The 115,343-nt window shown below is 40.0% G+C and carries 99 protein-coding genes, 3 tRNA genes, 1 rRNA gene and 1 riboswitch (1 of these 104 running past the window's edge); of the genes, 42 read left to right on the top strand and 61 right to left on the bottom strand.

The genetic code is table 11. From position 1 onward, the window contains the following. The 5 genes from NRL14_RS09230 to NRL14_RS09210 form a co-directional block, all read left to right on the top strand. Positions 1-59, top strand: the 3' end of a protein-coding gene (locus NRL14_RS09230) for a pseudouridine-5'-phosphate glycosidase (protein ID WP_007376272.1). 886 nt of this gene lie to the left of the window's left edge; the window shows 59 of its 945 coding nt (coding positions 887-945); its start codon lies off the left edge, out of view; it ends in the stop codon at positions 57-59. Between the two features lie 120 nt (positions 60-179). Continuing rightward, positions 180-1,295: an efflux RND transporter periplasmic adaptor subunit gene (locus NRL14_RS09225; protein ID WP_007376271.1), complete on the top strand. Its 1,116-nt coding sequence runs from the start codon at positions 180-182 to the stop codon at positions 1,293-1,295. Next, positions 1,292-4,384, top strand: coding sequence for an efflux RND transporter permease subunit (locus tag NRL14_RS09220; protein ID WP_306724503.1), 3,093 nt, complete (start codon positions 1,292-1,294; stop codon positions 4,382-4,384). Before NRL14_RS09225 ends, NRL14_RS09220 begins: the two co-directional genes overlap by 4 nt. 455 nt (positions 4,385-4,839) lie before the next feature. Then, positions 4,840-6,111 carry an aromatic amino acid transport family protein gene (locus tag NRL14_RS09215; protein ID WP_306724502.1) on the top strand — a complete coding sequence of 424 codons (1,272 nt, stop codon included), beginning with the start codon at positions 4,840-4,842 and terminating at the stop codon, positions 6,109-6,111. A 133-nt stretch (positions 6,112-6,244) separates the two neighbouring features. Then, on the top strand, positions 6,245-7,588 hold the full coding sequence (locus tag NRL14_RS09210) for a M24 family metallopeptidase (RefSeq protein ID WP_306724501.1): 1,344 nt from the start codon (positions 6,245-6,247) through the stop codon (positions 7,586-7,588). A 52-nt stretch (positions 7,589-7,640) separates the two neighbouring features. On the opposite strand, the gene speD is transcribed toward NRL14_RS09210, so the two are convergent. From speD to NRL14_RS09170, 8 genes are all read right to left on the bottom strand, one after another. Beyond that, positions 7,641-8,453, bottom strand: coding sequence for an adenosylmethionine decarboxylase (speD, locus tag NRL14_RS09205; RefSeq protein WP_007376266.1), 813 nt, complete (start codon positions 8,451-8,453; stop codon positions 7,641-7,643). A gap of 88 nt (positions 8,454-8,541) precedes the next feature. Beyond that, the gene (locus NRL14_RS09200) at positions 8,542-8,955 is read right to left on the bottom strand and encodes an OsmC family protein (RefSeq protein ID WP_306724500.1); all 414 of its coding nucleotides are present in this window, start codon (positions 8,953-8,955) and stop codon (positions 8,542-8,544) included. 91 nt (positions 8,956-9,046) lie between these two features. Then, positions 9,047-9,394 (bottom strand): DUF3802 family protein, encoded by a 348-nt coding sequence (locus tag NRL14_RS09195; RefSeq protein WP_007376264.1) that lies wholly within the window; start codon positions 9,392-9,394, stop codon positions 9,047-9,049. A 126-nt stretch (positions 9,395-9,520) separates the two neighbouring features. Continuing rightward, positions 9,521-10,990: a succinylglutamate-semialdehyde dehydrogenase gene (astD, locus tag NRL14_RS09190; RefSeq protein WP_306724499.1), complete on the bottom strand. Its 1,470-nt coding sequence runs from the start codon at positions 10,988-10,990 to the stop codon at positions 9,521-9,523. Between the two features lie 15 nt (positions 10,991-11,005). Further along, complete coding sequence (astA, locus tag NRL14_RS09185) at positions 11,006-12,022, bottom strand: arginine N-succinyltransferase (RefSeq protein ID WP_007376262.1); 1,017 nt, start codon at positions 12,020-12,022, stop codon at positions 11,006-11,008. Between the two features lie 85 nt (positions 12,023-12,107). After that, positions 12,108-13,313, bottom strand: a complete 1,206-nt coding sequence (locus NRL14_RS09180; RefSeq protein ID WP_306724498.1) for an aspartate aminotransferase family protein — start codon at positions 13,311-13,313, stop codon at positions 12,108-12,110. A gap of 379 nt (positions 13,314-13,692) precedes the next feature. Then, positions 13,693-14,853 (bottom strand): HDOD domain-containing protein, encoded by a 1,161-nt coding sequence (locus NRL14_RS09175; RefSeq protein WP_007376260.1) that lies wholly within the window; start codon positions 14,851-14,853, stop codon positions 13,693-13,695. A gap of 46 nt (positions 14,854-14,899) precedes the next feature. Further along, positions 14,900-15,481: an aminodeoxychorismate/anthranilate synthase component II gene (locus NRL14_RS09170; protein WP_149605728.1), complete on the bottom strand. Its 582-nt coding sequence runs from the start codon at positions 15,479-15,481 to the stop codon at positions 14,900-14,902. Between the two features lie 545 nt (positions 15,482-16,026). On the opposite strand from NRL14_RS09170, the gene NRL14_RS09165 reads away from it, so the two are divergent. Then, a complete protein-coding gene (locus NRL14_RS09165) occupies positions 16,027-16,275 on the top strand; it encodes a YdcH family protein (RefSeq protein ID WP_306724497.1) in 249 nt (82 codons plus the stop codon). Positions 16,276-16,437: 162 nt separating this feature from the next. On the opposite strand, the gene NRL14_RS09160 is transcribed toward NRL14_RS09165, so the two are convergent. Continuing rightward, a complete protein-coding gene (locus NRL14_RS09160) occupies positions 16,438-17,256 on the bottom strand; it encodes an SDR family NAD(P)-dependent oxidoreductase (protein WP_306724496.1) in 819 nt (272 codons plus the stop codon). A gap of 314 nt (positions 17,257-17,570) precedes the next feature. Between NRL14_RS09160 and galE the strand changes: the two genes are divergently transcribed. The 7 genes from galE to glpD all read left to right on the top strand — a co-directional run bounded on the left by galE (position 17,571) and on the right by glpD (position 26,678). Beyond that, on the top strand, positions 17,571-18,584 hold the full coding sequence (galE, locus tag NRL14_RS09155) for a UDP-glucose 4-epimerase GalE (RefSeq protein ID WP_306724495.1): 1,014 nt from the start codon (positions 17,571-17,573) through the stop codon (positions 18,582-18,584). Position 18,585: 1 nt separating this feature from the next. After that, a complete protein-coding gene (locus NRL14_RS09150; protein ID WP_306724493.1) occupies positions 18,586-19,650 on the top strand; it encodes a UDP-glucose--hexose-1-phosphate uridylyltransferase in 1,065 nt (354 codons plus the stop codon). Further along, positions 19,640-20,788: a galactokinase gene (gene galK, locus NRL14_RS09145; RefSeq protein WP_306724492.1), complete on the top strand. Its 1,149-nt coding sequence runs from the start codon at positions 19,640-19,642 to the stop codon at positions 20,786-20,788. The genes NRL14_RS09150 and galK overlap by 11 nt, the downstream gene beginning before the upstream one ends. A 19-nt stretch (positions 20,789-20,807) precedes the next feature. Beyond that, positions 20,808-21,812 carry a Gfo/Idh/MocA family protein gene (locus NRL14_RS09140; RefSeq protein WP_306724491.1) on the top strand — a complete coding sequence of 335 codons (1,005 nt, stop codon included), beginning with the start codon at positions 20,808-20,810 and terminating at the stop codon, positions 21,810-21,812. Positions 21,813-21,841: 29 nt separating this feature from the next. Next, positions 21,842-23,164, top strand: a complete 1,323-nt coding sequence (locus NRL14_RS09135; protein ID WP_306724490.1) for a dienelactone hydrolase family protein — start codon at positions 21,842-21,844, stop codon at positions 23,162-23,164. 297 nt (positions 23,165-23,461) lie between these two features. Next, positions 23,462-24,958, top strand: a complete 1,497-nt coding sequence (glpK, locus tag NRL14_RS09130) for a glycerol kinase GlpK (protein WP_306724489.1) — start codon at positions 23,462-23,464, stop codon at positions 24,956-24,958. A gap of 214 nt (positions 24,959-25,172) precedes the next feature. Further along, a complete protein-coding gene (gene glpD / locus NRL14_RS09125) occupies positions 25,173-26,678 on the top strand; it encodes a glycerol-3-phosphate dehydrogenase (protein WP_306724488.1) in 1,506 nt (501 codons plus the stop codon). 246 nt (positions 26,679-26,924) lie between these two features. Here the strand turns inward: glpD and NRL14_RS09120 are convergent, their stop codons facing one another. Both NRL14_RS09120 and NRL14_RS09115 read right to left on the bottom strand, forming a co-directional pair. Further along, positions 26,925-27,866 (bottom strand): 2-dehydro-3-deoxygalactonokinase, encoded by a 942-nt coding sequence (locus tag NRL14_RS09120; protein ID WP_033029198.1) that lies wholly within the window; start codon positions 27,864-27,866, stop codon positions 26,925-26,927. Between the two features lie 3 nt (positions 27,867-27,869). Next, positions 27,870-28,628, bottom strand: coding sequence for an SDR family NAD(P)-dependent oxidoreductase (locus NRL14_RS09115; RefSeq protein WP_007376247.1), 759 nt, complete (start codon positions 28,626-28,628; stop codon positions 27,870-27,872). A 197-nt stretch (positions 28,629-28,825) separates the two neighbouring features. On the opposite strand from NRL14_RS09115, the gene NRL14_RS09110 reads away from it, so the two are divergent. After that, on the top strand, positions 28,826-29,527 hold the full coding sequence (locus NRL14_RS09110; RefSeq protein ID WP_007376246.1) for a FadR/GntR family transcriptional regulator: 702 nt from the start codon (positions 28,826-28,828) through the stop codon (positions 29,525-29,527). A gap of 69 nt (positions 29,528-29,596) precedes the next feature. Here NRL14_RS09110 and NRL14_RS09105 read toward each other — a convergent pair whose 3' ends face one another. From NRL14_RS09105 to NRL14_RS09075, 7 genes are all read right to left on the bottom strand, one after another. Next, the gene (locus NRL14_RS09105) at positions 29,597-31,729 is read right to left on the bottom strand and encodes an alpha-galactosidase (RefSeq protein ID WP_306724487.1); all 2,133 of its coding nucleotides are present in this window, start codon (positions 31,727-31,729) and stop codon (positions 29,597-29,599) included. 322 nt (positions 31,730-32,051) lie between these two features. After that, the gene (locus NRL14_RS09100; protein ID WP_007376244.1) at positions 32,052-33,530 is read right to left on the bottom strand and encodes an SLC5 family protein; all 1,479 of its coding nucleotides are present in this window, start codon (positions 33,528-33,530) and stop codon (positions 32,052-32,054) included. A 36-nt stretch (positions 33,531-33,566) separates the two neighbouring features. Beyond that, positions 33,567-34,328 (bottom strand): SapC family protein, encoded by a 762-nt coding sequence (locus tag NRL14_RS09095; protein ID WP_007376243.1) that lies wholly within the window; start codon positions 34,326-34,328, stop codon positions 33,567-33,569. 12 nt (positions 34,329-34,340) lie between these two features. Continuing rightward, the gene (locus tag NRL14_RS09090; protein ID WP_306724486.1) at positions 34,341-35,867 is read right to left on the bottom strand and encodes a tryptophan halogenase family protein; all 1,527 of its coding nucleotides are present in this window, start codon (positions 35,865-35,867) and stop codon (positions 34,341-34,343) included. A 173-nt stretch (positions 35,868-36,040) separates the two neighbouring features. Further along, the gene (locus NRL14_RS09085; protein WP_033039443.1) at positions 36,041-38,788 is read right to left on the bottom strand and encodes a TonB-dependent receptor; all 2,748 of its coding nucleotides are present in this window, start codon (positions 38,786-38,788) and stop codon (positions 36,041-36,043) included. A 186-nt stretch (positions 38,789-38,974) separates the two neighbouring features. Then, positions 38,975-39,949 (bottom strand): aldose epimerase family protein, encoded by a 975-nt coding sequence (locus NRL14_RS09080; protein WP_033039446.1) that lies wholly within the window; start codon positions 39,947-39,949, stop codon positions 38,975-38,977. Positions 39,950-40,149: 200 nt separating this feature from the next. After that, positions 40,150-40,548, bottom strand: coding sequence for a thioesterase family protein (locus NRL14_RS09075; RefSeq protein ID WP_033029213.1), 399 nt, complete (start codon positions 40,546-40,548; stop codon positions 40,150-40,152). 33 nt (positions 40,549-40,581) lie between these two features. Between NRL14_RS09075 and NRL14_RS09070 the strand changes: the two genes are divergently transcribed. Continuing rightward, positions 40,582-41,286 carry a 2OG-Fe(II) oxygenase gene (locus NRL14_RS09070; RefSeq protein WP_033029215.1) on the top strand — a complete coding sequence of 235 codons (705 nt, stop codon included), beginning with the start codon at positions 40,582-40,584 and terminating at the stop codon, positions 41,284-41,286. A 20-nt stretch (positions 41,287-41,306) separates the two neighbouring features. Here NRL14_RS09070 and NRL14_RS09065 read toward each other — a convergent pair whose 3' ends face one another. The 6 genes from NRL14_RS09065 to NRL14_RS09040 form a co-directional block, all read right to left on the bottom strand. Beyond that, entirely contained in the window at positions 41,307-42,542 is a 1,236-nt protein-coding gene (locus NRL14_RS09065) for a cysteine desulfurase-like protein (RefSeq protein WP_306724485.1), read from the bottom strand. Positions 42,543-42,551: 9 nt separating this feature from the next. Beyond that, entirely contained in the window at positions 42,552-43,184 is a 633-nt protein-coding gene (locus tag NRL14_RS09060) for a 2OG-Fe dioxygenase family protein (protein WP_306724484.1), read from the bottom strand. Positions 43,185-43,384: 200 nt separating this feature from the next. Then, on the bottom strand, positions 43,385-45,982 hold the full coding sequence (acnB, locus tag NRL14_RS09055; protein ID WP_306724483.1) for a bifunctional aconitate hydratase 2/2-methylisocitrate dehydratase: 2,598 nt from the start codon (positions 45,980-45,982) through the stop codon (positions 43,385-43,387). Positions 45,983-46,274: 292 nt separating this feature from the next. Further along, positions 46,275-47,330, bottom strand: coding sequence for an OmpA family protein (locus NRL14_RS09050; protein ID WP_007376227.1), 1,056 nt, complete (start codon positions 47,328-47,330; stop codon positions 46,275-46,277). A 399-nt stretch (positions 47,331-47,729) separates the two neighbouring features. Beyond that, on the bottom strand, positions 47,730-49,139 hold the full coding sequence (locus tag NRL14_RS09045) for a YdiU family protein (RefSeq protein WP_306724482.1): 1,410 nt from the start codon (positions 49,137-49,139) through the stop codon (positions 47,730-47,732). 8 nt (positions 49,140-49,147) lie between these two features. After that, positions 49,148-49,846: a DNA-3-methyladenine glycosylase I gene (locus tag NRL14_RS09040; RefSeq protein WP_007376225.1), complete on the bottom strand. Its 699-nt coding sequence runs from the start codon at positions 49,844-49,846 to the stop codon at positions 49,148-49,150. Between the two features lie 192 nt (positions 49,847-50,038). Next, positions 50,039-50,239: riboswitch (Lysine riboswitch) on the top strand. Between the two features lie 190 nt (positions 50,240-50,429). Here NRL14_RS09040 and dapA point away from each other — a divergent pair. From dapA to NRL14_RS09015, 5 genes are all read left to right on the top strand, one after another. Beyond that, positions 50,430-51,314 carry a 4-hydroxy-tetrahydrodipicolinate synthase gene (gene dapA / locus NRL14_RS09035; protein ID WP_306724481.1) on the top strand — a complete coding sequence of 295 codons (885 nt, stop codon included), beginning with the start codon at positions 50,430-50,432 and terminating at the stop codon, positions 51,312-51,314. 15 nt (positions 51,315-51,329) lie between these two features. Continuing rightward, positions 51,330-52,070: a 2,3,4,5-tetrahydropyridine-2,6-dicarboxylate N-succinyltransferase gene (locus NRL14_RS09030; RefSeq protein ID WP_007376223.1), complete on the top strand. Its 741-nt coding sequence runs from the start codon at positions 51,330-51,332 to the stop codon at positions 52,068-52,070. Beyond that, the gene (locus tag NRL14_RS09025) at positions 52,070-53,275 is read left to right on the top strand and encodes a PLP-dependent decarboxylase (protein WP_306724480.1); all 1,206 of its coding nucleotides are present in this window, start codon (positions 52,070-52,072) and stop codon (positions 53,273-53,275) included. The genes NRL14_RS09030 and NRL14_RS09025 overlap by 1 nt, the downstream gene beginning before the upstream one ends. Before the next feature lie 5 nt (positions 53,276-53,280). Then, positions 53,281-54,402: a succinylglutamate desuccinylase/aspartoacylase family protein gene (locus NRL14_RS09020; protein WP_149605712.1), complete on the top strand. Its 1,122-nt coding sequence runs from the start codon at positions 53,281-53,283 to the stop codon at positions 54,400-54,402. A 378-nt stretch (positions 54,403-54,780) separates the two neighbouring features. Further along, the gene (locus NRL14_RS09015; RefSeq protein ID WP_008133355.1) at positions 54,781-55,815 is read left to right on the top strand and encodes a phospholipase A; all 1,035 of its coding nucleotides are present in this window, start codon (positions 54,781-54,783) and stop codon (positions 55,813-55,815) included. Positions 55,816-55,887: 72 nt separating this feature from the next. On the opposite strand, the gene NRL14_RS09010 is transcribed toward NRL14_RS09015, so the two are convergent. Continuing rightward, entirely contained in the window at positions 55,888-56,781 is an 894-nt protein-coding gene (locus NRL14_RS09010) for a bifunctional GNAT family N-acetyltransferase/hotdog fold thioesterase (RefSeq protein ID WP_008133354.1), read from the bottom strand. Positions 56,782-57,033: 252 nt separating this feature from the next. On the opposite strand from NRL14_RS09010, the gene NRL14_RS09005 reads away from it, so the two are divergent. Next, a complete protein-coding gene (locus NRL14_RS09005; RefSeq protein WP_306724479.1) occupies positions 57,034-57,753 on the top strand; it encodes a spermidine synthase in 720 nt (239 codons plus the stop codon). Here the strand turns inward: NRL14_RS09005 and dtd are convergent. Both dtd and NRL14_RS08995 read right to left on the bottom strand, forming a co-directional pair. Beyond that, a complete protein-coding gene (dtd, locus tag NRL14_RS09000; RefSeq protein WP_149613657.1) occupies positions 57,737-58,174 on the bottom strand; it encodes a D-aminoacyl-tRNA deacylase in 438 nt (145 codons plus the stop codon). The genes NRL14_RS09005 and dtd overlap by 17 nt on opposite strands. Further along, positions 58,175-59,080, bottom strand: a complete 906-nt coding sequence (locus NRL14_RS08995; RefSeq protein ID WP_008133351.1) for a virulence factor BrkB family protein — start codon at positions 59,078-59,080, stop codon at positions 58,175-58,177. 87 nt (positions 59,081-59,167) lie between these two features. Here NRL14_RS08995 and NRL14_RS08990 point away from each other — a divergent pair, with 87 nt between their 5' ends. The 3 genes from NRL14_RS08990 (at position 59,168) to NRL14_RS08980 (ending at position 61,852) form a co-directional block, all read left to right on the top strand. Beyond that, positions 59,168-59,824 (top strand): DUF2959 domain-containing protein, encoded by a 657-nt coding sequence (locus NRL14_RS08990; protein ID WP_149605710.1) that lies wholly within the window; start codon positions 59,168-59,170, stop codon positions 59,822-59,824. 141 nt (positions 59,825-59,965) lie between these two features. Beyond that, positions 59,966-61,057 carry an MBL fold metallo-hydrolase gene (locus NRL14_RS08985; RefSeq protein ID WP_306724478.1) on the top strand — a complete coding sequence of 364 codons (1,092 nt, stop codon included), beginning with the start codon at positions 59,966-59,968 and terminating at the stop codon, positions 61,055-61,057. Between the two features lie 66 nt (positions 61,058-61,123). Then, positions 61,124-61,852 carry a CBM9 family sugar-binding protein gene (locus tag NRL14_RS08980; RefSeq protein ID WP_306724477.1) on the top strand — a complete coding sequence of 243 codons (729 nt, stop codon included), beginning with the start codon at positions 61,124-61,126 and terminating at the stop codon, positions 61,850-61,852. A 92-nt stretch (positions 61,853-61,944) separates the two neighbouring features. Here the strand turns inward: NRL14_RS08980 and NRL14_RS08975 are convergent, their stop codons facing one another. Then, entirely contained in the window at positions 61,945-62,610 is a 666-nt protein-coding gene (locus tag NRL14_RS08975; protein WP_306724476.1) for a hypothetical protein, read from the bottom strand. A gap of 181 nt (positions 62,611-62,791) precedes the next feature. Next, a complete protein-coding gene (gene typA / locus NRL14_RS08970) occupies positions 62,792-64,615 on the bottom strand; it encodes a translational GTPase TypA (RefSeq protein WP_096793932.1) in 1,824 nt (607 codons plus the stop codon). Positions 64,616-65,122: 507 nt separating this feature from the next. Between typA and glnA the strand changes: the two genes are divergently transcribed. The 5 genes from glnA to NRL14_RS08945 all read left to right on the top strand — a co-directional run bounded on the left by glnA (position 65,123) and on the right by NRL14_RS08945 (position 70,371). Beyond that, positions 65,123-66,529 (top strand): glutamate--ammonia ligase, encoded by a 1,407-nt coding sequence (gene glnA, locus NRL14_RS08965; protein WP_007376208.1) that lies wholly within the window; start codon positions 65,123-65,125, stop codon positions 66,527-66,529. 114 nt (positions 66,530-66,643) lie between these two features. After that, entirely contained in the window at positions 66,644-67,174 is a 531-nt protein-coding gene (locus NRL14_RS08960) for a DUF4124 domain-containing protein (protein ID WP_306724475.1), read from the top strand. Between the two features lie 238 nt (positions 67,175-67,412). Continuing rightward, positions 67,413-68,483: a nitrogen regulation protein NR(II) gene (gene glnL, locus NRL14_RS08955; RefSeq protein WP_008133339.1), complete on the top strand. Its 1,071-nt coding sequence runs from the start codon at positions 67,413-67,415 to the stop codon at positions 68,481-68,483. A gap of 14 nt (positions 68,484-68,497) precedes the next feature. Continuing rightward, complete coding sequence (glnG, locus tag NRL14_RS08950) at positions 68,498-69,883, top strand: nitrogen regulation protein NR(I) (RefSeq protein WP_306724474.1); 1,386 nt, start codon at positions 68,498-68,500, stop codon at positions 69,881-69,883. A gap of 29 nt (positions 69,884-69,912) precedes the next feature. Next, positions 69,913-70,371, top strand: coding sequence for a Crp/Fnr family transcriptional regulator (locus NRL14_RS08945; RefSeq protein WP_008133336.1), 459 nt, complete (start codon positions 69,913-69,915; stop codon positions 70,369-70,371). A gap of 9 nt (positions 70,372-70,380) precedes the next feature. On the opposite strand, the gene NRL14_RS08940 is transcribed toward NRL14_RS08945, so the two are convergent. Together NRL14_RS08940 and NRL14_RS08935 are read right to left on the bottom strand one after the other, a co-directional pair. Then, entirely contained in the window at positions 70,381-71,046 is a 666-nt protein-coding gene (locus NRL14_RS08940; protein WP_306724473.1) for a hypothetical protein, read from the bottom strand. Between the two features lie 56 nt (positions 71,047-71,102). Further along, positions 71,103-71,390 (bottom strand): hypothetical protein, encoded by a 288-nt coding sequence (locus NRL14_RS08935; RefSeq protein ID WP_007582180.1) that lies wholly within the window; start codon positions 71,388-71,390, stop codon positions 71,103-71,105. Between the two features lie 245 nt (positions 71,391-71,635). Here NRL14_RS08935 and NRL14_RS08930 point away from each other — a divergent pair, with 245 nt between their 5' ends. Together NRL14_RS08930 and acnA are read left to right on the top strand one after the other, a co-directional pair. Next, positions 71,636-72,019, top strand: coding sequence for an RNA-binding S4 domain-containing protein (locus NRL14_RS08930; RefSeq protein WP_008133330.1), 384 nt, complete (start codon positions 71,636-71,638; stop codon positions 72,017-72,019). A gap of 737 nt (positions 72,020-72,756) precedes the next feature. After that, the gene (acnA, locus tag NRL14_RS08925; RefSeq protein WP_033039491.1) at positions 72,757-75,501 is read left to right on the top strand and encodes an aconitate hydratase AcnA; all 2,745 of its coding nucleotides are present in this window, start codon (positions 72,757-72,759) and stop codon (positions 75,499-75,501) included. Positions 75,502-75,746: 245 nt separating this feature from the next. On the opposite strand, the gene NRL14_RS08920 is transcribed toward acnA, so the two are convergent. The 4 genes from NRL14_RS08920 to NRL14_RS08905 form a co-directional block, all read right to left on the bottom strand. After that, complete coding sequence (locus NRL14_RS08920) at positions 75,747-76,268, bottom strand: DUF4124 domain-containing protein (protein ID WP_306724472.1); 522 nt, start codon at positions 76,266-76,268, stop codon at positions 75,747-75,749. 131 nt (positions 76,269-76,399) lie between these two features. Continuing rightward, positions 76,400-77,140 carry a phosphoadenylyl-sulfate reductase gene (locus NRL14_RS08915; protein ID WP_306724471.1) on the bottom strand — a complete coding sequence of 247 codons (741 nt, stop codon included), beginning with the start codon at positions 77,138-77,140 and terminating at the stop codon, positions 76,400-76,402. A 42-nt stretch (positions 77,141-77,182) separates the two neighbouring features. Continuing rightward, entirely contained in the window at positions 77,183-78,880 is a 1,698-nt protein-coding gene (cysI, locus tag NRL14_RS08910) for an assimilatory sulfite reductase (NADPH) hemoprotein subunit (protein ID WP_007376197.1), read from the bottom strand. Between the two features lie 61 nt (positions 78,881-78,941). Beyond that, complete coding sequence (locus NRL14_RS08905) at positions 78,942-80,756, bottom strand: assimilatory sulfite reductase (NADPH) flavoprotein subunit (protein ID WP_306724470.1); 1,815 nt, start codon at positions 80,754-80,756, stop codon at positions 78,942-78,944. 305 nt (positions 80,757-81,061) lie between these two features. Between NRL14_RS08905 and NRL14_RS08900 the strand changes: the two genes are divergently transcribed. Continuing rightward, entirely contained in the window at positions 81,062-82,699 is a 1,638-nt protein-coding gene (locus tag NRL14_RS08900; RefSeq protein WP_306724469.1) for an endonuclease, read from the top strand. Between the two features lie 959 nt (positions 82,700-83,658). Here the strand turns inward: NRL14_RS08900 and rpsQ are convergent. Genes rpsQ through rpsJ form a run of 11 tightly spaced genes read right to left on the bottom strand, consistent with a single transcriptional unit; the run spans position 83,659 to position 88,622 of the window. After that, positions 83,659-83,916, bottom strand: coding sequence for a 30S ribosomal protein S17 (gene rpsQ, locus NRL14_RS08895; RefSeq protein WP_007376193.1), 258 nt, complete (start codon positions 83,914-83,916; stop codon positions 83,659-83,661). Next, the gene (gene rpmC / locus NRL14_RS08890) at positions 83,916-84,107 is read right to left on the bottom strand and encodes a 50S ribosomal protein L29 (RefSeq protein WP_002957889.1); all 192 of its coding nucleotides are present in this window, start codon (positions 84,105-84,107) and stop codon (positions 83,916-83,918) included. The genes rpsQ and rpmC overlap by 1 nt, the downstream gene beginning before the upstream one ends. Continuing rightward, entirely contained in the window at positions 84,107-84,520 is a 414-nt protein-coding gene (rplP, locus tag NRL14_RS08885; protein ID WP_002957890.1) for a 50S ribosomal protein L16, read from the bottom strand. The genes rpmC and rplP overlap by 1 nt, the downstream gene beginning before the upstream one ends. A gap of 12 nt (positions 84,521-84,532) precedes the next feature. Beyond that, on the bottom strand, positions 84,533-85,234 hold the full coding sequence (rpsC, locus tag NRL14_RS08880) for a 30S ribosomal protein S3 (protein ID WP_002957891.1): 702 nt from the start codon (positions 85,232-85,234) through the stop codon (positions 84,533-84,535). Between the two features lie 11 nt (positions 85,235-85,245). Next, positions 85,246-85,578, bottom strand: coding sequence for a 50S ribosomal protein L22 (gene rplV, locus NRL14_RS08875; RefSeq protein ID WP_002957892.1), 333 nt, complete (start codon positions 85,576-85,578; stop codon positions 85,246-85,248). Positions 85,579-85,591: 13 nt separating this feature from the next. Continuing rightward, positions 85,592-85,870, bottom strand: coding sequence for a 30S ribosomal protein S19 (gene rpsS / locus NRL14_RS08870; protein ID WP_004588689.1), 279 nt, complete (start codon positions 85,868-85,870; stop codon positions 85,592-85,594). A gap of 15 nt (positions 85,871-85,885) precedes the next feature. Continuing rightward, positions 85,886-86,710, bottom strand: coding sequence for a 50S ribosomal protein L2 (gene rplB / locus NRL14_RS08865; protein ID WP_007376192.1), 825 nt, complete (start codon positions 86,708-86,710; stop codon positions 85,886-85,888). Between the two features lie 15 nt (positions 86,711-86,725). After that, the gene (gene rplW / locus NRL14_RS08860; protein ID WP_002957896.1) at positions 86,726-87,028 is read right to left on the bottom strand and encodes a 50S ribosomal protein L23; all 303 of its coding nucleotides are present in this window, start codon (positions 87,026-87,028) and stop codon (positions 86,726-86,728) included. Continuing rightward, entirely contained in the window at positions 87,025-87,630 is a 606-nt protein-coding gene (gene rplD, locus NRL14_RS08855; RefSeq protein WP_002957897.1) for a 50S ribosomal protein L4, read from the bottom strand. The genes rplW and rplD overlap by 4 nt, the downstream gene beginning before the upstream one ends. Positions 87,631-87,647: 17 nt before the next feature. Further along, entirely contained in the window at positions 87,648-88,283 is a 636-nt protein-coding gene (gene rplC, locus NRL14_RS08850) for a 50S ribosomal protein L3 (RefSeq protein ID WP_002957898.1), read from the bottom strand. A gap of 27 nt (positions 88,284-88,310) precedes the next feature. After that, on the bottom strand, positions 88,311-88,622 hold the full coding sequence (gene rpsJ / locus NRL14_RS08845; RefSeq protein ID WP_002957900.1) for a 30S ribosomal protein S10: 312 nt from the start codon (positions 88,620-88,622) through the stop codon (positions 88,311-88,313). Between the two features lie 417 nt (positions 88,623-89,039). Here rpsJ and plsB point away from each other — a divergent pair, with 417 nt between their 5' ends. After that, the gene (plsB, locus tag NRL14_RS08840; protein ID WP_033029271.1) at positions 89,040-91,478 is read left to right on the top strand and encodes a glycerol-3-phosphate 1-O-acyltransferase PlsB; all 2,439 of its coding nucleotides are present in this window, start codon (positions 89,040-89,042) and stop codon (positions 91,476-91,478) included. Positions 91,479-91,498: 20 nt separating this feature from the next. On the opposite strand, the gene tesB is transcribed toward plsB, so the two are convergent. Next, positions 91,499-92,356, bottom strand: coding sequence for an acyl-CoA thioesterase II (tesB, locus tag NRL14_RS08835; RefSeq protein ID WP_306724514.1), 858 nt, complete (start codon positions 92,354-92,356; stop codon positions 91,499-91,501). Positions 92,357-92,433: 77 nt separating this feature from the next. Between tesB and NRL14_RS08830 the strand changes: the two genes are divergently transcribed. Next, the gene (locus NRL14_RS08830) at positions 92,434-92,895 is read left to right on the top strand and encodes an EVE domain-containing protein (protein WP_007376189.1); all 462 of its coding nucleotides are present in this window, start codon (positions 92,434-92,436) and stop codon (positions 92,893-92,895) included. A gap of 108 nt (positions 92,896-93,003) precedes the next feature. On the opposite strand, the gene NRL14_RS08825 is transcribed toward NRL14_RS08830, so the two are convergent. Beyond that, positions 93,004-94,071 (bottom strand): potassium channel family protein, encoded by a 1,068-nt coding sequence (locus NRL14_RS08825; protein ID WP_033029275.1) that lies wholly within the window; start codon positions 94,069-94,071, stop codon positions 93,004-93,006. A gap of 159 nt (positions 94,072-94,230) precedes the next feature. Here NRL14_RS08825 and NRL14_RS08820 point away from each other — a divergent pair, with 159 nt between their 5' ends. Next, positions 94,231-95,178, top strand: a complete 948-nt coding sequence (locus NRL14_RS08820; RefSeq protein ID WP_096793940.1) for a chemotaxis protein CheV — start codon at positions 94,231-94,233, stop codon at positions 95,176-95,178. 67 nt (positions 95,179-95,245) lie between these two features. Here the strand turns inward: NRL14_RS08820 and NRL14_RS08815 are convergent, their stop codons facing one another. Continuing rightward, entirely contained in the window at positions 95,246-96,262 is a 1,017-nt protein-coding gene (locus tag NRL14_RS08815; protein WP_007376186.1) for a metalloprotease, read from the bottom strand. A gap of 163 nt (positions 96,263-96,425) precedes the next feature. On the opposite strand from NRL14_RS08815, the gene NRL14_RS08810 reads away from it, so the two are divergent. Further along, positions 96,426-97,637 (top strand): EAL domain-containing protein, encoded by a 1,212-nt coding sequence (locus NRL14_RS08810; RefSeq protein WP_096793942.1) that lies wholly within the window; start codon positions 96,426-96,428, stop codon positions 97,635-97,637. Positions 97,638-97,669: 32 nt separating this feature from the next. Here the strand turns inward: NRL14_RS08810 and NRL14_RS08805 are convergent, their stop codons facing one another. After that, positions 97,670-98,746: a hemolysin family protein gene (locus NRL14_RS08805; RefSeq protein ID WP_033029281.1), complete on the bottom strand. Its 1,077-nt coding sequence runs from the start codon at positions 98,744-98,746 to the stop codon at positions 97,670-97,672. An 84-nt stretch (positions 98,747-98,830) separates the two neighbouring features. On the opposite strand from NRL14_RS08805, the gene NRL14_RS08800 reads away from it, so the two are divergent. Both NRL14_RS08800 and NRL14_RS08795 read left to right on the top strand, forming a co-directional pair. Then, positions 98,831-101,326 carry a S9 family peptidase gene (locus NRL14_RS08800; protein ID WP_306724468.1) on the top strand — a complete coding sequence of 832 codons (2,496 nt, stop codon included), beginning with the start codon at positions 98,831-98,833 and terminating at the stop codon, positions 101,324-101,326. 216 nt (positions 101,327-101,542) lie between these two features. After that, the gene (locus NRL14_RS08795) at positions 101,543-102,247 is read left to right on the top strand and encodes a response regulator transcription factor (protein WP_096793944.1); all 705 of its coding nucleotides are present in this window, start codon (positions 101,543-101,545) and stop codon (positions 102,245-102,247) included. On the opposite strand, the gene NRL14_RS08790 is transcribed toward NRL14_RS08795, so the two are convergent. From NRL14_RS08790 to nudE, 7 genes are all read right to left on the bottom strand, one after another. Then, entirely contained in the window at positions 102,244-103,755 is a 1,512-nt protein-coding gene (locus NRL14_RS08790; protein WP_306724467.1) for a YifB family Mg chelatase-like AAA ATPase, read from the bottom strand. The two genes, NRL14_RS08795 and NRL14_RS08790, sit on opposite strands and share 4 nt — an antisense overlap. Positions 103,756-103,789: 34 nt before the next feature. Beyond that, on the bottom strand, positions 103,790-104,404 hold the full coding sequence (locus NRL14_RS08785) for a trimeric intracellular cation channel family protein (protein WP_007376180.1): 615 nt from the start codon (positions 104,402-104,404) through the stop codon (positions 103,790-103,792). Between the two features lie 374 nt (positions 104,405-104,778). Then, a tRNA-Met gene (locus NRL14_RS08780) sits at positions 104,779-104,855 on the bottom strand. A 141-nt stretch (positions 104,856-104,996) separates the two neighbouring features. Further along, a tRNA-Met gene (locus NRL14_RS08775) sits at positions 104,997-105,073 on the bottom strand. A 161-nt stretch (positions 105,074-105,234) separates the two neighbouring features. Then, a tRNA-Met gene (locus NRL14_RS08770) sits at positions 105,235-105,311 on the bottom strand. Positions 105,312-105,447: 136 nt separating this feature from the next. After that, positions 105,448-106,251, bottom strand: coding sequence for a 3'(2'),5'-bisphosphate nucleotidase CysQ (cysQ, locus tag NRL14_RS08765; RefSeq protein WP_007378906.1), 804 nt, complete (start codon positions 106,249-106,251; stop codon positions 105,448-105,450). Further along, positions 106,244-106,816, bottom strand: coding sequence for an ADP compounds hydrolase NudE (nudE, locus tag NRL14_RS08760; RefSeq protein WP_007378907.1), 573 nt, complete (start codon positions 106,814-106,816; stop codon positions 106,244-106,246). Before nudE ends, cysQ begins: the two co-directional genes overlap by 8 nt. Before the next feature lie 61 nt (positions 106,817-106,877). Between nudE and yrfG the strand changes: the two genes are divergently transcribed. Then, complete coding sequence (yrfG, locus tag NRL14_RS08755) at positions 106,878-107,525, top strand: GMP/IMP nucleotidase (protein ID WP_007378908.1); 648 nt, start codon at positions 106,878-106,880, stop codon at positions 107,523-107,525. Between the two features lie 15 nt (positions 107,526-107,540). On the opposite strand, the gene NRL14_RS08750 is transcribed toward yrfG, so the two are convergent. The 3 genes from NRL14_RS08750 to NRL14_RS08740 form a co-directional block, all read right to left on the bottom strand. Beyond that, positions 107,541-108,164: a dUTP diphosphatase gene (locus NRL14_RS08750; RefSeq protein WP_007586550.1), complete on the bottom strand. Its 624-nt coding sequence runs from the start codon at positions 108,162-108,164 to the stop codon at positions 107,541-107,543. Between the two features lie 105 nt (positions 108,165-108,269). Further along, the gene (locus NRL14_RS08745; RefSeq protein ID WP_024592461.1) at positions 108,270-108,638 is read right to left on the bottom strand and encodes a YacL family protein; all 369 of its coding nucleotides are present in this window, start codon (positions 108,636-108,638) and stop codon (positions 108,270-108,272) included. Positions 108,639-108,754: 116 nt separating this feature from the next. Further along, positions 108,755-108,979: a hypothetical protein gene (locus tag NRL14_RS08740; RefSeq protein WP_002963009.1), complete on the bottom strand. Its 225-nt coding sequence runs from the start codon at positions 108,977-108,979 to the stop codon at positions 108,755-108,757. A 303-nt stretch (positions 108,980-109,282) separates the two neighbouring features. Between NRL14_RS08740 and uvrD the strand changes: the two genes are divergently transcribed. The 3 genes from uvrD (at position 109,283) to NRL14_RS08725 (ending at position 114,447) form a co-directional block, all read left to right on the top strand. Beyond that, entirely contained in the window at positions 109,283-111,448 is a 2,166-nt protein-coding gene (uvrD, locus tag NRL14_RS08735; protein WP_306724466.1) for a DNA helicase II, read from the top strand. Further along, positions 111,426-113,495, top strand: a complete 2,070-nt coding sequence (locus NRL14_RS08730) for a GNAT family N-acetyltransferase (protein WP_306724465.1) — start codon at positions 111,426-111,428, stop codon at positions 113,493-113,495. The genes uvrD and NRL14_RS08730 overlap by 23 nt, the downstream gene beginning before the upstream one ends. Positions 113,496-113,598: 103 nt before the next feature. After that, positions 113,599-114,447 (top strand): chemotaxis protein, encoded by an 849-nt coding sequence (locus NRL14_RS08725; protein ID WP_306724464.1) that lies wholly within the window; start codon positions 113,599-113,601, stop codon positions 114,445-114,447. Between the two features lie 586 nt (positions 114,448-115,033). Here NRL14_RS08725 and rrf read toward each other — a convergent pair. Beyond that, positions 115,034-115,148: ribosomal RNA gene (gene rrf / locus NRL14_RS08720) — 5S ribosomal RNA — on the bottom strand. Between the last annotated feature and the right edge of the window lie 195 nt (positions 115,149-115,343).

Raw genomic sequence — 115,343 nt, 5'->3', positions numbered from 1 at the left:
CAGGGCATTTAGCTGTTGCCCATGCAAAGCAATCTAGTAATAAAAGAGAAGTAGCGTAAAAATAATGGGTGAAGTTTATTGACAAATTTTTTTAATTATATATCTTTATATAAAGATACTTTACATAAACAAACTTCACCCAAGCATATTACCTACTAGATGCACACAAGGAGCTAATTATGAATTTCATTCCATGGATTACAACGACAGGCATACTAGCAATTTTAATAGCGGGCAGCTTTGCAGTTAAAAGTAACATCATTGATGCGCGCAGCAATATAGGCAATGAACAATCGGCTAATGTCGAAGCTATGTATGTAGAAAAAGTTGCTCATCAGTCACATATAGATATTAGCGGTATCGTAAAAGCCCCTAAAACATTATCGTTAATTAATGAATCAGCAGGTAAAGTTACAAAACTCTATTTGCAATCTGGCGGTATTACTTATGCAGGTGATACGTTACTCGAAATAGAACACGAGGAGGAAAAAGCACAACTGCAAATAGCTAAATCACGCTTTGAACTACAAAACACCACCGTAAAGAGATATAAAAGCCTTTATAATTCAAATAAATTGAGCGCTCAGCAATTAGATGAATCAACGGCTTTACTTGCTCAATACCAAGCAGAAATAAACCTACTCTCAGCTAAAATTGCTAAAAAAGTGATTACAGCACCATTTACAGCCCGCGTTGGTATACATGACTTGCAAGTCGGTCAGTTTTTACCTGCTAATACAAATCTAACTCAGCTCATTGGTATTGAAAAATATATGTGGGTCGATTTTTCTCTCCCGCAAACCTATACAGAGCTAGCAATTAATACGCCGGTAGTATTAACGCTACTTGATGACACACAGACAGAAATAATTGCACAAGTAGCTTCTGTTGCACCAGAAATGTCAAAACACTCAAGACAGCTGAAATACCGTGCAAAAATTACATTAGGAAATACTAAACTAAATTCAAATCAACTCGTTAAAATTAAGGTACCTATTGGCAACAAAAAAGAGGTTGTTGCGATCCCATATTTAGCAGTTATTAAAGGCAAATTAGGGAACTATGTATATTTATTAAATAAAGACGAGGAAGGAAAAACATACGCTAAGCGTACACAAGTTGAATTAGGCGAACGTATTGGGGATCTCGTTATGATCACCAATGGCTTAACCTCAGGCGCATTAATCGCAAGTCATGGAGCATTTAAATTGCGTGACGGTTTAAGAGCATACTTGCTTAATTCAGAGCGTACTGTAGCTATGGAAGATACGTTATCTCCTAAGGTATCATTATGAAAAACAATCATTTTATGGATCGATTCATAACACAACCAACACTTGCAATCGTTTTATCCGCCATTATTTGTATTGCTGGGATTTGGTCAGTGCTTAAGGTGACTGTGCTACAGTTTCCAAAAATTGAAAGTTCATCTTTAGTTATTTCAACTAACTACGTAGGCGCATCAGCTGAAACAGTTAAAGGTTTTATTACAGAACCAATTGAACGTATTTCTGCTACGGTTCCAGGTGTTGATTATGTTGAATCAGTCACAATTGCAGGGAATAGCACTGTAACAGCTTACTTAAATTTAAACGAAGATAGTACTCGGGCTTTATCACAGCTTACTGCTCGTCTTAGCCAAGTTAAATATATGCTCCCGAATGATACTGAGGATCCCATTGTTAGCGTTAAGCGCACCGATCGACCTCATGCGCTATTTTATTTAAATATAGAGCATCAAGGCGAATCACTTACACAACTAACCGACTTTTTATCAAGGCAAGTGACTCCTATAATTACAGATATTGAGGGTGTTCAAAGAGTCGCAATTGAAGGCAGTAGAACGCCTGCGATGCGCGTGCATTTAAATTCTGCAAAGTTAGAAGCATTTGATCTTAGCGCTGACGATATTTACTCCGCGTTGGCTGCAAATAATACAATAGCTACGCTAGGTTATATAGAAACTAATAAACAAAAAATTGATCTGGTCGCTAATACACAATTGAAAAGTATCGATGAATTTAAGCAGTTAATTGTAAAACGTATAGATAATGATGTTATATATCTGAGAGATGTAGCCCATATTGAACTTGGCTCTGAGCAGCCAACGGTAAGTGCTCGCTTAAATCAGCATGATACTGTTTATATTTCAGTTTGGCCGCAGCCAGGTGCAAATGAAATTGAAGTTGGTGACGCACTTTACGCATTAACCGATAAAACTAATAAGACTTTACCGGATGGTATCAGCATTGGTTATGCCTATGATGGTACTTTATATATGCGCGATGCATTAAATGAGATTTTTAAAACACTTATTGAGACGGTTATTCTAGTAGGCGTTGTTGTTCTTTTTATGATGGGATCATTTAGAAGCTCAGCGGTACCTTTAGTGACTATTCCTATTTCAATATTAGGTGCTATTGCCGCAATGTATGTCGTCGGTTTTTCGTTAAACTTACTAACCGTGCTTGCTATTGTTCTCTCTGTTGGCTTGGTCGTTGATGATGCGATTGTTGTTGTAGAAAATGTTTCACGTCATATTCGTGCAGGAAAATCTAAAATTGACGCTGCGCTCACAAGCTCCAAAGAGCTGTTTGTACCAATTGTATCAATGACTCTCACACTAACAATGGTGTATTTACCGATTGGCTTTCTGTCTGGACTTACCGGCGTATTATTTAAAGAATTTGCTTTTACCCTAGCAATATCAGTGCTTATATCAGGCATTGTTGCCCTCACACTTTCACCAATAATGAGCGCGTATGTTATCCCTGCTGAAGGGCAAGAAACTAAATTAACAAAAAAAGTAAACTGGGTATTTGATCAGCTAAGAAATAAATATGCATTGTTACTTACTCTTTTATTGTCGTGGCGAAATCAAGTGATTGTCGCTGCAATTGCGTTAAGCCTTATGATAATACCATTTTACCAAGGTGCACAAAAAGAGCTTGCGCCAGTTGAGGATCAAAGCAGCATATTTGTACTTGTACAATCCCCCCCTGAGTCATCGTTAACTTATAATGAAGATAACATTCGTGGCATGGTTGATAGCTTATTAGAAATACCCGGCACAACTCAAATGTGGCAGAACATTTTTACCAATAGTGCTTTTGGCGGTATTGAATTTATAAGTGCTAGCGAACGAGATTACACAACTAAATCAATTCTTCCTGAGGTTTATGGACGCTTGGCTAAAACCCCTGGAGTCAACCCGTTGCCCATTCTTCCAGCGCCACTTCCTACTGCGGGCCAATTCGATGTAGAAATGGTCGTTAAGTCCAGTGATAGTTTTGAAATAATGCAAAGCTATGCGGGGCAACTTATAGGTAAAGCATTTGCTAGTGGGCACTTTTTATACGCAGATACTGATTTAAAAATCGATTTACCCCAAATACAATTACAATTAAAGCGCGATAAAATTGCCGATTTAGGAATGGATCTCGCTTATGTCAATCAGCAACTGAGTGTTCTTTTATCAAATAACTACGTTAATCGATTTGATGCGCAAGGAAAAGCTTATCAGGTAATCCCTGTTATTGACCGAAATGTAAAGTCAGATCCTGGAAAACTACTAAGCTTAAACATTAAATCAATTAATGGAACCAGCGTGCCATTATCTGCAATAGCTGAAGTTAAATGGGCAACAGTTCCTAGACAATTAAATAGCTTTGGACAGCAAAATGCCTTTCGTATATTTGGAGCCGTATTACCTAACTCCACAAAAGAAGAGGCACTTTCAGCATTAGAAAATGCCGCAAAAGAATTACTCCCCTCTTCATACACTGTTGATTATGCCGGAGAGTCTAGACAAATAAGACAACAAGGTAATAGTTTATTAGGCGTTATGCTCATTTCACTGGTCATTGTTTACTTACTGCTTAGTATCCAATTTAATAGCTTTCGAGACCCTCTAGTTGTGTTAATTGGGAGTGTACCTTTGGCAATGGCTGGCGCGTTGATGCTATCGTATTTTGAATTAACGACTATCAATATTTATTCTCAAATCGGTTTAATCACACTCATTGGTCTGATTGCAAAAAACGGTATCTTAATTGTCGAATTTGCAAATCACCTACAAGAGCAAGGTAAAAGCCGCATAGAAGCCGTCATTGAATCTGCATCAACCAGATTAAGGCCTATTTTAATGACCACTGCTGCCACTGTTCTTGGGCACTTCCCATTATTAATGGTATCTGGAGCAGGGGCTGAAGCCCGAAATAGTATTGGCATTATATTAGTAGCAGGAATGCTTATAGGAACCCTTTTTACTCTTTTTGTATTGCCTGCTTTTTACGTAAAACTGGCTTCAAAACGAGTACCTAAAGAAGTAAATAAAAGTAACCTTTGCAGTTCAAATGAAAAATCATCTTTTGCTATTAGTTGAGGTTTGTTGATCTCTCAGGATTAAAGTTTGTTCTATCTAGGGGAAATTTAATCCCGGCGCGAGATTTATAACATAGCCAGCTCGGTAACAGCTCCTGCGTTACCTTGTTGGCTTACATGCAAACATGCTGTTGAAAATTCAACGACCAAAGATCAACACGCTCTAATAAGCTAAAGCTCTTATCGCGATAAATTATGTAATATCTGCAGCGTATAAAAAACTTTGTTTCATACAAAAAAACCTGACAGCAGTTACTTCGTTCAAATAAACAACACATTGTATAATTATTACTTTATACATTGCTCACTTTTAAATCGCTGTTTCATATTCATGACAGTTAGTCACTAAACCACTACAACTAATTCATTCTAAAACCAGCTCAAAACATGAAAAATTTAGTCAAAAACTATATTCTTCGGCGCAATTATTATTACAAATAATGGATGAGCACACACATGACAACACCTCAAGGTGCAACGCTTTCAAATGCACCAATAAATAACACACACTCTTCTACCTCAAAATGGAACCAACACGATACACAATGGACGCTAAGTCTATTTGGCACGGCCGTTGGTGCGGGTATTTTATTTTTACCTATTAATATTGGTATTGGTGGTTTTTGGCCGTTAATTATTATGGCGTGTTTAGCATTCCCAATGACCTTTTGTGCCCACCGAGGCTTAGCACGCTTTGTACTTTCGTCGAAAAATAAAGATGCCGACTTTACCGATGTAGTTGAAGAGCACTTTGGTGTGACTGCAGGTCGGTTAATTTCTTTGTTGTACTTTTTATCTATATTCCCAATTTTGCTTATTTACGGTGTGGGCTTAACCAATACTGTGGATAGCTTTATGGTTAATCAAATGGGGTTAGAGTCGCCATCTCGCGTATTACTTTCGGGTGTATTAGTTGCAGGTATGATTAGCTTAATGATGGGCGGCGAGCGCTTAATGCTACGTGCCTTTGCTATCTTAGTTTATCCGCTTGTGGGTATATTATTGTTTTTATCACTTTATTTAATCCCAAGCTGGCAAGTGCCCGATATGAGCATGCCTGAAATGGGCAGCTTTGGTAAAACGTTGTGGTTATCGATTCCTATTATTGTATTTTCGTTTAGCCACGCAGCGGCTATCTCAAGCTTTGTAAACGTGCAACGCGGCCATTACGGTAACCAAGCAACAAGCAAGGCAGAGGCGATTTTAAAGCGCACTAGCTTACTACTTATTACCTTTGTACTGTTATTTGTGTTCTCTTGCGTGCTGTCGCTTACAGGCGAGCAAATGGCCGCTGCTAAAGCGGCTAACGTATCGGTTCTGTCCTATCTTGCTAACATTACTGATAACTCGTTTATTGCCACACTTGGGCCGCTTGTTGCCTTTATTGCTATTACATCGTCGTTTTTGGGTCATTTTTTAGGTGCACGCGAAAGCTTTACAGGTTTAGTAACTAAACAAACAAGCTTAAGCGCTGGCGTTACCGATAAAATTGGTGTGTTAATTATGTTTTTAGCTATTTGGTTTTGCGCTGTTAAAAACCCAAGTATTTTAGATATGATGGATCAGTTATCGGGCCCTATCATCGCAATGATTTTATTCATCATGCCAATGATTGCAGTTTATAAAGTGCCTGCACTTCATAAATACCGTAACCGTTTAAGCACGCTATTTATATTAGCGGTTGGCTCACTTGCTGTATTTGCACTTATTTACAGCATGATTAATTAATACGCTATATACAAAAAAGCCCAGCTAAGTTAATTAGCTGGGCTTTTTTGTTTGTACGGTTTGTCTCAAATTATTTTTTTATAGTGTGGGTTCTGGCATGTTAAGTATAAATTAGCCTAAAAATAGCCCAACTATGCAATACAATAAATTATTACTAATAAGCGCATGTTTGCTCGCAACACTATTTGTAAGCCCTTTAGTTCAAGCTTCAGAACCCCCAACAATTTTATCAATGAAAGAGCGCGCTGCGTTTATTAATAAAATAACTGAGCTTAGGGTTAACACCTTAATGCCCTCGTTAATGAAGCAGCACAACACTGATATGTGGCTTCTTATAAGCCGCGAATACAATGAAGATCCAATATTAAAAACAATGCTGCCTGCAACATGGTTCTCAGCCAGACGCACTACTATTTTGCTATTTGCGCTTAATAAACAAGGTGGGGTTGATGCTTACGCTATTGCACCTTATAAAATAGGTAATGTATTTAAAAAAGGTTGGGATAAGCAAACACAACCTAGCCAGTGGCAGGCACTCAATACGCTTATTGAGCAATACAAACCTCGCAACATTGCGCTCAATACTTCTACCGACTGGGCACATGCCGATGGCCTTGTGCTAGGCGATTACAAAACCTTAATGGCTAACTTGCCCGCCACTTATCACAATAAAATAATTTCTGCAGAGCCGCTTGCTGTCGCGTGGTTAGAGCAACGCATTCCTGAAGAAGTTGAAATGTATAAACATATTGTGGCTATTGCCCATCATATTATTGCAGAGGGGTTTTCGGGTAAAACAATTACGGTGGGTAAAACAACTAGCGATGACTTGGTATGGTGGTTTAGAGAGCGCGTAAAAGAGCTAAAACTACAAACATGGTTTCACCCAAGCGTTGCTATTCAGCGCGCCGATGCGAAGTCGTTTAATCATGAAGAAAGCTTTACCAATGGCTACGATGATAACGTTATACAAGCCGGCGATTTACTTCATGTCGATTTTGGTATTACTTATTTACGCTTAAATACCGACACGCAGCAGCATGCGTATGTGCTCAAAGAAAACGAAACGAGTGCGCCTAATTACTTAGTTGAAGCACTAAAAAGCGGTAATAAACTACAAGATATATTTACCAATCAATTTGCGGTAGGAAAAACAGGTAATGAAGTGTTAGCTGCAGCACGAAAAGCCGCTATTGCTCAGGGATTAAAGCCCACTATTTATACTCATCCTCTTGGCTATCATGGTCACGCTGCTGGTACTACATTAGGTATGTGGGATTCTCAGCAAGGTGTACCGGGAGATGGTGACTATCCGCTGCATTTAAATACGGCTTACTCTATTGAGCTCAACAATGCGGTGTTTATAAAACAGTGGAACAAAGAAATAAGAATAATGCTAGAAGAGGACGCTATTTTTGATAAAAGCGGTGTCTGGTATTTAAATGGCCGACAAACACAATTATTGCTTGTAAAATAAAGCAAAAAAAATGGCGCTCACTGAGCGCCATTTTTAATTTAATTCGTTGCTATTATTCTGTATCTGGCAGGTTACGGCCATAGAATATTTCTTGCATTTCACGGGTCAGTTTTGAGCGAATTTCGTCTTCTTCGCCCTCTGATAAATCTGCCGTAGAAAGGCCGAATAAATAGGTATTTAAGTCGGTTTCTTTTAACATCATTTTGGTATGGAACAGGTTTTCTTGATACACGTTCACGTCCATCATTTGGTACGCTTCTTTAGTATCTTCTGTCATGAAGTTTTGAATCGAGCTAATAGCATGATCAATGTAGTGCTTAACGCCATTTATGTCGCGGGTAAAACCACGAACGCGGTAGTCAATTGTTACCACGTCTGACTCAAGGCTATGAATTAAGAAGTTTAACGCTTTAAGTGGTGAAATAATGCCACAAGTAGACACTTCAATATCAGCACGGAATGTACAAATACCATCATCAGGGTGAGCTTCTGGGTATGTGTGTACACAAATATGGCTTTTATCTAGGTGCGCAACAACTGAATCAGGTAATGGACCTGGCGCTTCGTCAGCATCGTAATTTTGCTGCTCTTCTACTGGTTCTTCTGAAACCAAAATAGTTACACTAGCGCCTTGTGGTTCATAGTCTTGGCGCGCTACATTTAAAATGTTAGCGCCAATTATATCAACAACTTCACCTAAAATGTCGGTTAGTCTATCTGCACTATACTGCTCATCGATATATTCAATATATTCTTTACGTTGTTGCTCGGTCTTTGCGTAGCAAATATCGTAAATACTAAAGCTTAAACTTTTGGTTAAATTGTTAAAGCCATGAAGTTTAAGTTTATCGAAGGGTTTGTTCATAATAAACCAACCTATAAATTAGTGAACTCTGCACCTGCAGAATGAAAAGTTCGCGGATTTTATACGAATTTTCCTTATGGAAAAAGCGTTATTTTGCTTGATCTTGCACAACTTCGTGGCTATGCGTAATTTCTACTGTTTTATCAAGCATTAATGCAACCGAACAATACTTTTCAGCAGAGAGGGAAACGGCGCGTGCAAGGTGTTTTTCAGAAACATTATTACCTTTAACAACAAAGTGTAAGTTGATTTTAGTAAATACGCGTGGGGCTGTTTCGGCACGCTCTGAAGTAAGTTGAACCTGCACGTCTGAAAAATCTTGTTTGGCTTTCTTTAAAATACTGACAACATCGACTGATGAACAACAGCCAACCGACATTAAAACCATTTCCATAGGGCTTGGCGCGGCACTATCGCTACCAGCGTCAAAAACAATATTATGATTAGAATTAGAACGACCGATAAACGTATCGCCCTCAACCCATTTTACATTTGCTTGCATGTGCTTATCTCAAAAAAATATTTTCTTGATTGTAAGCAACTTAGCCGCAGTTGCAAATGAAAATGTACTAGGCGGCTATATAAGCAATTGATTAATACTGTTGCGAGACTGCATTATCGAATAAGTTTTTAACTAAACCAGCAAATTCATCTATAAATGCATGCTGCTCAACCGTGACAGGCTGTGTGGTGATACTACTGAGGACTTCTTCTAAATCGTAAACTATGCCGTCAACTTCGCGTACAATTAAGCTACGCTGCTCTGTATTAAGCTCTGTGTGCTGCTCACAAATAAGCATAACATTTTGCGCAATGACGTCTTCAATTAATTCCATTACTGTTGGGGCACCTGGTTTTATCTCGCCTGGCTTCTCAAACAATGCTAAATTTTGAGTTAGATACATGATCAAATCATCGTACCCTTGCCTATCTAAAACCATTTTTTATACCACCTTAAAATAATTAATTGCCATGATTTAATCAGAAAGCGACGCGAATTACTAGCTTTGCACGATAGCAATACAAAAAAAGCAGCCGAAGCTGCTTTTATAGTTATTAAGTAGTACTTAATCTATTTTTAAACCTGGACTTAGCGTTGCTGGCATCGCTACTTTTTCAAGCTCAACTGAAGCAACTGGGTATGCACAGTAATCAGCAGCGTAATACGCGCTTGCTCTGTGATTGCCCGACGCACCAATACCACCAAACGGTGCTGCACTTGATGCGCCAGTAATTGGGCGGTTCCAGTTAACAATGCCGGCACGAATACGACGTAAAAAGTGGTCATAATCTGCTGCACTATCACTTAATAAACCAGCCGATAAACCAAAGGTTGTATCGTTTGCTTTATCAATTGCTTGGTCAAAGTCGTCAAAGCGGAATACTTTTAAAAGTGGTCCAAAATGCTCTTCATCTGGGAAGTCACTAATGTTTGTACACTCAATAATACCTGGTGTTACAAAGCCTGTATTGGCTGTGTGCTCAAGTTCTACTAATACTTGAGCGCCAAGTTCAACAAGCTCGTTTTGCGCTTTAACCATGCCTGCTGCTGCCGCTGATGAGATCATAGAGCCCATAAATGGCTGGTCTGCATCATCGTAGTTGCCTACTTTAATCGCTTTAGTTGCAGTGATAAGGCGCTCTAAAATTGCATCGCCTTTGCTACCTTTAGGTAAAAACAATTTACGTGCACATGTACAACGCTGGCCGCTTGAGATAAACGCTGATTGAATAATATCGTGAACAACCGCTTTAGTGTCTTCAACGTCAGTAATAATAAGTGGGTTATTACCACCCATTTCTAGCGCTAAAATTTTACCCGGTTGACCCGCAAACTGTTCATGTAAAATATGACCAGTACGCGAAGAACCCGTAAAGAACAAGCCATCAATCCCTTTGTGAGCAGCAAGGGCTTTACCCGTTTCTACTTCACCTTGAACTAAGTTAATTACACCGGCTGGTAAGCCTGCTTTTTCCCACAGTTTAAGCGTAAGCTCAGCAACTTTAGGAGTCAGTTCAGACGGTTTAAATACAACCGTGTTACCTGCTAAAAGTGCTGGCACAATGTGGCCATTAGGTAAGTGACCCGGAAAGTTATACGGACCAAATACGGCTACAACCCCATGTGGCTTATGACGAATCATCGCACGGCCAAGTGGCATTGCGTTTTCTACGTCGCCAGTGCGCTCTAAAAATGCTTTTTCAGAAATGGTAATTTTACCAACCATAGCACCCGCTTCTGTGCGCGTTTCCCACAGTGGTTTACCAGTTTCTTGTGCAATAGTAATAGCGAGCTCTTCGCTGTTTTCTTTTAATTGCGCTGCAAATGCTTTAATTATTTCTAAACGCTCAGTAAAGCTTTTATCAGCCCATGCGTAAAACGCTTCGCGCGCTGCATTTACTGCGGTGTCTACTTGCGCCGCAGTTGCTGATGATGCCTGCCAAATAACGTCGTTATTTGCAGGATTTACTGAATTAAATTCTGTGCCTTGGCCTTGTGACCATTGACCATTAATAAATTGTGCAGGATGAGTCATATACTTTCTCCTAAATTAAATCGTGGTTGCACTAACAATATCGCCAGCTTGCAAATGCAATGCATCTGCTATTTCTTGCGATAAAATAAGGCTTTTTGCGCGCTCGTCAAATATCATTGGCGCAACAGTTGCTCTAAAATCTTCAAGCTTTTCGTTCGCTAGTAACACCATGGTGTCGCCAGTCATTTCACCAATTTCAACGTTAAAGTGATTTGCATTACGAATCGTCGCAATGTTATCTACTTTTGCTTCAACCGTTGGGCCGCCGTCAAAAATATCTACGTAGCCATTAAACGTAAAGCCTTCGCTTTTTAATAACTCGATTGCTGGGCGAGTGTTGTCGTGTACTTTACCTATTACGGCTTGCGCATCTTTACTTAGCAAGTTTACGTAAATTGGGTATTTAGGCATTAATTCAGCAATGAAAACCTTTTGGCCAATACCTGTTAAGTAATCGGCTGTAGGAAAGTCCATTGAGAAAAAGTGCTCTTCAAGCCACTGCCAAAAAGGGCTACTGCCGTTTTCGTCAGACACACCGCGCATTTCTGCGATCACTGTTTGTGCAAAACGCTCTTGATGCTGTTTTATAAACATAAAGCGCGCTTTCGAAAGTAGCTTACCGTTACAATTTTTACGATAGCCATCTTTTAAAAACAATGTGCAAAGCTCTGTAGCACCTGTGTAGTCGTTACATAGCGTTAAAATATCAACCGCTTTGTAGACGTTTAATGTACGCGAAGAGTGAATCACTTTACTTAAGTGATAATGATAAAATGCATCATCAAGCCCTACCGCAGCTTCAATTGCAGACGTACCTACAACGTCACCGGTTTCGCTATCTTCAAGAACAAACAGGTAGCCTTCGTCACCAGGTTGTGACGTTTGTTTAGCAAAAGAGCTTACTGAATGGTCGATCTTTTTTTGCAATAGTTCTTCGTTTAATGGCAAAGACGTAAAACCATGCCCTGATTCGTGGGCAATTTTCAGTAATGCTGAATAATCATTTTGCTGGATTGGGCGAAGGATCATCATGAGTCCGCTTGCTCCCTTATAAATAACGGTAAATAGGAATTGCAGGGCAAGCGGTGCTTGCCCTTAATTGGTTGGCTTAAGTCGCTTATGCGTTTACTACGCTTGCTACTGCTTTTTCAAAGCGCGCCATACCTTCGCGAATGTCCGCATCAGGAATTACTAAAGATGGAGTGAAACGTACTACATCCGCACCAGCAACTAATGACATAAGACCTTGCTCAGTACCTGCCACTAAAAACTCTTTTGCACGACCTTTGTATTGCTCGTTCACTACTGCACCAATTAATAAACCTTGGCCACGGATTTCGCTAAATACGTTGTATTTTTCGTTAACCGCGCTAAGTAGTTCATTAAATAATGCGGCTTTTGCTTTTACGCCAGCAAGTACTTCAGGCGTATTTACCGTATCAAATGCAGCTTCTGCAACAGCACACGCAAGCGGGTTACCGCCATAAGTAGAACCATGTGTGCCTACTTTAAGGTGCTGTGCAATTTCAGTTGTTGTGATCATAGCGCCAATAGGGAAACCGCCGCCAAGTGCTTTAGCGGTAGTTAAAATATCAGGTACTACGTTTAAGCCTTGGTATGCATATAAATCGCCAGTACGACCAACACCTGTTTGAACTTCATCAAAAATAAGCAGTGCGTTATGTTTAGTACATAAATCACGAACGCCTTGAGCAAACCCATCAGTTGGTGAAACAATACCGCCTTCACCTTGAAGAGGTTCCATCATTACGGCACATGTTTTGTCGCTGATAAGCGCTTCAAAAGCAGCTAGGTCGTTGTAATCACAATGTACAATGTCGCCTGGCTTAGGACCAAAACCATCAGAATATGCAGCTTGGCCGCCAACAGTTACGGTAAAGAATGTACGACCGTGGAAACCTTTGTTGAACGCGATGATTTGTGATTTTTCTGCGCCAAACTTATCAAGTGCAAAACGACGCGCTAATTTAAGCGCGGCTTCGTTTGCTTCTGCGCCAGAGTTGGCAAAGTAAACTTTTTCAGCAAATGTCGCATCAACCATTTTTTTAGCTAGGCGAAGTGCCGGCTCATTGGTCATTACATTTGATAGATGCCAGATTTTTTCGCCTTGCTCTTTTAATGCGCCTACTAATGCAGGGTGGCAATGGCCAAGACAGTTAACGGCAATACCACCAGCAAAGTCGATAAACTCTCGACCTTGTTGATCCCATACGCGAGAGCCTTCGCCTCGAACAGGAATTACGCTTGAAGGTGCGTAGTTAGGAACCATTACGTGATCAAATAATTCGCGATTGACTGTCATTTTATTTCCTCTTAATTGTGAGCAACACAAAACATCAAAATAGGTGTTTGGTTACTATTTGTAACCAATTTTATAGGCAAGATCAGTAACCTGATAATTGCGCAAAATTGCTTTGTGGTTCAATTTTCAGACGCACATTATTTCAGAATTACTTAAATCTGTCTCGTTAAAAACTTTCATGTATCCCTTTAAAATAAAGGGCTAAAGATATTATTTCATAGATAGTGAATAACTATTTGCATAGTCAATTATGCTCATTTTTAGACAACTAACCGCATGAGCACTGAGGCGCACACACTTTAAGTGTTAAATATGCAATATAACAATAGAGTGAGAATGAATGATTAGTCGCTAAAAAATTAACAAAAATTTTAAGTTTTTAGTCAATTTGAATAGCTAGATTGGTAAAATTACTTGTTTCGAGGGTTTTTAGTTCCGTTTTAGTGAACTTAAAGTACGAAAACCATGCTGTTGTTTCATCAGATTCAATAAGCTGGTGTTCTTTTAAATTTAGATATTGAGAGTAACAACGCGCTTTTAACATTACCTCGGTTAAAGGTAGCATTGTATCGCCCTTATCGACTCCATTAACCAACTGCTGCATGACCCCTTGAAACGGCAAATACTTAAATTTCATCTTCTCAATAACTTTAGCGCTGATAGCTAAAGATTGGTTATTAAGTAACGTAGTTAAAAAAAGCGGGTCGGGTTTTAATTCTAATAACGCAGTGTGCAAGTCTTTGCGCTGCTCTTGGCGCGCTATTTGTACTTTACGTTGCCATACTTGCTCAAAAGTTTTTAAATATAAACGCACTAATGCGATTCGCCCTACATCTAAAAGCATACCAAGGGTAAATGCATGAATATCGTTTACATTGTTAATTTGCGCTATTTTTTGTGCTGCAATCGCATTAGCCATTGCACTATCACGTAGCCTGCGCTTTAGCAGTGAAAATGGTTCAGTACTGTGTGGCATCCAATGACGTACTGCAAAAGTAGGTATGACTAACTGTAAATTATCAAGGCCAATGTAGCGCAGAGCAAGCGCGGGGCTATCTACTTTTACTGAGGTGTTTTTACTACGCTGTTTTCGATAGTAAGGTAAATTAACGAGTGTGACTAACTCACGCCCAAGCCAGCTTAAATCGTTTACTAGAGGCTCTAGCCGCCCTACAGTTGCAGACTTAACCGCTAAAAGATCAAGAATAGTTGCAATACCATCTTCAATCCCTAACGTATTTAGGATTACGGCATCCATGTCGCTTAGTTGCTTAAAAATAGCTGTTTCTATTGCTTTGTGAAGTACTTCACTCGCCTGAGCTCGATACTTATGATGCGCAGTACTGCTCTGCTGACGTTTATGTTGTGCTGCGACCTCAACTTGAAGCAACGTACGTTGCTTCATTGGCTCGCCATATTCTATTTCTAATGTATGAATAAAACCAATTTGCTGATGCGCAAAGCTATGACCAAGCAATAAATCATGTGCTCGTTGGTCAAGTATTTTAGCTGTTCGTTGTTGCGCTACAAGTTCAGTCATAACATCCATTCATTAGTAAATATAAAATAAGTATCGGTATTAAAAATTAGAAGCGCATTAAAAAGTTATCAAGCAGTGCTAATCCTTGTTCAGTTAAAATAGCTTCAGGATGAAACTGCACTCCCTCTATCGCTAACTCTTTATGGAGTAACCCCATAATTTCGTCAAATTCACCTAATTTGGTTTGACTCCACGCGGTTACTTCAAGCTCTTTAGGCAGTGTTTGTGCTTTAACGACTAAAGAGTGATAACGACATACCGTTAATGGGTTGGCTAAACCTTTAAATACACCTTTATTGGTATGAACGATGGGCGATGTTTTACCGTGCATAATTTTTTTAGCACGAATGACATCACCACCCAAAGCTTGTGCGATGGTTTGGTGTCCCAAACAAATGCCTAAAATTGGGTATTGCCCTTTTAGCTGCTCAACCACGCTTAACGATATACCAGCTTCGTTAGGTGAGCAAGGACCCGGCGATAACACGATGTGTTTCGGGTTTAACTGTTTTATTTGTGCAATGCTTAGCTCGTCATTACGTTTTACTAAAACGTCTTGATCTAAACGCTGAAAATATTGCACTAAGTTGTAAGTAAACGAATCGTAGTTATCGATCATTAACAGCATTACACAACAGACCTTATAAATTATTGACCACTACTTCACACAAGTGGCACTAAGCGCTGCATTCTACCACTATTAATTAACCAATATAAATTAGCAAAAAGCGTTAAAAACTTGCTCTTTTAACTAAAATAGCAGCTCAAGATAGATTTATTGCCTAGAGTTCAGGTTACTTAAGTTTAATTCCACTCATAGTCGCTTAACTTCTGTGGTTATTCTACTTTCTCGCATCTTGAGTAATAATATCGAGCCCTAAGCTTTTCACGAGTAGTTAATACGACTATTTCAGCTGTATACCCCAGCCATAAATTATTGACCGCTAAAGTACGTGCGTTTATCGATCATTTTATTGCCTGCTTTGGTGAAGTCCCTTATTAGAAAAAACAATAACTGCTAAAAAGTAAAAGCGGTTGTTTGCGCTATATCAAATTAAGTTGGCAATGGTTGATTTATGATTGTTTAAACCCCAGTGTATTATGTGAAGGTAATAATTCACTTAAACAACTCACTTACTTGTGAGCTCATTTATATCCTATTAAGGAGCGAATATGTTAGGCGAAGACCACTCATTAACAAACGACTTTCCAGATCATTTAAATGCCATTGCAACACTCAATACTGACGATTCTGAATTTGCCGAAAAGGCAACACAATACGATAAGTTAGACAAAGAAATAAGAGTATTGGAGCTTAAAGATGCGCCAATTAGCGATGAACAAATGCATCAATTAAAGCATGATCGCTCAGAATTAAAAGATTGGCTATACCAGCGTTTACTTCAAGTCGAACAACACTAAAAAGTAAAAAAGAGTTCGCTGTAAACAGTGAACTCTTTGATCGTCTTCAATCAAAAATCTATATTACTTTACAAAATCACCCACTGGATTCATAAACACATTAGCAGGGCTTTAAAGTTGTCATAAAGCGCGCACTCAGCAGTCCACGTATAGGTGTATTCATTATAATTCACCTAATTTAAGCTGTGCTAAAACACTATCTAATGTATCAACTAGTTGTTGGTTTTTAGTCTCGTTTAATGCATCTATATGTGGCGGTGCAAAACGCTCAGCATCGTTATCAAAATACAAACCTGTGCCGTTGTTAAATTCATCGCTAAGCGCAGCACGATAAAAAATATCAGCTCCTAGTTTTAGATCTCCACCGTCTAATCCGTATGCATCTTTAACCATTTTGCTACCCAGTAACGATTTTGGATTTACTGATACAACTAACGGGCCTACCTCTTTTAATTTAAGTCCTAGATAGCGCGACCACATCGTAATAGCTAACTTACTTTGTGCATAAGCGTCACCATCCGAAAGCGCCTTATTACCAATAAGTGCATCAAGGTTAACGCTTGATTGCGCGGCCGATGATACGTTAACTACACGCGCATTTTTATTTAATAGTGGTAACAGTAATTTAGTCAGTAAATAAGGTGCAAATGTATTTACGGCAAAACGCGCATCAAGGCCATCAGGTGTTATTACGTTCTCAAGCTTGAATACACCAGCGTTATTAATAAGTACGTCAATTTGTTTATGATCTGCGCTTATCTGTTCTGCCAAATAATGTACCTGTGACATTTCGCTTAAATCGGCCACATAGCTTTGAGTACTTGCTTGCGGATAATGCTCGTTTAACATTGTCTGTACATTATTTAGCTTTTCTATATTACGACCATGCAGTAATACAGTGTGACCTTGGGCTAGTAACATTTTTGCCGTCTCTAAACCAATGCCATCTGTTGCACCGGTGATTAAAATGATTTTTTTCATGTGTATGCCCTCTCAGTGCAACATTAAAGTAGTTAACCTGGACTCTAGATAATAAATATCTTAACCAGGGTTGTGGTTAGTTAAAGCCCAGTTACAGTCTTAAAGTAAATTATGCAGCTATCGTAGCACCCCAATACCGTCGTGATAATTAGCCATGTAATAGAATCAGTTTATAAAATAAATTGATAAAGCGAGGATCTGATGAGCGAATGTTTTTTATTCTTCTATTTGAATTTTGCTCTAATCATTACTATTGTTTTTACACTCCCTTAATAGTAGTATTTATCATATAAATATACTTTTCGAGAAATAACATGAAAGTTTTAGTTACTGGCGGCATGGGTTATATAGGTAGCCACACATGTATTGCATTGCATGAAGCAGGTATTACGCCTGTTATTTATGATAACTTGTCTAATGCAAGTTCGCGGGTACTTGACCAACTCGAAAAGATTACAGGTACTCGGTTTGAGTTTATATTGGGTGACATACAAGACGAGCAACAGTTTAAGCTCGCTCTAAAATACACTAAAGCCGAAGCTATCTTTCACTTTGCAGCTTTAAAAGCCGTTGGCGAATCTACCGAGCAACCGCTGCGTTATTATCAAAATAACGTGTCGGGCACATTAAGCATGCTACAGAGCATGCAAGAGGCGGGCGTTAACCATATTATATTTAGCTCATCGGCTACTGTGTACGGCGAGCCAGACTACCTCCCTATTGACGAAAAGCATCCTATACGCGCAACTAACCCCTATGGTTGGACTAAAGTCATGGTTGAGCAAGCCATGCAAGACGTATGTAATGCCAATAGTCAATTTATGGGCATTGCGCTTCGTTACTTTAACCCAGTAGGTGCACACCCAAGTGGTTTATTAGGCGAAAGCCCTAATGGTATTCCTAATAACTTAATGCCATTTATTGCCCAAACAGCAGTAGGTAAGCGCGACGTGGTAAATATTTTTGGTGACGACTACGACACCGAAGATGGCACCGGTGTGCGCGACTATATTCACGTTTTAGATTTAGCGAAAGGCCACGTTGCCGCTTTTATGCAGCACAAAACAGACACCGCTTTTCATGCTTATAACTTAGGCACAGGGCAAGGTTATTCTGTGCTTGATATGATTAAAGCATTTAGCGCATCAGCCAATAAAGATATTCCTTATCAAATTACGCCGCGCCGAGCAGGTGATATTGCCTGTAACTACGCCGATGCCACAAAAGCGCAAAACACACTTAACTGGCACGCAGAACTAACACTTACCGACATGACAAACGACACATGGCGCTGGCAAACTAATTACCCAAGTGGGTTGGAGAGTTAATATGGCTTTATTAGAAAGTACTCACAGACGTAAAAATCCGCTAACGGGTCGTTGGGTATTAGTGTCACCACATCGTAATAATCGCCCATGGTTAGGCGCAACAGAAGCTGTTAACGAAAACGTATTACCAAAACACGATGAAAACTGCCCACTTTGTCCTGGCAACACCCGTGCAAATGGCGACAGTAACCCAGATTACAAATACACCCATGTATTTAGAAATGACTTTGGCGCACTCACACCTAATGCCAGCGAGCAATTACAAGGCTTAGAGTCAGACAGCGATTTATTTATTGCCGATGAAGCCAGTGGCGAATGCCGCGTAATTTGTTTTTCTCCAGAGCACAATAAAACACTACCAGAGCTTAGCCAAAATGCATTGCACGAAGTAGTAAAAACGTGGAAACAAAATTACACAGAGCTTGCACAGCAGTACGAATGCGTACAAGTTTTTGAGAATAAAGGCGAAATCATGGGTTGCTCGCAACCTCATCCTCACGGCCAAGTATGGGCGCATTCGCATTTATCAACGGAAATAGAAGCCGAAGATAACCAGCAGCTTACCTATTATAAAAAGCATGGCACAGCCTTGCTTGCCGATTACGCGCAAAAAGAGCAAGCAGATCAAACTCGTGTAGTATTTGAAAACGAGCACTGGCTTGTGGTTGTGCCATTTTGGGCTGCATGGCCGTTTGAAACAATGCTAGTAACTAAAGATAACATTCAAAACTTTAGCCAGCTAAACGATGCACAAACCGACTCTTTAGCTCAGGCTCTTAAAGTATTAACCACTAAATACGACAACGTATTTAATTGCAGCTTCCCCTACTCAATGGGTTGGCACAATGCACCGGCCAATAGAGGCTCTGATGAGCAGCACTGGCGCTTACATGCACATTTTTATCCGCCGCTACTTCGCTCTGCTACCGTTAAAAAACACATGGTAGGCTACGAAATGCTAGGCGAAAGCCAACGCGATTTAAGCGCAGAAACCGCCGCTTCTATTTTAAAAGCAGCCAGTACCACACATTATAAAGATACAGCAGGACACATAGATGAAGCTTAACGAATTCCAACAACAATTTTTGTCACTGTATGGCGCGCCTGCACAAGGTATTGCTGCCGCCCCTGGGCGTGTAAATCTAATTGGTGAATTTACTGATTACAACGATGGCTTTGTTTTACCGTGTTCGTTAGCATTTCGTACCCAAGTTATGTTTAAACAGCGCGACGATAATATTATCACTGTGCGCTCTTTAAATTACCTAGGCGAAAAAGACAGCTTTAGTGTTGATGAGGCAATCAGCGAAGGCCAATCGCAATGGGGTAACTATATTCGCGCGGTGGCTTTTGTACTTAAACGAGCAGGCCATACATTACGTGGCGCCGACCTACTAATTGACAGCAACTTACCGCAAGGCAGTGGCTTGTCGTCATCGGCTGCACTCGAAGTTGCTGTTGGCGGTATGTTTAACCATATTGCACAGCTTGGTTTACCACCAGAGAAAATTGCGTTATTTGGCCAAGAAGCCGAAAACGACTTTATGCATTGCCAATGCGGTATTATGGATCAGCTTATTTCGGCTAAAGGCGAGAATGGTCACGCACTTTTAATTGACTGCGAAAACTTAGCGACTACGGCAGTAAAAGTACCAGATGATTTAAACATTGTTATTGTTAATTCAAACTACCCGCGTAAATTAGTTGATAGCGAATACAACCAGCGCCGTATTGACTGCGAACAAGCTGCTGTAAAAATGGGTGTAGAAACACTTCGCCAAGCCACCATGGCTGGCCTGCAAGCAGTAAAAGCGACATTAAGCGAAAACGAATATAAACGTGCACACCACGTAATTAGCGAAAACGACCGTGTAATTGCAGCAACTACTGCACTGCAAAATAACAATATGGATGCACTTCGCACGCTAATGGCTGCATCGCACCAATCGCTTAAACACGACTTTGAAGTAACCGTACCTGCAACCGATGGCCTAGTAGAAATTTGTAAAGAAGCGATGGGCGAGCGTGGCGCAGTTCGTATGACGGGTGGCGGCTTTGGTGGTGCTATTGTATGTTTGTGTCGCGATGCGGAAGTACCACTAATTAAAGCTGCGGTAGAAAAGCATTACTTTGAGCGTTTTAGCCTAAATGCTGATATTTACGTATGTTCAGCGGGTTCAGGATTACAAATTACGTCTTTTTAAATAAACTTAAGGAATAAGCATGGCAAAGGTTAATTGGGGAATTATTGGGTGTGGCAATATAGCTCACACCTTTGCTAAAAGCATTGCGCATTGCAGTGATGCACAGCTTATTGGCGCTGCATCAACGAGTATGCAGCGCGCTAAAGAATTTGCCACACCGTACAATATTCAAGGCTATGAGAGCTATCAAGCTCTTATGCAATGCCCAAATATAGATGCTATTTATATTGCCAATACGCACGATCAACACTTTAAAACTATCGCCCAATGCTTAAAACACAATAAGCACGTGCTAAGCGAAAAACCAATTACCGTTAATGCTAAGCAATTGCAAAACCTCACTGAGCTTGCCAGGCAACAAAACTGCTTTTTAATGGAAGGCGTTTGGATGCGGTTTTTACCAGCCATAGTAAAATTACAACAACTCCTAAATGAAGGTGTTATTGGTAATGTGCACAGTGTTAATGCCAACTTTAGTTTACCTGGCAGCTTTACCGACACTCACCGGTTAATGAACCCTGTAACAGCGGGTGGCGCCCTGCTCGATTTAGGTATTTATCCTATTTCGATTGCTGATGTGGTATTTAATAAAACCCCTGAACACATCAAATCCTTTGTACATAAAAGCACAACCGGCGTTGATGAGCGAAGCACTGCTATAGTTGATTACGGTAACGGGCAATTTGCATCTCTTGCCAGCGCACTGCAGCAAAACGGCCCAACAGAAGCATGTATTAATGGTGAGCTTGGCTATATTCGAATACCTCAGTTTGTAGGTGCACAAACGCTAGAGCTACACATAAACGACCAAGACCCGCAATACTTTGAATACGACTTTAGTGACGATGAAAACTTTAAGTTTGAAATTGCACATGTCACGCAGTGTATATTACAAAAACAAACCCAAAGCAGCGTATTACCACTGGGTACTAGCTTAAGAATTATGAACATAATGGATACCTTACGAGCACAATGGCAGTTGCAATATAGCAATGCCGTCGAGTCGGCTGAACTGATAAATTAAAAAATAAAAATACACAACAAGGACACACAATGACACACACACTCAAGGCGCTTTCAAAAGCTATATTACTTGCTACGTGCAGTTTATCTGCCAGTGTAGCTGTTGCTGAATCTAATAAACCAGAGCAGCTATACCCGCCAATCACTAGCGAAGTACTCCCAGAACTTGCAGCTAAAGGTAGCTACAATGTAGGTGTGCAAACACTTGATTTAATTAACCCTGCGCAATTTGACCCCGCCACACAAGGCCAAAAAGATCGTCCTTTAAAAGTAGAAGTGTGGTATCCAGCTGCAAATACAGCAAAAGCAGCACTTACCAGCTACACAGATGAAACTCGCTCAGGTAAAGAGTTTACTTTGCAAGCCGATGCAATGCGTGATGTCGCCATAAATAGTAAAGAGCACTACCCTGTCATTGTGCTTTCGCACGGTTATACCGGTTACCGTACAATTATGTACTACCTTGGCGAGCACTTAGCGTCGCACGGTTACATAGTTGTAGCGATTGATCATACTGATTCAACTAACGCAGATGTTGATTTTAAAAATGCGCCGTTCTCTGGCTTTTTCAGTACGCTTATAAATCGCTCTCGCGATCAGCAGTTTGTTATTAATTACTTCAACGAGCAAAATAACTTTGCAAGTAAGCAAGTAGATAACAAAAGCGCTGGTGTAATTGGTTACTCAATGGGTGGCTATGGCGCGGTAAATACGATAGGTGGTTGTTACGCTTTTAATGAGCAAACTACGGCCATGTTTACGGGTATGAAAGACCCAGCTCAAATTAAACAAGTACAGCAACTACTCAACAGCTGCGCTGGTGGGCAATACCAAAACCCGAAAGTAGACCCACGCATAAAAGCCATGGTTGCCTTTGCACCGTGGGGCGGACAGCACGCTATATTTGATGCCAAAGCAATGGCAAATATTAAAGTACCTTCGCTTTATATAGCCGGTAACTTAGATGATATTTCAGGCTATGAAGGCATTAAAAACCTTTATAACCAAACAGGCAGCGAAGATAAGTACATGCTTACTTACAAAAATGCGCGCCATAATATTGCACCACACCCAGCCCCTGCTATTGCACAAAGCAGCAGTGAGTTAGATATAGGCCATTACTACGAGCCATCGTGGTCTATGCGCACACTAAACGAAATCAATAAACACTTTGTACTTGCTATGATGGATTGCCACGTAAAAGGTATAGCCAGCGAGTGTAAATACTTAGATTTACCACAAAACGGCGACCAAGCTGTTGTTGATGGTAAGCCACTACCACAGTGGCACGGATTTGATAATCGCTTTTCCACTGGTATGGATTGGCAGCAAGCTAAACCACACGTTAAGTAACTGAGCTCTGGATAATAAATCTATCTCAAGCAACTATTTTCAGCGTTAATTGCGTTGAATTTACTTGCAATAGTCCGTCAGATTTCAAGTTAAGTAACTCACTAAAAGCGACTGTTTCTCTTAAATAGTCGCGCTCGCACTTAAAATTGACTCGAAGTAAAACGCCCTGCTTTTTAAAAGTTATCAATAAAAACAGGCGAGTTTACTTTTTAGTAAGATATTTTAAGAAAAAACCATTGCCATTAGCTAACGTTAAAGGCAATCTAGCTATATATAAGATAAATAATATTAATAAATATGTCCAAATACATACTCTCAATTGATCAAGGAACCACAAGCTCTCGTGCCATCTTGTTTACAAAAGATGCAGACGTTTTTGGTACAGCACAGCAAGAATTTCCTCAGCATTTTCCACAGAACGGCTGGGTTGAGCACGATCCTAACGATATTTGGCAAACAGTGCTTAGCACTAGTCGCGAAGTACTCGCTAAACAAGATGTAAAGCCTGAAGAAATTATCGCTATAGGTATCACTAACCAACGCGAAACCACCCTAGTATGGAACAAAAAAACAGGCAAAACGATTTATAACGCGATTGTTTGGCAAGATAGACGCACTAGTGACTATTGCGAAAGCCTTACTACCGATGAACTTTGCCAAACTATTAGCGAAAAAACAGGCTTGCTACTTGACCCTTATTTTTCAGCCACTAAAGTTCGTTGGATTTTAGATAATGTTGAAGGCGCACGCGAACAAGCCCTCGCTGGCGAACTGGCTTTTGGTACGGTTGACACTTACCTACTTTGGCAACTAACAGGTGGTAAAGAACATCGCACTGATGCAACGAATGCATCCCGTACTATGTTATTTAATATTCATACCCAGCAGTGGGATCAAGAGCTTCTAGAGTTATTCGATATTCCAGAATCTATGCTGCCAGAAGTAATGGACTCAGCCGACGAATTTGGCTCAACGAGCGCTGATATTTTTGGTGCACCAATTCGTATATGTGGTATTGCTGGTGATCAACAGGCAGCCCTTGTTGGTCATGCATGTTTTGAGCAAGGCATGGCAAAAAGTACATATGGCACTGGCTGCTTTTTAATGCTTAACACCGGCGAAAAAGCACTGACCTCAGAAAACCGCTTACTGACTACTGTTGCCTATAGACTAAACGGCAAACCAACTTACGCCATTGAAGGCAGTATCTTTATGGCTGGCGCGACTATGCAGTGGATTGTGGAAGGCTTAAAACTACTTAGCCATGCTGGCGAAAGTGAATCGATGGTTAAAGATGTCCCCCTCGATCATGGTGTATTTTTAGTACCTTCGTTCACGGGTTTAGGTGCTCCTTATTGGGACCCAAATGCACGTGGCGCTATTTTAGGCCTTACACGCGACTCAGGAATTAGCACTATTGTTGCGGCTGCTTTGCAATCAGTGGGTTATCAAACCAAAGATTTACAAAAAGCGATGGAGCGTGATGGCCTTCGCCCAAGTGTGCTTCGTGTAGATGGCGGCATGGTAAAAAACAATTGGGTTATGACCTTCCTATCAAACATTTTAGGTGCAACAGTAGAGCGTCCAACGGTGACCGAAACCACCTCTTTAGGGGTCGCTTATTTAGCAGGCTTACAAACCGGCGTTTACGAATCAACTGAGCAGTTATCGAAAATGTGGACATGTGACCGTCGTTTTGAGCCAACTATGAGTGCCGACGAGCGTAATGATTTATATGCAAAATGGCAGCACTGTGTAGCTCAAGTGTGCTTAACAAATAAAAATTGCCCGTAGTAAATACTAAGTGGCTAAGGCTAATACTTTAGTCACTTTGTCTTTTTTAACTTAGCTAAATGCTCGATTTAAAAGGCACACTTTACTGCTCCAAATTGAAAGTGGATTCGCGTCAAAATTAACAAATAAAAAACTGGGTTTTCTATTGTCAAATGAAAACAGCAGCTTTATGATGCTATATGTATTATTTATATTATAAATAAAAGGGTGCTCGGTGAAATTAGCAGATAACGAATATGACTTACTAGTCATCGGTGGCGGCGTAAACGGCACAGGCATAGCAGCAGATGCTGCTGGTAGAGGACTTAAAGTACTTTTGTGCGAACAGTCAGATCTAGCTTCTGCAACGTCTTCAAACAGCTCCAAGCTGATCCACGGTGGTCTGCGCTACCTTGAGCACTACGAATTTAGATTAGTAAAAGAAGCCTTAGCCGAGCGAGAAGTGCTGCTTAAAAATGCCCCTCACATTATGTGGCCACTTACGTTTAGATTACCCCATCAAAAGCATTTACGCCCTGCATGGATGATCCGCATTGGCTTATTTATGTATGACAACCTAGCGAAACGAGTTACGTTACCTGCATCGAAGAGCATTAAATTTGGCGAGCATAGCGTACTAGAACCTTCAATTACTAAAGGTTTTGAATACGCTGATGGCTGGGTTGATGACTCTCGCTTAGTTATTTTAAACGCCCTTGCAGCGCAGCAAAAAGGCGCAGTAATTGCCACACAAACTAAATGTGTCAAAGCGCATCGTGAGCAAGATAAATGGCAAGTAACGCTTGAGCAACAAAGTACAAAATCGCATTACAGTATTGCTGCTAAAGGCATTGTAAATGCAGCGGGCCCTTGGGTTGCTAAGCTTTTTGATGAAGCACTCGAAGAAAAATCACCACAAAATATTCGCCTTGTAAAAGGCAGCCACATTGTCGTGCCACGCATTCATAACGAACCGCAAGCTTATATTTTACAAAACAAAGATCAGCGTATTGTGTTTGTTATTCCGTTTGAAGATGATTACTCACTTATTGGCACGACTGATGTTGAGCACAAAGGTGAGGCACAAGACGTTAAAATTAGTGAAGAAGAAATCGATTACCTTATCGAGATTACTAATAGCTACTTTAAAACTCCGATTAAACGCCAAGATATTGTGCATACTTTTTCAGGTGTACGTCCATTACTTGATGATGAATCAGTTAATGCACAAGCCGTTACTCGCGATTATAAACTAGAGCTTTCGAGTGATGCTAAACAAACACCTCTACTGAGTGTGTTTGGCGGAAAAATTACAACTTACCGTAAACTTGCCGAAGCTGCGGTTAACAAGCTTGAAGACTTTTACCCGCAAATGAGTGAAGCTTGGACTAAACATAGTGCGTTACCAGGTGGCGATTTTAGCTCTGTAGAAGCACTTAAAGCGCAATTACAAACAACCTATAATTGGTTACCAAAAATACTGCTAAATCGCTTTGTACGCACCTATGGTACGCGCACTATAAATATTTTGGGTGATGCAAAACAACTAAGCGATTTAGGTCAAGATTTTGGGCATAACTTATTTGCAGCAGAGGTCGATTTTTTATTAAATGAAGAGTGGGCACAAAACGCATATAACATATTATGGCGCCGCACAAAGTTAGGACTGCGCTTTAGTGAAACCCAAACTACCACCCTTAATAATTATATTGAACAAAGCAAGGCGGCCAAAATTGCTTAATAACCGCTAAAGAAATTGGCTGCAATAGCCCTAAAAGCTTTCTACGAAACCCCTTTATAATTTAATCATTATGAAGGGGTTTAATTTTCTCGGTTATATAATACCAATCCGCAATAACACTTGGTCAATTTGAGGGCTTAAACCTGGCGCTAACTATGTTAATAATTTCTGATATAGAACAACTAAATAACGAAATTCTCACCTTGTTATCGACCCTATTTTCTTACTTCAAAATCGCTCACTTAATTAAGCTGATTGATATAAAAAATTAAAACCGCTCAACGTAGCCATTTTAATGTCAAACTCAACACATTTAACGCCTATTTGGTTAAGTGCCGTAGAAAAACATTTATTAAGCTGTTTGGTTCCCACTACCACAACTTGTGTATTACTTTGCAACTGCCACTCACTGGCATGGCGTGCTGCTCGTACGTCACTGCCAATTAACACACCCGATAAATACGCTTTAGCTTGTACAGGTGTTAACTCCTTTGAAAGCTGACGAGTACGCACACTAAAAATACCATGCGCTAAATTACCACTATCACTGTCAAGCGTGAGTTTGCACCCTTGAGCAAATGCTTTCCAATCAAAGTCGCCCTCTTCACAGTCACTGGGTATCAATACACTTTGGTGGCACAGTAAATCGTATAACTCGCCAGTCATTGCGGTTTTAAAGCAGATTATTTCACCATGGTTTATAAGTACCCACTTAGTATGTGTACCTGGTAAACACAGTAATATTTTACCCTGTTGATACTCTGGATTTTGTTTTAAAAACCCTAAAATTTGCAGCTCTTCACCGCGCATTACATCAAATAAAGAATTTTGTAGGGTACATTTAGTACCCGGCAACGCTTTAATAGTATGCCCTGCACAATTAAAGCTAATAGCAGCATCGAGCAAACTCTCAGGGTTTATAGGGCACTCTAAATAGGGCGTTTCGTACCAACCTATGCTTGATGTGATTTGCCCTGCTATATATACAGGTACGCAGCCATACTGCTGACTCCAAGGCTCGATAGCACTAAGAAGCGTTTGCTCAAAGTCTTGATTAACTTTTACAACACCTGGCCCATCACGTTGTTCAAGTAATGTAAGCGGTTGTTTTGCGTTAACGCGGCACAAATAAGCACGTAAATGACTGGTACCCCAATCAACGGCTATAAAAAGAGATGAAGTAGTCAAACTTTAAAGTCTCCCACCGTCAATTTTAATGCCCTGCCCGGTAATCATACTGCTTTCATCTGCCGCTAAAAACATCGCTAAATTAGCAACATCCTCAGGTGAAACTAGCTTTTTAAGCGCCATAGCTTCCATCCATTTTACTTGCTCAGCCTCTGTAAACCAGCTTGCTAATTGACGGTCGGTAGCCACCCACCCAGGTAAAATAGCATTTACGCGAATACCAAACTCGCCATAATCACGAGCAAGTGCCTTAGTCATGCCTATAAGACCTGCTTTAGCGGTAACGTAACCGGCCATTTGCGGTTGGCCCATTATGGCATTGATAGAGCTAAAGTTTATAATACTGCCCGCCCCTTCTCGCTGCATAAATGACATAGCGACTTGGGAAGCAAAAAAGGCTGGATTTAAATTAATTTGCAGACACTGATCCCAATCTTGCACTGTAACGTCTTCGCTAGGTTGACGGCGATCGTTTGCTACGTTATTGACCAGTACATTGACGCTACCAAGGGCAGCACACGCATCAACTAATGATTGCTGCAGAGCATGGGAATCAGTTACATCAACTTGTCTGTACCATAAGTTAGCTTGTGGGAGATTGTTAATGAGCGCCTGCGCAGCATCGTCATCTATATCGATAAAAGCAACTTTGGCATTTTGCTTAGTAAATGATTCGACCATTGCTCTACCGATGCCTGATGCACCACCAGTAATAAAAATAACTTTACCAGAAAGACTATGATATTGAGCGAGGGTGTTCAAATTCAACTCTCCATACAGCACATATAAAATCTTATTTAAACCCTTTATAAACTGATACTTACAACATAAAGGGCGAAACCAAATTGTTATTGCTGTGTTAAAATACTTAACTAATAAAAAGTTTATACCATATCCTTACGTACATTAATATGATATATGATATATAATCTAGCAATATGAACTCGGAAACTCGCACAATGAAAAGCCAACCTCGTCAAAACTTAACACACCAACTAACCCATGATTTGGGTTTTGCTATTGTGCGTGGCGTGTACCCTGTAAGTGAAGGTCTGCCGTCGGAAGCTGACTTATGTATAAAATACGATGTGAGCCGTAGCGCCACTCGCGAAGCGGTAAAAATGCTCTCTGCTAAAGGATTAATTTCGTCGCGTCCTAAGCAGGGTATTCGTGTATTACCTGAAAGTAGCTGGAACATGTTTGATACCGACGTACTGCGTTGGATTTTAAGCAGCAAACCGTCACTTTCTTTATTAAAAGAATTTACCCAAGTCCGTGTAGCACTTGAGCCTCAAGCTGCAGCGCTTGCAGCGGTGAATGCAACTGCTGAACAACTCGTTGAAATAGATAATGCATTAGCGCGTATGGCCGATGCCGATGAAGGATTAGATGATCCTCTCGAAGCTGATATTGCCTTTCATACCAGTATATTAGTGGCCAGCAACAATCGATTTTTTGTACAATTGACTGAGTTTATTAGCACCGCATTACGTGTAAGTATTCGCTACACTAACCATATTAAAGGTGTACCCGGTGCTGATGTAGCAAAGCATGCAGACATTTTAAATACCATAAAATCACGTAACCCAGAGCTGGCTAAAAAAGCAGTAGAAACTATTTTAGAAGAAGCGCTTGAGCTTATCGAATCAAAGCTGGTGTAGTAAAAAGTTACTTTTGACAGATTAAAAAAGGGAGCTAATTAGCTCCCTTTTTGCTGCCCATATTTAAAATTACGCTTTTGTAAGTTCAAAAATAAGCGATGTTTGCGGGAATGAAATTGGCATTTGTAAGCCAAACTGCATTAACGCTTCACCTGTAAATGTTTGACCATTTACCACAGCAATAGAAGATGGGCGATACTCTTCAAATTTTACCGGCCACACTAAATTAAGTGTATATTGTGCATCGGTATCTAGGCCAACAAAGCGTAATTTATTAGGCGCTGTACGCGGTGTTTCGCGAACGCTATTATAGGCAAATAACGCTTTTGTTTTTTGCTCATCGATTAAACCAAAGTTAATTGATAAATCGTCGCTATCAAGGCGGTATAAATCGGCGCTATGAATAAACTCCCGATGCTCTTTGTGAAGTACTATTGCCGCTTTGAGTGTATTGTATTCGTGATCGGTCAGCTCACGTGGGTCCATTTCAATGCCCATGTGGCCAAACATTGATACCGCAGCACGCATTTCAATGCTCACATTACGCCCTGTGATATGACAATCACGTGGGCCTATGTGTGCACCCATTACCGACGATGGGAAAAAGAACGAACATCCACGCTGTATTTCAAGGCGATCAAGCGCATCGTTTGAATCTGACGTCCATACACGATCTGTGTGTGCAAGTACGCCATAATCTACACGTGCACCACCTGACGAACAGCTTTCTATTTCAAGCCCTGGGTGCGCACCTTTAATACGATCAATTAAACGATAAAGCGCCAATGTTTGCTGATGCACAGCAGGCTTACCATCAAAATTACCCGCATGGTTAATATCGCGGTTCATATCCCATTTAATGTACTTAATGGTTGGGTATTCAACTAAAATATCGTCAATGGCTTTGTATAGGTACTCAACCACCTCAGAGCGCGTTAAATCAAGTACGAGCTGATTTCTAAAGCTTAACTGTTCGTTGTTTTGAGAGCCTAAAACCCAATCAGGATGTGCGCGGTATAAATCGCTATCTGGGTTAACCATTTCTGGTTCAAACCAAATACCAAACTCCATACCTAAGCTATTCACATGATCAATGACTGGCGATAAACCATCTGGGTAAATTTTGTAATCTACAGTCCAATCACCTAAGCCTGCGTTGTCGCCACGGCGGCCTTTAAACCAACCATCATCAAGTACAAAACGCTCAATACCTAACGGCGCTACTTTGTCGGCTAGTTGCTTAAGCGTGTCTACGTCGTGATCAAAGTAAATACCTTCCCATGTGTTGTAATGCACAGGACGCGTTTTTTCGCGTTGTGCTTGGCTAAGTAAATTAGCTTTAACAAAACGATGGAAATTACGAGAAAGCGCGCTAAAACCTTCACTTGAAAACGAGCCATAAATGCTCGGGCTTTGATACGCTTGACCTTTAGCAAGCGTAAGCTCACCAGGAAGTAATAGCTCACCCATTTGTACATAACGACGACCTTCAGCTAAAAGCTCTGCACGTAGTTTATTGTTGCCGCTCCAACCTAAATGAAAGCCGTAACATTCCCCGTGTTGCTCGCCTGCATTTTCGTTATGCACTAATAAACCAGGAAATACATCGTGTGATGTTTTGCCTTTACGGTTTTCGCGAACAAAACTACCTAAGACTAAATCAACCGATTGACGCTGGAATTCGTTTGACCAACGACCTTCAAAGCTCACTATTTTGCTTACGCTATCTGGCAATTGAAATGTTGGCGCGGCGCAAAAATTAACGCCCAGTGGTGAGTCACCTAAATTAGTTAATACAGTATGTGCACTTAGTACGTCAGTGCTTTTATCAAGTGTAATGCTATGCACGACTTCAATACCACGAAGCTTATCTACACTTACAAACTCAACGGTCGCACTTGAAGGCTGACGCACTTCTTGAAGCTCTGGCCCTACTGACCATGCAATTGAATCATTTACTAGCTCAAGCCCTGGCGCACCAGTAAAGCCCTCACCTAATAACGGAGATAGAGAAATAGGCGCTTCTTCAACCACGGCACATTTAACTTCTTGACGGGTAGCAAGTTGAGTTAGCATTGCCTCGGTTGTTTGCTCAGATAGGCGTTTACCAAAGTACAATAACGCCGGTGTTTTACTTTGGCAGTCGAAAATAACCGTGCTATTAGCGCTATCTAATCGAAAAAATGGTTTAATATCGGCCATAATTCTCCTATCCTTTTAATCTATTACGAGTTAAATAATGTGAGTATGTGAGTCAGTTATTTTGTGTGTGAACTCATTTACCGTTGCTTGAGATACGACCGGTCAGACAGTGGTCCTCAATAATAATAGTATATATCATATAAATTAGCTTTTGATAGCCTTTGCACTACAAATAGTTAGATAAACTCACTGGAAGTACCACTGCAATAAAAGACATTAAACTAACCTTAACTCAAAAATCCAATTACTCTCTTTTTGCTGGATAAAAAAATCGGCCAAGAATTACCTGTGACCGATTTTAATAGCTTAATTTATCTGTAGTTTATTTTTGTATTAGCGTCTGCGTTGCGCCATCAAGATCAGGAGTTTTACCTGCCCACTGCGCGTTTAAGCCAAATACCACTTTATTTACTACTAATGCAAAAGTCACACATACAATGAGTGTAATTGGCATTAAGTGAATGTAATGAATGTCGGTATGTAGTGGTGAGTTTGCAAACGTAAGCATACCGTACATAACCACGCCTAAAATTACCGCTGCAATACCCGCACGGGCATCAACATTTTTAAATAATAAGCCCACTACAAAAATAGAGAATATAGGCATACTTAATAAGCCGTTTAATTGCTGTAGTAAGTTAATAATACTGTCGGCTTGCTGATAAATTGGTACAAGTACCAGCGTTAAACTCGTTAGTAATAATGTTACGTAACCACTTAGCTTTACTACACTTGGCTCTTTATTAAAGTAAGCTTCGTGAATGTCACACACATATAGTGCTGTGGCTGAATTTAATAAACTGTTGTAAGTAGACAGCACTGCCGCCGCCATTGCCGCTGCAAATACACCAGTTAACCATGCAGGCATTACATCACCAACAATTCGACCATAAGCAGCGTCGCCAATATCGCCATAAAGTTTAAACGAAATAATACCCGGTAATACCACAATTGCAGGGACGATTAAAAAGCGAATACCTGCTGCTGCAAATATACCTTTTTGCGCTTCTTTAACATTAGGCGCTGCCATTGCTCGTTGCGTAATTGTTTGGTTAGTACCCCAGTAATACATTTGAATAAAGATCATACCGGTTAAAAGTGTTGGCCACGGAATAGGTGAATCAGCATCGCCGATGAGTGTTAAACGCTCCTCTGGAATACCCGAAAAGTCATAGTCAATCGCATTAAGCGCTAAAAAGACTACTAAAACAGCCATGCCCAGTACAAGTATGCCATTGTAGGTATCCGATACAGCAACTGCCCGCAAACCACCAAAAAATGCATAAACAGCACCAATAATGGCAAACGCGGTGGCAATATACATTAGTGGAATATCAACCTTAAACATGGTTTGCATAAACAGCGCGCCAGAATAAATAACCGCTGGCATATAAATAAGTGCATTACCTAAAAAGAATAATCCCCCAATAACAGCGCGAATATGTTTGTTGTTATAGCGCTTTTCTAAAAGCTCTGTGGTAGTTGTACAGTTATATTTATAATAAACAGGGATGAATACTTTAGCTAAAATAATTAAACCTATAATTGCAGCAAGCTCCCACCAAACCAGTAAGGCCATTTGGTTACCGTTCATGCCAACAAGCTGGTCAGTACTTAAATTAGTAAGTGTGATTGAACCTGCAACAAACATCCAAGTAAGGCCACCGCCGGCTAAAAAGTACTCTTTAGTTTGGCTTTGTCCGTTATTACGATTTTGGCCTCGGCATTTCCAATAAGTAAGGCCACCAATTAAAGCGGTGACAAAAACAAAAACCACCAGCTGTAAAATATTATCTGACATGTGTGTGTCTCTTATATGTGTGTGAAAATAGACACGCTATAGCGCGTGTGAATCTCTACTTAGTTCTAATTTAATTTGCTTTAAAGGTTTGAGGTCTGAATGCTGATTATGAAGTTTCACTAAGGCGTTAAGCTGAAACAGTGAAATAAGCATGCTGTTAAGCACACTTAAGTAACCCTTCTTTTGTAGTTCTGCAATGGTATTGCTATCTAATGTTTGCAGTTTGTCTTCATCAACGGTGCTCAAACCTTGAATGGTTTGGGTTTCGCCTTGTTCAAACTGTAAAGCAATATCAATATTTTTAATGAGCCCTAAGCGCACTACTTCCTGGGTAAATTGATACGTTTGATAGTCATTTTTTAAATCGCTCTCAAGTAGCTTTTGTTGCGAATTTAAAAATAAGCTTGGGTTACCTTTAGCATCAAATAATGCCTCACCATGCTGCGAGTTTACAGCTGAGCTTTGCTCATCAATCGCAATAAAGTAATCGCTACTGTTTGCTTCACGGGTCATTAAATGAAGAGGGTGAGTTTGCATACATACTGGTGTGTAAAGTGCCTGCCATTGGTTGTTATTCACCAATAAACTTTGCCCGGCGTTAAAACTTGTTAACGCTGATATTGTGTAGCTGCCATTTTGTGCGTTACGGGCTAAAAAAATAGGTAAGTCGCAGGCTACTTTTGCTATTTCATTTGCTCTTAAATTAACTAAATGCTGCGTTTTTGCGTATTCAACTGCTGCATTGGGGTTAATTTTTAATGTTTGGTGTTTAGTGTTTACGAGTTCACTAATAGCCATAGTTACACATCCTTAAACTGGGTTAGCTGCTAGCCACTGCTCTATAAAAGCACGATGTGGCGGCAAAGTTTGTAACATCTGCTGTGTAAGCTGGCTGTTACGTTCAATTATTTGTTTGGCTTGCACATGGTGTGAATACAAATATGCCTGTTTAGTAAAGTCTGGCTTAAAGCCCATACCGTACAAAACATACTGATAACTGGCGGCAGGGAATAACTCTAATGCGCCATGAAAATCTTGAATAAGCGGGCCACGGCTTCCCCAAAGAAGTAAGTCTTCTTGCAGGGTTTGTGGAATAGTATCGGGCTGTACATGTGCTTGCCAGTAAGGTTCTGGGCGCTTGGTTAGCATGTAATGTAGCTTTAAAAAGTCGATAATACGCTGCCAGCGGTAATCCATTTGCTCATTAAAGCGTTTAGCTACAATAGGCATTACTTGTGTGTCTGCTGGCATATGCTCTGCTACAAAGCGTGCTGAAATTTCAACAAGCATAATAGCGGTTGCTTCAAGCGGCTCCACAAACCCTGCCGACATACCAATGGCAACACAGTTTTTATGCCAAAACTTCTCACGGTAGCCCGACTCAAAGCTAATTTTACGGGCAGTTAAACCACTTGCTGCATCGCCTAAATAGTTTCGTAAGTTTTGCTCTGCTTCATCGTCTGATAGAAACTTGCTTGAATATACATGCCCTACACCACGACGATGCGTTAAACCTATATCCCAAATCCATCCAGCGTTTTGAGCTGTTGCTATGGTATGGCTGGCTAAGGAGTCATCGTTTTCATCGTAAGGGACTTGCATAGCCAGTGCGCTGTCGTTAAATAGCACGTGGTCCATTTTTTTAAACGGTACGTTGAGCGCTTGGCCTAATAACAATGATGAAAAACCAGTACAGTCTATAAATAAATCGGCGCTTATAATGTGGGTTTGATCTTTTAGAGTAAGCTCATTTATTGCACCATCGTCATCAAGTTTTACTTGATCAACAGTACCAATAATATGCTCTACGCCAAGCTTACTTTTACAATGCTGTTTAAGCATTTGTGCAAAAGCGCCGGCATCTAAGTGATAAGCGTAGTTACAATTACCTTGATATTCACCTTGCGCTATACCTCTTGGGGCTAAGCTTGCTTGGCAAATATCATGTTGAAAATTAGTTTGCTGTGCAAAGTCTTCAACATTATCTAAATAGGGGGCTAAATCTATGCGGCCGTAGCCTAGCGGTACAGTAAATGGATGGTAGTAAAAGTCGTTGTTGCCGTGCGTCCAATTTACAAATTTACCGCCTTGTTTAAAGGTGGCGTTACAGGCTTTAAATACATCAACTTCACGCAAACCTATTTGCTGAAGTGTGTTTTTCATAGTGGGCCAGGTACCTTCACCTACACCAATTGTTGGAATATCTGACGATTCAACCAACATCACTTTTAAGCCATCACCATTTTTACCTTGGTGGTACGAAGCTATAATTGCAGCGCTCAGCCATCCTGCTGTGCCGCCACCAATTACGGCGATTGTTTTTATTGTTTTATTCATAACGGACTACTCTTTGAGTACTTTATTGATAACCGGTTAGACAACAAATGCCCTTTCGGGCATTTGTTTAAATTAGTCTCATTTTGTGCAAAATAGCTACTAACTTTATTAGTAACAGGACTTATAATGCACTGCAATGAAAACTAAGAGGCAGTCGCTGCCTCTGCTATCAATTAAAACGATCCACGAATACCAAACGCGTAACGTGAGCCATTATCTTCTACTGAATAGATTTGGTTAGCAAAACGACCTGTTTGTACTAACTCTTCCTCAGTGATATTGATGCCTTCAGCAAAAATAGTGAAGTTTTCGTTAATATCGTAGCTTGCACTAATATCCCACTGACCGTAAGTTTCTACGTTCACTGGTTCACCGTTAAAGCCATTATCAACTAAGCGTAAAAAGCCTTCACGGTTGTTAAATGCAACACGTGCTTGCCAGTTATCTTGCTCATAAAACAATATTAAGTTTTGCGAATCGCCTAAACCTTCAAGTGCAAATGTTTGTGTGGTGTCTGCGCCTACGCTAATGTCACTATCTACGACTGTGGCATTGGCTATAATACCAAAGCCATTATCAAATATGTGCGTCACACCAACTTCATAGCCCGTTACTTTAGCTGACTCACCATTTTGAGGGCGAGTTACTGTGTATACCTCTGAGCTACCATTGAGTTCATCATCAGCTTGGTCTGTACATGTAGTACACGCAAAATCAGGACCCGAACGGTCAGACATTTCAAATGTTTCTGCACCTGTTAGCGTGACAATGAAGTCATCAACTTCTTTACTAAATACTGCAAAGCTAAATAAGTTAGCATCGTTGTAGTACCACTCGTAAGAAATATCCCAGTTTTCTGATTGGAATGGCTTAAGAGCAGGGTTGCCACCATTTGCCGTTAAGTTTTGACGACGAGGCTCGTTAAACGTAGTCGCTGGTGATAACTGCGACATCGTTGGACGAGTAATACTGTCGTACGTAGCAAAACGTAAAATCATATTGTCTTGCAGTTCTAACTTAACATTTAAAGATGGTAGTAAGTTTGAGTAGCTAGTCCCTTGTTCAATGCTTGTAGCCGGACCAAATACGTTAGCAAACAAAGTTGCATCCGTCGTTGGGATTACATCACTAATAAAGCTCTGTATTGCAGCTACTTCAATATCAGTTTCAGAATAACGTGCACCTAAGTTAACGGTTACAGGCATATCCGCAAGGTCAAAACCAAGCGTAAAGTCCATGTATAGGCTGGTGATGTCTTCGTTGATTGTGTAACGGTTATTTTGTAATGTTGGCTCTACTGGGAAACCTTGATCGGCTAAATAATCAAGCATTTTATCACCGTCGTAGGTGTAAAATGTATCGATCAAACCTGGGAAGTAGTTACTTGCTTGATAGGCTTCAAAATCAATTGCATCAAGTGGTGCTTGCGTCCCATAACCACAAAATTGACATTGAGTACCATAAACTTGAAAACTTGATTTTTCACGCTCTTGGCGATAAGCACCAAAGTTGATTCGATCTACAGGGCCTTTATCTGGCACGTATTCAAAATCAGCTTTTACTTCTGTGATTTCATCTTCATCTGTAAACTGAAGACCGACTTCATTGTAGTGAAGGCGCGCAAGGCTAGGATCTGGGAGTGAACCATTTTCAAACCCGTCATGCTGAACAGTAGGAACACTGCCTGTACCATCAAAGCTATAGCTATTAATAATACCTACAACATTAAAACGGTCAGTACCTGCACGGTCATTTTCAGCTGTTGAGCGAGACACATCAAATTTAGCTTTTAATAATTCGTTTACTTGCCAATCTACGTTAATACCAAATGCTTTATTAGTTACATCACGAGAGTTACGAGTGTGCGACACAAAGTCACTTGCAGGGTCGCCACTTGGCGCACCTAAACCCACTTCTTGAGAGAAAGTTAAAAGCGTGCCTGTTTCTGGATCAATCGTTGCGCTACCTACGCGGTCTGGTTCAAACCAAGATGCTAAATCGCGTACTGTTGAATCAACTTCAAATTTTGAAATCATGCCATCAACAGTAATAGTAACATCGTCAGATGGCGCATATTGCAGTACTAAACTTGCATTTGTACGCTCACGATCTTGCTCATCAACAACTTGGTCCCAGTTACGTGGAATATAGGCATTTTCAAACAATACACCATCAGTTGGATTAGAGATTGTTTGGCCGCCGCGCCAACCTGCCGTTAAAATTTGGTTATTTTGAAGTTTACGTTGTTGATTAGTGATGGCAAAAAGCACACCTAGCTTATCATCGTTAAACGTATTACTTATTAAGAATGATGTTGATGGGGATACTTCTTCAGAAAGGCTTTCGTACATACCTTTAACTGAACCTAAAATATGTAAACCACCAAAATCAAAAGGACGTGCTGTAGTTACGTTAACCGTACCACCAATGCCGCCTTCTTGAAGCGTTGCTGTATTACTTTTATAAATATCAGCACCGGTGATTTGATCTGCGGCTAATACATCAAAATTAAATTCACGACCTGCACTGTCTGTCGCAATTTGACGACCATTAACAAGTACAGTATTAAATTGTGGGCCAAAACCACGAATAGTTACCGCTTGTCCTTCACCACCACTGCGGTCAATTGCTACACCTGTAATACGTTGCAGAGATTCTGCTACGTTTAAATCAGGAAATTTACCAAGATCTTCTGCTTTAATCCCGTCTGTAACAACATTAGATGCTTTTTTATCTAACATTGATGAACGTAAGCTGCTACGGATACCCGTTACTGCGATAACTTCAACATCCTCATTTACTACTGTAGACGTATCGCCTTCAGCGCCTTGAGCTGCAACGTTTCCGCTTGCCAATATGCCAGTGATAGCAATACTGATCGCGGTTTTCTTGTTGAACGATAACTTATTGTTAATTATCATTTTTTAAAAACTCCTGATTGTGTGTAGTCGTTGTGTCGTTGTGCTAGTGCAAATAGTTTCAAATACTATTTATATTATAAATACTTTAAATCAAGCTGAAGTGCAACCTTTTCCTTGATTGTAGAGCGTTATTTATTACCGTATTTTTTCTTTTTATTTTCTTTAAATTAACATCAACATATTGAGTTAATTACAAAATGCGTAAATAATAACCTGTTCATAAACTTCATCAGGTAATAAATTAGCTTTTGGATAATTTTCACGGTTTGGCGCGTCAGGCCAATTTTGCGCTTCAACACACAAAGCTTGTCGTGCTTTAAACGGCGCACCGACGAAGTTAGCGGTGTATAACTGCATACCTGGCTGAGTGCTTTTGAGCGTTAAATTAACCTTCGTGTGTGGCGAGGTTAATGTAGCCATCGTCTTTAAACTGCTGTCATCATTAAAAATATAGCAGTGGTCAAAGCCATTTCCAGCTTCTAGCTGAGGATGAATGGCGCTTAATGCCTCCCCAACTTGACTTGGTTTGGTAAAATCAAAACAACTACCTGTCACTAATGCCGCTTCATTAAGCGGGATGCTGGTTTTATCGATGGGAAGGTAGTGACTGGTATTTACTTGAACAGAATGATCATTAATTGATTCGCTGCCATCAAGGTTAAAATAACAATGGTTAGTAAAATTAACGAGTGTTTCTTTGTTAGTCGTAGCTTTAAAGCGTAATGCAAGCTCGCCATTTTTAGCACTAATCGTTTGCCAAACCTGTAACTCACCGGGGAAGCCTTGCTCACCATCGGGCGAGCAATAATAAAGCTCAACTTCACTTTCCGTTTGTTTGGTTACTTGCCAAAGTACTTTATTAAAGCCTTTAACACCGCCATGTAAGCTATTAGGGCCGTTGTTCGTTTCTAATTGATACTGCGTACCAGATAAGCTGAAACGCCCCTTTGCAATACGGTTAGCGTATCTACCTACTGTAGCGCCAAGGTAAAATGGGTTTTCAAGATAGTATTGAGGGTCATCGACGCAAAGTGTCATTTCTTGCTTTTTAAACTTTATGCTTTTAATTATTGCACCAAATGGCAAAATTTCAGCGGTTAAATCTTTACCATCACTGAGCTGAATGACTTGTAAAAGCTGGTTATTGGCAATAGCTACCACATGTATTCTCCAATCAAATTACCGAATTAACATTTTCTGTTATGACGTCGCAACAATATATATTATAAATAGTATATAACTGAAGCCTGTAACTCAATCTAAATACGTTAAAATTTCTCGATAAAAATTTACAGCTGCCATTATTTATTTACAATAATTAAGCTTCGCCGGAGGTTATATAAAATATAGGCTCCTCAAGGTCAGCTTCTTTGGCATATATGCTCATTAAGCGCTGTTTTTTCGTCAATACTAAGGGCCTGCTTTGATTTTGCGATAAAATCGTATCTCACCATAACGGCTTTACCTATTGCGCAGCATTTATCATGTTGCCATGCTTCTTGCCTAAGCGTAAAAGAGCTAGTGCCTATATGCTCTACAGAGGTTTTTACTGTTACTTCGTGGCCATAAAATAATTCGCCTACAAACGACACTTCAACTTTGGCAATTATCAACTTCCAATCATGTGGATTTAAATCAGGCGTAAAAAACTTAAAAATAGGTGCACGTGCAACTTCAAACCATACCGGGAGTACGGTATTGTTAATGTGTCCGAGCGCATCAGTTTCACTAAAGCGCGGCATCACTTTTTCAATAAACATAAAAATCCAATAATAATTATATAAAGGTTACTCATGACGGACTTTATTCGCGTATACGATAACGCGCTAAGCAATGATTTTTGCGATGAATTTATTACCACATTCGCGCAAAGCCCGCATGTAAGACAAGGGGTGACATCGGGCGGTGTCGATCTAAAGAAAAAAGACAGCCACGATCTACACTTAAATAATCACCCCGAATATGCTCAGCAATTAAAACATATACAACAAACAACTGCACAGCATGTTTTTAAGTATGTTGAAGAGCATATTTTTATGATGATTGGGGCGTTTGGTTTAAAGGTATATCATCCAAAAACGGGGGAAGTAGTTGATTTAACTCATGCTAATTTTGAAGAAGTAGGAAAGCCGCAACTCCCCGTTTTAGTGCAGCAGATTTTTAGACTTGGCAATATTCAAGCGCAAAAATACGAAGTAAACAAAGGTGGCTACCCTTACTGGCACAGTGAAGTTTATCCGCAGCTACAGCACAATGAAGCATTACATCGCGTGTTGCTATTTATGTTTTACTTAAACGATGTAGAAGAAGGTGGTGAAACAGAGTTTTATTATCAAAACCGTAAAATAGCCCCTAAAAAAGGCACTATGGTAATAGCACCTGGCTACTTTACACATACTCATAGAGGCAATAAGCCAGTATCAAACGATAAGTATATTTTAACATCGTGGGTACTGTTTAATCGAGCAGAACAAATATATGGTGCGCCTAAGAGTTAGCGCACCAAAATCAGTATTATTTAACCAAGCAGTTCATCAAATAAATTAAACAACTGATCTAGCTCTTCAATGGTGTTGTAGTGCATACAACCAATGCGCACTACACCGCCTTTGTCGAGTACACCTAACTGCTTACACAAACCTTGCGCGTAAAAGTTACCGTCCCACACACAAATATGCTGTTTGCCTAAAAATTCTGAAACTGCGCGCGACTCAAGTCCTTCAAAAATTAAAGCAAAAGTGGGTGTACGCTCATTAAGGCGATCAAAATCATCAATACCAAACAACTTAATGCGTGGATAATTTACCAAGCGCGTTAAAAAGTGTTCGCTAAGCGCCATTTCGTGCTGCTTAGTTTTAGCAAAAGCCACGCTTAACTTTTTGCGGCGTGAATGGCTATCATCAAGCTCACTAATCGCCGCAATGTAATCAACAGCCGCGATAAAACCAGCCATTGCTTCAAAGCTTTGTGTGCCGGTTTCCCAGCGACCTGGTGCTATGTCTTTAGCTGGCTCAACTTTGTACGGTGTAAACCCATCTAAATGCTCTTTTTTACCGTAAACCATACCCAAATGCGGACCAAAAAACTTATACGCCGAGCAAGCTAAAAAGTCGCAATCAAGTGCTTGTACATCAACAAGTTCATGCGGTGCGTAATGCACTGCATCAACATAAACAAGTGCGCCTACGCTGTGAGCAAGCTCTACAATGCGTTTAATATTATTAATTGAACCTGTGGTATTTGACGCATACGTTACCGCAACAAGCTTAGTATTACTGTTTAATAAGCTTTCAAACTGCGCCATATCTAAGCTGCAATCAGCTTCGTTAATAAGCGCAATATTTACAACAACACCTTTATCTTCTGCGGCTTGTTGCCATGACGATACATTCGAGAAGTGATCAGCGTTAGTTACAATTATTTCATCGCCAGCCTGCCAATCACGCGAAATTGCACGGCTAAAGCTAAATGTGAGGCTGGTCATGTTTGGACCAAACACAATTTGTTGTGAGCTAGGTGCATTAAGTAAGTCAGCGGCGGCTTGGCGCGCATTCGCCATCAACTCAACCGTTTTATCACTTGAAAAAAACGCGCCACCTAAGTTCGAATTATAATGACCTAAATAAGCAGTCATCGCAGTAAGCACCGATGTTGGTACTTGCGAGCCGCCTGGTCCGTCTAAAAATATTGGCGATTTACCATCAACGTTTTGCATTAATGCTGGAAATTGCTCACGTAATTGCGTTATGTTCATGCTTATTCCTTAAGACGTTAATACAAAACAATCCAGGTAACCTGGTTTGCTAGCATCAATTTTGTTCATAGGTGTTGCGTTGTGCCACACTTGACGGTCGTTTATTAATGCAAACATGCCGTCTTTTATTTCCATTTTAAAACAAGGCTCAGCTTGCTTGCTTTCGTATACAAGCAGTTCGCCACCTTCTAAGTTCTCGTGAGATACGCCGCATATACATACATGGTCAAAACCATCTTGATGAACGCCTTCTGGCGCTGCAGGTGTATCGCTATCAATGGCAAGCATGCGGAACTGATGAATTTCAATATCGCGCTGATCATCAATACCGGTAAGTTGGCGAAACTCATTGACGATATTTTTCATACCCTCTGATTCAAGTAAACTTTGCTCTAGGTTTTCGTAAGTACGCTCTACATTACCCTGAAAAGTATTAATTGAATCGTCTTGAACAAATGCTTTGGTTTTTTGTAACTTTATTTCACCATTTAGCATTTTAACTACTGAATAACGACGTTTACGAAAAGCACCATCTGCATATGGATTTGCAGGCAGGTTATCAAAAGAAGGCTTAACCAAATCAATATTTACTTGGTTAATAAAACGTAGTTGCAGTAAATTCTGGTTGTTTAATGCTGTCATAAAATCTCGCCTAAAATAATGAGAATATTGGTGAGGATTTTAATGCATATTGAGAGGATTTTTTGCTTTATTACTCAACTTAAAAACGACTTAAGGCCAGAGTTAATACAAAAATATAAAAAAAGAAGCATGAACTATCTAATATTTATTTTAGTCAATAAAAAACCCGCCGAAGCGGGTTTTTAAACAAACTTTAAAAATTATACAGCTTGTTGAATAATAACCTTGTCTGCTTTTTTAGTGTAAGCAGGCATACGGTGGAAGTTCAAGTAACGGTAAGTATCTGCAGCCGTTGCATTGATCTTCGCTGCATACTCTTGGTACTCAGCTGGAGTAGGTAATTTACCTAAGATAGCCGCTACAGCAGCAAGTTCTGCTGATGCTAAGAATACGTTTGCACCATTACCTAAACGGTTAGGGAAGTTACGTGTAGAGGTAGACACAACCGTTGCTTTGTCTGCAACGCGTGCTTGGTTACCCATACAAAGTGAACAACCTGGTGTTTCGATACGTGCACCAACACGTCCAAAGATACCGTAGTAACCCTCTTCAGTAAGCTGGTCTTTATCCATCTTAGTTGGTGGAGCAACCCAAAGTTGAGTTGGTAACTGACCTTTAAAGCCATCTAGTAATTTACCCGCTGCGCGGAAATGACCGATGTTAGTCATACAAGAACCGATGAACACTTCGTCGATTTTCTCGCCAGTAACGTCAGATAGTAAGCGCGCATCATCTGGGTCATTTGGAGCACAAAGAACGGGTTCTTTAATCTCAGCTAAATCAATTTCAAGTACATGCTTGTACTCTGCATCAGCATCAGCTTCCATTAGTTCTGGGTTAGCTAACCAATCTTGCATTGCAGTAATACGACGCTCAATAGTACGTACATCGCCGTAACCTTCAGAGATCATCCATTTAAGCATAACAATGTTTGACTCTAGGTATTCTGCGATAGATTCTTTAGAAAGTTTAACCGCACAACCTGCTGCTGAACGCTCTGCAGATGCATCTGATAATTCAAATGCTTGCTCAACAGTAAGGTGTTCAACGCCTTCAATTTCTAGTACACGACCAGAGAATTCGTTAATTTTACCTTTTTTCTCAACTGTTAATAAACCCGCTTTGATACCGTAGTAAGGAATTGCATGTACAAGGTCACGTAAAGTGATACCTGGTTGCATTTCGCCTTTAAAACGAACCAAAATAGATTCTGGCATATCAAGTGGCATAACACCCGTTGCTGCTGCGAATGCAACTGCACCCGAACCTGCTGGGAATGAAATACCTAATGGGAAACGTGTATGTGAATCACCACCAGTACCTACAGTATCAGGTAATAACATACGGTTTAACCATGAGTGAATTACACCATCACCTGGGCGAAGTGACACACCGCCACGGTTCATGATGAAATCAGGAAGCGTATGGTGAGTGTTTACGTCGATTGGTTTAGGGTAAGCCGACGTATGACAGAAAGACTGCATTGTTAAATCTGCAGAAAAACCTAAACATGCTAAGTCTTTAAGTTCGTCACGTGTCATAGGACCTGTTGTATCTTGCGAGCCAACAGTTGTCATTTTAGGTTCACAGTATTGGCCTGGGCGAATACCTGGAACGTTACACGCTTTACCAACCATTTTTTGCGCTAGTGTGAAGCCTTTTTCAGAAACTTCTGTCACTGTTGGTACTTTAAATACATCAGTTGGACCAAGGCCAAGTGATGTGCGTGCTTTATCAGTTAAACCACGACCAATGATAAGTGGTATACGACCACCAGCACGAACTTCATCTAAAATTACGTCAGATTTAAGTTCAAAAGTTGAGATTACTTTGTCAGTACCGTGGCTCTTAACAACACCTTCGTACGGGTAAATATCGATTTGCTCACCCATGTTAAGCTCATCAACATTTAATTCAATTGGTAATGCGCCTGAATCTTCCATTGTATTGAAGAAGATTGGAGCAATTTTATTACCTAAACATACACCGCCAACACGCTTGTTTGGTACGAATGGGATATCATCGCCCATGAACCAAAGTACAGAGTTAGTTGCAGACTTACGAGAAGAACCAGTACCAACAACATCACCTACATATGCAAGTGGTAAGCCTTTAGTTTTTAATTCTTCAAGCTGAGAGATTGGACCTACTTCGCCTGGCTTGTCTGGTGTAATTCCATCACGTTCAATTTTTAGCATTGCTAAAGCATGAAGTGGGATATCTGGACGAGACCATGCATCTGGAGCTGGTGATAAGTCATCAGTATTTGTCTCGCCAGTTACTTTAAATACAGTAACTGAGATCTTTTCAGCAACAGCTGGCTTATTAGTAAACCACTGCGCATTTGCCCAAGACTCAATAATTTGCTTAGCGAATGTATTACCCGCTTTTGCTTTTTCTTCAACATCGTAAAACGCATCAAACATAAGTAATGTATTTGAAAGGCCTTTAACTACGATTGGTGCAAGTGTTTCGTCATCAAGTAGGTCAATCATTGGCGCGATATTGTAACCGCCCAGCATTGTACCTAATAATTCTGCCGCTTTTTCTTTAGAAACAAGTGGAGAATTAGCTTCACCTTTAGCTACAGCTGCTAAAAATCCCGCTTTAATATAAGCAGCATCATCAACACCAGCTGGTATACGCTGAATGAACAAATCTAAAATGAATTCTTCTTCACCTGCAGGTGGGTTTTTTATTAATTCAATAAGATCAGCAGTTTGCTGAGCATCTAATGGCGCTGGTACGATACCTAACGCGGCACGTTCTTCTACGTGTTTACGATATTCTTGTAGCACAATATTGCCCTCTTGGTGACGTGAAAGTATCCGGTAGCGCTTTGGGCGCAAATAAGTTACCCAATACTTATAGTATTCTAACGCGTAATTATAAAGCTTTTATGGATAGATGAAAATCCATCCAGTTACGCAACTGATTATACCGATTATAAATACCATGAATAGTAGTGGTGGTAAAAACTATTTTCATGAATACTTGTTAAGTAAGAATCATTACCATTAACTAGTATTAATTTATTACAGGCATAAAAAAACCCAGCACTTGGCTGGGTTTTTATTACAAACTATTTAATTAACGTAAAACTTTAACGTTTTTGATAGTTTTAATATGCGCTTCTACACGACGGTTTTCTGCGTTTGCAGCTTTAGTGTTTGCATCATTTTTAAGACGCTCTTCACCTAAACCAACTGTAGTAATGCGATCTTGAGCAATACCATCAGCAACAAGTTGCTTAGCTACAGCATCAGCACGCTTTTTAGATAACCATTTATTGTAAGTTGCTTTACCTACAGCTGAAGTGTGACCTTCTAAAAGCACTGTTGTACCTGGGTACTCTTTTAAGAACTCAGATACTTTTTCGATATCATTTAAGTACTGAGTAGATACTGCTGATGTATTATTAGGGAAAGTCACTAATAAGCTTACAGTTACTTCTTTATCTTCATATAAAGTACAACCAGTGCCATCAACTGCGTCAGTCATTGGCGTGTTTGGACATCTATCGTCAGCATCTAAAATATTATCATTGTCGCTGTCTGAAGGAGCAACTGCAACTTCAACTACTTCTGGAGCTGGTTTTACTGGCTCAACTGGTGCTGAGTTTTGGCCAAATAAGTAGTTAATACCAATTTTAGCGCCTACATCTGTGTAACCACGGTCAAGACCTTGGTATACAGCTGTTTCAGCATTTACAAATAAACCATCTGTAATGAAATGTTGGTAACCAACACCTGCATTTAAGAATGTGTTGTCATCTACTACGTCCATTTCTTTAATACCGAAAAGACCGTAGAAAGGACCGCCATTTAAATGATAAAGAGCATCAATGCCGTAACGCTCGCCATCAATACTGTTGCGGTTGCCAGCAACTTTATCAAAAGCATTAAAATCCATGTCTGCATATTCTAGGCGTGCGCTCCAGTAATCACTGAAACGGTAACCAGCTTCAACACCCCAACCAGTTGATTCATTTACATCAAGACCAGCTTGGGCACGCATGTTTTTCCAAGATGCGTCATAGTAGTCACCAAATGCGCCAATGTAGAAACCTTCTTCTTTATCTGCAGCAAATGTAGATACGCTAGTTGCAGCTAACGCAATTGCGATTGTAAGTGATTTTAATTTCATTGTTTTCTTCCCATTTTAACAATTAAAAATTGTAGCTAATCAATACTAGCTCAATCTGTTTTATACAGACTAACCGAACCTTTGTTAATCAATACTTAACGAATAATAAAGTTTATAAATTTTTTTAATTATCTATAACGACATCCAACCACCCATTGTAGGTGAAATCAAAAATATTACCTACTCTGCAAATAATTTATAGTTGTGGTTTTTTTATAAATCGATAGCCTGCGACAAAAACAGGAACAATTCAGTTAAATGCACTTTTATACACAGCAAAACTTACTTATCCTTATAAAATGGATGATAACACTAGAATTTATTTTGCTCAATCAATGAACACTTCTAAAAATGAAAAATGAATATTTATAATCATAAACTTACATCTAAAATTAATAGTTAAGTACCGCAAAAAGTACGATACCCATGATCACTTTTAGGAGGCGTCTGAAAATCGACAAGCTTATTCACTTCATTATAAGGATTGCTCAGTACTTTTAAAAAATCACTTAATAGCGCACTTGACCCCATTTCGCTGTAGTCAGTAATAATTGATTCAATGATGTGATTGCGTGGTATTACTCGAGGGTTCGCTTTTCGCATTACTGTATAACTATTTCCATCAACCCGGCTTTGCCATTTATATGCCCATTGCGCTAATGCTTCAGGAATAAGCGCTTCCTGTTTTAACGACTCGGTTAATGCATCAAAGGTATTGGTGTAATCGAGTTCATGAAATTTTAATAATGTTAACAATTCTGCAACTAATTTTGTATCGTTTTCATCAATACCGACTAAGCCCAACTTTTTTGCCCACATAGCCGTAAATTCAATATTAAACTGTTCAGCAAAGCTATTTATATGTGGCGTCATTAGCGAAACAGCTTGCTCATCATCGTCATGAATTAGTGGTATCAGACTTTCAGCTAAACGGGCACAGTTCCAGTTAGCCATATTCGGCTGGTTACCAAATGCATAGCGGCCTTGTTTATCAATAGAACTAAATACAGTATCAAAATCAAAACTGTTCATCATGGCACATGGGCCGTAATCAATGGTTTCTCCGCTTACTAGCGTATTATCTGTATTCATTACTCCGTGAATAAAACCAACACGCATCCAGCTCACAATTAGCTTAACTTGGTTTTTAATCACAGCGCCTAAAAATGCTAAATATCGCTGCGAACCTGTATCGGTTATTTCTGGGTAGTGTCGCTCTATAGCTAAATCGGCTAAATTTTTAAGCCCTTCAACATCGCCTTGCGTCGCTAAATATTGAAATGAACCAACACGAATATGGCTCGTTGCTACGCGAGTAACGATAGCCCCTGCTTGTGGCGGATTACGGTAAACCGTTTCGCCACTGCCAACAACCGCTAAGCAGCGTGTGGTTTTAACTCCCAGCGCATGCATTGCCTCGCTCATTACGTATTCACGAATAGCAGGACCAAGTGCACAACGCCCATCCCCTCCTCTTGAGTAAGGAGTAGCACCAGAGCCTTTTAATTGAATATCCCACAACTGGTTTTTATCATCATTAATAGCGCCCAGTAAATGCGCTCGCCCATCGCCTAAACGTGGTGAAAAATGTCCAAATTGGTGCCCAGAGTAACCAAGTGCTACTGCAGGAATTGCTTGTTTTTCGTTACCGCTAAAAGTGCTGGCACGCAAATCAGCCGCAACGTTAATATTAAACTCTTTTGCTAAGCTCTCGTTCCACAGCAATAACTGAGGAGAGGCGACACTTGCAGGGAAATCTTCAATCGCGAAGTTTTCCGCAATGTCTGTGTATCTTGGCACTAATTTCATGGTAATTCCTATTGTTGCTGACTTATACCAACACGGTTGTCACCTACGCCATAAGCAACAATTAAGCTCAACTCTTGCATACTTAAGCCACTTTGCTTTTGCATTTCATTAAAAAAGGCCTGGGCTGCATTCAGTGACTTTTTAGTTTGTAAGCCGCCGTCTATAATTTTATGCGCACGCAAATAATTCTCTACATCGCGTGATAATAAAAAAGTATCTTTACCAAGTGCTCGCAATGCATAAGGGCCAGTATTTCCGCCTAAACGCGAACCATGCTTTTTCAAATACGCCCATAAACCAATAATATCGTCTGTTGGCCAATTAGCGATAAACTGGCTGAAACTGCCATGTTCCCCTGCTATCTCGTGGATCATGTAAGCATTTTCGGTAATTGTTTTTACTTTTTTATAGTTACGAACAATACGCTCATCCGTAGCTTTTTGTTCCAGCATATCGGGTGGCATCATTAATAACTTATCAACGCTAAAATCCCAAAAAACCTCTCTAAAGCCCGGCCACTTATTATTAATGACTGACCAATAAAAACCGCTTTGAAATACTTTTCGAGTAAATTCTTCAAGCCAATCGTCGTCACTTAACGTGCTTAGTTGTTTTTTAGATAACGGTTTTGCAAGTAATAACTTCAGCATTTTTTCGGAGCCTTTTCGCTCTACCGCTCGCTTATAAATATCGCTAAATTTTTCCATACTAATTAAATACCTCACTACTTATATTGCTAGTGTACGAGAAAAGCACCCAATACGTAACCACTCCCATTATGGATGAATGAATATGCATTTAGTCGCTTGACACCCAGACGGCTAAAATGCTTTAATCGCTGCAATTACCCTATTTAAATTGCGCAGGTTTGTAATTTTTTACTCTACAAACAGGTGCAAAGGGCTAGAAGAGGTGCGTTATTCAGGTAGCGTATGTTAGGAGCGCAAACTCCAGTGAGCATACGTGAGGGGAATTAACGCCGAGAAGTAATCACTTTTGCGAGGTGTTTATTTCGGGCGACTAGGTTGAACCCTAGCGACTGTCACCAATAGCTGCTTATAACAAGCAGCTTATTAGTTTGGTGGAGAGCTTCTGGTCTTAAATATTAAGGCCGTGCGCCCTATTATTTTAAGCCCATTCGCTCTTCGAATTATTAGTTCGAACGACGTTAATGCGGCTCCTTCCATAAAGCTTTTTAACTCTTCGAATAATACCAATTGCATTAAATTAGTTATCGATAAAATGATCACGTTTTTAATAAAATTGGTACAAATTATAAGTTCGTGAGAGATGATCAACAACTTCAATTTAAACGACTACTCATTGTGGACCGCGCTCGTAACGCCATTTGATCAACACGGCGATGTTGACTACAACACGTTAACTAAGCTGGTTAGGGATCAAGAAGCGGCGCATAATGGCATTTTGCTACTTGGCAGTACGGGCGAAGGCTTGGCGCTAACGCAAAAAGAGCAACAAGCCATTGTTGAACACGTATGCCAGCTAAAACCAGCAGTGCCATTAATGGTAGCTGTTGGCGGTAGTAATTTAAAGCAACAAATTGAGTGGGTTAACTACTGTAATAAACTACCTATTCATAGCTTTTTACTTGGCTCGCCGCTTTATGCAAAACCCGGTGCTATAGGTCAAACCCATTGGTTTGAAAGCCTACTTAATGCAAGCGCTCACCCGTGTATGCTTTATAACGTACCCGGTCGAAGTGCTATTAGCATCCCAACGGCAACAATTCAAAACTTACAAAACAATAAAAATTTATGGGCGTTAAAAGAAGCGAGCGGCAGCATTGCTCAGTTTGAAGCTTACCGCCATGCAGCACCTAATTTAGCTATTTTTAGTGGCGACGATGCGCTAATGCCATATTTTGCACAAGCAGGTGCAAAAGGGTTAGTGTCGGTAGCTGCAAACGCATGGCCCGCACAAACTCATGAGTTTGTTAAGCGCAGCTTAAGTGGTCAACACCCTAATTTATTTGCCCAGTGGTCAAACGCTATTAATAGCCTATTTGCTGTCGCAAACCCTATTCCCGTAAAGGTATTGATGCATTTGCAAGGTCGCTTAAGCAGCCCGCAACTTCGTCCACCTTTAACACACCTTGAGTTAACTCAAACCGATTGCATCACAACTGCAAACAACACCATTTTATCTTGGCATTAAATACAGGTTTTTATAATGAGCTGGTTAGAACTATTAAATAATTTAGAATCGGGCGCAGTACGCGCAGCATCACAAAACGAAAGCGGCCAATGGCAAGCTAACGTAGAAGTAAAACAAGGCATTTTGGATGCCTTTAAAAATGGCACTAATACTGAGTTTGCAGGTGGTTTTGTTGATAAACATAACTTAGCTCCACAAGAATTTAGTACTGATGATGGCGTACGTATGGTGCCGGGTGGCTCCAGTGTTCGCCGTGGTGCTTATGTTGCTAAAGGCACGATTATTATGCCACCAGCGTATGTAAACATTGGCGCATATATCGACGAAGGCACAATGGTAGATAGCCACGCATTAGTTGGCTCGTGTGCACAAGTAGGTAAAAACGTACATTTAAGTGCTGCAGTACAGCTTGGTGGTGTACTTGAGCCAATTGGTGCAAGCCCAGTAGTTGTAGAAGACGACGCCTTTATTGGTGCGGGCTGCATTATTGTTGAAGGCGTAGTCATTAAAAAAGGCGCAGTACTTGCCCCAGGCGTGCGTTTATCGGCGACTATTCCGGTATACGACTGCGTAAACGAGCGCCAACTAGATAAAGGCGAGCCAATCCCAGAGTACGCGATTGTAATACCAGGCTCTCGCCCTGCGTCAAACGAGTGGGCGCGCGAGCAAGGCCTAAGCATGTCGTGTGCGTTAATAGTTAAATACCGCGACGAAAAAAGCGATGCATCATTATTACTTGAAGAGGTTTTACGATAATGAGCTTTTTGAGCACGCCTATCAAAACCGCTGTAAATACAATTACACAACAACTTGATACACCTTTTTTTGTTTACGACCTAGATCAACTAAACGCGCATCTTGCACGTTTAGTTGCGCAAACCGATGTAAAACTGTGGTACGCGGTAAAAGCAAATCCACTGTCTAAAATTATTCAAAGCTTAGACAGCGCTGGCTTTAATTTTGACGTAGCAAGTAAAGGTGAGCTTGAGCAAGTGCTAGCACAAGGTATTAGCTCACAGCGCGTGCTCAACACAGGGCCTGCAAAAAGCCCTAAACAAATTAAACACTTTATTGAGCGCGGAGTACGTATATTCGTAGCCGAAAGCCTCAATCAAGTACGTTGGTTAAACCAACAAGCGCAACTACAAAATACGCAGTTACAAGTATTACTGCGAGTGCAATTACGCTGGCCTGAGGGTGAAAAAAACCCACTGGGCGGCGACAGCCTTACGCCGTTTGGTTTAGGTTGTGATGAGTGGCAAGCACTCAATGTAACCGACTACCCTGCACTTAAGTTTGACGGCTTACATATTTTTCAGTGGGGCAACATGCTTAGCACGCAAAAGCTAAGCGAATTGTGGTCACAAATGATTGCACCACTTAGTCAACTTGCCAGCGATTTAAATATTAGCCTTAAAATTCTCGATTTAGGCGGCGGCTTAGGAATTCCTTATACACAAAATGAAGCAACGCTTGATTGGGATGACTTAATTGCTGCGCTCGCTAAAATTAAAAATGATGCGGGTGTAGAAGAATTATGGATGGAACTTGGTCGCTATGCCGTGGGCGAATGCGGTCATTACGCAAACCCAGTAGTAGAGCGCAAACAAAACTATAATCAAGAACAAGTAATTTTAAGCGGCGGTATAAACCACTTATTACGCCCTGCTGTTACCAGTCAAGATTTTCCTGCTGCGTTACTGCGTGAATCCAGTGCTAAAACTCAAGCGGTCACTTTATACGGCCCGCTTTGTACAGCGCTTGATTGTCTAGGTGAGCATAACCTGCCAAGCGATTTAAATGAGCACGACTGGCTAGTGTTTAGCCAATGCGGTGCTTACGGCTTTACCGAAAGTATGCCGTATTTTTTATGCCATGAGCTAGCTGGCGAGTACACATTGCAAAACGGTACACTTACCTGCGTTCGCCAAGCCGAAAATGCCAGCCACTATTTAAGGTAATAAGCATGAGTAATACAACACACATCAGCCAAGAGAACATTGTAGTAGGGGAAGTTGCAAACGGCTTACCGCTTACAATTCCTGTGTATCGTTTAAAAGGCGATGGTACAGGGCCTAGTGTTTACATTCAGGCCAATATGCATGGCGCTGAAGTGCAAGGTAACGCAGTTATTTTTCAGCTGCTTGAGCAATTAAAACACCTTAATCTTAATGGCGATATTACCCTTGTACCTTATGCAAATCCGATTGGTTGTAATCAAAAATCTGGCGAGTTTACCCTTGGCAGGTTCGATCCGATTACGGGCACTAATTGGAATCGCATGTATCATTACAATAAAAATTTAGTGACACAGTTTGCGCAAAATCATACTCAGTATGACAACGCTACATTAAAAAGTAACTTCAAACAGGCGCTTATTGACGAAGTAGACAGCAAACTTAACGGCCCTGCTTATTTACTTAATACGGGTAAACGCATTGCGCTTAACTTACAAAAACTCGCTCATCAGGCTGATATAGTACTCGATTTACACACAGGCCCTATTTCCAGCAAGCATTTGTACTGCCCAACCTATGCAACCGACAGCGCACGTTACTTTAATATTGAACATGTACTGCTTATCCCCAGTGATTTTGACGGCGCTATGGATGAAGCTAACTTTTGCCCATGGTGGCATTTAAGTGATGCACTTAGCGAGCAAGGTCGTGAATTATCAATACCTGTAGAAGCATTTACGGTAGAGCTAGGCAGCCAAGAAAAAATAGACTTAAAAGAAGCACTAAACGATTCAAACAGCATTTTAAGTTACTTAAATCACAAAGGCGTATTACAAAACGCACCGCATACGCCAGCTAACATCACTCGCTATGCATGTAATTTAGATGACTACTTTGCTTATTACGCCCCTATTGGCGGTATGGTTGAATACATAGCACCTCTTGGCGGGCACATTAAAGCCGGTGAGCCTATTGCACATATTTTACGCATGGAGCGCTACTTAAGCGAGCAGCCACTGCAAACACTCACTCTTGATTGCGATGCAATTGCTATTTTGCACTTTGCCTCAGCGAGTGTTAACCAAGGTACCGAACTTTATAAGTTTTTTACTAACATATTTGAGCTTTAGCTCACCCTTCTCATTGCGTGAGAGTAATACCAATTGCATTAAATTAGTGATCTATTATAGCGATAAGGAAATAGCTTAATAACAAGGCTAAAATTATGGTACATAGTTGTTCTATATAAATAATTTTTAACGTAGTTAGTGAGTTATTTAATACGCTAGAATGATCATGTTTTTAATAAAATTGGTATAAATTAACTAAAGTAGTTAATTTGCATTAGAAAGCGGCCCAGGCCGCTTTTCTTTTGATCTGTGTTTATCTCAAATACGTATAATACGAAGTATAAGAAAAAATTCAGTAAAAGTTCACCGTTACATATGTAAAAAGACGTTATAATTAAATTAACGCATACAATAACTTAAACTCACAAAGGAACTACAATGAGCTGGCGCCACTGGATCACACTTTCTGCCTTAATAAGTACAGCTACCTTAGCACAAGAAGAGGTTGCTACAAACGAGCAAGACAACGAAATAAACCTTGTAAAACAGTGTATTTTAAACGAAGTTATTGGTGGAGACGGTAAACAAACTCTAGACGATCTTCGTAAAAAATGTTCAGCTCTTGAAGAAAACAAACAACTTACCGCGCTTGATAAACGCCAAGCACGTGAAGAAGTGGGTAAAAAAAATCGTAATGTTATTACGCCACATAAACGTAATTATATTTTACCTCTTTCGTACGTCTCACATCCTAACAGTCGTCCTTTTGATGGCTTTGATGAATTAACGGATGAAGAAGATGGCGAACCGCTCGACAACTTAGAGGCAAAGTACCAGCTTTCTATTAAAGTACCTTTGTACGATGATTTTTCAGATGAAGACCAAGCATTATTTTTTGGTTTTACGCTGCAATCATATTGGCAAATATATAATTCAGAAATCTCCTCACCATTTCGTGAAACGAACTACGAACCTGAAGTTTTTTGGATAAACTACCTCGACCCAGAAAATGTACTTTGGGGCGATGAAATGGCAATTGTTTTAGGTATTTCACATCAATCAAATGGTCGTAGCCAGCCCAACTCACGCTCATGGAACCGTATTTACGCTGATTTCATTTGGGAAAATGAAGGGTTTGTTTTTAGTTTTAAACCTTGGTATCGCATAGCCGAGGACGAAAAAGACAACGTTTTAGAAGCTAAAGGCGACGATAATCCAGACATATACAAATACATGGGCTATTTTGAATTTAGCGGTGCATACCGTCTTAACGATCATGAATTTAGCTTTATGTCGCGTAATAACTTAAATTCAGACAATCGTGGTGCTATTCAGCTTGACTGGTCATTTCCATTATGGGGCCGAGTTCGTGGTTATGCACAATACTTCAATGGTTATGGCGAAAGCTTAATTGACTATAATGCCGATATAGAACGTATTGGTGTAGGTATATTATTAACCGATCTGCTGTAATACTTCCCTAAGTTTTACGCATTAAAAAGCCAAGTATTGCTTGGCTTTTTAGTGTTTTGAACAACTAAACAGTTATTTTTTTACTACAAACTGCCCTTCAAACTCCGCAACTATATTATCACCATCATAAATAGTAACAGGCACAACATAGCTTGCTTTACCTTCGGTTTCTAAATCGCTCAACTTACCTTTGCAGGCTTGCAAATCTACACAGCCACGTGGATCGGTATTAAGTGGTTTTAAATACTTAATGTTAGCATCGGCTAATACAATATTACCTTCAAGCCCAGCTTCTTTGAGTGCTAAGTACGTAGCACCCCAACCTGTTAGCGTGGCCAAGCTATAAATAGAACCTGCAAACATGGTGTTATGTAGGTTTAAGTTAGCGTCTAGGTCGGCGCTGGTTGTAAATTGCCAATCGGTGTAGCTTTCTACCTTAATACCCATCGCATCACTAATTGGAATAGACTCACGCCACGTATTTTGTAGCACTTGCGTCCAATTAGGATGACGGAACCAGCCTGGCTCACACGGTTTTTGCTTTACCATTTTAAAGTGTTGTACATCGCCATACGCTAAGTGCGCTTTTTCTTTTAATTCGTAACCGTGGCGTTTATAAAACTCAAGCGCACGTTCGCGTGCAAACAAAACCAATTCATCGGCATTTTGTGTCCATGCTATTTTTTCAAGCTCATGAAGCAAACGACTACCAATATGCTGATTACGGTTCCCCTCTGCAACTGCCATGTAGCGCACTTGTGCTTGCTCATGACTGTTAAAGTGCAAACGTGCTACGCCTAGCACTTCACCTTCTTTATTTTTTATAAAGCGATGCTCAGAGTCTTGTTCCATATCATCTTGCTCAGAGCCACGCGGCTCGCCCCAAGGCGCGCGTAATACCTGCCAGCGCAATTGGTAATACGCTTGCCAATCTTCGCTACTTTGTGGGGTGCTTACCTGAAACATACATACTCCTGTTGTTATATAAGCCGTAAATAAAAATCAAAAAGGCTACGGCGCTATACTAATCATATTGATTATCTACAAGCTAGAAAGCTAGAAAGCTCAAATAATTAAATCGCTTGGTATTTTTATTGTAAATACCATACTCCATCTTTAAAAAACTGCAAATACGACTTTGGTGATGGCTGTAAAATAACGTAAAAAAATAATGACAAAGGTCATTGCGCTTTAACGTTGCTAGTTTATGCTGAGAATATGACTGAAAAAATCAATTATATAAATTCACTGACGGGTTTGCTGAGCGATCAATTTATTGAGAATAGCCACAGCATTGGTCAGTTAATCTATTGGCATAAATGCAGTGGCGATCACATTCAAGTACGTGAGCACGAGCAGTTACGCTGGTTACTTATTAACGACACTCTTCAATCTGTTATTGATTTAAATAACCCGGATTTATTACTTTTTCCACATTTATTGTGCTTAGGTAAGCACTGGCAAGCTCTTAGCGCGCCAAAAAAGGTGCTAGAACTTGGCCTTGGCGGCGGTGCAATTCGTAATTATTTACAACACAAATACCCCAAAGCACACATAACATCCGTTGAAAAAAACGCTGATATTATTGATTGCTATACCCAGTTTTTTTCGTCAAATAAGAATGAGCAACTGCTGTGCGCCGATGCACAACAGATTTTAAAAAGTGTGCAAAATATTGACTGGATTATCTTAGATTTATTTAGCCAAATAGACGCACCTCGATTTTTATTTGAAGAGGCATTTTATAAAAAAATCTACTCGGCTTTAAATAACAACGGCGTGCTATTTATTAACTTTTTATCGCAGCATGAGTCGCAATTAAAGCAACTTCAGCAGCTATTACTCGATGTATTTGGTTGTAATGTTAGCCCGCAAAAAATTACGGGCTACGTGAATCATATTGTCGTGGTAACCAAAAAACTTAAACAGATAAGTTAAACGTAACGGGTCCATCGTTACACAAGCTTACTTGCATATCGGCACCAAACTCACCTGAGGCTATTGTAAGCCCCAACTCTTTAGCTTGAGCAACAAAGTACTCGTAAAGCTCATTAGCTTGGCTTGGCGTTGCCGCAGATGAAAAACTAGGGCGCATACCCTTTTTAGTATCAGCCGCTAAGGTAAATTGCGAAACCACGAGTAATTCACCTTTAATATCTTTGAGGCTTAAGTTCATTTTGTCGTTTTCGTCAGTAAAAATACGATAGTTACTTACTTTGTGTAAAAGCTTATCGGCCGTTTGCGTATCGTCGTGTTTTTCAACACCCAGCAACAACAATATACCTTGGCTAATTTCGCCTACAACTTGATTATTAATTTCTACCTTGGCATGCTTTACGCGCTGTATTAACCCTTGCATTTAAACTGTGTCCTTTACTGTTGGCTTGTCATCTTCAAACTCAATTTCTGGTGTTTCTGGTATTTCATCTGGGCTAATACATGCTGTAAATTCAGCGCCAAGCAAAACAACAACCCACGATAAATACACCCAAACAAACAAAATAGGAATCGTCGCCACTGCGCCGTAAATCACTTCGTATGAAGGAAAATGGCTAATATAAAGTGCAAACCCTTTTTTAGTTAGCTCAAATAAAAGTGCCGCAAATAATGCTCCCGGTATCGCCGCTTTAAACGATACGCGCGTATTAGGCACTAAGGTGTAGAGCATAATAAAGCCCACCATCGAAATACCATACGGCAATAGCTTTAACAAAAACCCGCTAAACCCAGGAATACCCTGATCAGCAAACGATACCAAAGATACAATATAAGAGGTAACACCAATGCTGGCACCAAGTAACATGGGCCCTAAGCTCAAAACCATCCAATATACTGCAAAGGAAATCATCATCGGACGCTTTTTCTTTATTCGCCAAATGCGGTTTAGCGTGGCATCCACATTACGTATTAGCAACAATGCAATTGCAGCTAAAAAACCAATACCTACTGCGGTCATTTGGTTTGCGTTACCGGCAAAAGAGCTAATGTGCTCTCTAATAACATCGGTAGAAGTAGGCACAAAGTTAGTAAACAAAAAGCTCTCAATCTCCATACGAGTGGATTCAAAACCTGGAAAAGCCGAAAATATAGCAACACCCACTGCAATAAGCGGTATCAAAGAAAGTAACGTAACATAGGCCAAATAGCCGGCATTAACCGTTATTTGATCATCTATACAGCGATTAAAATACTGCATCCACCAACTTGGCTGCTGGCGTATAAAGGTCTTAACTTGCTGTTTGTAATTGGAGAGCTTATCATTCATACAATTGACTTGTGCTTATGTGGTTTTGATTATAATAACAATCAGCGCCATAATTTACAGCACTAACACGCGTAAACAGGAATTCAGATGAAAAAACAAACATTACTTAGTGTTTCAATGCTTGTACTAACACTTACTTTGTCAGGTTGCCAAACAGCTTATTACTCTGCAATGGAAAAAGTAGGTATTCACAAACGCGACATCCTTATCGACCGCGTAGAAGAAACCAAAGACTCGCAGCAAGAGTCTCAAGAAGAATTTAAATCTGCACTAGAGCGCTTAACTACTCTAATCGATTTTAATGGTGGCGAACTACAAGACACTTACAATCAATTAAACGACGATTACGAGTCTAGCTTAAAAGCCGCAAACGAAGTATCAACTAACATCAATAAAGTAGAAGACGTAGCAGAAGCACTTTTTGATGAGTGGAGCGATGAGCTAGAGCAATACAAAAGTGCATCACTTAAGCGTGAAAGCAGCAAAAAGCTAACCGCGACTAAGCGTCAATTTGAACAGCTATTACGCTCGATGCGCAGCGCAGAGAGTAAAATGGAGCCAGTATTAACGTCGCTTCACGATAATGTTTTATATTTAAAGCATAACTTAAACGCACAAGCGGTATCGGCTATTAAAGGCGAATTCACTAACCTTAAACGCGACATACAAGTGTTAATGAATGACATGAACAAATCGATTGCCGATTCAAACAAATTTATTGAACAAATGAATAACGCAGGCTAACTAATATATTACAAACAAACAAAAATAAGCCTGCAATTTCGCAGGCTTATTTATTGTTACTTTTTGTTACTTTTTAACCACTTATTAATCTAACGTTTTTGGTACACTTTCATAAAATTAGAATTAAAATAAAAAGCTACAATGAAAATAAGTACCTTAACTCTTTTAGCTATCTCTAGCTTACTAACCGCTTGCGGAACTGCTAATCACATAGAAAGAATCGCAGGGCCTGATTCTGTAGTACCACTACATAAAGATGGTGAGCGCGAAGGGCGCTACCATAATCTATACCCAGGCAAAAAAACGTACCCTATTACTTGTGAAAATGACTGCTATCCAAGCAACACTCATTTGCAATGTGAAGAAGGAAGTGAAAACTGCCAATATATTGCTGGGCAAGTAACTCCAAAATTAAATACCGGATACACTGTTCGCTGGCTTGGCCATGCAGGGTTTATGATCAGCACACCAAACGGGCAGCAAGTGGTGTTTGATCCTGTAAAAGAGCAGTTCGACTCCCCTGTTGATTTAGCCTTTAAACTTGCCTCAGGGTTTTATCGTAAGCCCGGTGACTGGCTAACTAACAGCGAACTAACTAATTTAGATGCCGTTATATATTCTCACCTTCATTATGATCATTTTAATAAAGCAGATATAGCAGAAATAGGTAACAAACCACGCTACTTAACGCCACTGGGAATGGCTGATAACTTCCCAACAGGTGGATTTAACATTAGCGAAATGGCCTGGTATGCAAAAACGAGTATTGACGATTTAGCAATTCATGGCGTACCTGCACATCACTTTAGCAGTCGTATTTCAGTGCCTTTTATTTACGAAGATCACGATAAAGACCTATGGAATGGCTGGTTACTTGAACAAAACGGTAGCACTTTATTTTTTGCAGGCGATACAGGCTACTCAAAACATTTTAAAGACATACAGCAAAAATACGGCGATATCGATATTTGCTTAATGCCAATCGCTTCTTACTACAGTAAAGACGATCCTAACTGGTACCGTTACGTGCATACCACACCTGAAGATGCACTAAGCGCAGCACAAGAGCTTAATTGTAGAGTAATGATACCGTGGGGGTACGGTAACTCAAGTTGGAAAATGGGCGACCACAGCAGTCATTCAGCCTTGCTGCGCTTATTGCACATGGTTAAAAAAATGGATGCTAAAACACCGCTGTATATTTTAAACGAAGGCGAAAGTATTTCACTGTAACTAATCACTTAGCTACTTTAAGATGGTGTTACATCAATAAAAATACATAATAAGATTGAGAAATTAATGAAAAAATTAGCACTCGCCTTAAGCTTTTTATTAAGCACGCCAGCAATGGCTATTGATGTTGAACATACATCAACTCCAATTACTATTGATGGCGTATCAGAAGATGCGTGGAATAAAGCCACTTGGCACGACATGCCTTATCTAATGGATGGCACACTACCATCAAATGATGCCGACTTTAAAGGGCGTTATCGCTTACTGTGGGATCAAAACTATTTATACCTACAAGCCGATATTGTGGATGATGTTTTAATAGATACACACGCTGATCCAACGTATAAATATTGGGATGACGATGCGCTTGAAGTATTTATTGATAGCGATGCATCCGGTGGAAACCACCAATTTAATCACACCGCTTTGGCGTACCATATTGGCCTTGATAACCAAGCCGCCGATTACGGACCTGATAAACAAGCCCATTTGTATACCGACCACCTAGTGAGTAACTGGAAGCGCAACACCACCGCACCTTTTAACATTACGTGGGAAGTAGCAATAAAACTCTATCCTAATGATTATAAAGAAGGAGCTAATAACATCCCACTTACACTTAGCGAAAAACAAGTCATTGGCTTTATGTTAGCGTATTGCGATAACGATGGCAGTGACGTGCGCGAGCACTTTATGGGCTCACACGAAGTACAGCCAGTAAACGGCGACAGAAATCGTGGTTTTATAGATGCAGACGTATTTGGCAAAATCACCCTACTCCCTAAAAAGTAAGTAACTACCAATAAAATAATTGAACACGTAGGTTGGGTTGAGCGCAGCGAAACCCAACGAAAAAATTACCTATCAAAGAATAACTTTATTTATTATTTTAATTGATTACGCAAAGAAATTTCCTTAATAAGTTCTGGAAGTTGTTTGGCTAATTTATGAATTTGCTTTAAATGAGCTGAAATTATTTCTCGTTTTTCTTCATTATAACCACCACCTATAATCGATTTACCGGACTTAAGTACTAAAGAAGAAAATACCATTTCAGAAGCATGACTATAACCATTATAAAAGTCTTTAGCTTGTTTGAGCCAACCTTTTCCCGATGTAACGCCTAACACGCTTGCATTTCTTACTACTAAATCAATTGATAAGTGCGCTTTAGTGAAGGCATCTTTATTTAAATAGCCAGAATAAAAATCTATTTCTTTTTGTTGTTTACCACGACCAACTTTTAACCTTACTGGGGATGAAAGCAAGATAGACATACAGAGAGATTCATAAGATATTCTCATAGTATTACCAGCGGCATTAATATGACCTTCGGCTAATAATCTCAATGAAGTAACCGAAGTCTCTAAAGACAAGAATAGATATTCTTGAACCCACTTAAATTTAGGGTTCTCATTTGTAAGTATGAAATTTTTGAAAGCGGTCTCACAAGTATTTAAATGTTTCAAAATCTGAATTACGTCAATCTCAAAATCAGATTTAAAACCTGCAATAGTTCTATCACCTAAAATTATTTCATCAAATTCCATAATAACTCCCATAGCAATTTAGCAGTGTATTCTTAGAAATAATACTTTGTTTCTAAAAGCGACTCTAGCCTTGCCGTAAATAGTTGCCTTGACTTTAAAGCTTCTCTTTGTCACAAACACAAAAAAGCCGCTGTATTTTGCAATACAGCGGCTTTTAAAATCATAATTCTAAATTAATAGGTTATGCTTTAGGTGCACGACCCGCACGTTTACGTTCGTTTTCTGTAAGGTGTTTCTTACGGATACGAATGTTTAGTGGAGTTACTTCAACTAGCTCGTCATCATCGATGAACTCAAGCGCTTGCTCAAGTGAGTAGTTAAGGTGTGGAGAAAGCGTTTGCGCTTCATCAGTACCAGATGCACGCACGTTAGTTAACTGCTTACCTTTAAGGGCGTTAACTGTAAGGTCGTTATCACGGTTATGAATACCGATAACCATACCTTCGTATACTTCAACACCGTGACCGATGAATAAACGGCCGCGCTCTTGTAAGTTGAATAATGCGTTAGTAAGTGCTTTACCCGTTGCGTTTGCAATCATTACGCCGTTCTTACGAACACCGATGTCGCCACCTTTGTGAGGACCGTAATGATCGAACGTATGGTACATAAGACCAGAACCCGAAGTAAGCGTCATGAAATCAGTTTGGAAACCAATTAAACCACGGCTAGGGATCATGAAGTCTAAACGCATACGGCCTTTGCCATCTGGAGTCATGTTAGTAAGTTCACCTTTACGTAGGCCAACTTGTTCCATAACAGAACCTTGATGCTCGTCTTGACAGTCAATAGTCACTGTTTCAAACGGTTCTTCTAGAACGCCATCTACAGTACGTAAGATAACTTCTGGACGAGAAACTGAAAGCTCGTAACCTTCACGACGCATGTTTTCGATTAAGATACCTAGGTGTAATTCACCACGACCAGAAACACGGAAGCTATCTGGGCTAGCAGTATCTTCAACGCGAAGTGCTACGTTGTGTACTAATTCTTTGTCTAAACGCTCACGGATATTACGTGACGTTACAAACTTACCTTCTTTACCACAGAAAGGTGAGTTATTTACAGAGAATGTCATTGTTACAGTTGGCTCATCAACACTTAGTGGTGGTAATGCTTCAACGTTTCCTGGGAAACAAACTGTGTCAGAAATCTTAAGCTCACCAATACCTGTTACAGTTACGATGTTACCAGCGTAAGCTCTATCAGTTTCGATACGTTCAAGACCTAGGTAGCTTTGTACTGCGCCAATTTTACCATTACGTGTAGTGCCATCAGCACTGATAATAGTAACTTGTTGGTTAGGAGCAACAGAACCACGTTTAATACGACCAATACCAACTACACCAACATAAGAGTTGTAATCTAGTTGAGAAATTTGCATTTGGAAGTCACCTTCAGGATCTGCATCCGGTGGTGATACTTCTTCAACGATCATCTTGAACATAGGTTCCATGTTCTCTGATGGCTCGTCTAAATCTAGTGTTGCCCAGCCGTTGATTGCTGAAGCGTAGATTACTTTAAAGTCTAACTGTTCGTCAGTTGCGCCAAGGTTGTCGAATAAATCAAAGATTTGATCCATAACCCAATCAGGACGTGAACCTGGCTTATCAATTTTATTGATAACTACGATTGGCTTTAAGCCTTGCGCGAATGCCTTTTGCGTAACGAAACGTGTTTGTGGCATTGGACCTTCTTGAGCATCAACAAGTAATAATACTGAGTCAGCCATCGAAAGTACGCGTTCAACTTCACCACCGAAATCGGCGTGTCCCGGAGTATCTACGATATTGATATGGTAGTCGTTCCAAGAAATGGCTGTGTTTTTAGCCAAAATGGTAATACCACGTTCTTTCTCAATGTCGTTTGAGTCCATCACGCGCTCTTCGTTACCGCCGCGTGTTTCTAATGTACCTGATTGCTCAAGTAGTTTGTCAACCAGTGTTGTTTTACCGTGGTCAACGTGCGCGATAATCGCTATATTTCTTAACTTTTCGATGCTCATATATTTACTCAGAGAAATTAAATTCTCAATGATCCTGCAAGATCTACGCACTCATCTGCGTTTTCACGAGATGTCCAAGCATAGGATTTAAAAGGGCGCATATTATCCCTCATTAATGACATGGATGAAAGTTTATCCAATACAAATTTTAAAACTTTCTCAATACTTTCACTAAGTATCTGTTTTATATATGACAATTATATGAATTAAATTTCGATATTTTTTCGAAAAACAGCCATTTTGGCTATTTTTCCGATCTTTTTGGTACTCTTTTGCATTTAGTTTATGCTAATTTTAAGCGATTAAATTATCAGCAAATTGCACCGTGTAAATATTGCACCAAAAGGGATATTTTACGCACCAAACTAGTGCGCCACTATGCTGGATTTTATAACAACTTATTTTTTTTAATTTATAAACATGCAGTTATAATAATGGCACAAAATCAGCTTAATAAATGCTAAAGCAATTATGCAGCAATAACAAAACCCCACACTTGGAGGACACATGTCACAATCGGTTTTAGATTTTATTAAAGAAAATGACGTTAAGTTCATTGATTTACGCTTTACTGACACTAAAGGTAAAGAACAACATGTTTCTATTCCTCATCATCAAGTTGATGAAGATTTTTTCGAAGACGGTAAAATGTTCGATGGTTCTTCAATCGCTGGTTGGAAAGGCATTAATGAGTCAGACATGGTTTTATTACCAGATGCAGACTCTATCAAATTAGACCCTTTCACAGAAGAAACAACACTAATTGTTCGTTGTGACGTTGTTGAACCTTCAACACTTCAAGGTTATGAACGTGACCCACGCTCAGTTGCTAAGCGTGCTGAAGATTACATGCGTTCAACTGGTATTGCAGACACTGTGTTATTTGGCCCAGAGCCAGAATTTTTCGTATTTGATGATGTTAAATACAAATCAGACATGTCTGGTTCTATGTATAAAATTGATTCTAAGCAAGCTGCTTGGAACTCAGATAAAGAATATGCAGATGGCAACACAGGTCACCGTCCAGGTGTTAAAGGCGGTTACTTCCCAGTTGCTCCAGTTGATGACTTCCAAGACTGGCGTTCAGCTACGTGTCTAGTGCTAGAAGAAATGGGCCAAGTAGTAGAAGCACATCACCACGAAGTAGCTACAGCGGGTCAAAACGAAATCGCTACTCGCTTTAATACAATGGTATTAAAGGCGGATGAAATTCAAGAAATGAAATATGTTATCCATAACATGGCTCACTTATACGGTAAAACAGCAACGTTTATGCCTAAGCCAGTTGTTGGTGATAACGGCTCTGGTATGCATTGTCACCAGTCACTTGCTAAAGATGGTGTAAACCTTTTTGCTGGTGATAAGTACGGCGGCCTTTCTGAAGATGCACTTTACTACATTGGCGGCATCATCAAGCATGCTAAAGCAATCAATGCTTTTGCAAATGCCTCTACTAACTCGTACAAGCGTTTAGTACCAGGTTTTGAAGCACCAGTTATGCTTGCATACTCTGCACGTAACCGTTCTGCATCAATTCGTATCCCAGTGGTTCCATCTGAAAAAGGTCGTCGTATTGAAGTACGCTTCCCAGATCCAACTGCTAACCCATACCTTGCTTTCTCAGCAATGCTTATGGCTGGCCTTGATGGTATTAAAAACAAGATCCACCCTGGCGATGCTATGGATAAAGATTTATACGACTTACCAGCTGAAGAAGCAGCAGAAATTCCAACGGTTGCAGCATCACTTGACGAAGCACTATCTGCACTTAGCGCAGACCGTGAATTCTTAACTCAAGGTGGTGTATTCACTGATGATTTAATTGATGCTTATATCTCACTTAAATCTAAAGAAGTTGAAAAACTTAACATGACAACTCACCCAGTTGAGTTTGAAATGTACTACAGCTGTTAATTAAGCTGTAAAAAATATGTGTGTTCTCAAGCCCGCTGCTCTGCGGGCTTTTTTAATGGTAAATCAAAGCAATCTCCACTAGAGTAAAGTTACTCTAAAACGCAGGACCGCCGAGTGAATAATTACATTTTATTACTAACAATTACTTTAGGATTAAGTAATTATGGCTATGCTGCTGAAAAAAAAATATACGCTTGGGAAGATAAAAATGGCGTGTTAGTGTTCTCAGATACACCGCACAAAGGCGCGACGGAGGTAAAGCTTACAAGTCAGCACCTTACAATGCCTGCGACCAATACTGATATTTTAAATAACCAACCTCAACCCCAAAAAACAGCATTTAACATTGCTATTTTGTCACCAGAGCATAATCAAACAATTCATGAAAATACAGGCACGGTATATGTTACCAGCCGTATAACACCACGGTTCGAAAGTGGGTTAACAATACAGCTGTTTGTTGATGGTCAAACACATGGCCCTGCTAGTCATGATTCAACCTTTGCTATAAAAGATGTTGAACGCGGTGAACATACATTGCAAGTAAAGCTGTTGAATAATAAAAACCAAATTATTGCCGTGAGCCAACCTTATGTGTTTTTTATGCGCAGAAAGGGCTTAATACCAATCCGCAATAATACTTGATCAATTTGAGGGCTTAAGCTTGACGCTAACTGTGTTAAAAATTTCTGATATAGAACAACTAAATAACGAATTTTTTGCCCTGTTATCGACACGGTTTTCATACCTCAAAATAGCTCACTTAATTAAGCAGATTGGTATAACATTCAAGAACTAAATTTAAGTTTAAAACTGAGGCGCAGCAGTGCATTTTATTAATATTAATTGCCTGCAAATATTAGCGCACTAAAATGGTGCAACTATGATTAATAATGAAATTTTCAGCCCAGAACTGCTTGACGCTATCTGGCAAAACCAAACAACAGCGGTCATGTTGCTCGATAAAAAATTTACTGTTGTTTATGCTAATACCAGTACGAGTGAGTTACTTGGCCTTGGTACTAAACGCTTGTTAGATCAACCTTTCGATAGCCTTTTTAATTACCATTCTATTGACTTGAAACGTATTGAACAGTATTCATTAATTGATGGCGTTGATTGCCAGCAACATAGAGCTGACGTGGTTTTTAGCGATTCTCGCCATGCCAAGGTAGCAGTCAGCTCAAGACAGCTTAAATTTAAAGACACTTTATATATATTATTAGAATGGCGCCAAACAGATGATGAAATAAAGCACGACCAAGCATCAAACCAAATGCATCAATATCAAGCTGCACGAAACTTAATTCGTGGCTTAGCGCACGAAATTAAAAATCCTTTAGGTGGAATTCGCGGAGCGGCGCAGTTATTGCAGTATGAAGTTGATCAACAAGAAAGAGACCAATGCGCTGAGCTTATCATTGAGCAAGCAGATAGATTGCGCGAATTAGTAGATAGGCTCTTAGGGCCAAATCAGCTACCGCAAAAGTCTTATGGCAATATTCATCAAACCCTAGAGTCGGTTGTCAGGCTAAGTACGTTAGATAATTGTTCTAATATTGGCTTAGTGAAGGATTATGACCCGAGTATTCCTGATGTATATATTGACCAAGGCAAAATACAACAAGTCGTATTAAACATTGTTCGTAATGCCCAACAGGCGCTCGTTGATGGCGGTGAAATAAAAATAAAAACCCGCATAAACCATCAACATCGTCGCCCAGGTAAAGCACCTAAAAAAGCCTTGTTGATCCAAATATCTGATAACGGACCAGGCATTGACCACAGCATACGCGAAACATTGTTCTACCCGATGATCACCAATAAAGAAGGTGGTTCAGGACTTGGACTTTCTATTGCGCAAACGCTTATTGATCAGCATGACGGCTATATTGAATGTGATAGCTGGCCTGGACATACTGAATTTAATATCTATCTGCCCTTTGCAGATTAATGTTTGGAGTTTGCATGAAAACAGTTTGGCTTGTAGATGATGATGCATCAATTCGTTTCGTACTCGAAAAGGCACTAACCCGTGCTGGGTTTAATGCTGAGAGCTTTTCAAATGCGCAAGATGTATTAAGCGCACTAAAATTTAGCCAACCCGCTGTTTTGGTGTCTGATGTAAAAATGCCCGGCATGGATGGCATGGCTTTACTTGAGCTTATTGCAGAGCAAAATCCTGGGCTACCGGTTATTATAATGACCGCGCACTCAGATTTAGATTCGGCCGTTAATGCCTTTCAAAAAGGTGCTTTTGAGTATTTAGCTAAACCGTTTGATTTGAACGAAGCGGTTGCCCTTGTTGAAAGTGCATTTAGAGCAAACTCTACAAAAAAAACTAAACGTAAGCAGGCCCCACCTAAAAGTGCACACATAATTGGTGAAGCACCCGCTATGCAAGAGGTATTTAGAGCAATAGGTAAACTGTCAGCCTCTAGCATGAGTGTATTAATAAATGGTGAGTCTGGCACAGGTAAAGAACTGGTCGCCAGCGCCTTGCATAATCATAGTCCACGTAAAGAAAATCAATTTATTGCACTTAACATGGCCGCAATTCCAAAAGAACTTGTTGAGTCAGAATTATTTGGCCACGAAAAAGGCGCATTTACGGGCGCTGATAGTGTGCGTAAAGGGCGTTTTGAACAAGCCAATGGCGGCACGCTTTTTTTAGATGAAATTGGTGATATGCCTCTTGATGTGCAAACACGTTTATTGCGCGTGCTTGCCGATGGTGAATTTTATCGTGTGGGCGGGCATCAAAGCATAAAGGTGGATGTACGCATTATTGCAGCTACGCATCAAAATCTGGAAGACTTAGTTAAACAAGGTAAATTTAGGGATGATTTATTTCATCGTTTAAACGTAGTACGCCTACGCTTGCCAGCTCTTCGGGAGCGCACTGAAGATATTGATCGCTTGTCGCAACATTTTTTGCACAAAAGCGCTAAAGACTTACAAGTAGAAAGCAAAGTACTCAGCCCTAAAGCAACAGAGCAGCTTAAACTCTTTAATTGGCCCGGTAATGTACGTCAGCTCGAAAATACGTGTCGTTGGCTTACTGTGATGGCGCCAGGTGAACTTGTTACAGAACAAGATTTACCACCTGAGATCCTTGATGCGTCGCCAATTCAAGAGGAAGGTGATTGGCTTGATGCATTTCAACAATGGCTTAACCACGAACTTAAACAAGGCAAAGAAAATATTTGGCCCGATATTCAAGCACAACTAGAAACTCGGCTAATAAAAACAGCTCTCGCCAATTGTTCTGGCCATAAACAAGATGCAGCTATAAAAATTGGCTGGGGGCGCAACACGTTGACCCGTAAGTTAAAAGAGCGCAATATTAACTAATTAAACGTGTCTAACAAATTTGGTTATTGATGAAGCTAATCGAACATATTCCATTATTTAAACAAATGGAAATTATAAACAGGCTACACTTTTTTAAAGAGTTTACGCTCAACGAACGTCAAATATTATTAGAATCGTTTGGCCTGTTGTATTTAGTTAACCAACAGCAATTTTTATTTAAGCAGTTTGATAACGACAAACATTTATACATTGTACTAAGTGGCGCCCTTTTAGTCTTTAAGCATAATCACTTATTAGAATTAGGTACCATTGAGCCCGGTGAATTTATAGGTGAAGGCGCCTTTATTGGTAACAGACAAAGAAGTACCAATGCCCAAGCTAAAAGCGACACTATCGTACTCGCTATAACTCCTGAAGCATTGACTCGTTTACCTAATGTTATACGTGAAAAAATTAAAGACCGTATTATCGAGGGTATGAGCGAACGAATTGCAAAACTAAGTGAGCATATAGAAACCCACGGTTAACTCTATCACTCAGTCCATATAAACAATTTGTAGTGAGCAATCAAGCCAGCTGGGGTTATTAACGTGAGCTGTAAACCTGTAAGTATCGGATGGTTTTGCGCCAAAGGGCGTATTTATAAGTGGTTGTGAGTGACTGTATGTTTGCGAATGATTTTTGTAATAAATAACAAGATAACCATATAAATACTCCCAACTCAGCCTAACGATTGCGCCACTTGGTAGTGTAAATTCAACATGTTCATTTGCAAATTTGACCGCTAAATCATTGTACTTGTCTTCGCTGCATTGAGTTGTTCGTAACTTTTTAGGCATAACAAAGGTTGTACCCGCCACTGCATTTTTTAGATAAAAGCCTATATTGCCATCACCATAAAAATGATTTGAACGCGTTGTATAGTTAACTTGTGGCTCGTAACCTAGCCCCTGCATAATAGTAGCTAACTTCTCAGTCTCTTTTAGGTAAATTTTATCGCTTGATAAGAGTAATGTGGCTTCACCAAAATCAGGTGGAATTGCCAGCTCAACATATTCATAAGGGAGCGATTGTGCTTTTAGCGCAGCATCGAGCTGATTGCGCTGTTCATCTTGCAAGTTTTCACTAAATACATACACGGTAGGTTGTTGGCACGCAGCTAATAGTAATGCCAACACACATATTAAAATTCCATTTTTCATAGTTACCCCTTTTTGATTACAATTGTAGTCTATTAAAGGTAACTATTTATGGCAATTTAATTTGTTTGGCTATCTAACCAAGCATCAACACTTTTGCGAGTATATAAAACTTCTTTAAACAAACGATGACGTTCAAATTCAAGTTTTGTTTTTCTCGTGGCATCACCACTAACTAAACGGCTATGGGTATCATTGAATTTTGAAATTACAGAAAAACCGCGCTCATCTTGATCAGCTTGCTTTTTTACAGAATTAGCAAGGTGCTCTCTAACATCGTCAGCAGTTAACATACCTGAATTATCTAATCCCATTAGCTCTTTTTTCATTGCTAATCTTACGCCCATTTCCTACTCCATTTAATGAAAAATATTTATTCCGCCAAAGTTTTAGCAATTAGCAGGCCATACGTAAAATTAACTGCCGCAAAGCTTAACCTTCAATTGCTTCAGTTTTTTTAAAGACAGACAAAATACATAAAAACTTTCATAACTATTTACCTATTACAATTAGCTAAAGTCACTTGCTTTGGTGCAAAAGTAGCTGCAAGCCTTTATACTAAAGCTTGTGCGTTACCCCACCGAGAGCAAATATGAACGAAGAATACATAGAAATAGAATTAGAAGAAGAGCCGATTGAGCTCTGTAAATTATTAAAAGTACTAAACTTAGTTGAAGGTGGCGGCCAAGCTAAAAACCTAATAACTGAAGGCTATGTGGGTGTTAACCATGAAATTTGTACAATTAAACGGAAAAAATTATACAGTGGTGATGTGTTAGAGTTTGATGGTGAGTTTTTTCAATTATCACTAAGTGCGGATGCAATCCCTGCAGAAAAACCTGCTGTACAAACTCACACTGAACCAAAGCCGGCGGTCTCTCAACCAACAGTTCAGCCTGCTAAAAGTAAGCGTAAGCGAACTAAAAAGCCAAAAGTAGATGACAAAACAGGACGTCGTCCTATTTCATTTGGTTAAGTATTTAAAACCCCCTCTTTTTATATAAAAAGGCCAACTTATATAGTTGGCCTTTTTACTCTTCAATAACCTAGGGCGTGTTAGTAAATAATAAAAATAAGGTGGTTACATGCCTGTCAATACATCCCAACATTGGTTTAAAACCTGCTGTATAGGCGTCAACTCGTATGGAACTTACTTGGCGTTATTGTATTTTTATGCAGATGATGACTCCCAAGATGATAATTAAACCAACTATAAATCAACAAGCTGCGCATTCTAACATTCCTATTTAGTTAACCATTACATTTACTATTGCCGTATTAAGAGGCACTTTTGGCCGGCTTTGCTTTGTGTGAGTGTTAAAGTTACGCAACAAGGCTGGTTACAGTAATTATACCAATTGCATTAAATTAGTGGGCTATTATAACGCTAAGAAAATAGCGTAATCACGAGGCGAAATTACGATATATAGTTGTTCTATAAAAATAATTTTTAACGCAGTGAGTGCGCTATTTAATGCGATAAAATGATCATTTTTTTAATCAAGTAGGTATAAGTATGGGCCGAATAACGTTTGGCCCCCTCCCTCTTTTAAATCATCCTTGAAAATAAAGTTTTCAGCATCATCTCTATCTTGGTAACTGTATAAATTTCGTTCTCTAAGTATGGTTTTTTACGCTGGTATGTACTTTGCAACTCAAGCACTACAGAGGTCACTCTTCAAAATATTTTTATAATTCATAAAGGGGCAAATAATGAATAATAGTTTCGACACCCAACATCAGCTCACAATTAATGGTGAGCAATACCATATTCATTCTCTAAAAGGACTTGGTGACAAAGCAAAACGATTGCCCTTTTCCTTAAAAGTATTACTCGAAAACCTCCTTCGTAACGAAGATGGCGCAAACATTAAAGAACAAGACATTCAAGCTCTGCTTAATTGGGATCCTCAAGCAAAACCAGCATCTGAAGTTGCCTTTACCCCAGCTCGTGTTGTTATGCAAGACTTTACCGGCGTACCCGCTATTGTTGATTTAGCCGCAATGCGTGACGCAATGGAAAAATTAGGTGGGGACCCTGCAAAAATAAATCCGTTATCACCTGCTGAACTGGTTATTGACCATTCGGTACAGGTAGATGGCTATGGTAACGAGGGTGCTTTTGATTTAAATGCAAAGCTTGAATACGACCGAAATAAAGAACGTTACGAATTTTTGCGTTGGGGGCAAACCGCTTTTGATAATTTAAAAGTAGTGCCACCCGCAACCGGTATTGTTCACCAAGTGAATTTAGAATATTTAGCGCGCGTTGTTTTTAATGAAGAGCGCGATGGCAAAAAATTCGCTTACCCAGATACGCTTGTAGGGACTGACTCTCACACCACCATGATTAATGGCTTAGGTGTGCTTGGTTGGGGTGTAGGCGGTATTGAAGCCGAAGCAGCAATGCTTGGGCAGCCAATTAGCTTACTCATCCCACAAGTAGTGGGTATGAAGCTAAGCGGCCGCCTACCTGAAGGGACCACCGCAACTGATTTAGTATTAACAGTAACAGAGATATTACGTAATCATGGTGTAGTGGGTAAATTTGTCGAGTTTTATGGCGACGGTCTTGCCGATTTACCACTCGCTGATAGAGCAACCATAGCTAACATGGCACCAGAGTACGGCGCTACGTGTGGTATTTTTCCGATTGATGATGAAACCATTAACTATCTCCGCTTAACAAACCGCGATGAGAAGCAACTTAAACTCATTGAAGATTACGCTAAGCACCAAGGCTTATGGCGTAACGATGGCGACGAAGCTAATTACACCGACACACTCGAGCTTAAATTAGATGATGTTGTACCAAGCCTTGCAGGACCTAAACGTCCTCAAGACAGAATTGCCTTAAATGAGGCTGGCAAAGTTATTAGCGAGCATTTAAAAGGCTTTCAAGATGAGCGTATGGCTCGTCGTGATAAAAGCGATGAAGAACAAGCGCGTATCGAAAGTGAAGGCCCGGCAACAAACCCCGATGAACCTGTTGATGAAGCGCAATTTATGGGCGCCGCTAAAGTTAAATTTAAAGGGCAAGAGTTTGAGCTAAACGATGGCGCATGTGTTATTGCCGCTATAACCAGTTGTACTAACACCTCGAACCCGAGTGTAATTTTAGCCGCAGGTTTGGTCGCTAAAAAAGCGAAGCAATTAGGTATTAATGTAAAACCTTGGGTTAAAACATCCCTTGCACCTGGCTCTAAAGTAGTTACCGACTACTTAGAAAAAGCAGGCTTGATGGACGACCTAGAAAGTCTAGGCTTTAATTTAGTAGGCTATGGCTGTACGACGTGTATTGGTAATTCGGGGCCACTTGCAACTGAAATATCAGACGCGATTCAAAAACATAAACTAGTGGTCAGCTCTATTTTATCAGGTAACCGTAACTTTGAAGGGCGTATTCACCAAGACGTTAAGATGAACTTTTTAGCGTCTCCTCCGCTTGTTGTTGCATACGCTATTGCAGGTAGAACAGATATTGACGTATACAACGAACCTCTCGCACAGGATGCTAACGGCAACGATATTTACCTTAAAAACATTTGGCCAAGCGTTAAAGAGGTTAGTGACTTAGTTAAAGAAACAGTGACTAAAGAAATGTTCGCAAGAAGCTACGCTAACGTTTATGAAGGTGACAGCCGCTGGCAGAAAATTCAAATACCTGATGGTAAACTTTATGATTGGGACGATGCATCAACCTACATTAAAAAAGCACCCTTTTTTGATGGCATGAAAGTAGAACCACCGGGCATTCCTACTATTGGAGGTGCACGTTGTTTAGCTAAGCTTGGGGATTCAGTAACCACTGACCATATTTCCCCGGCGGGCGCTATTAAAGCAGATGCACCAGCAGGTTTATACCTGCAAGAAAACGGCGTAGATAAAGGCCAGTTTAACTCGTACGGTTCACGCCGTGGTAATCACGAAGTAATGATGCGCGGTACTTTCGCCAACGTTCGCCTTAAAAACTTATTAGCACCGGGAACTGAAGGCGGTGTAACACGTACCCAGCCAGAAAATGACTTAGCAAGTATTTATGATGCAGCTATGGAGTATCAAAAAAACGGAACTCCGTTAATTATTTTGGCCGGTAAAGAGTACGGTACGGGATCATCTCGCGACTGGGCAGCTAAAGGTTCTCTTTTATTAGGCGTTAAAGCGGTTGTAGCGCAAAGCTACGAGCGAATTCATCGCTCTAACTTAATTGGTATGGGTGTATTACCGCTGCAATTTAAAGAAGGTGAAAGCTACGAGTCACATGGGCTAACAGGGCAAGAGCAATTTGATATTGATGGCTTGTATGATAAAACCGATGAAGTCACCGTTATTGCAACCAATGCTGAAGGTAAAAAAGTTAGCTTAAGTGCCGATGTACGTATTGATACCCCTAAAGAGTGGGATTACTACAAACACGGCGGCATTTTACAATATGTACTGCGTAATATGCTCGATTAAGCAAAGTATGTTTTAAAAATAGCAACGGCCTCCCTTTTAATAAAGGGAGGCCTTTTTGTGACTGGCCATACGTTGATTATATCGAGCTACTTTACTGTCGAGCATAATATTAAGGGGATAATGGTCGCGGCTGCATATATTGCTATAGGGGTACTATTGCCACTTCGACAAAGATATATTTAGCCATATTATTCATGGAAGCCGAGAAACGTTATCGCGACGTGTCTATAAAAACCTTAGCTTTATTATAGACCGCTTAAGCTATTAATTTCTTTGTTACGTTTTTCAAGTTTATCTTGTACGCTCCCTGCATCTTCAAATAACTTTTGAACAGAATCAGGATCTAAAATACTTATTGTTTCTGATGCTGCTGACATACTTGATACTTTTGGAGTGTTATTTAAAATAGACGTATCTTCTGCGGCAATAACTGTAATATCTTTTGGATTGAGTTTAACCTCAATGCTTTTTGCATGCGGATTTGGCGTGTCTGAAAAATGCCATTGACCTGTGTCATCTTGCCATTTAAAAATTTTACTATTTGAGGCTGTAGAGCTCACTATTTTTTCGCTTGCTTGCTTTGCGTTATGTACAGCATTATCAAATATATTACCGGTGAGTGTCGCTATTTTTTCTTTAATATGGTGCGACTTGTCACTCATTGATGACACTGAAAGCCATGTTTTACCATCGGGCTTTTTTAAATAAAATAAAGATATGAGCGCAATAGTCATGATTGATATTGCTAAATAGGCAAAGTATTTCATAGCGTTCCTGCTTTAAATTAATCCTTTATCCTTTGAGTCTAATTAAAAATACTTAATCCGGCAATTTTTTCACAATAAAAAAGCAGCCGAAGCTGCATTTTTATTTTCGATTTAGCTATACGTGTGCCGCGTTAAATACCATCGCCATCAATGTGTAACCCACACTCACGATTTAAACCAAAGAAACGAGTTTCTTCTTCTGTCATACCCGGCTCTAATTTACGCGTAGTGTGTACATCTCCCATCGACACATAACCTTGCTCCCATAATGGGTGATAAGGTAAGTCATGCTTAGTAAGATACTGATACACATCGCGATTCGACCATTCAATGATCGGGTACACTTTAACTGTGCCACGACTAATTTCTACAAACTGTTTATCTGCACGTGTAGATGATTGATCGCGTCTTAGGCCACTAAACCAAGTACCCGCTTCTATTTCTTTTAACGCACGGGTCATTGGCTCTACTTTATTAAGCTGATTATATTGCTTAATTCCACCTTCGCCTTGCTCCCATAATTTACCAAATTTAGCCTCCTGCCATGCAGGACTAAGCTGTGCTCTATACACCTTTAAATTAAGTGATAAGCGCTCGCTCATTTGCTCAATAAACTGATACGTTTCAGGAAACAAATAACCTGTATCGGTTAATACAACAGGAATATCAGGACGCTGTGAGGTCATTAAATGCAGCATTACTGCCGCTTGAATACCAAAGCTAGATGATAAAAAGGCCGTATTAGGCAAGTTATCAAGCGCCCACGCAACGCGCTGCTCTACGCTCATATTTGCTAGTAAACCATTAGCATCAGCTAACATAGCCGCTTGGCTTTGTTTATCTAGCTGTAAAATGTTTTTAAATTCACTCATGGTAAATTCCAAACCTCACCAGCGCTTAGCGCTGGTATTTAATTAAGCGTGAAAATCGGTTACTGATACTTTTACTTCAGCAACAATGCCTTTGCGAATAACAAAGTCACCAAAACACTCACCGTCGTTGCGCTCTTTAGCCCACTGGCCAATTAGCTTATCGAATGCGTCTAGGTAAACATCTTCGCCTACGTTCTCAAGGTACAATTTAGGAATACGTGTGCCTTCTAAATTACCACCTAAGTAAACGTTGTACTTACCAGGACCTTTACCTACTAAACCAGCTTCAGCAAGCATTGCGCGGCCACAGCCGTTCGGGCAACCTACAACGCGCATAATAATGCTGTCATCTGGTATACCGTGCTTTGCAAGTAATGCTTCAGTTTTTTCTACTAGGCTTGGTAAGTAACGCTCTGCTTCGGCCATTGCAAGTGGGCACGTTGGCAGTGAAACACACGCCATTGAATTTTTACGCTGCTGCGAATCGGTGTCATCAATTAAGCCATGACTACGGGCGATTTCTTCAATTACCGCTTTTTGATCTGCAGGCACACCGGCAATAATTAAGTTTTGATTAGCCGTCATGCGCATATCACCTTGGTGAATTTCAGCGATTTTACGACAACCGGTTTTAAGCGGTTTGTCTGGGTAGTCTAAAATACGACCGCTTTGAATAAATAATGTTAAGTGGTGCTTACCATCAATGCCCTCAACCCAACCAATACGATCGCCACGATGAGTAAACTCAAACGGGCGACTTGGCGCAAACGTAACGCCTGAACGCGCTTCTACTTCAGCTTTAAATACATCAACGCCTACACGGTCTAATGTGTATTTAGTTTTTGCATTTTTACGATTTGAACGATTACCCCAATCGCGCTGCACAGATACAACATGCTCTGCAATTTTTAAGGTATCTTCTAGCGGTATAAAACCAAAGTCATCGGCTTTACGCGGATAAGTTGCTGTATCGCCGTGCGTCATGGCAAGGCCACCGCCCACTAATACGTTAAAACCAACAAGCTTGCCGTTATCAGCAATAGCCACAAAGTTTAAATCGTTAGCGTGTATATCAACTTCGTTATTAGGCGGAATTGTTACCGTTGTTTTAAACTTACGCGGTAAATAGTTAGATCCTAAAATTGGCTCTTCTGTGGTTTGCGCTTTTTCTCCATTTAACCAAATTTCGGCATACGCTTTTGTTTTTGGTAATAAATGTTCAGAAATCTTTGTAGCCCAATCGTAAGCCTCTTGATGTAGCTCAGACTCAACTGGGTTAGTAGTACAAAGCACATTACGGTTAACATCACCTGCGGTAGCAATAGAGTCTATGCCCACGCTATCAAGCATTTGGTGCATGCCTTTGATGTTTGGCTTTAGCACACCATGAAACTGAAACGTTTGACGCGTTGTTAAACGGATGCTGCCGTAGCTTGTTTTTTCATCAGCAAACTTATCAATTGCTAACCACTGCTCTGGCTTGATAATACCGCCAGGCATACGTGCACGTAACATTACATTATGTAGGGGCTCTAGCTTTTGCTTAGCACGCTCACCACGTATATCACGGTCATCTTGTTGGTACATACCGTGAAAACGTATTAGCTGAAAGTTATCAGCGGTAAAGCCACCGGTAATTTCGTCTTTTAAATCTTGTTCTATGGTGCCACGTAAAAAGTTACTTTCTCTTTTCAAACGCTCGTTATCAGAAAGCTTTACGTTTTTATCTTGTTCGCTCATTTTAAATCCTAAATTTGTTACAGTGACGGCTGTTAGCTGTTAAATAAAATAAGAAACGTGATTAATACACGTCTTTCTGATAGCGGTTTGCGCTACGCAAATCTTTTAAGTATTGCTCTGCGTCTTCATCGCTCTTGCCTGTGTTTTCTTTGATGATATCGACCAAGGCGCTGTGTACATCTTTTGCCATGCGATTTGCATCACCACAAATGTAAAAATGAGCGCCAGCTTCCAACCATTCAAACACGTCTTTACTGCTACTGCGCAACTTGTCTTGCACGTATACTTTTTCGGCTTGGTCGCGGCTAAATGCAACATCTACTTTATTAAGTAGGCCCGATTTTAAATAACCCTGTATTTCTACTTGGTATAAAAAGTCTTGAGTGAAATGTGGGTTACCAAAAAACAACCAATTTTTACCTTGTGCTTCACGCGCATCACGCTCTTGTAAAAATGCACGGAACGGCGCAATGCCCGTACCTGGGCCAACCATGATCACCGGTGTATCATCGTTAGTTGGTAGGCGGAAGTTATCGTTATGTTCGCTAAATACTTTAACTTTACAGCCTTCTTCAGCTCGGCGAGTTAAGTAACCCGAACAACCACCTAAGTGCTCACTATCAAACGCATCAAACTCAACTAAGCCTAGAGTTAAATGCACTTCGTCTTCAACCTCTGCTTGACTAGATGCAATTGAGTACAAGCGAGCTTGCAGCTTACGTAGGCAATCGACTAATGTTTGCGCATCAATTTTTGCTGGATTTTGGCGAATTACATCAAATATCTGGCGAGGTTCAATATACGCACGCATTGCAGCTTTATCTTCCACAAGCTTTAATAATTCAGGCGTACCTGTTGCTGTTGCGTATTTTTCTACAAAACCTGGGTATGACTGAGTCAGCTCTAGTTTTTCAATAAGTGCGCCGCGTACGCTTAGCTCTTCATCACCTACTTTTACAATGCTTGCTGCATCTATTTGAGTGAGTGTAAGTACTTCATCAACTAATACATCGTCATTTAAAAAGTACACACCTAATGAATCACCTGGTGTATAAGTAATGTCTGAACCTTCAAGTGAAATTTCAACGTGGCGTACATCTTTAGTTGAGTCGCGACCGGTAATTTTTTGAACTGTTAAAAGCTCTGCTTCAAATGGATTTTGTTTTGTATATTGGCTTGAAGCGGTAGTTGGTGAACCAAAAGGCATAGCTAAAGCTTGACCGCCGGCGGCATCTTGTTGCGCTTTTAAATCAGGTTCAAATGCATCAAGTGCACCGGCGATCCATGTTGCAGCTTCATCTTCGTAATCTACATCTAAATCAGCACGTTGATATATAGTTTGTGCACCAAGTTTATTTAAGCGCTCTTCAAAGTCTTTTGCTGTTTGACAGAAAAACTCATAGCTAGAATCACCCAAACCAATAACGGCTATTTTTACATCGTCTAGTTTTGGCGCTTTTTTAGTGGCTAAAAATTCATGTAGTGTTTCACCGTCTTCAGGAGGCTCACCCTCACCATAAGTAGACACAACGACAGTTAAAAACTTTTCTTTTTTCAGGGCTGTTGGTTTGTAATCAGACATGCTAACCAATTTAACTGCTAGGCCTCGTGATTCGGCCTGCTCTTTCATTTTGGTAGCAACACCTTTTGCATTACCCGTTTGCGAACCATATAAAATAGTTAGTGCTGCAGAATCGCCATTAGCCTGTGCGCCTGAAATAGGAGCTCCTAGCGCAGCTGAATTAGCATTAGCAGCTAAGTAACCACTTACCCACGCTTGTTGAATTGGATTAAGTTCAGCCACTAAACCTTGCAGCTTCTGTACTTGCTCTTGCGATAGCGGACTTGCCGCAGCATTTAGTTGACCTAACAACATGAATCGATTCCCCATAACCCTGAAAATTAAACACAATACACTTTATGTATTGTTAAAAAATGAGTTTTACCTCATCCAGAGTGTATCTGTTGAGGTTTTCTAAGTATGTAGGATAACGGGGTCTGCATAGATAAAAAAAGAATAGAATCTGCTTTGATATTCCATTTAGTTATTAATTTATAAAATTACCTTCAAAAACAGATTAAAGACTTATTATTGCTTTTTATCGAATTTTAAATTAACAATTTTGTAACCAAACTAATATAAGGTATATTCTTCATTCAAAATAAAAAATAGGAATACTCATGTCATACGGGACATATAAAAACAAACTACTTAGTACGGCTTTATTACTCGGCTCACTGCCAGTAATGGCCAATGTAGCTAATGGTAGCTTTGAACAGTGGTCAGGAAATACACCTGCATCATGGACTACTATAGATAGCGGTATTAACTTATCACGCTCAACTAGCACAGTGAAAAGCGGTAGTAGTTCTGCTGCTGTAAATGTAACAACTGGTTCGCAAAGTAACACGGATTTACTACAGCAAATTGCTGTTGAAGCAGGTCAAACTTACGATTTTTCTGCTGATATTTACCATACGGAAGGTAAAATTAAAGCCCGTTTGTATGTCGATGGTTACCAAGGCTATTCAAATGAGGCGCAAACGAATCAATGGCAAAAAATCAGCCATAGCTACACAGCAAGTAGCAGCAAAACAATTAACGTGGGTCTGCGTTTTTATGATGTTAGTGGATTTGATGGCAGCGAAATTGTCTACGTAGATAATTTTTTACCAAATAGCGATGGTGGCTCATCAACAAGCTGTTCTGACAATAGCCTTACCCTAACGCTTAATACCGATAATTATGGCAGCGAAACAAGTTGGTCTATTAATAATAGTCAAGGTAGTTCAATTGCTAACGGTGGTGGTTATGAGTCAAACACTCAGTATGATGAACAAATATGCTTAACTGATGGGGCATACACGCTTGTAATTAGTGATAGTTATGGTGATGGCATGTGTTGCTCTACTGGTAATGGTAGCTATACACTTAAGCAAGGCTCTATCACTCTTGCCAGCGGTGCGAGCTTTAGCAATACAGACAGCTCAGCTTTTGAGTTAGGAAATTCTGGTACAGAACCTGGTAATGGCTCTGGCGGAACTAATCCAACACCCACTGGTTATTATGTAACGACACAGGGCTTAACTGGCTATGCGTTGAAAACTGAGCTTTATAATATTACTAAAGATCATAATGCACAGGGTTATTCGGCGATTTGGAATTTTTATGATTCATCAGCACGTGATAAATACTTTGAAAACGATAATAGTATTTTAGATATGTATAGCGAAAAGCCAAACGGTTCAGACAGCTATAACTATACAGCCGTGAGCGATCAGTGCGGTAACTATAGTGGAGAAGGCGGCTGTTACAACCGTGAGCATTCATTTCCGAAAAGTTGGTTTGGCGGCACTATTGAACCTATGAACTCAGATGTTCACCATATTTACGCAACCGATGGTTATGTAAACTCAAAGCGTAGTAACTATCCATTTGGTAAAGTATCAAGTGCTTCATTTACGTCGACTAACGGCAGCAAATTAGGTTCAGCTACAAGCTCATTAAATTACTCAGGTACTGTATTTGAACCAATTGATGAATTTAAAGGTGACTTTGCTCGCGCCTACTTCTATATGGCAACCCGCTACGAAAACGTCATTGGTACTTGGCAAAACAATACCACGGCTAGTAACGCTGTACTCAATGGCACCTCAAATCAAGTGTTTGAGAATTGGGTAGTGACTATGCTAGTTAATTGGCATAACGACGATCCTGTCAGTGAGCTTGAACTAGATAGAAACCAAGCCGCTTATGAGCATCAAGGCAATCGCAATCCATATATCGATCATCCAGAATTTGTTGAGATGATTTGGTAGGAAAGCTTCGGGCTTCGTAGAAAAACATCAGCCTTTGCATTTGCAAAGGCTTTGTATTATCTCAATCGGAACATTCTTTTTATAATAATAGATTAGAGACTTATTATTTAACAAAACCTACCTCCCTATTAAATGAGTAGATAGTTTATAATTGATAGATTCTCTACAGGAAATTTACTTATAAGAAAACTTACTATATGGGGATACACAGTTGAGCCGAACCATGAGCTAAACAATAACTCAATAAAAAGCAAACATAATAAAACCAAGCCCCCCACCAATCTTCTAAGAAAATAATTTTGATGAGAGTCTTCTTCTTTTATCTGTGGCTTTTCTTTGTGAATATTAAATGTGATGATTTTGCAGTTATTATAAATATGAACATTGTTATTTTCTTGCATTATATTTCCTTGTTTATTACAGGCACAACTAAACCCACATTAAGGTTACCTTGATGTGTATTGTTTATTTTAGTTTGAAGAAAAGTTGTACTTATGGTTATCGTAGGGTGGGGTACATTTGATATGTACAGAGTTCTATTTTAGTTCGCATCTCCTTTATTGATTAGTTTGATATGGTATCTATAACTCAATTGATTACTTATCTAGCCTTATTAACTACTTGATAGAGCCATTATAGATCGAAAAGAAGACCCTGTAAAATAACACAATTAAGCATTTAAAGTCAAATTTAAATTAATATAAAAATCAATGCCTTGAAAATTAAAATACCATTAGCATATATTGGTAATATTCTTTTATGGTGGTATAAATGTAATGTCAGTATATTCTTGGCGTTCTTTTCTCCTCGGGTATCCTAGACTTAACCCAAGCTACGGCGTTCAACTCCACTCCGAGCAGCTAACCGCTGAAAACTTACCACTTAAAACTTATAGCTCTAAACGTAAAAAGCCCCAGCTAATGCCGGGGCTTTTTTACAAAACTAATTTAATTAAAAAATTAAGCTAGCTTTGGACTAGAAATAACGTCTACTAAAGTCCAAGATTTATTCTTAGAAATTGGTGCGCATTCACGGATAGTAACTACGTCACCCGCTTTTGCTGTGTTATTTTCGTCATGTACGTGTAACTTAGTCGTACGTTTAATGAATTTCCCATAGATTGGGTGCTTCACGTAACGTGCGATAGCGATAGTGAAAGATTTTTCCATCTTGTCGCTGATTACACGGCCTTGAAGAGTACGAATTTTATCGCTCATTATTGACCTGCCTTCTGGTTAATAACTGTTTTTACACGCGCGATATCGCGGCGTACTGTTCTTAGCGTGTGTGTCTGAGCCAACTGACCAGTACTAGCTTGCATGCGCATATTAAATTGCTCACGAAGTAGTCCTAGAAGTTCAGCATTAAGCTCTTCTACGCTTTTGTCTTTTAGTTCGCTAGCTTTCATCACATTACCGTCCGAGTTACGAAAGTTGTTTTGAATGGCAGTTTACGAGCAGCAAGGTCAAACGCTTCACGAGCAAGCTCTTCTGAAACACCTTCCATTTCGTAAAGTACTTTACCAGGCTGAATTTCAGCAACCCAATATTCAACAGAACCTTTACCTTTACCCATACGAACTTCAAGAGGTTTTTCTGTAATCGGTTTGTCAGGGAAGACACGAATCCAGATTTTACCTTGACGTTTCACGTGACGCGTCATAGCACGACGAGCTGCTTCGATTTGACGAGCAGTCATACGGCCACGGCCAGTTGCTTTCAATCCGAAAGTACCGAAGCTTACTTTGTTACCGTTTTGCGCTAAACCGCGGTTGCGGCCTTTGTGCATTTTACGGAATTTTGTACGTTTTGGCTGTAACATTACTCGCTACCTCTACTTAGCACTTTTCTTGGCTTTCTTTGGTGCGCGTTTAGCTGGCTTCTCTTGCTCTTGTACTAGTGGTAAACCACCAATAACTTCGCCTTTGAAGATCCAAACTTTAACACCAATGATACCATAAGTGGTTAAGGCTTCAGAAGTTGCGTAATCGATATCAGCACGAAGAGTATGTAGAGGTACACGACCTTCACGATACCATTCTGAACGTGCGATTTCAGCGCCGCCAAGACGACCGCTAACTTCAACTTTAATCCCTTTAGAACCGATGCGCATTGCATTTTGTACCGAACGCTTCATAGCGCGACGGAACATAACACGACGTTCTAGTTGAGAGGCAATGCCGTCTGCTACTAGTTGTGCATCTAGTTCTGGTTTACGTACTTCAGAGATATTAATCTGAGCAGGTACACCAGCGATTTTAGTTACCGCTTGACGTAATTTTTCTACGTCTTCGCCTTTTTTACCGATAACAACACCCGGACGAGCCGTATGGATTGTTACACGGATTGATTTTGCTGGACGCTCAATAACGATTTTAGACACAGAAGCCGTTTTCAATTCCTTAGTAAGGAATGTACGAACTTTGTGATCGCCAAAAAGCTGTGCAGAGAAATCTTTTGAACTCGCGTACCAGGTAGAAACCCAAGGTTTAGATATACCTAGGCGAATACCAGTAGGATGAACTTTTTGTCCCATTACTTATACTCCTAGCTATCTGAAACCATAACAGTGATATGGCTTGTACGCTTAAGGATGCGGTCTGCGCGTCCTTTAGCACGAGGCATAATACGCTTCATTGTAGGACCATCGTCCACAAAGATCGTTGTTATGCGAAGCTCATCAATGTCAGCACCTTCGTTATGCTCTGCGTTAGCAATAGCAGACTCAAGTACTTTCTTAACTAATACAGCGGCTTTCTTAGGGCTGTACGCCAGGATTTCTAGTGCGCGATCGACAGGTAACCCGCGGATCTGATCTGCAACTAGACGTGCTTTTTGCGCCGAACCAGAGGCGAATTTATGTTTAGCTAATGCTTGCATTTATCTTCCCCTCTTATCGTTTCTTCGCTTTCTTATCCGCAGCATGGCCACGGTAAGTGCGAGTTGGTGCAAATTCACCTAGTTTGTGACCGATCATTTCGTCAGAAACGAAAACTGGTACGTGCTGGCGACCATTATGGACAGCAATGGTCAATCCGATCATGTTAGGTATGATCATTGAACGACGGCTCCAAGTTTTAATTGGCTTTTTCTCACCGCTTTCCAAAGCTTTCTCTACCTTCTTCAGCAAGTGTAGGTCTATAAAAGGACCCTTCTTGAGAGAGCGTGGCATGGCTATTCCTCAATATTACTTAGTACGACGACGTACTATAAATTTATCCGTACGCTTGTTCTTACGCGTCTTCGCACCTTTAGTCGGCTTACCCCATGGAGACACAGGATGACGACCACCAGATGTACGACCTTCACCACCACCGTGTGGGTGATCTACCGGGTTCATGGCAACACCACGAACTGTCGGACGAATACCACGCCAGCGATTTGCACCTGCTTTACCAAGTGAACGAAGCATATGCTCAGCATTGCCTACTTCACCTAGAGTCGCACGACAATCAGATTCAACTTTACGAACTTCGCCTGAACGAAGACGTAATGTTACATACTGACCATCACGAGCAAGGATTTGAACGTATGCACCAGCAGAACGTGCGATTTGAGCACCTTTACCTGGTTTTAATTCTACGTTGTGAACAGTCGAACCTACAGGCATATTACGCATTGGTAATGCATTACCAGGTTTGATTGGTGCATCAACACCAGACTGGATTGCATCGCCAGCTTTTAAGCCTTTTGGTGCGATAATGTAACGACGCTCACCGTCTGCATATAATACAAGAGCGATGTTTGCGCTACGATTTGGATCGTATTCTAAACGCTCAACAGTGGCTGGAATGCCATCTTTAGTACGTTTAAAATCGATTAAACGGTAATGTTGTTTATGACCACCACCGATATGACGAACCGTAATACGACCATTGTTATTACGACCACCTGATTTAGAGTTTTTCTCTAAAAGTGGTGCGTATGGCTTACCCTTATGTAGATCTGGGTTAACCACTTTAACTAGGTGACGACGGCCCGCAGAAGTAGGCTTACACTTTTGAAGTGCCATAATTCTATCCCCTTATTACTCGGCGCCGCCGACAAAGTCTAGCTCGCTGCCTTCTTTAAGAGTAACGTAAGCTTTCTTCCAGTCGCTACGACGACCGAAACGTGCGCCAGTACGTTTTGTTTTACCCTTAACGTTAAGTGTGCGAACACCAGTTACTTCTACTTCAAAAAGCTTCTCAACTGCTACTTTAATTTCAGCTTTAGTTGCGTCATTTACTACTTTGAAAACAATAGTGTTGTTTTCTTCAGCAGCAATAGTGCTTTTTTCAGAGATATGTGGAGCAAGGATCACTTTTAAAAGACGTTCTTCGCGAATCATGCTAGCGCCTCCTCAAGTTGCTTAACAGCAGCGGCTGTAATAAGTACCTTATCGAAAGCAATTAAGCTTACAGGATCGATACCAGCTACATCACGCGTGTCAACCTTATAAAGGTTACGTGCCGATAAGAAAAGATTTTCATCTACTTCTTCAGTCACGATAAGAACATCTTTAAGCTCAAGTTCTTTAAGCTTAGCAACTAGTTCTTTAGTTTTTGGTGCTGCTAGAGCAAAACTTTCAACAACGATTAAACGCTCTTGACGAACTAATTCAGATAAGATGCTTTTAATCGCACCACGGTACATTTTACGGTTTACTTTTTGGCTGTGGTCTTGTGGTTTAGCTGCAAAGCTAACGCCACCTGAACGCCAAATTGGGCTACGGATTGTACCGGCACGTGCACGGCCAGTACCTTTTTGAGCCCATGGTTTTTTACCACCACCGCTTACTTCAGAACGTGTCTTCTGAGCACGAGTACCTTGACGAGCACCTGCTGCGTATGCAACAACTACTTGGTGTACTAATGCTTCGTTAAACTCACGTCCAAAAGTAGCTTCAGAAACTTCAAGACCGCCAGAAGCGTCTTTAATTGCTAATTCCATCACTAAATCTCCAGGACTTATGCTTTAACAGCTGGTTTAACGATAACGTCACCGCCAATAGCTCCAGGTACTGCACCCTTAACTAAAAGCAAATTACGCTCAGCGTCAACGCGAACTAGTTCTAAGTTTTGAGTCGTTACACGCTCAGCACCCATATGACCGGCCATTTTCTTACCTTTAAACACCTTACCAGGTGATTGGTTTTGACCGATTGAACCAGGAGCACGGTGAGATAGAGAGTTACCATGTGTAGCGTCTTGCATGCTGAAATTCCAGCGCTTAACACCACCTTGGAAACCTTTACCTTTAGAAGTACCGGTTACGTCAACCTTGTTGATTTCGTTGAATAATTCAACAGTAAGCTCTGCGCCTACTTCAAAATCGCCTTCACCACCGTTAAGGCGGAATTCCCACAGACCGCGACCCGCTTCAACACCAGCTTTAGCGAAATGACCCGCTTTAGCTTTGTTTACACGACTTGCTTTTTTAGTGCCTGCGGTTACTTGAAGCGCGTTATAACCGTCTGTTGCGTCAGATTTGATCTGAGCAATGCGGTTAGGTGTCGCTTCAATAACTGTCACAGGGATAGATACACCATCTTCAGTGAAGATTCGTGTCATACCCACTTTACGACCGACTAGACCTAATGCCATTTTCCTAAAACCTCTCTAATCTTTCGATTAACCCAGGCTGATTTGAACATCAACACCAGCAGCAAGATCTAAACGCATAAGCGCGTCTACAGTCTTGTCAGTTGGTTCTACGATGTCTATCAGACGTTTATGGGTGCGGATCTCGTACTGATCACGCGCATCTTTATTAACGTGCGGTGAAGTTAGTACAGTAAAACGTTCAAAGCGTGTAGGTAGTGGGATTGGACCACGTACTTGTGCGCCAGTGCGTTTCGCAGTTTCCACGATTTCTGCCGTTGATTGGTCAATCAAACGGTGGTCAAAAGCTTTTAGGCGAATACGAATGCGTTGATTTGACATTCTTAACCTCAATATAAAGAGCATTTAAAAGAGCATAAAAAAACGACCGAAACAATCTTAAAACTTAAGATGTCGGCTGTTTGATTATATCTACGTTGAGTTCCAAATCGGAACTCCTGTTTATTAGCTTGAAATCCAAGCTTAATTTATCCTTTCTAGTTCCCTAGGGAATTTTGAAAGCCTGCGTATTATAGAGGTATTGGTGATAAATGCAACAACTATTTAGAAACAATACAATGACCACTAATTTGATTAAATAAGCGCCCGTACATACTCACTGGCTATACTTGAACTAATACCTCTTCTATTAGTCAATTAATAAGTTAACTACTCAATAGCGCAAACTAAAGGATTTTTAGATATTATGGTATCCTATTGCGCTAATTTTGCCTTTAATACTCTCAATATGGTGAGTCGATGCGTATTTTTAATTATTGTTTAAATGTTTTGTCTGCTGGATTTAGCCGCTTACTAGTACGAAGTAAAGTGCTGCCAGAGAACCCCATTGAGCAGTATGATCTAAATCCAGAATACCCTACATTTTATATAGTGCGTTTAAATTCACGATTTGATTTAGCGGCACTCACACATGTATGTAAAAAACATGGTTTGCCAAGCCCAATTGAAGAGCAAGTATTAGGCTCTCAGCATTTAGATCGTTTTATTGGAATCAAAAATCCACCACCATTATTTGGCGACAAAGCTAAACCAACAAATGCTTTAGCTCAAGGTAAGCAAATTATTGAACACTTAATTAATAGTGGTCAACAGAACGTACAAGTTGTACCTGTTACAATTTTATGGGGCCGCGATCCGGGTAAAGAAAAACCAGGTTTACGCACATTAATTACACACTCGGTAACACCTAGTTGGTTTAGAAAGTTTTTTGTCGTGTTGTTTTCAGGACGTGATAACTTTATTCGCTTTAGTCAACCTCTCGACTTATCGCTTTTGGTAAACGAGAAAGCCGATGTAAGTGAGTTACCACACAAATTACTGCGTGTCGCTCGCGTTCACTTTAAACGTCAAAAGCTCGCAGCTACTGGCCCAAAAATGCCATCTCGTGAACAATTATTTAATTCTTTATTAGCGTCCCCTACAATTAAAAAAGCAATCCTAGATGAAGCTAAAGCTAAAAATATTAGCCAAACTGAAGCTCGTCAAAATGCACTCAAGTTACTTGACGAAATAGCCGCTAATTATTCTGAAGCAATGATACGTGTAGCTGAGCGATTTTTAACGTGGTTGTGGAATAAGCTTTATAACGGTATTAATATTAAACACACAGAACAACTTCATGAATTGACTAATAAAGGCCATGAAATAATCTACATGCCTTGTCATCGCAGTCATATGGACTACTTGCTCCTTACTTACTCAATATATCATTTAGGTTTAGTACCGCCACATATAGCTGCAGGTATTAATCTTAACTTTTTCCCTGCCGGCGGGATATTTAGACGCTCGGGGGCATTTTTTATTCGTCGCTCATTTGCAGGTAATAAGCTTTATTCTGCCATCTTCAAAGAGTATTTAAGCCAACTGTTTATTAAAGGTTACTCTGTTAAGTTTTACACGGAGGGCGGTCGAAGCCGAACTGGGCGCTTACTTCCGCCTAAAACAGGTATGCTTTCAATGACCTTACAAGCGATGCTTCGCGGAATAGACAGACCAATATCTATTGTTCCTGTGTACATTGGCTACGAGCACGTAATGGAAATAAACACTTACCTTAAAGAGCTGGATGGTAAAGATAAAAAAGGCGAATCTATTTTCGGTATTTTTAAGGCGATTAAAAACCTTAAAAACTATGGTCGTGGTTATCTAAACTTTGGTGATCCAATTTCAATTAATCAATATTTAAACGACAACCAACCCGATTGGCGTGATTCAATACATCCTACCGATGTACAAAAGCCACAATGGTTAGGCACACAAGTAACTCAACTTGCTGATCAAGTAATGATTAAAATTAATAATGCAGCAGCACTTAATGCTGTTAACTTATTGGCGATGATTTTACTCGTTAACGATAAACAAGCATTGAGTAAGCCAAAACTTTTAGCACAACTTGATTTTTACCTGCGCTTACAACGCGATGCCAGTTATAGCGATAAAGTAACAGCGCCTGACGAAACACCAGAGCAATTACTAACACATGCATTAAAGCTTAATAAGTTTGAAGTTATTAGTGATGAATTTGGTGAAATAATCACAATTAGTGATAAAGAGAAAGTTTTATTTAATTACTATAGAAACAATATTTTGCACTTATTCGCAGTACCAAGTTTAATTGCACTGCACCTATTTAAACAACACAGCACTACGATTACTCAATGCCAGCAACTTGTAAAAACATTTTATCCGCTATTTGCTAAAGAATGGTACTTACAGCCTCTTGATGAAAACTATATAACACGAATTTTAGCTAACTTTGCTGATCAAAATTTAATTGAGTTTGATGGCGATAACATTCATATAACGAACAGTAATGACTGCCTAGCTAAGCTTGAAATGCTTGGACGAGCACTTAGCTTCACTCTGCAACGATACGCTATTGTAATTGGTTTTATTCAAACAAGTGATGGCATTGAAAAAGCAGAACTTGAAAGAGAAAGCCAAGTGCTCGCGCAACGTTTAGGCACACTGCATGGCATTAAAACACCTGAGTTTTTTGACAAAAAAGTACTTGTTAGCTTTATCGATAACTTACGTGGAGAGTCATTAATAACAGAAGGTGATGAGGGCTTAGTAGGTAGCACACAGCTATGTGAAACCTACGCACACCTTAAAACATTACTGCCAGCACGCGTCTGGCAGTCAATCAGCGATATAGTACAAGACCAGTGTAACTAGCAATGCATTTACAGAAGGGGTTAGCGCTGGCGCATAACCCCTTCTTGCATTGTTGAGGCAACCAAATTGCCTTGGCGATCAAAAAACTGCCCACGTACTAAACCACAACCATTGCTCGCACTTGGGCTATCAATTGAATACAAAATCCAATCATCCATTCTAAATGGGCGATGAAACCACATTGCATGATCAATAGTAGCTACTTGCATATTTGGCTGCATAAACGATACACCATGAGGTTGTAATGCAGTTGGTAAAAACTCAAAATCAGACGCATACGCTAATAAGTAATTATGGATACGCTGATCGTCCGGCATTTCACCATTGGCTTTAAACCAAATATGTTTTACTGGCTCCATAACTTCTGGCTTAAACGGGTTATGAAATGTCACAGGTCGCATTTCAATTGGCATTTCACGGGTAAACTTATTACGGATGACTTCAGGAATGTGTAAAGCGTTATCTTGGTAAAACTCAAGCGATGAACGTAGTTCTTCAGGTGCGGGAACATCAGGCATCGTCGCTTGATGCGACAAACCATTTTCTTCCCCCTGAAACGACGCAGTCATATAAAAAATAGGCTTACCGTACTGAATCGCTTTTACTCGGCGTGTACTAAAACTCTTCCCATCTCGAATAGTTTCAACATCATAAACAATGGGTTTAGCCGGATCGCCTGGGCGTAAAAAGTAAGAATGTAATGAATGAACTATTCGCCCCTCAGGTAGAGTTTCTTTAGCGGCAGAAAGCGCCTGCCCCATAACTTGACCGCCAAACACAGCACCAAAGCCTAAATCTTGGCTTTGTCCTCGATATAAACCTTGCTCAATTTCTTCAAGTGTTAACAACGACAATAAATCATCTAATACTTGGCTCATCATTTCTTCCTCATTACCCTGATATTCAAATGATACTATACAATAGTGGGAAGTAAATATATGTTAGGAATACTGTTATGGCTTACTGGCTTTTTAAAACTGAACCCGATGCGTTTTCATTAGATGATTTAAAAAACGCTCCAAAACAAACCACGCTTTGGGAAGGCGTACGTAATTACCAAGCGCGGAACTTTATGCGTGATGGCGTTAAAATTGGCGACTTGGTGATGATTTATCATTCAAGCTGTAAACAAGTGGGTGTAGCGGGTATTGCTATAGTTACAAAAGAAGCCTACCCAGATCCCACTCAATTTGATTTAAGTAGTGATTATTACGATGCTAAAGCCACCAGCGAAAATCCTCGTTGGGTTGTCGTTGAAGTAACCTATCAAAGCCATCTAAAAAAATTGGTGAGTCTTAAAGATATAAAAGCGAATGATTCAATTACTGAGTTAGCACTAAAAAAAGCAGGGCGATTATCTGTTATGCCAGTCACAGAACATGACTGGCTGCAAATAGTGAAGATGGTTAGCACTTAGCTTTATTCTTTCGGTCTTTAGGCGCAATCCAAAGCAAAGAAGTAACCTGTGTCACAAAAAGTCACGACACTGATAAAAGAGCCTTTTTCATCGCCTTGGGTACGCTAACTATCGTTCCAAACTTGTCCAATCAACTTCACTACTTAATACTCGCTCTACAGATATGTAGTGCAAAATATCACCTTCACTTACTTTGTAATCAAGCGGTGGGTTTAAATCCATATTTTGCGCACTCAAATTGTGTGCAACGCCTAATAATATTGCATCATGTTCAAGCTTAAAATGATGAAACAAAGTGCCAAATTCCATATCTTTACAGTCTTTAGGTATTGCCAAACTAAATTGCGTATCACCATGGAGTGTAGAAAGCAGCTCCTCTTGTACACGGCTAGAACCTGGATCTTGCATTGAACGTACAAGTATTTCTGCCGATTTAGCACTGCTACACTCTACATTTTGACAATGCTCTAACAGCATATCTATTTTTGTCTCATCTAAGAAATGAGCACTGATATGGCAATCATCCTTAACTAAACGGCTTATACGCAGTGCAGTAGTAAATGTTTGATCGTCATCTTGCCCATCAATAATGACTTTATCGGCACGACTTATTGCAACACGCTCAAGTTCGGATAAATTTGTAAAACTGGTTAGATGTGCAAAATCAACATGTTCGTTAGTTAAAAAAGGGTGATCCATTTGCTCTGTTACCGCGAGTAAAATACGGCGGTCAGTTCGCTTCCTGTCAGCCAAAATGTAATCAATCATCTTTTTTGTACGAGTGTCGTGCCAACCAAAAATAATAATATGGTTAATACTGTGTGCAAAACTTTTATCACCAGTCATAGCGCGCCTAATTAAATAAGTAACTGTTTGCCCTGTTTTTCCAAGCAGGACACCAAATAAAGCTAAACCAAATGGGATCTGTACTAATGCTACCACCCAACGGCCAAGTTCTGTCGTTGGGCTAAAATCACCATAACCTACCGTTGATGTTGTTATTACGTAATAGTAAAAAAAAGTACTTGGGGGTATCAAGGCTTTTTCATTTGCGATCACTAATAAGCACCACGTAATAATAATATGCATAAAGGTAACAATCGCAACAGATTGCCAACTCACTTGCTCTATATGACTGCGTAATAACACGATAAAACGTTTAAAAATATGATGCATAGTTATTGCTAATAGATTATTAAAATTACTCTGTAGTACGGTACTGCAAATTATACCACCATAGCAACAACTAGCTGTAATCGAAAAATAATAACTGAGCTATGAAGTTAAAAAATAGTAGACTATAGTTATAAAATAATTAGATTAGATAAGTTCATTATGGTTGGTGTTTTAGCTTCGGTTGATCAACGTACTCAGTTGGTTGGTGAAAACCGCTTAGAGTTGTTACTGTTTTATTTACATAGCCGGCATTTATTTGCACTCAATGTGTTTAAAATAAAGGAAGTGGTAAAATTGCCACATTTAAGCAAAATTCCCCATTCTCATTCCAAAATAACCGGAGTTGCGAATATTAGAGGTGAATCTATACCTGTAATCGATTTACGGCAGGCTATTTCTATGTCCGCAGTAAAATACGCCGAAGACTGTAACTTAGTTATTACTGAATACAATAGAAGCGTACAAGGCTTTTTAATTGGCAAAGTTGATCAAATCGTCAATATGACATGGTCAGATATTATGCCTCCGCCTAGCTCTGTTGGTAAAAATCATTACTTAACAGCCCTTACTAAAATAAAGCGCGATGGCCAAGAACAGCTCGTTGAAATTATTGATGTAGAAAAAGTGCTTGCCGAAATAGTTGAATATGAAGTAGATATTTCAGAGGGAGTACTTGATCAAGGTATCGTCAATGAGTTTGCAGGACGTAAAATACTTCACGCCGATGACTCACCCACTGCACGTAAACAAGTAAGCGATACACTTTCGCAGCTAGGAATTGAAATCATCCCTGCCAGTAATGGTCTAGAAGCCCTGAACATGCTTAGAAGCTGGGCTGATGAGGGGCAAGATGTTGAAAAAGAGCTATTAATGGTAATTACAGATGCTGAAATGCCTTCAATGGATGGCTATCGCTTAACCCATGAAATACGTAATGATAGCAGGCTTAAAAATCTTTATGTTGTTCTTAACACATCTTTAAGCGGTAGTTTTAACGAAGCTATGGTAGAAAAAGTAGGGTGTAATGCATTCTTATCTAAGTTTCAGCCAGACTTACTCGTTGAAGAAGTACAAAGCCGTTTAAAGATAGTGCTTAATTATACGTAGACAATAGGTACCCTTTTGTATTGCCTACGTATACAGCTTACTGAGATATTTCTTTAATCGTAAATTATCAACTCGATAAAATAGTCATCGGTAGGCTTAATATTGGATTCTCCGAGTCGGCAAAATGCATCATTACAGCTACATGCCCAGCCACTACAACTGCATACATAACAGCTGAAAAGCCTTGGCCATATTTATCTAGCGGCATCAAATGTGAATAGTGACGGCCTCGCCATTCAAATACAATCTCCAGCGCACCGACAAACAAAAAGAATACCAGTAACATCAAACCAAATGTGTAACTCAGCCATAAGCCAAATAGTACCCCGAGTAAACATACGCTCAAACCAATCCATGAACGCATTGAAAAACTGATACTTTTTAATACATGCCCACCATCAAGCGGTAAAATAGGTAACAAGTTAAATAAATTTAATAACGCACTAAGCACCGCCACACCGGCAAATATTTCCATCTCTGTGGCATAATATAAAACCACGCCCAATACAGAAGTAATTAAACCAAATGCAGGCCCCATTAGTGATATAACTACATCTTGCCAACGCGTTGTTATTTTATCGTCACTAACAGCGAGTCCACCCACAAATGGGATTAGGTAAATGCCCTTGGTTTTTATGCCAAAGTATTTCATTGCGCGCACATGTCCGTACTCATGTACGACCAAACAACCAATTAGCATTAGTGCAAATTCGATACTAAATAACCACGCATAGCCTGCAACAGAAGCCCCTGCAAGCACTACTTTAATTACCTTGGCACTTTTAAAAAGCTTAAAACCTAATGCTGCTAATCCTAAAAAGCCTTTTTTAGGTGCTGCATTTACCGGGGCAGGTAACGCAAGTTGTGTTGCAAATTGCTCATCTACAAATAGCGAAATGCTTTGCTCTTCCACTGCCTCTGTATCAATACCTATTACTTTGTTGTCGTAAGTAAATTGATAATAGTTTTCACGAGGATTATCAAAGGTAATGGCTTGTTGAGCATGAAAAACTTGTACAATCTTTTGCCCTGAAACCATAAATGAAAAAGGCTGTTCAGCTAAAGTAAGATCTATTCTTATCATAATTAAAACCGTTTAAAACAATGGCGTTAGTATACCGAATCGGCTAAAAAACACGAGTAACGGTAGTTAGTAACTTTTTAAATAAAATTATTTAAAACTGACAAACGCAAAAAATACTACTACTTTTATAGTAATAATACGCCTTATTTTGAAAGGGATAACAATGAAAAAAATGGTACCAAATATTTTAGTCGTTGATGATTCAAAGGCAATTTTGATAATTATGGAAGCCATACTCAGTGAATTAGATATGTCTGAAAAGGTTGTTACCTGCTTAAGTGCTGCCGAGGCACTCGAAAAAGTAGCCAATGACATAAACCGCTTTGACGCTGTTTTCACCGATCTCAATATGCCTGAAATGGATGGAATGGAATTAATACGACATCTTGGAGCATTAAATTATCAAGGCGGAATTATTATTGTGTCTGAAATGGACCATAAAGTAATTAGCCTAGCAGCTGATCTGGCAAAACAACACAACGCACACCTGATTGGTAATATACCAAAACCTGTTCAACTATCCCAAATGAGAAAATTACTTACCAAAGTAGCAAAATTAAATAGCCACACTTTATTAAGAGAGAGCCTGATCTCAAAAAGTGAACTTATTAAGGCATTAAAAAATGATGAGGTAACACCCTTTTATCAACCTAAAGTTAATGCGATTAATAATAAAATAGAGAGTGTTGAAATACTGGCGCGGATTGTATCAAGTAAGGATGGTAGCATTATTTTACCAAATCGCTTTATTAGCCTTGCTGAGCAGTACAATTTAATTAATCAAATTACATTCTCTCTTTTTGAAAAGGCCACCAGCGAATTTTCAAATATAAAAGCACAGCTCGGTCACGATTTTAAAATGGCATTTAACTTATCACCTATCCAACTTGATGATCTAAATTGTCCAAATAAATTACTGCTAATTTTAGAGCTTAATCAACTCACTCCTAGTAACATTATTATTGAAATAACAGAACAGCATGCACTCTCAAGCCTCGCACAGCTTGAAACATTAAACAGATTAAGAATGCATGGTTTTGGAGTGTCGCTTGACGACTTTGGTGTTGGTTTTACTAATATAAACCAACTCAGAAACCTACCCTTTACTGAAATTAAAATAGATCGCTCCCTCATTAGTAATATAGAAACTGACTTATTTTCTCAGGTTATTGTTAGTTCATTGGTTAATATCACGAACAAAGAGCATTTAGATTTAGTAGCCGAGGGTGTTGAACGACCAGAAGAGCTTGCCTATCTAAAACACTATAAAAAAGACTTAACCATACAAGGCTTTCTATATAGCTCTCCTAAACCCAAAAATGAATTTATAGATTGGGCTAAAAATTGGCTAAGAACTGATGGCAGCCCCGCTTAAAGCGGTACTAATATTTACTCGGGGCCTGTTAGCTAATTATCACCCCGAGTGTGCTTATCTTCTTCACTGACTATATGCGCACTACTTGCTAAGCGTTTGTGCCAACGTTGCTTAGCTACTGCTCGCATATTAGTTGATTGGTCACGCTCATCTACGATTTCTAATCCCATTAAAGCTTCAATCATATCCTCTAGCGTTACAATTCCTTGTACGTCACCGTACTCATCAACAACTAAGCATATATGTGTGCGCTTTGTTAAAAGAGTTTGCAGTAACGACGATACATTCTGAGAGGTTGGCACCGTATAAATGGGCTTAATCAATTTGCTAATTTTGTAATCAGTACCTAAACGGTGAAATGCCAGCATAATATCGTTTTTATGCACAAACCCAACAATATCGTCGCTGTCTTTATCAAATACCAATATACGAGAAAATGATGACGAGCCGTGATCGTTTAAATACTGATTAACCGTCAAATCTTTATGAACTTTAAAAATGACCGTACGAGGTGTCATTAAATCGCATAACTTTGCATGTCTAAAGTGCAATAGGTTACGAATTATTTCAGACTCATCTTGATGAAGCGCCCCTGATTCAGTGCCTATATCAGCCATAGCCTCTATTTCTTGACGGATGTAATACGCTTCGTTGTGCTCTGGCCTCATCAGGTTAGTGAGCTTTTGTGCAAACCAAACAAAAGGCTTTAAGGATATAACTAAAAAGCGTAATGAATAGGTCACACTTGGCGTTAAAGCTCGCCAGTAATTAGCACCTAATGTTTTAGGGATAATTTCAGAAAGAATTAATACAAGTAACGTCATAATAGCTGATGCAATACCCACAGCTGCGTCGGAAAATACGACGGCAGCTTGTGCCCCCACTCCAGCAGCACCGGCAGTGTGAGCAACTGTATTTAAAGTTAAAATAGCAGCTAAAGGCTGATCTATATTGTTTTTAAGCTTTTCGAGCCGTTTAGCAAGCTCAGGATGCTCTTTTCTAAGTGATGCAACATAACTGGGCGAAATACTTAATAGCACAGCCTCCATCACAGAACATAAAAACGATATCACAATCGCCACTACCATATAAACTATCAGTAAAGTCACTTTCTCTCCTCTATATTGGGTATGTAAGCATAGTAACAATACATGCTATATTTGACCAAACTTCCAATAATAATAGGCACAATAATGAAATTTAGCGCACCTTGGTGTCATCAAAATAAGCTAGTCAAACGCGCAGCAACTCTTTTAACGCTTAGTAGCTTAAGCTTTGCAGCAATAGCAGCACCATTGGATAAATCAAAAATTCAATTTATCGGCCCACTTGCCGAAGACATGCAGTTAAAGCCTTTTCAAACACCTCACGGTGAGACCATTATTAACAACCTATTACCGCAATTACAAGCAGACTCAGAGAGCTTTTCTGTATTTGGGAAAAAACAAAATTGGCAACCATTTAATAAAATTAATGCACTTACTCTAGGTGGGTTACAAGCACTAAAATTTAATATTGAAACAACCCGCTTCACACAAGGTACGCTTACCTTAAAAGGGCTCGAGCAAGGTCAGTTATTTATTAATGGTGAACTACAAACTGGCGATAAAAATAGCTATAAGCTAGCTTTGAATAACAGTACTCACACTGTTTTAATAGTAGCTCAGCAAGTAGCTAATTGGCGCGACGTAACGCTTGATTTTGCACCTAAAAGCGAGGTTGATAAAATTACGCTTAGCACTTCACAAACAAAACGTTTATCTGCAAAACAACTGTTTGACGCCCCTACAATTAGCCAATTATCACTCGCACCTAATGCCAAGCAGTACGTTACTACCACGCGCACTTATAGCGATAAAACACAAAACCAAGCAAATACCGTTACTGTACTTAAAGATGCAGACGACCACACGCTATATCGATTTGAAGCAGGTCAACCAAGTAACATAATCTGGAGCCCTGATAATCAGTTTTTGGTGTATTTGCTCAACGGTGAATTAAAACAACTAAATCGTAAAAATTTATCAATAAAAATATTAGCAAACGATTTAGAAGGAGCCAATGGCTTTACCTTTTATAACGACAGTAGCCTTTTATTTAGCTGGTCTAAATCACCTGAGAGTACTGATAGCTTAACTAAGCATTATAAAGGTCTGCAAGATCGCTGGTCGTATGCACGTTCCATCAGCCAAATTTATATGCTTGATACTAAAAGTGGTTTAACAAAAGCACTTAGCCAAGGTCCTCTTTCTTACAGCCTTGAAGATTCAAATAGTAACCGTGGCAAAATATTAATGAGCCGCCCAGTAATGGCAATGCAGGCATCAACCCACCCAGAAACAGAGTTAGTTGAACTCGATTTAAAATCGAGCAAGCTTTCATCGCTTGGTAAATTCAAAACGTTTAATTTAGCCAAATACACAAATAAAGATATTTATGTAATTGCAGGCCCCGACTTTAAAAATGGCGCAGGCAGAGCATTACCAAAAGCTATGCTCGCTAATAACTACGACGGGCAACTTTACCTACTTACTGAAGACGGTAAAAACGTAAAAGCACTCAGTAAACAGTTCGACCCCGCGATTGGCCAACTGCACGTTTTAGAAAATGGCGACGCACTTATTAAAGTAACAGAGCAAGACACTCAACCACTTTATCTATTTGATTTAAGTAAACAGCGCTTTAAAAAATTAAATACGGGATTGGATATTGTTGAAAAATTTAGTTACTCGCACGACCGTAATACCGAAATTTTACTAAGTGGCACTAACGCTTTAGCGCCACAACAACTAAAGCGCCTGAACGTAAGTAAAAATAAAACAGATTTAATATGGGATTCAAAACCAAGTAGCTATGCAAATACACGACTCCCTACATTAGAAGAGTTTAATTTTAAAAATAAACATGGTGTTGAAATAACTGGCCGTGTTTACATTCCGAGCAATTTAGATAAAACCAAAAAGCACCCGGCGCTCGTGTATTATTACGGCGGTACTTCACCAGTTACGCGTGGTTTTACAGGTCGTTACCCGTTTAACTTATGGGCAGAAAATGGCTACGTTGTTTATGTTGTGCAACCTACTGGCGCAACAGGGTTTGGACAAAAGTTTTCAGCGCAGCATGTTAATGCCTGGGGCGACTACACTGCAGACGATATTATCGAAGGCACGCAAGCCTTTTTAAAGAAATACAACTATGTTGATAGTAAAAAAGTAGGTAACTTAGGGGCATCGTACGGTGGCTTCATGACCATGTTATTAGCAACTAAAACCGATATATTTAGTGCTTCAATAGCTCATGCGGGTATTTCTAATATTACCTCGTATTGGGGTGAAGGTTGGTGGGGTTACTTATATTCTGGCGAAGCATCAAAAAATAGCTTCCCGTGGAATAACTCTGAGCTGTACAGCCAACATAGTCCTGTATTTCATGCCGACAAAGTAACAACACCTATGCTACTTCTTCATGGTGATAGCGATACCAATGTACCTGTTGGCGAGAGCTTAACAATGTACACTGCGCTTAAACTGCTTAATAAAGATGTAGAGTTAATAGAATACAAAGGCGCCGACCACCAAATTTTTGCACGCGATAAACGATTTAATTGGTGGAACACCATGCTCGCATATTTTGATAAAAAACTAAAAGACGAGCCTCAATGGTGGGACTCCATGTATAAAAATGACTGAGCCTGGACCTTAAAAATAACGACTTAATACAGATTTATTAATAGCAGTATTAATTATTTAGCACCTTTGAATTAGTTTAAAGGTGCTAATCTCATCCTCTCATAACGCCTTTCTCTCTTTTGAAATATTAAGTTACCTAAAACGACTAAACACCCTTCTCAGCATTTACCTAATGGTGCTACCATATAAGGCTATAAGCATTCAAAATAAAGTACTATGGCTATTAATGTTTTATTGGTTGAAGACGATGAACTACTCGTTAAACGCATCCAAAATCACTTTGCAGATACCGAATTTACAATAGAGGTAGACCCCACTGGCGCTGATGCACTTAGCATTGTAAAGCAGCGAGTAAACCTGCGCGGTGCTATATCATTAGCCATAATTGACATTGTTTTACCTAAGCGCGATGGTCTTCAGCTCGCAAAAGAATTAAACACACTGACCGATATTGGCGTTATTGTATTATCGAGTCGTGACTCCCAAGCCGATCGTATTGCTGGTCTTGCTCAAGGTGCTGACGACTATATTTGTAAGCCCGTCGATTTACTTGAGTTGGAGCTACGCATGCGCGCGCTCTATAAGCGTGTTGCCGTTAACCTAGAAGACGACGAAAGCGAAGAGTTTATAGAGTATGCTGACTTTAAGCTTCATCCCGATAACCGCACATTAATTACTGCTGCGGGCCTTGAATCACGCTTAACTGAAGCCGAGCATAAAGTGCTGATTTGTTTAATTAGTAATGCAGGTAAAGCAACTTCCCGCGAAAAAATATCAGAAGAAATAGGCCAGCCAGATTGGAGCCCAAATGATCGCACTGTTGATGTACTTATTGGTCGTTTACGTAAAAAGTTAAATGACGAAAAAGATCAGAAGCGCATTGTTACCGTTCGCGGTAAAGGTTATATGCTTTCTATTTAATACTTAGTTAATTGCGCAATAAGGCGCTCAAAAGCACGGTAATTGAGTGCCTCTTTAAGCTCATTTAAAGTAATATTTTCAGCGCCTTTTAAATCACTAATAGTACGCGCCACTTTTATCACTCGATGATAAGAGCGTGGCGATAAAGACAGCTTCTCGCTTGCTCTGGCTAAGAACTGCAACTCTGCAGGCGCTAATACGCAGTGCACACTCATTTCTTTATTATTAAGCCTCGCATTAACCTTACCTTGGCGTTTTAACTGTAGGTAATAAGCCGCTTCAACTCTTACTCTAACCTCAGCGCTACTTTCCTCCGGCTGAGTGCTTTGTAATTCAACACTCGTTAACCGAGGAAGCTCTATTTGTAAATCAATACGGTCAATAAAAGGCCCCGACACGCGCGATAAATAACGCATAACTTGATCGGGAGTTGCTCGCTTATCAGTATGGCTCCCTGTTGGACTTGGGTTTAATGCGGTTATAAGCTGAAACTGCGCTGGGAACTCCATTTGCCTAGCTGCACGTGAAATAGTAACCGTACCAGTCTCCATCGGCTCACGCAGTGAATCAAGCACCTTACGCTCAAACTCTGGTAATTCGTCTAAGAAAAGCACTCCATTATGTGCCAATGAAATTTCACCCGGTTTAGGGTTTGATGAGCCACCAACCAAAGCAACCGCTGAGCACGTATGATGCGGGTTACGAAATGGCCGCTGTCGCCAATTAGTTAAATCTATAGATTGCCCAATAATAGAGTAAAGCGCAGCAGTCGAAATAGCTTCATCGTCCGACATAGTAGGCATTATAGTTGCCATTCGCTGGGCCAACATTGATTTACCAGTGCCTGGGGGGCCTAAAAAAAGTAAATTATGCCCGCCAGCTGCGGCGATTTCTAATACTCGCTTTGCGCCAGGCTGACCTTTCACATCGCTTAAATCGAGCAAAAAGTCAGGGGCTTGCGTGCAGTCGGGGTACTCTATATTCAATGGCAAAGGTTGTTGATTAAGTAAGTCCCCCCACACTTCTTGAATAGAACTGACGGCTTTGCGTTTAACGCCATTAACTAGGCTTGCTAGACTGTCATTTGCAAAGGGTAAAAAGCAGCAGCGATCTTGCTCTTTTGCAGCAAGTACCGAAGGTAAAATAGCATTCACACCACGTATCTCGCCATTAAGAGCAAGCTCACCATAAAACTCGTACTTATGAATATCAGGACACACTATTTGCCCAGAGGCGACTAAAATACCCACAGCAATTGCAAGATCAAACCGCCCGCCATCTTTTGGCAAATCAGCAGGGGCTAAATTTACGGTTATTCGTTGATCGGGGAAGCCAAATTGAGAGTTTTCGAGCGCACTACGCACTCTATCTTTCGACTCTTTAACTGACGCTTCGGGCAGGCCTACAATATGAAAAGCGGGTAAACCATTTCCTAGGTGAACTTCTACAATAACTTCAGGGGCGCTTATACCCACTTGGGCACGAGAAAATATACGAGCTAAAGACATTCCTTATCCTAGTAAATGGTGTGATTACACCAGTTTAGTCAGGATATTTAAAAACGTGTAATGTGATTTGCCACTTTATTGCAGCTAAACGAAGTAATAAGGTCATTAACATACCTAATATCATTGCCACCTCGGTTGCTAACGAAATACCAATACTAAGTGTATAAACAGTGCCTCCCGCTATGCAGGTAATAGCGTAAAGCTCACCTTTTAATAACATAGGGATTTCACGGGCAAGTACATCTCGAATTAATCCACCAAAGCAGCCTGTAATTACACCCATTATTACCGCTGTCATATCAGGCATACCAGCAAGTTGCGCTTTTTGCGCCCCCATTACGGCAAAAAAAGCTAAGCCAAACGCATCCGCTGTTTGTAAAATATAATGAGGTATCGGCTTTTGCTTATTTATAAGGCGTGTTGTAACAAATACTGAAGCGAGTATGGCTAAAAAGTAACTTTGATCGTGTAACCAAAACACAGGAGCGTCTAAAATTAGGTCTCGTACTGTACCACCACCAATTGCGGTTACCGTAGCTAAAACTACGACTCCAAAGCCATCCATTTTTTTCTCGTACGCTAATAAAGTGCCCGATACAGCAAACACCGCAATGCCTATTAAATCAAACCAGTGATAAAGTTCTGTCATGTGTATTGTTACTTAAAATATTTTAACCGTTTTAACATAAAATTCTCTTTTAAAAAATTTATTTGTTAAAGGCTACAGGTATTAGAGGAAAGTCATTAAATAAAGCAGAATATAAAGAATTTTACCAAACTTCAGACGCAAAAAATCACTCAATAAAGAGTGCGATTTTTTTTAACTTTTTAGATATTTAATTTCAGTGGCTGCGGGAGCTTGAGTTTGTAAAAAGCGAACCGACGACCTTCGCTTACTTGTGCAAAGTGTTTTACGCAGTAACAGTGGATTTAAATTTATAATAATTTATTAAACTCCAAACGCAAAAAATCACTCAATAAAGAGTGCGATTTTGTTTTAATTTTTTAGATATTTAATTTCAGTGGTTGCGGGAGCCGGATTTGAACCGACGACCTTCGGGTTATGAGCCCGACGAGCTACCAGACTGCTCCATCCCGCGCCTGAAATTTGTAGACTTGTTTTAAGTTGCTTACATTACAACTTGGCTTCCAATTAAAAATTTATTGCGAGAGCTGGGAAGGTGGAAAGTGAACCGACGACCTTTTTAAGCTACCTACTGCACTAAATCTTTATAAAAAATTGGTTGCGGGAGCCGGATTTGAACCGACGACCTTCGGGTTATGAGCCCGACGAGCTACCAGACTGCTCCATCCCGCGCCTGTATATTTTAAGTCTATCGACTACTTTATTTTATCTCTTAAGTTAGAGTTTACAGTAACCTCAATCCCTAAGGAAATTGGTTGCGGGAGTTGTGAAGGTGAAGAATGAACCGACGACCTTTTAAAACTACCTATTGCACCAAATTTCAATAAAAATATTGGTTGCGGGAGCCGGATTTGAACCGACGACCTTCGGGTTATGAGCCCGACGAGCTACCAGACTGCTCCATCCCGCGCCTGTAATTTCTTTAAAACATTTTCGTAATATTTACGAGCCTGCCTTGAAGAGAGCGCTACTATATAGGAATAAACATATAATGCAAGGCTTAAACTACTTAATGTTGTTCAAGTGAACAAAAAGCAACCAAAGCGCTATTCTGCGCTCAATCTTTGGTGTGGATTTATCATTTTTTGCCATTCCCAATCAGGATGTCCCATTACTATAAAGTCAGGGTTTTCAGTGCTCTCGCGCTGGTTGTACGTTAACGGGTTAAATTCTGCATCGGTAATACAGCCACCGGCTTCCTCAATAATAACTTGCGAAGCACCTGTATCCCACTCACCCGTTGGGCCAATTCTTAAAAAGCAATCTGCTTTGCCTTCTGCAACGATACAAGCTTTTAAAGAACAGGAGCCAACAGCAATCGTTGTAAACTGACTATTTAAATACTGGCTCACCGCTTCTATTTTTTGGCGGCGGCTCACTGCAAGCGTTAAGTTCTCTGGTGGCGCTACAGATATTTGCTTATCAATTGAGTTTTCACGTTTAAAAGCACCATTTTTAGCTGTAGCAAAATAAGTCACACTTTTGGCAGGCCAATGAATAACCCCTAGCACTGGCTGGTTATTTTCAATCAATGCAATATTTACTGCAAAATCGCCACTTTCTAAAATAAATTCGCCTGTACCATCCATCGGATCGAGCAACCAATAACGCTGCCAGTCTTGTCTGTCAGCGAGTGCTGGTATAGGTGTTTCTTCCGACATAATTGGAATATCGGGCGCTAATACTTTTAATCCAGCAACCAGTACGTCATTTGCTGCTAAATCAGCTTTGGTAACAGGCGTGTTATCTGATTTTTCTTGCTGGCCAATATCGCCTTTTTTATAAATAGCCATAATTGCATCGCCAGCACGCTCAGCTAATTCAATGCACGGTTCGATTAATTTATTCATCGGCAGCTCCAGACGCTAAATACTTATCTAATAATAGCAAAGCTGCAACACTGCGTGCTTCGGTAAAATCTTCTTGCTCTAATAATGACTGCCACTGAGTTAATGGCCACTTAACAACAACAAGCGGCTCAGGTTCGTCACCAATAAGGGTTTGAGGGTATAATTGCTTAGCAAATAAAATATGCATTGTGGCATTAAAGTAACTCGGCGCCATTGTTACTGTTCTTAATGGTTTAAAATACTCAGCACCAAAGCCAATTTCTTCTTTAAGCTCTCTGTTAGCAGCTTGCTCTGGGGTTTCGCCCGGATCAATTAAGCCTTTAGGAAAACCTAACTGGTAATTGTTTGTGCCCGCACAGTATTCACGTACAAGTAGTAACTCATTATCTGCACTTAACGGAACAATCATCACTGCTCCCCGGCCACCGCCGCGAATTCGCTCATACTGGCGCTCTTCGTTATTAGAAAACTTTAGCTCTAAAGACTCCACAGTAAACAGGCGGCTTTTAGCGACAACATTGTTACTGAGGATTTGTGGTGGTGTTGGGTGCTTTTTCTGTGTCATTGGCGTTAATTTGCTATCATGGCAGTTAGTTCAATAATAAACCTTATAAGTTGAAATTCCTATGTTAAATTGGTCAAAAATCGATACCGTTTTGCTCGACATGGATGGAACATTACTCGATTTACATTACGACAGTCATTTTTGGCTTAACGTTATCCCTGCGCAACACGCATTAGCGAGAGGCATTAGCCTAGATGCAGCTAAAGCAGATATTTTAAAACGCTATCAAGCTGTGAGCGGTCAAATACAGTGGTATTGTTTAGATTATTGGGAGCAGCAATTAAGCTTGCCTATAATGGAGCTTAAACGAGAGTCTCAGCATTTAATTAAAATGCGCGAAGACGTACCTCATTTTTTAACTGAGCTTAAAAAAGCAGGCAAAGAGTTAATTTTACTTACCAACGCCCACCCTGAGAGTGTCATGCTTAAATTTGAGCATACAGCGATTGATAACTACCTAGATGGCGTAGTGTCTACTCATGAATATGGAGTAAGTAAAGAGCAACAAAGTTTGTGGCACCAAGTACAAAAAGACTTAGGGTTTAATAAGCAGCGCACTTTGTTTGTAGATGACAGTGTGCCGGTTTTGAATGCCGCACGAGAATACGGCATTGAGCACTTACTTGCAGTTGCTAACCCAGATAGCCAACAACCACATAACGAAATAGCCGATTACCTAAGTGTTACCGACTATCGTAAGATTATCTAACTCAACTTACGTGACTTAAATTTTTGGGTAACGCGCTTCTAGCCCTTGATATACTAACTTTGCAAAATCTGCATGTTCTGTATCAAGGCTTTTAACTACTTCAACTAAATGCTCGTTATCTTCTTGCCCATTCCATTCTTTAATATAGCTACCATCTTTGTAACCGTGATCTTGGCGGAAAAAGTTTAACGTGTTTTTACCTACGTAGCCGCGATATAAATCATCAATATCCATACCCATTTGCGCCATACAGCCGGCAAAGGCACCTGCATTAAACGTTTTATCTGCAACAGCAGACGCCGCCAATATCTCTAGTGTTTGTTTAAAATCATCAGCTTGTTGAGCATTACTAAGCTCAGTTTCAAGTTGCTTTGCTAAGTCTTCGTAGCTAGTTTCGCCGTCAATTCTAAGCGATAGACCAAAATGAAAAATATCAACCAACTCTAAAATAACTTGTTCAGTATCTGGTGTTTGTTTTTTCCACCATTTCCAACCATGATGATCCAACATTTCAGCACACTCAACCCAAATAGCGCGGTACCATTCAAACCCTTGAGTAAACCATTGCTCATGTACTTTAGTATTCATGGCGTTTTGCATTTCTAGCATCACTACTAGCTTGTTTAAATTGGCAGACATATCAGTTCCTGTCGTTTTGATTGGCGTAATGTTCGTTGGTGTAATAATACAGATAAAATGCTGATTGTGCATTGCTGTATATTTTTATTAGTGTGCTAGTTATGTTTATCGTGACGTCGTAAACTCATGCCATGAATCAATTAAATCAATGAAATCTTCAAAGCCACAACCACTACTTAAGCCATTTTCTTCAAGCGCTAAATCGTCATCTTGATACGCTATTAGGTCTTCGCTGTCTTGATGAAGCGCATGGGCTTCAAATAATGCTTCGTCTTTGGTTAATATTAAATCTATTTCTTGGCCTTTTAGCGTTAGCGGCTCATAGCTTGAACTCACCGATGCAATAAGCGCTTGCACCATGGCTACTTTGTCTTTGCCTATTTCTTCGTTTAGCCAGCGACCAATAATAGCGTGTTCACTGCTTATTTTAATACGTAGCCCACTAATAGGGTCGCGAATAAATTGATATTCCATAGGGTTTGCCTGTAAATCTTTAATTGCGTAATTATATACGTAAACGCCCGTAAACCACAGGACATATAAAGTAAAATAGCGCCACATGGGCGCTATTTTACTCAACTTGAAAACCGTTAACTTCGCGATCTATAACGCGCTGCGTCAATAATCGACCATAAGTAAATAATAGGCACAAGTACAAAGCCTACAAGCACATAAATTAGTGCGTAACTTATTATAATAGCGAGTGCAAAAAATATAGCCGCTAAAATACGCCCTTGCACTAACTGCCCTAAACCAGGAAAAAATATATTACATAATGCTGCGATTACGTTACCGCCAGAACCTTGATCTGCCATACTAACCTCTGTATTTATTTGATTTTATAATTATTTACTTACACACTCTATGCCAATTTATTAAAGCTTACAAATCAAATAGTTAAATTAGTCTAGATTTAGAGAGTTAGTAAATTTTGCTAACTTTAGGTCAAATTAGCAATTTTTGTTATGTGTTTGCACTTTTCTATTCGCTCAATTAATTAGCAAGTTACTCGTTTTGAACACTATTTTATAAATAGCTGTTTATAAAAACAGTATTTTATTTAGCCTAACAAAAACACCTGTTATACTGGCCACAATATTGATTAAAAAGGCGTAACGATGGACGTTTCACAATTACTCGATGGCTTAAATGACAAACAACGCGATGCCGTTGCAGCCCCACTACAAAACATGCTGGTATTAGCAGGTGCTGGGTCTGGTAAAACACGAGTGTTAGTTCATCGTATTGCGTGGCTTATGCAAGTTGAGCAAGCCTCCGCTTACAGTATTTTTGCAGTTACATTTACTAATAAAGCCGCTAAAGAAATGCGTGGCCGCGTTGAAGAAACACTAAAAGCGCCTGTAGGTGGCATGTGGATTGGTACTTTCCATGGTTTATCGCATCGTATTTTACGTGCTCATCACCGTGAAGCTAACTTACCTGAAGCCTTTCAAATTTTAGACTCTGACGATCAACTTCGGATGATCAAGCGCTTATTAAAATCGATGAATATCGATGATAAAAAATGGCCTGCTAAACAATTTGGCTGGTACATTAGCGCCAAAAAAGATGAAGCACTTCGCCCTAAAGATATTCAAGCATACGATATTAACGAGCAAATGATGCTGCGTGTTTACGCCGCCTATCAAGAAGCCTGTGATAGAGCTGGTTTAGTTGATTTTGCCGAAATATTACTACGCAGCTACGAAGTGTTAAAAAATAACCCTACGTTACTACGTCATTACCAGCAACGCTTTGCACATATGCTCGTAGACGAGTTCCAAGATACAAATACCATTCAATATGCTTGGTTAAAGTTACTTGCAGGCGATACAAGCAGTATCATGATTGTAGGCGATGATGACCAAAGTATTTACGGTTGGCGCGGTGCTAAAATCGAAAATATTAAACGATTTTTAACTGACTTTAGCGCAGAAACCATTCGTCTTGAACAAAACTACCGTTCAACAGCAACTATTTTGAAAGCGTCTAATGCATTAATTCAAAATAACTCAGAGCGTATGGGTAAAAGCTTATGGACCGACGGTAACGATGGCGAGCCAATTTCTATTTATGCGGCATTTAATGAGTTAGACGAAGCACGCTTTGTAAGTAGCAAACTACGAAGCTGGTTAAATGCAGGTAATGCACTACAAGATGCCGCAATTTTATACCGTAGTAACGCGCAATCTCGTGTACTCGAGGAAGCCATGCTACAAGAAGGCTTAAAATACCGTATTTATGGTGGTATGCGATTCTTCGAACGACAAGAAATTAAAGATGCGTTGTCGTACTTACGCCTAGTAGGTAATCGTCAAGACGATGCCGCGTTTGAGCGTGTAATTAATACGCCAGCACGCGGTATTGGCGATAAAACATTGAGCCATATACGCGATTGTGCACGAGCAGAATCGTTACCGCTTTGGTATGCCGCAAAAGCAATTGTAGAACAACAGCATTTATCTGGTCGTGCTTCTGGTGCAGTAAGTAAGTTTGTAGAACTCGTTGAACAAATAGAAGATAAAATTAGCGATTTAACTTTGCATGAGCAAGCTAAGTACACAATTCAAACCTCAGGCTTGATGGCAATGTACCAAGCCGAAAAAGGTGAAAAAGGCCGTGCTCGCGTAGAAAACTTAGAAGAGCTAATTAGCGCTTGTGATCAGTATGAGCTGCCTGAAGACGAAGAGTACAGCTCACCTTTACAAGGCTTTTTAGCCCATACGTCACTTGAGTCAGGTGAAGGACAAGCAGAAGAACACGAAGACGCCGTACAAATGATGACGCTTCACTCAGCTAAAGGCTTAGAGTTTCCGCTAGTGTTTATGGTAGGCGTAGAAGAAGGCATGTTCCCTTCTCAGCAAAGCAACGAAGAGTCGGGTCGCTTAGAAGAAGAGCGCCGCCTTTGTTATGTAGGCATGACACGAGCAATGGATAAGTTATACATTAGCCATGCTGAGAGTCGCCGCTTATACGGGCAAGAAAAATACCATAGCCCATCTCGCTTTTTACGCGAAATCCCTGAAGACTGCGTAGAAGAAATCCGTATTAAAACACAGGTTTCTCGCCCGCCTGCCGCTGGGCGTTTTAGCGCATCAGTTAGCCATGCCGCATTTGAAGACAGTGGCTTTAACTTAGGACAACGCGTACTGCATGCTAAGTTTGGTATTGGTACCGTACTTAATTACGAAGGCAGTGGCGCACAATCTCGCGTACAAGTTAACTTTGACGACCTTGGTAGTAAATGGTTAGTAACAGCCTATGCACGATTACAAGCGGTATAAAGCACACCTAAATGAGTTAGAGCAACAATTAGCTGGCGCGTATCATCGCCAGCTAGTATTAATTACTGGCAGCTCAGTTTGGTGTTATGAATTACTTAACTCATTAATAGATGAAAACAATACACTTGTTGTATCAAAGCAGTGCGCGATCAAAAATTCGTACTGGCCTACTCGCACTCACCAAATTTTAGGGCAAGAATTTGCTCATGCTGTTTACGATGGTTTTAGTGGTTTACACCCTGATAAACTTGCAGCACTTACCGGCACCGTTAAAGCAGGCGGTATGCTGTTTTTATTACTGCCCGAATTAAATGATTTAACCTCTTGGCAAGACCCCTCATTAAGTACAGTGCAATCACACGGTCAGAGTATTGACTACAGTTTATTTAATCAACGTTTCGCGACTATTATTAAGCGATTACCCGCTTTTCATTTTAGTGAACAAAATGGCTGTATTAGTAATCTCGTCAGCTCTGTTACGGATAATAAAATTGATTATCTACCACAGCAAAACTGCGTTGAACAAATAGTAAAAGTAGCTAATGGCCGTGCCAATAGGCCTTTACTCATTAATGCTGATAGAGGCAGAGGTAAGTCGGCAGCACTTGGCTTAGCAGCCGCAAAATTAGCTGATAAAAAAGTAATTATTAGCAGCACTCAATTTAAAGCGACCCATAGCAGCTTTAAACATTTAGCCCAAGAGTTAAGCCTTCAATACAACGCTGAACATAAACAGCTCGCCAACTTGCACTACGTTGCACCTGACGCGTTATTAAACACACTACCTGAGTGCGATTTACTACTCGTTGATGAAGCTGCAGCAATCCCTGTTCCGTTATTACTACAAATGCTAGCTCATTACCCTCGTATAGTATTTGCAAGCACTCTGGTTGGGTATGAGGGCAATGGTAGGGGTTATACCATTCGCTTTAGTAACTATATTAAAGCACACTATAAAGCCTCTAAAGTTGTAACACTTGATGAGCCACTGCGCTTTGCTAAACACGATCCTCTTGAGCAACACATTCGCACACTACTAGCACTCGATGCACAATATATAGAGTTAAGTAGTAATCAATTAGAACAGCCAGTTCATAGTGAAATAACACAGCAGTCCCTTGGTAACAATGAGTCTTTACTGCAACAAGTTATTGCCCTACTTGCACTGGCTCACTATCAAAGTAGTGTCAACGACTTACGCCAGCTACTAGACGCACCATCGCAACGGCTATTTATTAGCAAAATTAATAATCAATTAGTTGGCGTATGCTTAATCGCCATAGAAGGTGGTTTGAGTGAAGAACTTGCCCTACAAGTTATAAGTGGAGAGCGTCGCCCACAGGGGCATTTAATGGCGCAAGCACTCTCACAACTTAGCTTTAATAATGACTGTTTAACACAACTGAGCGCTCGCGTTGTACGAATAGCGATTGATCCGAGTTCCCACAATATAGGACTTGGTAAAAAGCTACTTAGTTATTGCGAGTCGCAGGTAAAAAGCCAATGTAGTTGGCTTGGTGCAAGCTTTGGGGCAACAGCGCAGTTACTTAATTTTTGGCAAAACCGAGGGTTTGATACTGTAAAACTGGGATATCAACGCGATAAAAGCACCGCTGAACATTCGGCGCTTGTGGTTAAATGCTTAAGTGACAAAAGTACAATTATTCAACCTTTGAAAAAGCAGTTTAAAAACGATTTTTTTTATGCTCTTTTAACACACTTTAAAACACTAGATTGGCAACTCGTAAGTATTTTAATTGAAGGATTTAGCGACGAGTTAATAAGCCGAGAGACTCACGAGCGATTAGCGCTGCTCACTAAAAGTAACTTCACTCAATTTAGTATCTCTGCGACTCTTTGGCAGTTACTGAGCCAGTCACCTTCTTGTATATCTCAATTAACAGAGTCTGATAAAAAACTGTTAATAAAGTTAGTGCTTCAAAATGAAAGTAATGAAAAAATGATTAAACACTTAGGTTTATTAGGAAAAAAACAGCTTGAGAATCAATTTAAACGTGCCATAAAAAACCTCACTAGTACCATCTAATAACCTTTAGTTGCCCTATCTCTGTTAAATTTTATCCATCTTTAAGCTATTTATTTAATTTGTTCTATCCTTAAAGCATTAATAGGTAAATTAAGATAAAGGCATGGAATTAATAAACTTTAAAGTGGGCTGCAAAACAATTTCACTAAAGATACTCGACATTTTATTAACTGAGCGCTTTGACAATAATCTAACAACTTTACCAAACAATAATAAAAGCTTTATTGGTGTTAAAGATTATATGGATATACCAACACCTGTTTTTGATTTAGGTATTATTTTAAATAATATCTCAACTGAACAAAGTAATACGCATGTACTAAAGCAACTAAGAACATGGCAAGACAAACTATTAAACTGGTTTAATACCCTTCAAAGTAACGTATTAAATAGCTCGGCTTCTATTTCAAATAATGACGCAGAACTACAAGATTTTGTTTTGTTTTATAAAGAATTCAACACCGACAATGAAGATTTAAAATTAACAATCTCTCGGCTTGACGAGCCTTTCCAATCATTACTAGAGACAGCAAAGGCAGCCATAGCAGCCCATAATCAAAGTGATCATAAACACACATCAGCTCTGCTCGACAAAATTAAGCGTAATAGTCTAATTCAGCTTGAGCGTTTATTTGAATCAGCTAAAGAGCAAATAACCTTAGACTATAAACCTATTATTGTTTTCACCACCAAAGACGGATTAAATCCACATGTTGGTTTATTAGTAGATAAAGTCGAAGACAATATCGACTATAAAAAAGAAGACATAAGGCCACTGGATAAGCTCACTGAGGTTGGATTTGATCTAGACCCACAAACTAAAAATATGATGCGAGGATTAATCAAGCTTTCACAAAAGCACAGTGTGTTAATTGATCCAAGCGTGATATTTAAACCAACCCAAATAGAAGAATCCGAAAGTGAAGAAACCCAAGCTTACGGACTATTTTAAATAACCTTTAAATTTGGTTATTAACTTTAGTACTGAAGTAAGGAGCTATTCTACTCGACTTGTACATTTAGATAAATTGGAGAGAAATCGAGTGCGTAATGTTAGTTACTCATATTTCACTTTTCTGCAAACGTAAAAAAGCCCGAATCGTTAGATCCGGGCTCGCTACAATGTGAAGTCGGTGCGCTACGCAGTAGAATGTCATAGTGCCCACAGCAGTAGAAAGTCACGTAGCAAATGCTAATTTATTGGCCGAATGGGGTATTAAGGGTTTTTGTTGTGATTTTAACGTCGGGAGTCGCTGCGCTTGCCCGACCTACGTGACATGTGTTGATGTGAGTGTGTTAATTACGCACATTTCACTTTTCTGCAGACGTAAAAAAGCCCGACTATTTCTAGTCGGGCTCTCTACAATTTGAAGCCTGGTAATTCTTAGTGCCCACAGCGGTAGAAAGTCACATAACAAATGCTACACTATCATCGGTCGAAGCTTTGACTTCACTACTGAGTTCGGCATGGGCTCTTTACTAAATCCCAGATAGCAAAAAACCCGTCACATTGCTGTAACGGGTTTCTTTAATTTGAAGCCTGGTAATGTCCTACTTTCACATAGCAAATGCTACACTATCATCGGCGCTGTTTCGTTTCACTACTGAGTTCGACATGGAGTCAGGTGGGTCCAAAACGCTATTGTCACCAAGCAAATTTGGGCGTTAATACGTATTTCTGCGCATTAACTGAATTTGGAAAATATCTGATAATATTTTTTAAGTCTTTCTAAGTAATATCTACTTTAGTCATATTAACTTCTTCGCTTGCTTCACTATCACATAAAACGCGTTTGGCGTTGTATGGTTAAGCCTCACGGGTAATTAGTACAAGTTAGCTTAATGGCT

Origin of the sequence: Pseudoalteromonas sp. 20-92 (assembly GCF_030847595.1) — a bacterium.
Taxonomy (GTDB): domain Bacteria; phylum Pseudomonadota; class Gammaproteobacteria; order Enterobacterales; family Alteromonadaceae; genus Pseudoalteromonas; species Pseudoalteromonas fuliginea.
This window is presented reverse-complemented; position numbering and strand designations above follow the sequence as displayed.

Coding starts and splice junctions, on each gene's coding strand:
- NRL14_RS09225 (WP_007376271.1), top strand. CDS start 180: ATGAATTTCATTCCATGGATTACAACGACAGGCATACTAGCAATTTTA.
- NRL14_RS09220 (WP_306724503.1), top strand. CDS start 1,292: ATGAAAAACAATCATTTTATGGATCGATTCATAACACAACCAACACTT.
- NRL14_RS09215 (WP_306724502.1), top strand. CDS start 4,840: ATGACAACACCTCAAGGTGCAACGCTTTCAAATGCACCAATAAATAAC.
- NRL14_RS09210 (WP_306724501.1), top strand. CDS start 6,245: ATGCAATACAATAAATTATTACTAATAAGCGCATGTTTGCTCGCAACA.
- speD (WP_007376266.1), bottom strand. CDS start 8,453: ATGAACAAACCCTTCGATAAACTTAAACTTCATGGCTTTAACAATTTA.
- NRL14_RS09200 (WP_306724500.1), bottom strand. CDS start 8,955: ATGCAAGCAAATGTAAAATGGGTTGAGGGCGATACGTTTATCGGTCGT.
- NRL14_RS09195 (WP_007376264.1), bottom strand. CDS start 9,394: ATGGTTTTAGATAGGCAAGGGTACGATGATTTGATCATGTATCTAACT.
- astD (WP_306724499.1), bottom strand. CDS start 10,990: ATGACTCATCCTGCACAATTTATTAATGGTCAATGGTCACAAGGCCAA.
- astA (WP_007376262.1), bottom strand. CDS start 12,022: ATGATGATCCTTCGCCCAATCCAGCAAAATGATTATTCAGCATTACTG.
- NRL14_RS09180 (WP_306724498.1), bottom strand. CDS start 13,313: ATGACAGTCAATCGCGAATTATTTGATCACGTAATGGTTCCTAACTAC.
- NRL14_RS09175 (WP_007376260.1), bottom strand. CDS start 14,853: ATGACTGAACTTGTAGCGCAACAACGAACAGCTAAAATACTTGACCAA.
- NRL14_RS09170 (WP_149605728.1), bottom strand. CDS start 15,481: ATGCTGTTAATGATCGATAACTACGATTCGTTTACTTACAACTTAGTG.
- NRL14_RS09165 (WP_306724497.1), top strand. CDS start 16,027: ATGTTAGGCGAAGACCACTCATTAACAAACGACTTTCCAGATCATTTA.
- NRL14_RS09160 (WP_306724496.1), bottom strand. CDS start 17,256: ATGAAAAAAATCATTTTAATCACCGGTGCAACAGATGGCATTGGTTTA.
- galE (WP_306724495.1), top strand. CDS start 17,571: ATGAAAGTTTTAGTTACTGGCGGCATGGGTTATATAGGTAGCCACACA.
- NRL14_RS09150 (WP_306724493.1), top strand. CDS start 18,586: ATGGCTTTATTAGAAAGTACTCACAGACGTAAAAATCCGCTAACGGGT.
- galK (WP_306724492.1), top strand. CDS start 19,640: ATGAAGCTTAACGAATTCCAACAACAATTTTTGTCACTGTATGGCGCG.
- NRL14_RS09140 (WP_306724491.1), top strand. CDS start 20,808: ATGGCAAAGGTTAATTGGGGAATTATTGGGTGTGGCAATATAGCTCAC.
- NRL14_RS09135 (WP_306724490.1), top strand. CDS start 21,842: ATGACACACACACTCAAGGCGCTTTCAAAAGCTATATTACTTGCTACG.
- glpK (WP_306724489.1), top strand. CDS start 23,462: ATGTCCAAATACATACTCTCAATTGATCAAGGAACCACAAGCTCTCGT.
- NRL14_RS09110 (WP_007376246.1), top strand. CDS start 28,826: ATGAAAAGCCAACCTCGTCAAAACTTAACACACCAACTAACCCATGAT.
- NRL14_RS09105 (WP_306724487.1), bottom strand. CDS start 31,729: ATGGCCGATATTAAACCATTTTTTCGATTAGATAGCGCTAATAGCACG.
- NRL14_RS09100 (WP_007376244.1), bottom strand. CDS start 33,530: ATGTCAGATAATATTTTACAGCTGGTGGTTTTTGTTTTTGTCACCGCT.
- NRL14_RS09095 (WP_007376243.1), bottom strand. CDS start 34,328: ATGGCTATTAGTGAACTCGTAAACACTAAACACCAAACATTAAAAATT.
- NRL14_RS09090 (WP_306724486.1), bottom strand. CDS start 35,867: ATGAATAAAACAATAAAAACAATCGCCGTAATTGGTGGCGGCACAGCA.
- NRL14_RS09085 (WP_033039443.1), bottom strand. CDS start 38,788: ATGATAATTAACAATAAGTTATCGTTCAACAAGAAAACCGCGATCAGT.
- NRL14_RS09075 (WP_033029213.1), bottom strand. CDS start 40,548: ATGTTTATTGAAAAAGTGATGCCGCGCTTTAGTGAAACTGATGCGCTC.
- NRL14_RS09070 (WP_033029215.1), top strand. CDS start 40,582: ATGACGGACTTTATTCGCGTATACGATAACGCGCTAAGCAATGATTTT.
- NRL14_RS09065 (WP_306724485.1), bottom strand. CDS start 42,542: ATGAACATAACGCAATTACGTGAGCAATTTCCAGCATTAATGCAAAAC.
- NRL14_RS09060 (WP_306724484.1), bottom strand. CDS start 43,184: ATGACAGCATTAAACAACCAGAATTTACTGCAACTACGTTTTATTAAC.
- NRL14_RS09050 (WP_007376227.1), bottom strand. CDS start 47,330: ATGAAATTAAAATCACTTACAATCGCAATTGCGTTAGCTGCAACTAGC.
- NRL14_RS09045 (WP_306724482.1), bottom strand. CDS start 49,139: ATGAAATTAGTGCCAAGATACACAGACATTGCGGAAAACTTCGCGATT.
- NRL14_RS09040 (WP_007376225.1), bottom strand. CDS start 49,846: ATGGAAAAATTTAGCGATATTTATAAGCGAGCGGTAGAGCGAAAAGGC.
- dapA (WP_306724481.1), top strand. CDS start 50,430: ATGATCAACAACTTCAATTTAAACGACTACTCATTGTGGACCGCGCTC.
- NRL14_RS09030 (WP_007376223.1), top strand. CDS start 51,330: ATGAGCTGGTTAGAACTATTAAATAATTTAGAATCGGGCGCAGTACGC.
- NRL14_RS09025 (WP_306724480.1), top strand. CDS start 52,070: ATGAGCTTTTTGAGCACGCCTATCAAAACCGCTGTAAATACAATTACA.
- NRL14_RS09020 (WP_149605712.1), top strand. CDS start 53,281: ATGAGTAATACAACACACATCAGCCAAGAGAACATTGTAGTAGGGGAA.
- NRL14_RS09015 (WP_008133355.1), top strand. CDS start 54,781: ATGAGCTGGCGCCACTGGATCACACTTTCTGCCTTAATAAGTACAGCT.
- NRL14_RS09010 (WP_008133354.1), bottom strand. CDS start 56,781: ATGTTTCAGGTAAGCACCCCACAAAGTAGCGAAGATTGGCAAGCGTAT.
- NRL14_RS09005 (WP_306724479.1), top strand. CDS start 57,034: ATGACTGAAAAAATCAATTATATAAATTCACTGACGGGTTTGCTGAGC.
- dtd (WP_149613657.1), bottom strand. CDS start 58,174: ATGCAAGGGTTAATACAGCGCGTAAAGCATGCCAAGGTAGAAATTAAT.
- NRL14_RS08995 (WP_008133351.1), bottom strand. CDS start 59,080: ATGAATGATAAGCTCTCCAATTACAAACAGCAAGTTAAGACCTTTATA.
- NRL14_RS08990 (WP_149605710.1), top strand. CDS start 59,168: ATGAAAAAACAAACATTACTTAGTGTTTCAATGCTTGTACTAACACTT.
- NRL14_RS08985 (WP_306724478.1), top strand. CDS start 59,966: ATGAAAATAAGTACCTTAACTCTTTTAGCTATCTCTAGCTTACTAACC.
- NRL14_RS08980 (WP_306724477.1), top strand. CDS start 61,124: ATGAAAAAATTAGCACTCGCCTTAAGCTTTTTATTAAGCACGCCAGCA.
- NRL14_RS08975 (WP_306724476.1), bottom strand. CDS start 62,610: ATGGAATTTGATGAAATAATTTTAGGTGATAGAACTATTGCAGGTTTT.
- typA (WP_096793932.1), bottom strand. CDS start 64,615: ATGAGCATCGAAAAGTTAAGAAATATAGCGATTATCGCGCACGTTGAC.
- glnA (WP_007376208.1), top strand. CDS start 65,123: ATGTCACAATCGGTTTTAGATTTTATTAAAGAAAATGACGTTAAGTTC.
- glnL (WP_008133339.1), top strand. CDS start 67,413: ATGATTAATAATGAAATTTTCAGCCCAGAACTGCTTGACGCTATCTGG.
- glnG (WP_306724474.1), top strand. CDS start 68,498: ATGAAAACAGTTTGGCTTGTAGATGATGATGCATCAATTCGTTTCGTA.
- NRL14_RS08945 (WP_008133336.1), top strand. CDS start 69,913: ATGAAGCTAATCGAACATATTCCATTATTTAAACAAATGGAAATTATA.
- NRL14_RS08940 (WP_306724473.1), bottom strand. CDS start 71,046: ATGAAAAATGGAATTTTAATATGTGTGTTGGCATTACTATTAGCTGCG.
- NRL14_RS08935 (WP_007582180.1), bottom strand. CDS start 71,390: ATGGGCGTAAGATTAGCAATGAAAAAAGAGCTAATGGGATTAGATAAT.
- NRL14_RS08930 (WP_008133330.1), top strand. CDS start 71,636: ATGAACGAAGAATACATAGAAATAGAATTAGAAGAAGAGCCGATTGAG.
- acnA (WP_033039491.1), top strand. CDS start 72,757: ATGAATAATAGTTTCGACACCCAACATCAGCTCACAATTAATGGTGAG.
- NRL14_RS08920 (WP_306724472.1), bottom strand. CDS start 76,268: ATGAAATACTTTGCCTATTTAGCAATATCAATCATGACTATTGCGCTC.
- NRL14_RS08915 (WP_306724471.1), bottom strand. CDS start 77,140: ATGAGTGAATTTAAAAACATTTTACAGCTAGATAAACAAAGCCAAGCG.
- cysI (WP_007376197.1), bottom strand. CDS start 78,880: ATGAGCGAACAAGATAAAAACGTAAAGCTTTCTGATAACGAGCGTTTG.
- NRL14_RS08905 (WP_306724470.1), bottom strand. CDS start 80,756: ATGTTGTTAGGTCAACTAAATGCTGCGGCAAGTCCGCTATCGCAAGAG.
- NRL14_RS08900 (WP_306724469.1), top strand. CDS start 81,062: ATGTCATACGGGACATATAAAAACAAACTACTTAGTACGGCTTTATTA.
- rpsQ (WP_007376193.1), bottom strand. CDS start 83,916: ATGAGCGATAAAATTCGTACTCTTCAAGGCCGTGTAATCAGCGACAAG.
- rpmC (WP_002957889.1), bottom strand. CDS start 84,107: ATGAAAGCTAGCGAACTAAAAGACAAAAGCGTAGAAGAGCTTAATGCT.
- rplP (WP_002957890.1), bottom strand. CDS start 84,520: ATGTTACAGCCAAAACGTACAAAATTCCGTAAAATGCACAAAGGCCGC.
- rpsC (WP_002957891.1), bottom strand. CDS start 85,234: ATGGGACAAAAAGTTCATCCTACTGGTATTCGCCTAGGTATATCTAAA.
- rplV (WP_002957892.1), bottom strand. CDS start 85,578: ATGCAAGCATTAGCTAAACATAAATTCGCCTCTGGTTCGGCGCAAAAA.
- rpsS (WP_004588689.1), bottom strand. CDS start 85,870: ATGCCACGCTCTCTCAAGAAGGGTCCTTTTATAGACCTACACTTGCTG.
- rplB (WP_007376192.1), bottom strand. CDS start 86,710: ATGGCACTTCAAAAGTGTAAGCCTACTTCTGCGGGCCGTCGTCACCTA.
- rplW (WP_002957896.1), bottom strand. CDS start 87,028: ATGATTCGCGAAGAACGTCTTTTAAAAGTGATCCTTGCTCCACATATC.
- rplD (WP_002957897.1), bottom strand. CDS start 87,630: ATGGAATTAGCAATTAAAGACGCTTCTGGCGGTCTTGAAGTTTCTGAA.
- rplC (WP_002957898.1), bottom strand. CDS start 88,283: ATGGCATTAGGTCTAGTCGGTCGTAAAGTGGGTATGACACGAATCTTC.
- rpsJ (WP_002957900.1), bottom strand. CDS start 88,622: ATGTCAAATCAACGCATTCGTATTCGCCTAAAAGCTTTTGACCACCGT.
- plsB (WP_033029271.1), top strand. CDS start 89,040: ATGCGTATTTTTAATTATTGTTTAAATGTTTTGTCTGCTGGATTTAGC.
- tesB (WP_306724514.1), bottom strand. CDS start 92,356: ATGAGCCAAGTATTAGATGATTTATTGTCGTTGTTAACACTTGAAGAA.
- NRL14_RS08830 (WP_007376189.1), top strand. CDS start 92,434: ATGGCTTACTGGCTTTTTAAAACTGAACCCGATGCGTTTTCATTAGAT.
- NRL14_RS08825 (WP_033029275.1), bottom strand. CDS start 94,071: ATGCATCATATTTTTAAACGTTTTATCGTGTTATTACGCAGTCATATA.
- NRL14_RS08820 (WP_096793940.1), top strand. CDS start 94,231: ATGGTTGGTGTTTTAGCTTCGGTTGATCAACGTACTCAGTTGGTTGGT.
- NRL14_RS08815 (WP_007376186.1), bottom strand. CDS start 96,262: ATGATAAGAATAGATCTTACTTTAGCTGAACAGCCTTTTTCATTTATG.
- NRL14_RS08810 (WP_096793942.1), top strand. CDS start 96,426: ATGAAAAAAATGGTACCAAATATTTTAGTCGTTGATGATTCAAAGGCA.
- NRL14_RS08800 (WP_306724468.1), top strand. CDS start 98,831: ATGAAATTTAGCGCACCTTGGTGTCATCAAAATAAGCTAGTCAAACGC.
- NRL14_RS08795 (WP_096793944.1), top strand. CDS start 101,543: ATGGCTATTAATGTTTTATTGGTTGAAGACGATGAACTACTCGTTAAA.
- NRL14_RS08790 (WP_306724467.1), bottom strand. CDS start 103,755: ATGTCTTTAGCTCGTATATTTTCTCGTGCCCAAGTGGGTATAAGCGCC.
- NRL14_RS08785 (WP_007376180.1), bottom strand. CDS start 104,404: ATGACAGAACTTTATCACTGGTTTGATTTAATAGGCATTGCGGTGTTT.
- cysQ (WP_007378906.1), bottom strand. CDS start 106,251: ATGAATAAATTAATCGAACCGTGCATTGAATTAGCTGAGCGTGCTGGC.
- nudE (WP_007378907.1), bottom strand. CDS start 106,816: ATGACACAGAAAAAGCACCCAACACCACCACAAATCCTCAGTAACAAT.
- yrfG (WP_007378908.1), top strand. CDS start 106,878: ATGTTAAATTGGTCAAAAATCGATACCGTTTTGCTCGACATGGATGGA.
- NRL14_RS08750 (WP_007586550.1), bottom strand. CDS start 108,164: ATGTCTGCCAATTTAAACAAGCTAGTAGTGATGCTAGAAATGCAAAAC.
- NRL14_RS08745 (WP_024592461.1), bottom strand. CDS start 108,638: ATGGAATATCAATTTATTCGCGACCCTATTAGTGGGCTACGTATTAAA.
- NRL14_RS08740 (WP_002963009.1), bottom strand. CDS start 108,979: ATGGCAGATCAAGGTTCTGGCGGTAACGTAATCGCAGCATTATGTAAT.
- uvrD (WP_306724466.1), top strand. CDS start 109,283: ATGGACGTTTCACAATTACTCGATGGCTTAAATGACAAACAACGCGAT.
- NRL14_RS08730 (WP_306724465.1), top strand. CDS start 111,426: ATGCACGATTACAAGCGGTATAAAGCACACCTAAATGAGTTAGAGCAA.
- NRL14_RS08725 (WP_306724464.1), top strand. CDS start 113,599: ATGGAATTAATAAACTTTAAAGTGGGCTGCAAAACAATTTCACTAAAG.